At 44.4% G+C, this 115,343-nt stretch carries 78 protein-coding genes, 1 pseudogene and 4 riboswitches (2 of these 83 cut by a window edge); of the genes and pseudogenes, 46 read left to right on the top strand and 33 right to left on the bottom strand.

The window, feature by feature from the left end; genetic code table 11:
- On the top strand, positions 1 to 387 hold the 3' end of the coding sequence (locus tag BDI_RS17290) for a hypothetical protein (protein WP_005859539.1). 432 nt of this gene lie to the left of the window's left edge; only the last 387 of its 819 coding nucleotides appear in the window; its start codon lies off the left edge, out of view; its stop codon occupies positions 385 to 387.
- Here BDI_RS17290 and BDI_RS17285 read toward each other — a convergent pair.
- The 9 genes from BDI_RS17285 to BDI_RS17245 all read right to left on the bottom strand — a co-directional run bounded on the left by BDI_RS17285 (position 340) and on the right by BDI_RS17245 (position 12,107).
- The gene (locus BDI_RS17285; protein WP_011967328.1) at positions 340 to 1,455 is read right to left on the bottom strand and encodes a DUF4249 domain-containing protein; all 1,116 of its coding nucleotides are present in this window, start codon (positions 1,453 to 1,455) and stop codon (positions 340 to 342) included. The genes BDI_RS17290 and BDI_RS17285 overlap by 48 nt on opposite strands.
- A 4-nt stretch (positions 1,456 to 1,459) precedes the next feature.
- On the bottom strand, positions 1,460 to 4,219 hold the full coding sequence (locus BDI_RS17280) for a TonB-dependent receptor (RefSeq protein ID WP_041525614.1): 2,760 nt from the start codon (positions 4,217 to 4,219) through the stop codon (positions 1,460 to 1,462).
- Between the two features lie 140 nt (positions 4,220 to 4,359).
- Positions 4,360 to 5,382 carry a DUF4249 domain-containing protein gene (locus tag BDI_RS17275; RefSeq protein ID WP_011967326.1) on the bottom strand — a complete coding sequence of 341 codons (1,023 nt, stop codon included), beginning with the start codon at positions 5,380 to 5,382 and terminating at the stop codon, positions 4,360 to 4,362.
- 3 nt (positions 5,383 to 5,385) lie between these two features.
- A complete protein-coding gene (locus BDI_RS17270; RefSeq protein ID WP_011967325.1) occupies positions 5,386 to 8,049 on the bottom strand; it encodes a TonB-dependent receptor in 2,664 nt (887 codons plus the stop codon).
- Positions 8,050 to 8,062: 13 nt separating this feature from the next.
- Positions 8,063 to 8,908, bottom strand: a complete 846-nt coding sequence (locus BDI_RS17265) for a FecR family protein (RefSeq protein ID WP_011967324.1) — start codon at positions 8,906 to 8,908, stop codon at positions 8,063 to 8,065.
- Between the two features lie 201 nt (positions 8,909 to 9,109).
- Entirely contained in the window at positions 9,110 to 9,919 is an 810-nt protein-coding gene (locus tag BDI_RS17260; protein WP_005859551.1) for a porin family protein, read from the bottom strand.
- 88 nt (positions 9,920 to 10,007) lie between these two features.
- Positions 10,008 to 10,520, bottom strand: coding sequence for an RNA polymerase sigma-70 factor (locus BDI_RS17255; protein WP_005859552.1), 513 nt, complete (start codon positions 10,518 to 10,520; stop codon positions 10,008 to 10,010).
- Between the two features lie 149 nt (positions 10,521 to 10,669).
- A complete protein-coding gene (gene trpS, locus BDI_RS17250) occupies positions 10,670 to 11,722 on the bottom strand; it encodes a tryptophan--tRNA ligase (RefSeq protein WP_005859555.1) in 1,053 nt (350 codons plus the stop codon).
- Positions 11,723 to 11,804: 82 nt separating this feature from the next.
- Positions 11,805 to 12,107 carry a PAAR domain-containing protein gene (locus BDI_RS17245; RefSeq protein WP_005859557.1) on the bottom strand — a complete coding sequence of 101 codons (303 nt, stop codon included), beginning with the start codon at positions 12,105 to 12,107 and terminating at the stop codon, positions 11,805 to 11,807.
- Between the two features lie 99 nt (positions 12,108 to 12,206).
- Here BDI_RS17245 and BDI_RS17240 point away from each other — a divergent pair, with 99 nt between their 5' ends.
- The 3 genes from BDI_RS17240 to BDI_RS17230 all read left to right on the top strand — a co-directional run bounded on the left by BDI_RS17240 (position 12,207) and on the right by BDI_RS17230 (position 15,733).
- The gene (locus tag BDI_RS17240) at positions 12,207 to 13,148 is read left to right on the top strand and encodes a DMT family transporter (protein WP_005859559.1); all 942 of its coding nucleotides are present in this window, start codon (positions 12,207 to 12,209) and stop codon (positions 13,146 to 13,148) included.
- A 131-nt stretch (positions 13,149 to 13,279) separates the two neighbouring features.
- Positions 13,280 to 14,542, top strand: coding sequence for a DUF4933 domain-containing protein (locus BDI_RS17235; RefSeq protein WP_022192508.1), 1,263 nt, complete (start codon positions 13,280 to 13,282; stop codon positions 14,540 to 14,542).
- A 30-nt stretch (positions 14,543 to 14,572) separates the two neighbouring features.
- Complete coding sequence (locus tag BDI_RS17230; protein WP_011967322.1) at positions 14,573 to 15,733, top strand: DUF4221 domain-containing protein; 1,161 nt, start codon at positions 14,573 to 14,575, stop codon at positions 15,731 to 15,733.
- A 72-nt stretch (positions 15,734 to 15,805) separates the two neighbouring features.
- Here the strand turns inward: BDI_RS17230 and BDI_RS17225 are convergent, their stop codons facing one another.
- Positions 15,806 to 16,978 carry an ATP-binding protein gene (locus BDI_RS17225; protein WP_005859561.1) on the bottom strand — a complete coding sequence of 391 codons (1,173 nt, stop codon included), beginning with the start codon at positions 16,976 to 16,978 and terminating at the stop codon, positions 15,806 to 15,808.
- A gap of 771 nt (positions 16,979 to 17,749) precedes the next feature.
- Between BDI_RS17225 and BDI_RS17220 the strand changes: the two genes are divergently transcribed.
- Positions 17,750 to 19,732, top strand: a complete 1,983-nt coding sequence (locus BDI_RS17220) for a discoidin domain-containing protein (RefSeq protein ID WP_008779168.1) — start codon at positions 17,750 to 17,752, stop codon at positions 19,730 to 19,732.
- 239 nt (positions 19,733 to 19,971) lie between these two features.
- On the opposite strand, the gene BDI_RS17215 is transcribed toward BDI_RS17220, so the two are convergent.
- A complete protein-coding gene (locus BDI_RS17215; RefSeq protein ID WP_008779167.1) occupies positions 19,972 to 21,012 on the bottom strand; it encodes a winged helix-turn-helix domain-containing protein in 1,041 nt (346 codons plus the stop codon).
- 153 nt (positions 21,013 to 21,165) lie between these two features.
- Between BDI_RS17215 and BDI_RS17210 the strand changes: the two genes are divergently transcribed.
- The 14 genes from BDI_RS17210 to BDI_RS17145 all read left to right on the top strand — a co-directional run bounded on the left by BDI_RS17210 (position 21,166) and on the right by BDI_RS17145 (position 39,947).
- The gene (locus tag BDI_RS17210) at positions 21,166 to 21,384 is read left to right on the top strand and encodes an NVEALA domain-containing protein (RefSeq protein WP_009275352.1); all 219 of its coding nucleotides are present in this window, start codon (positions 21,166 to 21,168) and stop codon (positions 21,382 to 21,384) included.
- Between the two features lie 8 nt (positions 21,385 to 21,392).
- On the top strand, positions 21,393 to 22,442 hold the full coding sequence (locus BDI_RS17205) for a TolB-like 6-bladed beta-propeller domain-containing protein (RefSeq protein ID WP_008779165.1): 1,050 nt from the start codon (positions 21,393 to 21,395) through the stop codon (positions 22,440 to 22,442).
- A 12-nt stretch (positions 22,443 to 22,454) separates the two neighbouring features.
- Positions 22,455 to 23,309, top strand: coding sequence for a DUF1573 domain-containing protein (locus BDI_RS17200; protein WP_005859563.1), 855 nt, complete (start codon positions 22,455 to 22,457; stop codon positions 23,307 to 23,309).
- Between the two features lie 206 nt (positions 23,310 to 23,515).
- The gene (locus BDI_RS17195) at positions 23,516 to 23,746 is read left to right on the top strand and encodes an NVEALA domain-containing protein (protein ID WP_005859565.1); all 231 of its coding nucleotides are present in this window, start codon (positions 23,516 to 23,518) and stop codon (positions 23,744 to 23,746) included.
- A 187-nt stretch (positions 23,747 to 23,933) separates the two neighbouring features.
- Positions 23,934 to 24,986 carry a BF3164 family lipoprotein gene (locus tag BDI_RS17190; protein ID WP_005859567.1) on the top strand — a complete coding sequence of 351 codons (1,053 nt, stop codon included), beginning with the start codon at positions 23,934 to 23,936 and terminating at the stop codon, positions 24,984 to 24,986.
- Between the two features lie 95 nt (positions 24,987 to 25,081).
- Positions 25,082 to 25,942 (top strand): signal peptidase I, encoded by an 861-nt coding sequence (gene lepB / locus BDI_RS17185; RefSeq protein ID WP_008779164.1) that lies wholly within the window; start codon positions 25,082 to 25,084, stop codon positions 25,940 to 25,942.
- Positions 25,943 to 25,948: 6 nt separating this feature from the next.
- Positions 25,949 to 27,358 (top strand): transglutaminase domain-containing protein, encoded by a 1,410-nt coding sequence (locus BDI_RS17180; protein ID WP_011967321.1) that lies wholly within the window; start codon positions 25,949 to 25,951, stop codon positions 27,356 to 27,358.
- Between the two features lie 2 nt (positions 27,359 to 27,360).
- A complete protein-coding gene (locus BDI_RS17175) occupies positions 27,361 to 29,169 on the top strand; it encodes an O-antigen ligase family protein (RefSeq protein WP_011967320.1) in 1,809 nt (602 codons plus the stop codon).
- A gap of 100 nt (positions 29,170 to 29,269) precedes the next feature.
- Positions 29,270 to 30,337, top strand: a complete 1,068-nt coding sequence (locus BDI_RS17170; RefSeq protein WP_005859574.1) for an efflux RND transporter periplasmic adaptor subunit — start codon at positions 29,270 to 29,272, stop codon at positions 30,335 to 30,337.
- A gap of 34 nt (positions 30,338 to 30,371) precedes the next feature.
- On the top strand, positions 30,372 to 33,437 hold the full coding sequence (locus BDI_RS17165) for an efflux RND transporter permease subunit (RefSeq protein WP_011967319.1): 3,066 nt from the start codon (positions 30,372 to 30,374) through the stop codon (positions 33,435 to 33,437).
- A complete protein-coding gene (locus BDI_RS17160) occupies positions 33,434 to 34,927 on the top strand; it encodes a TolC family protein (RefSeq protein WP_005859576.1) in 1,494 nt (497 codons plus the stop codon). Before BDI_RS17165 ends, BDI_RS17160 begins: the two co-directional genes overlap by 4 nt.
- Complete coding sequence (locus tag BDI_RS17155; RefSeq protein WP_009275346.1) at positions 34,917 to 38,147, top strand: efflux RND transporter permease subunit; 3,231 nt, start codon at positions 34,917 to 34,919, stop codon at positions 38,145 to 38,147. Before BDI_RS17160 ends, BDI_RS17155 begins: the two co-directional genes overlap by 11 nt.
- Positions 38,148 to 38,199: 52 nt before the next feature.
- Positions 38,200 to 39,546 carry a hypothetical protein gene (locus BDI_RS17150; RefSeq protein WP_005859583.1) on the top strand — a complete coding sequence of 449 codons (1,347 nt, stop codon included), beginning with the start codon at positions 38,200 to 38,202 and terminating at the stop codon, positions 39,544 to 39,546.
- 44 nt (positions 39,547 to 39,590) lie between these two features.
- Entirely contained in the window at positions 39,591 to 39,947 is a 357-nt protein-coding gene (locus tag BDI_RS17145; protein WP_005859585.1) for a DUF6078 family protein, read from the top strand.
- Positions 39,948 to 40,096: 149 nt separating this feature from the next.
- Here the strand turns inward: BDI_RS17145 and BDI_RS20505 are convergent.
- Positions 40,097 to 41,807 (bottom strand): annotated as a pseudogene (locus BDI_RS20505) (AAA family ATPase).
- A gap of 359 nt (positions 41,808 to 42,166) precedes the next feature.
- Here BDI_RS20505 and BDI_RS17125 point away from each other — a divergent pair.
- The 8 genes from BDI_RS17125 to BDI_RS17090 all read left to right on the top strand — a co-directional run bounded on the left by BDI_RS17125 (position 42,167) and on the right by BDI_RS17090 (position 54,568).
- A complete protein-coding gene (locus BDI_RS17125; RefSeq protein WP_005859592.1) occupies positions 42,167 to 42,583 on the top strand; it encodes a hypothetical protein in 417 nt (138 codons plus the stop codon).
- Positions 42,580 to 44,871: a S8 family peptidase gene (locus BDI_RS17120; protein WP_005859593.1), complete on the top strand. Its 2,292-nt coding sequence runs from the start codon at positions 42,580 to 42,582 to the stop codon at positions 44,869 to 44,871. Before BDI_RS17125 ends, BDI_RS17120 begins: the two co-directional genes overlap by 4 nt.
- A 348-nt stretch (positions 44,872 to 45,219) precedes the next feature.
- Positions 45,220 to 48,438 (top strand): carbamoyl-phosphate synthase (glutamine-hydrolyzing) large subunit, encoded by a 3,219-nt coding sequence (carB, locus tag BDI_RS17115; protein WP_005859594.1) that lies wholly within the window; start codon positions 45,220 to 45,222, stop codon positions 48,436 to 48,438.
- A gap of 77 nt (positions 48,439 to 48,515) precedes the next feature.
- Positions 48,516 to 50,576 carry a transcriptional regulator gene (locus tag BDI_RS17110; RefSeq protein ID WP_008779156.1) on the top strand — a complete coding sequence of 687 codons (2,061 nt, stop codon included), beginning with the start codon at positions 48,516 to 48,518 and terminating at the stop codon, positions 50,574 to 50,576.
- A gap of 256 nt (positions 50,577 to 50,832) precedes the next feature.
- Positions 50,833 to 51,072: a hypothetical protein gene (locus BDI_RS17105; RefSeq protein WP_005859600.1), complete on the top strand. Its 240-nt coding sequence runs from the start codon at positions 50,833 to 50,835 to the stop codon at positions 51,070 to 51,072.
- A gap of 5 nt (positions 51,073 to 51,077) precedes the next feature.
- Positions 51,078 to 52,211 carry a 6-bladed beta-propeller gene (locus BDI_RS17100; protein ID WP_005859602.1) on the top strand — a complete coding sequence of 378 codons (1,134 nt, stop codon included), beginning with the start codon at positions 51,078 to 51,080 and terminating at the stop codon, positions 52,209 to 52,211.
- Entirely contained in the window at positions 52,201 to 52,794 is a 594-nt protein-coding gene (locus BDI_RS17095; protein ID WP_005859604.1) for a hypothetical protein, read from the top strand. Before BDI_RS17100 ends, BDI_RS17095 begins: the two co-directional genes overlap by 11 nt.
- Before the next feature lie 397 nt (positions 52,795 to 53,191).
- Entirely contained in the window at positions 53,192 to 54,568 is a 1,377-nt protein-coding gene (locus BDI_RS17090; RefSeq protein WP_005859606.1) for an NAD(P)/FAD-dependent oxidoreductase, read from the top strand.
- A 98-nt stretch (positions 54,569 to 54,666) separates the two neighbouring features.
- Here the strand turns inward: BDI_RS17090 and BDI_RS17085 are convergent, their stop codons facing one another.
- The 6 genes from BDI_RS17085 to BDI_RS17060 form a co-directional block, all read right to left on the bottom strand.
- Entirely contained in the window at positions 54,667 to 57,438 is a 2,772-nt protein-coding gene (locus BDI_RS17085; RefSeq protein ID WP_011967315.1) for an FAD-binding and (Fe-S)-binding domain-containing protein, read from the bottom strand.
- 63 nt (positions 57,439 to 57,501) lie between these two features.
- Complete coding sequence (locus BDI_RS17080) at positions 57,502 to 58,620, bottom strand: ABC transporter substrate-binding protein (protein ID WP_005859610.1); 1,119 nt, start codon at positions 58,618 to 58,620, stop codon at positions 57,502 to 57,504.
- Complete coding sequence (locus BDI_RS17075) at positions 58,620 to 59,984, bottom strand: DUF5074 domain-containing protein (RefSeq protein ID WP_011967314.1); 1,365 nt, start codon at positions 59,982 to 59,984, stop codon at positions 58,620 to 58,622. The genes BDI_RS17080 and BDI_RS17075 overlap by 1 nt, the downstream gene beginning before the upstream one ends.
- A 20-nt stretch (positions 59,985 to 60,004) precedes the next feature.
- Complete coding sequence (locus BDI_RS17070; protein ID WP_011967313.1) at positions 60,005 to 62,008, bottom strand: TonB-dependent receptor plug domain-containing protein; 2,004 nt, start codon at positions 62,006 to 62,008, stop codon at positions 60,005 to 60,007.
- A gap of 38 nt (positions 62,009 to 62,046) precedes the next feature.
- Positions 62,047 to 62,251: riboswitch (cobalamin riboswitch) on the bottom strand.
- An 86-nt stretch (positions 62,252 to 62,337) separates the two neighbouring features.
- Positions 62,338 to 62,877 carry a hypothetical protein gene (locus BDI_RS17065; protein ID WP_227742515.1) on the bottom strand — a complete coding sequence of 180 codons (540 nt, stop codon included), beginning with the start codon at positions 62,875 to 62,877 and terminating at the stop codon, positions 62,338 to 62,340.
- Positions 62,877 to 63,146 carry a hypothetical protein gene (locus BDI_RS17060; protein WP_011967311.1) on the bottom strand — a complete coding sequence of 90 codons (270 nt, stop codon included), beginning with the start codon at positions 63,144 to 63,146 and terminating at the stop codon, positions 62,877 to 62,879. Before BDI_RS17060 ends, BDI_RS17065 begins: the two co-directional genes overlap by 1 nt.
- Before the next feature lie 173 nt (positions 63,147 to 63,319).
- Between BDI_RS17060 and BDI_RS17050 the strand changes: the two genes are divergently transcribed.
- The 5 genes from BDI_RS17050 to BDI_RS17030 all read left to right on the top strand — a co-directional run bounded on the left by BDI_RS17050 (position 63,320) and on the right by BDI_RS17030 (position 69,254).
- Positions 63,320 to 63,913 (top strand): sugar O-acetyltransferase, encoded by a 594-nt coding sequence (locus tag BDI_RS17050; RefSeq protein ID WP_008772864.1) that lies wholly within the window; start codon positions 63,320 to 63,322, stop codon positions 63,911 to 63,913.
- The gene (locus BDI_RS17045) at positions 63,906 to 64,523 is read left to right on the top strand and encodes an HAD family hydrolase (protein WP_011967310.1); all 618 of its coding nucleotides are present in this window, start codon (positions 63,906 to 63,908) and stop codon (positions 64,521 to 64,523) included. The genes BDI_RS17050 and BDI_RS17045 overlap by 8 nt, the downstream gene beginning before the upstream one ends.
- 255 nt (positions 64,524 to 64,778) lie before the next feature.
- A complete protein-coding gene (locus BDI_RS17040) occupies positions 64,779 to 65,576 on the top strand; it encodes a DnaJ domain-containing protein (protein ID WP_005867440.1) in 798 nt (265 codons plus the stop codon).
- A 185-nt stretch (positions 65,577 to 65,761) separates the two neighbouring features.
- Positions 65,762 to 65,958: riboswitch (cobalamin riboswitch) on the top strand.
- A gap of 112 nt (positions 65,959 to 66,070) precedes the next feature.
- Positions 66,071 to 68,134 carry a TonB-dependent receptor plug domain-containing protein gene (locus BDI_RS17035; protein ID WP_011967309.1) on the top strand — a complete coding sequence of 688 codons (2,064 nt, stop codon included), beginning with the start codon at positions 66,071 to 66,073 and terminating at the stop codon, positions 68,132 to 68,134.
- 22 nt (positions 68,135 to 68,156) lie between these two features.
- A complete protein-coding gene (locus BDI_RS17030) occupies positions 68,157 to 69,254 on the top strand; it encodes a sirohydrochlorin cobaltochelatase (protein ID WP_011967308.1) in 1,098 nt (365 codons plus the stop codon).
- Positions 69,255 to 69,327: 73 nt separating this feature from the next.
- On the opposite strand, the gene BDI_RS17025 is transcribed toward BDI_RS17030, so the two are convergent.
- Both BDI_RS17025 and BDI_RS17020 read right to left on the bottom strand, forming a co-directional pair.
- Positions 69,328 to 70,257: a sirohydrochlorin cobaltochelatase gene (locus BDI_RS17025; RefSeq protein ID WP_011967307.1), complete on the bottom strand. Its 930-nt coding sequence runs from the start codon at positions 70,255 to 70,257 to the stop codon at positions 69,328 to 69,330.
- Positions 70,258 to 70,290: 33 nt separating this feature from the next.
- The gene (locus BDI_RS17020; RefSeq protein ID WP_011967306.1) at positions 70,291 to 72,474 is read right to left on the bottom strand and encodes a TonB-dependent receptor; all 2,184 of its coding nucleotides are present in this window, start codon (positions 72,472 to 72,474) and stop codon (positions 70,291 to 70,293) included.
- Between the two features lie 49 nt (positions 72,475 to 72,523).
- Positions 72,524 to 72,725: riboswitch (cobalamin riboswitch) on the bottom strand.
- A gap of 261 nt (positions 72,726 to 72,986) precedes the next feature.
- Here BDI_RS17020 and BDI_RS17015 point away from each other — a divergent pair.
- The 3 genes from BDI_RS17015 to BDI_RS17005 all read left to right on the top strand — a co-directional run bounded on the left by BDI_RS17015 (position 72,987) and on the right by BDI_RS17005 (position 77,579).
- Positions 72,987 to 75,194, top strand: a complete 2,208-nt coding sequence (locus tag BDI_RS17015; protein ID WP_011967305.1) for an anaerobic ribonucleoside triphosphate reductase — start codon at positions 72,987 to 72,989, stop codon at positions 75,192 to 75,194.
- A 33-nt stretch (positions 75,195 to 75,227) separates the two neighbouring features.
- The gene (nrdG, locus tag BDI_RS17010) at positions 75,228 to 75,728 is read left to right on the top strand and encodes an anaerobic ribonucleoside-triphosphate reductase activating protein (RefSeq protein ID WP_008772872.1); all 501 of its coding nucleotides are present in this window, start codon (positions 75,228 to 75,230) and stop codon (positions 75,726 to 75,728) included.
- Between the two features lie 266 nt (positions 75,729 to 75,994).
- Positions 75,995 to 76,191, top strand: a riboswitch (cobalamin riboswitch).
- Between the two features lie 50 nt (positions 76,192 to 76,241).
- The gene (locus tag BDI_RS17005) at positions 76,242 to 77,579 is read left to right on the top strand and encodes a threonine/serine ThrE exporter family protein (RefSeq protein WP_008779144.1); all 1,338 of its coding nucleotides are present in this window, start codon (positions 76,242 to 76,244) and stop codon (positions 77,577 to 77,579) included.
- 114 nt (positions 77,580 to 77,693) lie between these two features.
- On the opposite strand, the gene BDI_RS17000 is transcribed toward BDI_RS17005, so the two are convergent.
- From BDI_RS17000 to BDI_RS16985, 4 genes are all read right to left on the bottom strand, one after another.
- On the bottom strand, positions 77,694 to 78,797 hold the full coding sequence (locus tag BDI_RS17000; RefSeq protein ID WP_008772875.1) for a PepSY-associated TM helix domain-containing protein: 1,104 nt from the start codon (positions 78,795 to 78,797) through the stop codon (positions 77,694 to 77,696).
- A complete protein-coding gene (locus BDI_RS16995) occupies positions 78,794 to 79,624 on the bottom strand; it encodes an alpha/beta hydrolase (RefSeq protein ID WP_011967304.1) in 831 nt (276 codons plus the stop codon). The genes BDI_RS17000 and BDI_RS16995 overlap by 4 nt, the downstream gene beginning before the upstream one ends.
- Positions 79,625 to 79,633: 9 nt before the next feature.
- Positions 79,634 to 81,049: a DUF4374 domain-containing protein gene (locus tag BDI_RS16990; protein WP_011967303.1), complete on the bottom strand. Its 1,416-nt coding sequence runs from the start codon at positions 81,047 to 81,049 to the stop codon at positions 79,634 to 79,636.
- Between the two features lie 63 nt (positions 81,050 to 81,112).
- Positions 81,113 to 83,494: a TonB-dependent receptor gene (locus tag BDI_RS16985; protein WP_008777751.1), complete on the bottom strand. Its 2,382-nt coding sequence runs from the start codon at positions 83,492 to 83,494 to the stop codon at positions 81,113 to 81,115.
- A 287-nt stretch (positions 83,495 to 83,781) separates the two neighbouring features.
- On the opposite strand from BDI_RS16985, the gene BDI_RS16980 reads away from it, so the two are divergent.
- The gene (locus BDI_RS16980) at positions 83,782 to 84,774 is read left to right on the top strand and encodes a sugar phosphate isomerase/epimerase family protein (protein ID WP_009275330.1); all 993 of its coding nucleotides are present in this window, start codon (positions 83,782 to 83,784) and stop codon (positions 84,772 to 84,774) included.
- Positions 84,775 to 84,947: 173 nt separating this feature from the next.
- Here BDI_RS16980 and BDI_RS16975 read toward each other — a convergent pair whose 3' ends face one another.
- The 8 genes from BDI_RS16975 to pflB form a co-directional block, all read right to left on the bottom strand.
- On the bottom strand, positions 84,948 to 87,257 hold the full coding sequence (locus BDI_RS16975; protein WP_008772879.1) for a TonB-dependent receptor: 2,310 nt from the start codon (positions 87,255 to 87,257) through the stop codon (positions 84,948 to 84,950).
- A 46-nt stretch (positions 87,258 to 87,303) separates the two neighbouring features.
- Positions 87,304 to 87,654, bottom strand: coding sequence for a hypothetical protein (locus BDI_RS16970; RefSeq protein WP_005867403.1), 351 nt, complete (start codon positions 87,652 to 87,654; stop codon positions 87,304 to 87,306).
- 85 nt (positions 87,655 to 87,739) lie between these two features.
- Positions 87,740 to 89,293 (bottom strand): alkyl hydroperoxide reductase subunit F, encoded by a 1,554-nt coding sequence (ahpF, locus tag BDI_RS16965; protein ID WP_011967302.1) that lies wholly within the window; start codon positions 89,291 to 89,293, stop codon positions 87,740 to 87,742.
- Between the two features lie 19 nt (positions 89,294 to 89,312).
- Positions 89,313 to 89,879, bottom strand: coding sequence for an alkyl hydroperoxide reductase subunit C (gene ahpC, locus BDI_RS16960; protein ID WP_005867400.1), 567 nt, complete (start codon positions 89,877 to 89,879; stop codon positions 89,313 to 89,315).
- Positions 89,880 to 90,099: 220 nt separating this feature from the next.
- Positions 90,100 to 91,380 carry a phosphopyruvate hydratase gene (eno, locus tag BDI_RS16955; protein ID WP_005867398.1) on the bottom strand — a complete coding sequence of 427 codons (1,281 nt, stop codon included), beginning with the start codon at positions 91,378 to 91,380 and terminating at the stop codon, positions 90,100 to 90,102.
- Positions 91,381 to 91,487: 107 nt separating this feature from the next.
- Complete coding sequence (locus BDI_RS16950) at positions 91,488 to 92,078, bottom strand: Crp/Fnr family transcriptional regulator (protein ID WP_011967301.1); 591 nt, start codon at positions 92,076 to 92,078, stop codon at positions 91,488 to 91,490.
- A gap of 186 nt (positions 92,079 to 92,264) precedes the next feature.
- Complete coding sequence (gene pflA / locus BDI_RS16945; protein ID WP_005867396.1) at positions 92,265 to 92,999, bottom strand: pyruvate formate-lyase-activating protein; 735 nt, start codon at positions 92,997 to 92,999, stop codon at positions 92,265 to 92,267.
- Positions 93,000 to 95,240, bottom strand: coding sequence for a formate C-acetyltransferase (gene pflB / locus BDI_RS16940; RefSeq protein ID WP_011967300.1), 2,241 nt, complete (start codon positions 95,238 to 95,240; stop codon positions 93,000 to 93,002).
- 217 nt (positions 95,241 to 95,457) lie between these two features.
- Between pflB and BDI_RS16935 the strand changes: the two genes are divergently transcribed.
- From BDI_RS16935 to BDI_RS16895, 10 genes are all read left to right on the top strand, one after another.
- A complete protein-coding gene (locus tag BDI_RS16935) occupies positions 95,458 to 99,498 on the top strand; it encodes a hybrid sensor histidine kinase/response regulator transcription factor (RefSeq protein WP_011967299.1) in 4,041 nt (1,346 codons plus the stop codon).
- A 202-nt stretch (positions 99,499 to 99,700) separates the two neighbouring features.
- Positions 99,701 to 102,478: a SusC/RagA family TonB-linked outer membrane protein gene (locus BDI_RS16930; RefSeq protein ID WP_011967298.1), complete on the top strand. Its 2,778-nt coding sequence runs from the start codon at positions 99,701 to 99,703 to the stop codon at positions 102,476 to 102,478.
- Positions 102,475 to 102,762, top strand: a complete 288-nt coding sequence (locus BDI_RS21290) for a hypothetical protein (protein WP_237702610.1) — start codon at positions 102,475 to 102,477, stop codon at positions 102,760 to 102,762. The genes BDI_RS16930 and BDI_RS21290 overlap by 4 nt, the downstream gene beginning before the upstream one ends.
- 29 nt (positions 102,763 to 102,791) lie before the next feature.
- Positions 102,792 to 104,387 carry a RagB/SusD family nutrient uptake outer membrane protein gene (locus BDI_RS16925; protein WP_005859723.1) on the top strand — a complete coding sequence of 532 codons (1,596 nt, stop codon included), beginning with the start codon at positions 102,792 to 102,794 and terminating at the stop codon, positions 104,385 to 104,387.
- Positions 104,388 to 104,568: 181 nt separating this feature from the next.
- The gene (locus BDI_RS16920; protein ID WP_011967297.1) at positions 104,569 to 106,905 is read left to right on the top strand and encodes a GH92 family glycosyl hydrolase; all 2,337 of its coding nucleotides are present in this window, start codon (positions 104,569 to 104,571) and stop codon (positions 106,903 to 106,905) included.
- Between the two features lie 31 nt (positions 106,906 to 106,936).
- Entirely contained in the window at positions 106,937 to 107,734 is a 798-nt protein-coding gene (locus tag BDI_RS16915) for a basic secretory family protein (RefSeq protein WP_005859727.1), read from the top strand.
- 238 nt (positions 107,735 to 107,972) lie between these two features.
- Positions 107,973 to 108,959: a GSCFA domain-containing protein gene (locus tag BDI_RS16910; RefSeq protein ID WP_011967296.1), complete on the top strand. Its 987-nt coding sequence runs from the start codon at positions 107,973 to 107,975 to the stop codon at positions 108,957 to 108,959.
- Between the two features lie 4 nt (positions 108,960 to 108,963).
- Positions 108,964 to 111,429, top strand: coding sequence for a bifunctional UDP-N-acetylmuramoyl-tripeptide:D-alanyl-D-alanine ligase/alanine racemase (locus tag BDI_RS16905; RefSeq protein WP_005859730.1), 2,466 nt, complete (start codon positions 108,964 to 108,966; stop codon positions 111,427 to 111,429).
- A gap of 135 nt (positions 111,430 to 111,564) precedes the next feature.
- Positions 111,565 to 112,422 (top strand): enoyl-ACP reductase FabI, encoded by an 858-nt coding sequence (locus tag BDI_RS16900; protein WP_005859732.1) that lies wholly within the window; start codon positions 111,565 to 111,567, stop codon positions 112,420 to 112,422.
- A 1-nt stretch (position 112,423) separates the two neighbouring features.
- A complete protein-coding gene (locus BDI_RS16895; RefSeq protein WP_005859734.1) occupies positions 112,424 to 113,026 on the top strand; it encodes an L-threonylcarbamoyladenylate synthase in 603 nt (200 codons plus the stop codon).
- Here BDI_RS16895 and BDI_RS16890 read toward each other — a convergent pair.
- Positions 113,005 to 115,343: the 3' portion of a glycosyl hydrolase 2 galactose-binding domain-containing protein gene (locus BDI_RS16890; protein WP_011967295.1), read on the bottom strand. The gene runs 295 nt beyond the window's last position; 2,339 of the gene's 2,634 nt are visible here — the last part of the coding sequence; the start codon falls outside the window, past its right edge; it ends in the stop codon at positions 113,005 to 113,007. The genes BDI_RS16895 and BDI_RS16890 overlap by 22 nt on opposite strands.

Here is a 115,343-nt window from a genome sequence, read left to right as displayed (position 1 = left end):
ATGAACGGGGGTATTTCTTGGCACAGCGGCAATTGGAGTCTTTATGGCGGAGGATTCGGTGGTCGTTTCTTTAGTCCCTTCAACCCTAGTCCCGGAATAACAGCCGGCGCAAACGTACAAGTGGAATATCAACCTACGGACTGGTTGAAACTGAAAGGATGGGGACAATACGCTTATTACGCCGACGAGTACAACAATCCCCATATGCTTAGGAATCCCTTTTTCTATCATACCCAAGTGGGCGGCTCAATGGAGTTCAAGGTTACTGATAATTTCTGGATGGGAGCCGGTATCAACTATGAATACAACCCGGTACGACGGAAGATGGAACCACAGTTCCTAGTCTATCCCGTCTTCAAATCGGGCCGCTTCAAGATTGGAATGTGAGGAAGACGCTATTTCCGTCTCAAACATTCCTACGTGGCAACTGCCTAGGATACCGACGCCACCGTCTATATTGCTAAATACACGGATCGGTTCGGCCAGACCGCCATCAATCAAAAGGTTCGAAACTGAATCCGTGTCTTTATCTTGCAAAACTTTCAGATATCGATAGTATTCCGCCGAGATAGCATATAGGTGTACCCGTAGGTGCTTAGGAGGAATCGGAAGAAAATCTTCCTCATTTAGATCTTCTATCCCTATCGAATCCGGGACTACTTTTAGCGGATATGATCCATAATAAGGTTCATAATAATACTCATCCCTTAAGTGCAAGGTATATTCTTGCCCGTTTATTAACTCATCAGAAAAGACCTTTCCATCATACCCATACATCCAGTCATTGCCAAAGATTTGATCCAAGGCTGTCAACGATTGACCAAAAACAGGTTCAGTCGCATAGTTTGGACTCACCGAGAACCATTTATATTCTCCTGTATATTCCTTAGCTATTCCATCAAAAACAGGAATGCCCTCTTCCATACGGAGTAAATAATAATTCTCCTCGGCAGGGTTATCTTTGAGTGTTACCTGATAAATCGCATTCTGGCGAGCAGAACCAAAAGAGCCAGCTACCGTGGCATAGGTTACCCCCGCTTTCAAGACCTGAGCAGGCTCAGGCATGACCGTCTCAGCACTTGCCACACCATATTCCGGATAAGAAGCTTCCACACGGATACGATCCCCTTTCACCGGTATAAAATCAGACTTGAAATAACCTTTCGTGTTAAATGCCTCATCCCCCTCCTGAAAGCTCATACGCTCTTTAAAAACGCCATTCACGAATAAATTCACCTCGGCTTTATCCAAAGTCACGTTCGGATGATCATCCGTGAAAAACCAAGTACGGGAGACACTTACGGTTAAGGGTTCGCCGGTTATAGCGACACAGTTCACTACCAAGGTAGGATCCGGCCGTAAGGATTCAAGGTCGATCTCCTTGATGCAAGACATCAAACCAAACAGGCTTACTATACAAATCGTATTTATTAGAATATTCTTTATCTGTTTCATCTTCCTAGAATTTATAAGTATATGATAGGGAAGGTATGATAGGCATAATACCTATCAACTTAAAACAAGGTTTTGTTTTACCGCTATAGGGAGAAGAAGAATCTGGGACTAAGTTATTCGTTCGTTCCCAGTTATCACTTTTATAGACCATAAACGGATTCATCCGGCTATATACATTATAAATACTGATATTCCAGATGCCCATTCGTCCCTTCTTCTTCGGACGGTAAATATTAAGTCCCAAATCCAGACGATGATAAGCCGGCATCTGGTAATTATTACGACGTGTATACAAATCCACCACTTCCCCGGATGGTTCCCACCAGTTATTCATCTTGTATTGGTTGGAAATAGTAAGCGTACCAGCTTGCTCATAACTCTCCAACGACAAGGTCATTCGATTGCCGGAAGTATACGTCCAAGCGGCTGTCAGTTCCACCTTATCCGACAGTTTATGCGAAACCACGATATTCAGCTTATGCCGGTTATCGTAACGTGCCGGAAAGCGTCGCCCGTTATCGATCTCATCGAAACGCCGATCCGACCATGAAAGTGTATATCCTATCCAACCGGTCGTACGTCCGCTTTCCTTGCGAGCCAAGAACTCCACGCCATACGAACGTCCCTTGCCGACCGCCATTTTTTCCTCCCAAGCCGCCGTACCGGGCAAGAAGGAATAGCCGTCTTTATAATCCAACAGGTTCTTCATCCATTTATAATACCCCTCCACCGAGAAACTATAGGAACGCATCAGATTATAATAGAAACCAACGGAGACTTGATCGCTGATTAAAGGTTTCAACTTACGGGTAACAGGCATCCACGCATCCGTCGGCAAATTTATATAACTGTTGCCCAATAAATGGATATATTGCCCCATACGGGCGTATGAGGCTTTGAAGCTAAGATCGTCACGTAGCAACCATCTCAAGGAAGCGCGAGGCTCCAATAAGGTATAAGCCTTCCGCTCCACATTGAACAGGCTAAACCGAAGCCCCGCATTCAAACGCAAGCTAGGTAAGACATTCCAATCATCCTCTCCGAAGACAGCCGCCTCACGGGCCCATAGCAGATCATTTGTATATATTTTCCCTATATTCGAAAACTCCAGCATACCGGAACCGGCTGCTTTCACCTCATTATACTCCGGGCGGAAACGGTGCATCAAGAAATCCCCTCCAAAACGAATCACATGCGACGTAGAAGGCGTGTAATCAAAAGAGGAACGGACGCCCATATCCAAGATAGAGGTAGAACTACTCGTTTCCGATGAAGAAGAGAGATAATTATCTTCTCCTTCCACACCATAATTATATTCTTTTGAACTCCGTACATTCGAGCGATACCGTGAAAAGACCCCGGAAACCCGTCCGAACAAACGGTTATTGAAGACATAAGTCCAGCCCAAGGTTCCCATCAAATTACCCCAACGCAGCGATGAATGGGTACCATCCGTATAAGGGACTTGCTCTTCTTCTGTTGAGAAATCCGTTCCCCCTCCTTTTAATACATCATTCCCGTTATATAAGCTGAAAAACATCCGGCTGCGATCGCTGAAACGATGATTAAGCTTTAAATTCAAATCGTGAAAAGCGTAACGAAGGTTGATCCGGCTCCCGTTCTTTTTTATGACCCTGTTTACGATCGCTATCGTCGGGGCAGAGAATACATCCAGCCACGAGCGTCTAAGCGCTATCTGAAAAGCCGTGCGATCCTTGATGATAGGGCCTTCCAAGCTCAGATTACCGGAGATCAGCCCGATCGTAGCGCTACCATGGTACTCTTTCATATTGCCCTCTTTGGTATGGACATCTACCACAGACGAGAGTCGCCCGCCATATCTCGCAGGGAAACCCGCCTTGAAAAAGTCCAGATTACGGATCGCCTCCGGATTGAAAGCGGAGAATAGCCCGCCGACATGATTGATCTGGTAAACCGGATTACCGTCTATCAAAAACAAATTTCCATCTTGGTCGCCGCCACGAACATATAAACCGGCCAGTCCCTCTGTCCCACTGGCTACACCCGGAGTCAGTTGCAAGGTCTTCACGATATCGGACTCACCAAACAGGGTCGGTGTCGCCTTGATCGTCTTCTGGCTAAACTCCATCGTTCCCATCAAGGTGTTATTTACAGACAAACGATCCCGCTCCGAAGCGGTAACCACCACTTCCTCCAGACGGGCGTTCGGACGCAACTCAATATTTAACAAAGTATCCCTATCCAACTCCGTGAAATTAAAGGAACAGCTCTCATAGCCAATGTAAGAAGCATGCAAGCGGATATTCCCCGGCGGAAGCGTCAAACTGAAAAAACCATAGCTATTCGTAGCCGAGCCTTTCCGGCTGGCGACCTCATAAACAGAGGCTCCGATCAGAGACTCCGAGGACGCTTGGTCCCTCACGAAGCCGCTGATCGTTACCTGTCTCTGTCTACGCTTCAGAATCACGATCTTTCCACTCACCTTATACACGATCGGATACGACTCGAACAAGCGGGTCAAACAATCCGTCAATGCCTCATCTTTCACTTGGAAACTGATCTTCGGAAGCTCTTTCAACAAAGAAGACTCATACGAGAAGGTCACGCCCGCCTGTCTTTCGATCTCTGACAAGACCTCCGGCAACGAAACCTCCTTCATACGCAACGTAATCCGGGGATCATCCTTCGTCTTGGCTGATTGGGCCAAGAGGTCTGGAACAGGCATAAAAATCATCCAGCAAAAAATGGCCATAAGCCATTTATTCATCCACTCTGTCATCATTCTACTTTATTGAGTTCATTGATAAAACAGGATCTCCCGGAAATACCCCTATCAAGGAAAAGCCTTTTTTTCATACCTCGTGAACTTACCGCTTCATGATGTATGAACCGGCAAGCGCAGGTCGTCAACGCAGGATGGGCTTATCCATCCCAAGGATTCCAATAAGGAGGCACCGTGTCTCTCGGCATCGTGATACGCGATTTATCCTCTTGATATCCGGTGACAATCCCAAAGCCGTTCTCCACATTCGAATACGTATCGGCAGGCTCTATCAACGCCCCGAAATTCGCGTCGCCGATCGTGATAGAGTACCCCCTCATAATCTTCATATATCGATAATAATCCTCGGAGATAGACAACAGGCGCACATCGTAATGAACGTCCAGAGAAAGGGTATCACTCTCATACGAGTATTCAACAGGAAAAACAGAAACCTTAATAGCATTCGTATTAACCAGATCCTCCCCTCTAAATACGCCCATACAGTAACGCCCATCCATCTGGCTCGTGATAGGACTACCTCCAAAAGACTGGAAAACAGGATCCTCATAATCCACGCTAAAACCGGAATAATACCAACTATATCCTCCTAAGCTACGGAAAGAGGTTACGGTACGGGTACTATCCCCCTTCCGGAAGTCCAAGATCTGCTCCACGATTAAACGATAATAGGAATCCGTCTCAACCCCGATTTTAACAGAGAAACGCAGATATTCGGCATAGTAGGCAGAAGATCGATAGGATAAGGTATCCACCTCATAAATCCGTGCCCGACCGGGGATACGAGTTTCCCCGGATACCGGCTCATACCCATCGGCCTCGGCCTCTATACGCAAACAATCCCCCTGTCTCACGAAACAACCGGGCAGAACATATTGCCCCCGTGAATGTATAGAATCTTCCGGCAGGTCATCATTGCGCATAAGACCTTGAAACTCATCATTGACATAGACACGGACTTTCGCATCGGATAACTCAAAATCGGGAACGCTATCCATGATAAACCATGTTTTCGAGAGATGAGCACACACCTCCTTTCCGGGACATACCGATGCGTTCAGTACAATCCGATCCGGTAGATCCTCCAAATCAATCTCCACATCCCGAACGCAAGAGACCATCAATAATCCTAACACAAACAGGTAAGGTAAATATCTTTTCATAAGCTAGAATTTATAAGTATAAGAAACCGAGGGCATGCAATAGAACAAAATCGTCTCCTGTAGCACCACCTGATATCGCTGATTTATATCCTGGTTTACCATAACCTCCGTCATGAAGGGATTCGGTTTCAAATACGTATTGTATATGCTTATGTTCCAAATCCCCATCCGACCCTTCTTTTTATATCGATAAAAATTCACGCCCAGATCCAAACGGTGATAAGGAGACAATTGATAATTATTACGAGCGCTCAAACCTGAATTCATCGGTCTGTATGAATCTACTCCGGCATACCCGTTCTCTTTCTGATAAATCGGAGACAGATATTTATACTCCGGCAAGCTAATATGGTTTCCTGAGGCGAACACCCAAGCTCCCGTCAACTCCACCTTCCGGGATAACTTACGAGAAACGACCACATTCACCTTATGCCGGTTGTCGAAGCGAAACGGGAAATGACGCCCCTTATTCACGGAACCATCCGGAAACCACCGATCCGACCAAGAGAGCGTATACCCGATCCATCCGGTTGTCTTCCCATTTGTCTTTTGCGCCATAAACTCCACACCATAGGTCTTACCCTTTCCCAAACCGACCCGGTCTTCCCAACCGGAGAAATGTGTCTCAACCGGCCAATGATCCTTATAATCAATCAAGTTATTCAACCGTTTATAATACCCCTCGATCGAGAAATCATACATCCGTTTCAGATTATAATAAAGCCCGGCAGTAATCTGGTGAGAACTCATCGGAGGGACTTGCTCCGTCACCGGGACCCAAATATCCGTAGGCTGGTTCACATAGGTATTCGATAATAAGTGGACATATTGGTTCATCTTACTGTAGGATATCTTCGCCGATAGATCCGGACGAAGTAAATAACGTGCCGACAAACGAGGCTGAAAAGAATGATAGATCTCATTCTCTACATGAAACAAGGTATACCGCAATCCGGCATTCACCCGCAAGCGATCCGTGACCCGCATCTCATCCTCGGCAAACAAAGAGAACTCATGCCCTTTTATCAAGGAATAATCATACAAAAGCTCATATACGGGATTTACTAACGAATCGTTCACCCAAGACCGTTGCTGGCTATTCTCCGGACGAAAATTATGATACAGGTAATCCGTGCCCATTCGTATCCGGTGATTCATTGAAGGACTGTAATCCACTGACAGCCGTACGCTCAGATCCTCCATCTCCGATTTATAACGGCTATCCCGCTTAATTGATTGCCGTTCTGCCCTATTTCCTTCGATTTCATACCCCTTCGCCTCTTGCCGGATATGCGAGCGAAAACGGCTGTAGCCCACCATTAGATTACCAAACAGCTTTTGCCCGAACACGTAGTTCCACCCTGCGGAGCCGATCAAGTTTCCCCAACGCCAGAGAAACATATCATCCGAATCCTCATGCTTCTCCTTGCTTCCCTGCCGAAAAGCATCTTGCCCCATATAAAAGCTCAAATAGGCCCGGCTACGTTCCGAGAAAGAATGGTTCACCTTCGCGTTTATATCAAAAAAGTGATAACCGAAACTCTCCTTGGTATCACTGTTCTTATTAATGATCGCCAAAGCCGTCCCTGTTATCAAATCCAACCACGTACGACGTACCGAGACATTAAACGAGGAGCGATCCTTAACAATCGGCCCCTCCAGATTGGCCCGTGCGGAAAGCAAACCCACGGAGATATTCCCGTGATACTCCTGCCGATTACCGTCATTCATACGGACATCTACAACCGACGAGAGCCTTCCGCCGTATTCCGCCGGAAAGCTCCCTTTATAAAACCGGGTATTCTTTATCGCATCCGGGTTGAACGCCGAGAAAAACCCCAACAAATGGTTCACATGATAGACCGGATTTCCATCCAGCAGATACAAATTCTCATCGGCCCCGCCCCCACGCACATACAAGCCGGTCATTCCCTCGGTGCCTACCGCCACGCCCGGCAACTGCTGTAAGGTCTTCACCAGATCCGCCTCCCCCAGCAAAGCGGGCATCGACTTCACCCGCTCGGCAGGTACGTCGATCACCCCCGCACGGCTACTCAATATCTCGTAGCGAGGCCGGGTCCCCCGAATAACGACCTCGCCTAACGAGGCCAATGACCTCAATGGGAAGTCGATCATCGTATCCCTTTGCAAATCGATCTCTATCTCCATCGCCTTAAAGCCCACGTACGAGGCCCTAAGGCGAACCTTACCGGGTGGAAGTATCAAGCTGTAAAAGCCGTAATTATTAGACATCGTCCCTCCCCTCGAACTTTTCACCAGAACCGAGGCCCCCAACAAACTCTCATACGAGGCTGAATCCCTGACGAATCCGCTGATCGTATATTGACGGGGCTTTCGCTTTAAGATGATATATTGCCCCGTAACCCGATAGATAATCGGTAATGGGGAAAATAAGCGCTTCAAGCAGTACGACAAGGATTCATCCCGGACAGACAGGGAAACCTCTGGCAGCTCTTTCAGTAGAGAAGACTCGTACGAGAAGAACAATCCGGTTTGTTTCTCAAGCTCCATCAATATATCCAACAGGGGAACCTGCCGCATATCCAACGTAACCGTCGGCGTAGGTTCGGGCATCTGCGCATATAGATGTCCCATCCAACCGGGAAGCAAAAGAATCCCTATCAGCCATACAACAATAGATCTCATAAATGATCTGATTTTATTTCTTCAAAGTGGAAACCAAATGAGCGTCCAATGTCTGGTTAACAACCTGCAAGACATCCTCCAAAGGCTGATTATTAAAAGTAGCGGTCAATCTCGCTCCCTCATTCTTTGTCTGGTTCGCAATCTTGACTTGATAATAATCACTCAAGTCCTCAATCACCTTATCCAGCGGTGTCTCCATAAAACGAAGTTGCCCTGTCCTCCAAGCTAACTTGTTCACGTCTTCTTCCGTCACTACCGTTATCTCCTTGTTCTCCATAGAATACTGAGCCGACATTCCAGCGGTAAGTATCACATTCTCCTTTTCCTCCCCGGCGGTAAAACATACCTTGCCGGTAACTACATTGACTTCCGTAACGGTAGGCTTCTCATCTATCTGGAAACTTGTTCCCAGCACCGTAACTTCCGTTTGGCTCGTTTTCACTGAGAAAGGGCGTGCCTCGTTCCTCGTCACTTGGAAAAAGGCCTTTCCATTCATCTCCACGGCACGCCTCTCTTTATCATATCTCTTCGCGTCATACCGGATCCATGAATCGCCGGCCAAAGCGACCAAGGTACTATCCGGAAGGTAAACATCTTTCATTTGTCCGGGGGCGGTAGTAATCGCAACCCAATCCGGGGCGTTTCTCTCTACCGTAAACCATGTCCCCAGACCTACGAGCACTAACACGACAGCGGCCGCCCCGATCCAATACCGGCGAAACGAGACCTTCCGGCTAATCGCATGCTCAGAAGCGAACTTCTGCCATGCCTTATCCGGGTCAAGGCTTCCTTCCCGATAGCGTTTCGCTACGAAACGGATGCGTTGTTCCAATTTATTGTCATGCTCGTTATTATTCATAACTATTCCTTCTATTTAATAAGTCCTTCCAGTCTCATACCATTGGAATCCGACATTTGGGGCCTGCCCCTTCTTCAATGGAACTCCCACGCTCATACTCGGCGAGATCCTAGACGATACGCAAGATGAGAAAATCATCATCGACACCGCGAATATAAATACCCACTTTATACAAACCATCGCTTTCATCCTATTTTCTCTTTAAAATGTGTATCCCAAGGTAAAACTAGCCGTATGATAGTTCAGACCTATGTTATAAGCATATCCCTTGTATTGCTTATCTATACCCAGATCATAGCCAACCTTAAAAGCGACCCGTTTCACCTCTATACCAGCCTCTATGGTAGCTCCCCAGTCAAAACGAGGCGCTACCGCATATCCTTGGCCGGGATTAAACGGGTTATATGATATTTCCTTATTATAGGGCAGCTTTCCTTTTAAAGAATAATCACTTTCCTCATACGTCACTTTTCCTCCCAAGCCAACCGCCAAATAGGGACCGATCGCCAAATGTAACCGAACATCCTTACTTACCTGCCAATCGAAACGAGCCAAGATCGGTAATTGGATATATTCACGATGCTCCTTCTGACTGCGATGCCTTATACCTTCTACATCAAAATCCTTAATTCCATAGGTATCATAATAGAAGCCCGTAAAGCCGTAACCATTACCATAACCGTATCCCCACAGATTCAAATAATCACTGGAAACGGGATAGAGAAATATACTCGTACCTTCCCGTCCCCCATATGGACTCTCACTAGTTCCATAAATCTCACTATAAGAAGACAGTCCCTTCCCCCGTCGCACATAATACAAACCGGATTGAAGCGAGAACCAGCCCGATCCGAATGTATAAGAGACCGCAGCCCCAGCCTTAAAGCCTACCTTAGCGACATCTCCCTTATACTTTGTCACGTTCATACCGGCTTCCGGCGTCACTTTCCATTGCGCTTGGGCCGAGATCACGCACATCATCAACATCACAAATACCACCAACTTCCTCATACACTCTCCATGCTTTAATGAAATAAACAAGTAACCTTTATCTCTAAGACAGAGAAATATGAAAAACCCCCATTCCTTTCTATAAAATTTATCCGAAAAAGAACATATAAACACGGATAGCGGTCTCTCGCAAAGCTTTCAATGCCTTGCTCATCTGGTTCTCAACCGTTTTTACCGATAAATTCAATTCCTCCGCAATCTCTTGGTATTTCAAGCCATCCCGTTTGGATAACAAGAAAATCTTCTTCCGTTCGGGAGGTAACCGATCGATAGCGTCCCACAGGCGAGCGTCACGCTCCGATCGCAGGATGTCTTCCTCTTCCGAGGTATCTTCTACGTCGGGTAACTGCTCGGTGGCCTCAGCGTTTACGGGTTGTGAGGTAAATGAAAGAGAACGGTTCCTCACCGCTTGATATAAATAAGCCTTGAGATTCCCGATCACATTACCAGCCCGGTTCTTATCCCATACATCCGCGAAAGCCTGTTGCACGATATCCTCGGCATCGTCCACCTGATCGGTATAACGAAGCGCAAACAAACACAAGGGCTTATATAAACTCTTGAAATGATGTTCAAATTCTTGGGTGGTAATAGCAGCCATACGTTTGTTATCTGTAACTATTCACCGCAAAGTAACAACCTTTTCTTTTTAACAAATCGCTTTTCAGGTTCTTTATAATGGTTTTAATAAAAAGAAAGCGTTTAAGGACTTATCCCTAAACGCTTTTTCTTATTTTTAATTAATAAGCATCAATATGGACGAAAACCGATAATCTGGCGTACCTCATTTAAAGTCTTAGAAGCGCTCTCACGAGCTTTCTCCGCACCCATACGGGCTACCTTATCCAGATATTCCGTATTGGCGGCCATATCCAAGATACGCTCACGGATCGGAGCGCAGAACTTATTGATATCCTCGGCCAACTGCTTTTTCATATCGCCGTAACGGATCTCGCAATTGTTGTATTTCTCATTAAAGAAATCATAGGTCTCTTTCTCGGAGACAATTTCCATCATCGTGAATAAATTGGCGATCGGCTCGGGCTTCACGCTATTCGGCTCGGTTGGTCCCGCATCGGAAACCGCTTTCATAACCTTCTTCTTGATTGTTTTCTCATCATCTATCAAATAGATCGCGTTACCCTCACTCTTGCCCATCTTACCGGAGCCATCCAAGCCCGGTACTTTCACGGACTTATTGCCCAAATGGAACGACGCAGGTTCCGGGAAGAAATCCACGCCATACGTAGAATTGAAACGGCGGGCGAAACGACGGGCCATTTCCATATTCTGCTCCTGATCCTTACCTACAGGAACCTTCAACGCCTTATGGATAATAATATCGGCGGCCATCAAGGTCGGGTAAGTCAACAAACCAGCGCTTACGCTATGTTTATTACCTTCATTAAAAATCTCTTTCTCTACATCGCCTTCACATCCTTCCCGGCTGATATGCAACTGCTGACGGGCCTTATCCTTAAAGGAAGCCGTACGCATCAACTCGCCGATACCGGCGTTCATATTCAAATATAGATACAACTCTACCACCTCCGGCACATCGCTCTGAATATAAATGGTAGCTTTTTCCGGATCGATACCACAAGCCAGATATTCCGAGAGGATCGTCTTTACGCTATTTCGTATATTGTCAGGATGCGGGTGAGTAGTCAACGAATGCCAATCAGCGATAAAGAAGAAGCAATTATACTCATCTTGCATCCGCAAGAAACTCTTTACCGCACCAAAGTAATTGCCTAGATGCAGATTACCTGTTGGTCTGATTCCACTTACTACTGTTTCCATGTCTTGTTATTTTTAGTTTTCAAGTGGCGGCAAAGATAGTAATATTCTCACAATATACATATATTATATGCCGCAGATCCTCCTAACCACCTATTATAACGGTGGGACATCCCAATACGATTTGCCCTCCGTGAGCTGTCGTATCTCCCATTCTGGCGGCAGGTTTACCGCAGATCATCACGGTGGAAGATCCTTTAATGATCGTATCCGGAGGGCCTACACAAACGCAATTATCTCCCATTACCGCCGCCGGTAGCTTGCCGATTAGAACAGTCGCCGCTCCCGGCCCTACGATAGGACCGCCTACATGGGGTATCGGTGATGGCCAAGCCGGGGTTTGCATAGGACATGTATGCATATCTGTCAATCTTGCTGCTGGAGGCATATTTATTACTTTTTAGTTAACGATTTATTGAAATGATAATCTACAAATATATAATATTTATCATGAATATACTACTTTTGCGCGCTAATATTTTTAATCATGAATGCAAAAGCAAAAGGATATGTTCTAGGGGCTATCGCCGCCGCGACTTATGGAATGAACCCCTTGTTCGCCCTACCCTTGTATAAAGCCGGTATGAATCCGGATTCAGTCCTGTTTTTCAGATATTTATTCGCGATCCCGGTATTAGGTATCATGATCAAAGCGAGAGGGCGGAACTTTAAGTTGAAACCCAACGAGATCGTTCCTTTAATCCTCATGGGGCTGTTGGTTTCCTTCTCTTCCCTAGCGTTATTCCAAAGCTATAATTATATGGAAGCAGGCATCGCCTCGACTTTGCTGTTTGTCTATCCGATCTTAGTGGCGCTGATCATGGCGTTTGTCTTCAAGGAGAAATTAACGTTACAAACCATCTTTTGTATCTTGCTGGCATTAGGCGGTATCGGCTTACTTTATAAAAGTGGCGACGGAACGACTCTTAGTTTAACCGGTGTCCTGTTGGTCATGGCTTCCGCTCTTTCCTATGCTATTTATATCGTAGGCGCAAATCGTCCGCTATTGAAGAATATCGCTACGTTGAAACTTACGTTCTATGTCTTGCTTTTCGGAATGACCTTGTTTTTAGTCCGTATAGATTTCGGCAGGAGCCTTCACATTGTCCATGATTGGTATTTATGGGGTAACCTGATCGCTCTAGCCATATTCCCAACCGCTATCTCTTTCCTTTGCACGACACTGGCGGTCCAATATATCGGCTCCACCCCGACGGCGATCCTCGGAGCCTTGGAACCGTTGACCGCCGTATTCTTCGGAGTGACTGTCTTCGGTGAATCATTAACGTTACGATTGTGTTGCGGAATCATCCTGATCATCCTAGCCGTTACCCTCATTATCGCAGGAAGTAACGTAACAAGCCACCTAGTTCGTTTTCGAAAGCTTTTCCCAAGGCTTCCGCTTAAGAAAAAGAACGCTAAATCATAAAATCACAATAGGTATCATTTCTATCCAGATACTATTTACGGGGCTATCGCAAATCTATGATAAATTCGTAAAATCATTTGTTACAATCAATTATTTTACATATGTTTGCGATAAACAATACGTATCCAATCATGATCACCAAGTTCTCAACATGCTTATTGTTCCTTGCATTGCTCTTAAATAGTTGCCAGCAAAGGAATCAACCCACCTCTCCCCAATATGAACCGGAATATAATAGTTCAACGACTCCGGCCCTCATTGATATAGAAAAGGCGCTGAACCATCCGGCGATGTTGAAACTGAGTCAAATAGCCTCTAAGCTGGAATATTATAATGTTGGAGACGCTCGTTACACGGTAACACAAGCGATCGCTATTCCGGATAGCGACGCTTTTATCACATTCAATAACCCACGTATTTATTATCGTAAGCAAGGCATTCCCAGCAAACGATATGGATTTAAGGCCTTGGATTATAAATGGAACCATGGGATGAACGGCCTTAATCTATTTTACGACAAGAAAACAACCCGTATGTACTGCGCCTTGAGCGGCCTCGACCAAGACAATAAAAAAGATTCGACCACATTCAACGATATAAGGCCATGTATCGGGGAATTATCCACATTAGATACGATGCTGACCATTCAGAATTATATATTCCCCGAAAACCTGCCTACCAAATATTCGATAAATGCGGATGCCAGTCAAATAGTAGGCTTCTCCTCCTCGGGATATATGCTTTGTGATTACGCGGAAGGCTCTAAAATCCCGAAAGGAATAACGACATTCAACCTTCGAGGAGATACGCTTTGCAAATTCATCCTTGCGGATGCCAAGGATATTAACGTCTCTCCGGATACGATCACCCGGTTTCAAACCTTTTATTGGAATACGGATCAAGACCGAATAAATTTCTTGATTCCTTATCGAGATACGGTATACCAGCTTTCAAGTTCCCACTCGATCACCCCTTTATATACGCTTCATAAAGACAATCAAGATAAACCGACCGGTCTTCGTTCTTTCTTGGAGAATCCGAATGGGCTATTTATGGGAGTCTTTCAAAAAGGTTCTCCCGCCATCTATAATTGGCTGGGATGGCTGGACGATTACAAACCGGTTATCACCCATCGAGTAGTCTATCTCAAGAAAGAGAAGAAAACATACGCCTTACCCAAAAGCTCCGGAGGATTTATCAATGATATAGATGATGGACTTCCGTTCTGGCCAGACGGACAAACCGATGACTGTGTTTATATGATTCGTACCGTCACCGAAATGCGTGAGACCGTTAAACGCACAGGCTCCTCCCGCCAAAAAGACCTGATCAAATTCTTAGACGATCCTAAAGTGTTCGAGAGGGATTATGTAATGATCGTGGCAAGACCTTGATAGATATGTGACAGATAATACAATAAACGAATGAAACTACAACCATTTTTCTTATTCCTATCACTCTTGCTCTTTATCCTCTCTTCTTGTGAGCAAGCAGAGAAAAGTAGGTCTTATCAATTAGTAAGATCCGATCAGACCTTGGCTTTCAGCTTGGATGATAAGACAAAAAACGTAACCCCTTTCTTATCGTACTATCGTGATAAAAAGGGAAAGGAATATATTGTGTTACAATCTTACTCCATGCAGTCACGTAGCAATAAATTCTATTTTTATGATAAGGATAGTCAAGAACTAGCGTTCAAGATAGAACCGGAGATCGAGGGTTCTAATGGAGTAGGTCGTGTATTAGGATGCTATATACAGAATTGGGACAGCTTATATCTCACCAGCTTATTTGAACCAGAGATCATACGCATCAATAAGGATTGCCAAATACAAGAAAAAATAAATTATGAGGAAGCAAATGATGGCACAAGACTTTACAACAGTAGTTTCCTAAGTTTCAGAACCGCCACCCTGATAGGGAGGGATCTATATATCTATTCAGATCCCAACCGTTTGATAGAGAAAGATTATGTCTCCGCTACTATCAATCTCGACACGAAGGAGATCAGAGCATTACCTTTTGTTTATCCGGACTATCCCGGCTCTTCGGTCAAATTGAAACGATACGGGCTAGAGGGTAGCTATAGCCGTTCTTTTGATGGGCAGCGATTTGTATATTCTTTCATTTACGATGAATCTGTCTATGTGGCGAATATCGCACATGACTCCATCCGCAAGGTATCCGTGAAAAGCGAGTATATTGACCAAGTGCAATTGCCAGACGAGCTAACCGCCCAAGCGATCGATTTCTGTCAAAACGCGATGTATGGAGACTTGATATACGATCCTTTCCGAGAAGTTTTTTATCGGATCACTTATCCATCCACTACGATCGAGAAAGGGGTTAAAGCTATGGAACTTATAGAATATGGACGAAAGACCTTTTCAATCATAATCCTTGACAAAGAGTTAAACAAGCTAGGAGAGACTCTTTTCCCTAATTACACGTACAATTCAAGACAATTATTAGTTTTACCCGATGGCCTTTACATATGTAACAGCCATTTCATGAACCCCGATTTCAACGACGATATATTAAGTTTTATTCGTTTCGATCTAGTTTCTCGATACGGCCGGAGATAAACAAATACTGTATATCAGCATATTACAGCAAGCACAGACAAGCCTTATTCCAGTGGATTTCCTAATAGATATTCAATAGATAAAGCCAAACATCCATAAAGGAATCATATTGCGGAAAGCATACTCTATGTCATCTTTCACCACATACCCATCCGCCGCTTGCTTGATCTGTTGCCGCGTCTTATTCTTTCCCCCAATCTCAAAGGTTCGGCCATCTATCTCAAAGTCTGAAATCGCAGAAGAAGTAACGAAGCATACGACTCGCATCCAAGATAGAAAAACCGTCTCACGCACGGAACCGATATCCGGTACCTGCTCCGACAACGCATAAGCCAGATTCGTATTATTCAGATAGATCTTCTCTACTTTCTCCAATAATTTCAAGCCCTGCGCTTTTTCTCGCAGTAAATTAACCAGACCTGCCTTCTCCAAATAACTCATGTAGTCGGGCAACACATTCCGGCTGATATCCAAATCTCTCGCCAACTTCGTATAATTTGGTTTGAAAGGGACACTTTGAGCTAATACATATAATAATTTCTTCAACTTTACGGCAGAAGCCACCGTCATATCCGCAAAAATCGGAATATCAGATTCCACCATTTGGTTAATCACGCTACGCAGACGCAAGAGATATTCCGTATCTTGAAAAAATGGATAATAACCTGTCGATAAATAATCATTAAATAATTTGAGTGGACGAGCTTCCTTATAAGGGAACTCAACCTTCCCAGCAAGAATCTCTTCCAACGAATACGATGGAAGCTGCCACCCCTGCGATATATTCAAATATTCCCGAAAAGAAAGTCCGGGTAATCTATACTCTACCTTCCTGCGACTTAAATCCGCACCACCTTTCTCCAGATCAAGAATAGACGAACCTGTATAGATAACTTGAAGACCAGGAATTTGATCGTATATATTCTTCACCTCCCTAGACCAATCCTTGTATTTATGAATCTCGTCAATATAAAGTTTTTTCCCACCCAGATTATAAAATTGATAAGCCATGTCGAATAACCGATACTTGGTAAAATAGAAATCATCTGCCGTAACATACAAAGACTCATCCTCACGATCATACAATTTGATATGCTGCAACAATAGGGTAGTCTTCCCAACACCACGAGCACCTAAAATCGCAACCAATCGGCTATCCCATGCGATCTGATCGTGAAGAAAACGCACGACTTCTGTCGAAGTATGCTCTAATTGAGTTCTAAAGGAACGAAATAAGGTCTCCATATTGATTCATGTTTAAAGGACAAATATACAAAATTGCACGATGCGATGTGCAATTTTCATACAAAATTGCACGATGCGATGTGCAATTTCCTTTATATAGGTTGACCATGTTCTATCCTATTGATGAACGAGGTTTACCCGGACAAAAATAATTAACATTGTTTGCACAAATTCATTCAACTCACGATATAAATAGGTGACCTTAGATTGGCAATCCTAAGAGCAATACTGACTTGGCTAAGTAATATATACTGACTTGCCCGACACAGTATATATTACTTAGCCAAGTCAGTACTACTGCCGATAGCAAGCTCATCACACAAATAAACCATCAAATGAACGTTGAAATGGAGAATTTACTCTCCCGAAACGATCTTTAGTGAATATCCTTTACCCCGAGCACTCTCTATCACCAAACCCGGAATAGGAGACAAATCCTCTTTAAGCCTTTTAGCCGTAACGGTAAGATGCACGAAAAGTACTATCTAATGATAATATCTGAAGTGCCCCCCCTGTATAAGAAAAACAAAAATCATCCCCAAGTTCTTTGATACGCCGATCTGTATCCTCTTGGACTACCTGTTGAAATGATAGCAATACAAATACATAACTTTATGCCAACAAACCCTCATTTTTTGTCTGTCAGCTAAAAGTCAGCTAAAACAATTGGCCATGAAAAGGAATAAACTTATGTTTGTGAAAAATTAAATACGATATGAAACGAGCAATCTATTAAAACACCGTCCTTCGCAAAAAGAACAAATAAAACGAATGAAACTCTTTTGGATCACGCTACTTATATCTAGTTTAGTCTCTTGTCACAATTTCAAAGAAGACAGACAACTCTCATTCGCTCTTGAAAGAGCAGGCGAAAACCGCCGTGAATTAGAACAGGTATTGGAACATTACAAAAATGATTCCTTGAAATATCGTGCAGCTTGCTTTCTTATTAAGAATATGCCCGGGCATTATTCTTATTGCGGGAAAATCACCAACACATATAATAAACAAATTGACTCTATAATACTTCAAACACAAAAAGAGGGGCGTTATCATGATACACCTTATCTTGCCAATCGCATTGATAGAATCTCTAAAATCCACGAGAACACCTCATTCCCGATACAAGAAGACATTCGTATAATTACAGCTGATTTTCTTATTCAAAATATCGAGCAGGCTTTCCACCTATGGGAAGATGCCCCTTGGAGCCGACATTTAAATTTTGATGACTTCTGTGAATACCTATTGCCCTACTCTATCGGAGCCATGGATGTACTGGAGGATTGGAGGACTGGCATGTACCAACAAATAGATTCTACGACATTAACAGAACTCAACGACTTCAGCTATTCTTCCGATATGCAAAACTCAGCATTTTGGGCTTGTAAGCATATCAATCAGTTTTTAGAGAAGAAATTAGTTCCTGAAAACTCGGTATATTCCATTCCGTTCATAGCAAAAACCTCCACTAGGAGCATGATATCATTCGGCACTTGTAATCAATTCTCGTTAATAGCGTTAGCTATGATGAGAAGCATAGGAATTCCTGTCATGCTAGATTTCACACCACAATGGCCTTTCCGCTCGATGGGGCATTATTGGAATGTACTTTTAGATAATACAGGAAAGAATCTAGCGTTTGGAGGATGCGAGACAAAAACAGATCCGGATATACTGCATAAACCTAGCCAGAAGATGGCTAAAGTGTATAGGCGAACATACGCTATTAATCAAGATCTCGTAAAGCTGAATACAACCGAAGAGGTCGTGCCCGACCTCTTCCGGAATATTTTCATGAAAGATGTTACCTCCGAATACATGAAAACTTGTGATATCATGATTCCAACACAAAAAAAACGAAACCATAAACATGCCTACCTAGCCGTTTTCGACAATCAGAAATGGGTACCTATATGTTACGGTACACAAAAAGGAAAAGTTTGTTACTTCAATGAAATAGGAAAAGATATTGCCTATCTCCCACTTTATTATGACAATCAAGGTATTCATCCTATTACAGATCCATTCATACTTGATTCACGAGGTAGAATAAAATATCTACATGCAGATACCAGTAAACGAAAGAAAGTTATATTATCTAGGAAATACTATCTCGCAAAACATATTTTCGATTATGCAAAAACTCTCACCGGAGGACATTTTGAAGCTTCCAATAATCCGGATTTCTCCGATCCTGATACAATACATACGATTTCTCATTGGTTATTGTCCGCAGATTCTTTCGAGATAAAACCTCAAAAAACATATCGCTATTGGCGCTATGTATCAGCAAAAAACAAGGGTTGTAATCTAGCCGAACTCGCTTTCTACTCAGACAAGGAGGAAAAAGAATTAACCGGCACAATCATTGGAACAAATGCCTCGGTTCGTTACGATACTATGCCAATGGATAAATCCAAAGTATTTGACAAAGATATCCTAACTTACTATGAAGCCCCTTCTACGGTTGATTATCCATGGGTAGGCTTGGACTTCAACAAACCGGTATCTATCAATAAGATCATTTATACGCCAAGAAACGATGATAATAACATCCACGCAGGTGATCTATATGAGCTATTCTATTGGGAATATAACCATTGGATGTCATTAGGCCAACAAAGAGCTATTGAATCAAAGCTAACCTATACAAATGTACCAGACAATGCTCTCTTGTTGTTAAAAGACTTAACCAAAGGAGAAGAAGAACGCATATTCACATATGAAAATGACAAACAAGTTTGGTGGTAATCTTTATTATTCCATGAGAACCATATTAAATTAATTACAACAAGTAGGCAATTTTAATTTTATCTATAAATAACTGATAATCAGCGTGTAAAAAACATCATTATATTTTCCGAAAAACTCGTACGTGTTTTTACTAAAAGTCGTACGTGTTTCTAAAAATTCACGTACGTGTTTTTTAGAAGACGAAGTCGAGAAGAATATAAACATTCAAAAAAATACACTAACCCACCTTGTAAAACCTACCCACCACACTTCAGCACATAGCCATGCCCCCGAGCACTCTCAATCACCAGATCCGGAATAGGAGACAAATCCTCTTTAAGCCTTTTAGCCGTAGCGGTAAGAGCGTCTTTGGACACACTTCCATCCGGCCAGATTTCTTCTTTCAGCCGATTAGACTCAATGAAATATCCTTTATGTTCTAATAAAATACAAAACAGTTTCAGCCGTTGATTTGCCAATTCGATACGATGCCTATGATAATGCAATACGCCATGTGTTTCATCGAACAAGATATCTTCTGTTATTTGTATCATCTCTTTAGGTGCTTCTTGTAGCGGTAAGATATTTATCCTTGGTCTTTTCCATGTCAAGACAATCGCAATAACCCAGAGAATAACCATTGCCAGAATCCAAAATATATTTCGCAAAAACACTTCACCTACTATATAAAGGAAAGGAAATTGAACAAACGCTTGTAAAACGATCGTCCGATTCGCTCCAAAAACAATATCTTTTAATGGTATGAAAGATTGATAAAAAGAAGTATCTGAAGAGCTACATTCCGTCTTGTCTATAAAGGTATAACAAGTTACGGTCTGAGCCGAAATCGCATGTTCATACAAAGATGCACGAAAAGCGCTATCCAGCAAGGTTACTTGAATCGGATTCTCCATAGACAAACAATGTTGGAGACAAAAATCAGACTTCTCCTGTGAAGACATCCTCCGTGCCACCTCCTTATTATTCCTCATATGTATAATCGCATCGGCAGTCTTGATTGTAATGCTATCTCGTTCCAATCGATTAGCGCCTGAATAGGAAAAACAAAAAGCATCCCCTAAATCTTTTATCCGCCTATTTGTATCATCTTGAACTGCCCGCTGAAATAACGTTTGAGACTCTTCTTGTAATTCATACTTTACATTTTGGTATGATTTATAAAAAGACAACAAGCAAATCATCGTCATCAGAACAAATACACTCCACTTCCAATAAAATTTCCAATTTTGCTTCTCCATAATTATTCCTCGTTGAAACTGCAAAGATACGTTTTCCATCCCTTTCTACGAATAAATTCATTCAACTCGCAAGATGAAAGATGACTATAGGTAGACAAAAGGCTTATTTTTCAACTGTCAGCTAAAAGTCACCTAAAAAGATTGGCTATCCAAAGACCAAGCCGTACGTTTGTAACAAAAATTAGAAACGACATGAAACAAATTACTTTCAAGAAAGCTTTCGCTATCATTTTCATTTGCGCCTTGTGTGCTTCGTATTTTCTTTTGAAAGAAGGAAAACAAAATTTCTCAGATCTTACTTTCTCTAATATTGAAGCGCTAGCTTCCGGTGAAAGTGGATCCAAAGATTGTTATATGGCTGGCTCTCTATCATGTAATGGAGGATATTACAAATATATATACAACCGTTAAAACAACACATGAACTACTACGTGTACATAGTTCTATTAATAGGTAGTCTGGTATCCTGTTCGGAATCCTCACGGCACTTCCCCCGCTACGAGGATTTTCCCGATGAAAAGGTATTAAATGCGCAGGTTATCCACCTAGATACCGCCTTGTTCCGCTATCCATTCCGGATAGCGGTCAAAGATGGTATCGCTATTATCATGGACTTGCACAACGTAGATTATTTCTTCCATGCCTTCTCTTACCCCGAATGGGAATATATGACATCGTTTGGCAAACGAGGCGAGGGACCCGAAGAAATGGTATCGGCAGATTGCTTCCGGTTTATCTCCAAGGATTCTATCTGGACGCTCGATGCGAACAAAATGCGAACAACCCGGTGGAAGATTGAACAAAATATGAACAACATCATTCCCGTAGAAACGATCGATATGGACAAGCGGCTGGTTAGGGCATTGGACTTTTACCCGATGGAATCGGGCTTTTTAGTATCTGACTACCTCGGTGAATATAGACAAAAGTGGACAGACCGAGAAGGGAAATGGATTCACTCCGCTAATCAGATCCCGACCGAAAATAATTATGAAGACATCGCACGCCCTGCATTGGCGCAAGCGTGGCGAAGCTTCTTCGACTATAATCCCCAAAAAGGCATCTTGGTCATGGCAACCCAACTAGGAGAGGCATTAGAAATATACAACTTCACAGATACTACACAAACCGTACGATACGGACCTAATGGAGAACCTCAATTCGCAATCTCACAATCGGAGGGAATTCCAACGGGTATCATGGGATTCAGTGATGTTCATATCACAGACCATTTCATTTATACCGTATTTCATGGCCGTAGTTTCAAAGATATCGGGCAGGCATACCAACGAGGGGAAGATATCGAGGATGGCGGGCGATACATCTATGTATTCGACCTCAAAGGAAACCCCGTCCGGAAGTACGTGCTCGACCATGCCATTTATGGTATCGACGTAGATGAGGATACGGGGACGATCCTTGCCACGGATGTAAACAGCAACGATCCGATTCTTTCATTTAAAATATAACGACAAAATATCATGAAATACTTAAATCTAATCATACTATTATTATTCCTTCTAGCTTGCCAAGACAAGAAAAAAGACGAGATCAAGCATTTAGTATCCGAATGGCAAGGAAAAGAGATACGATTTCCGAAAGACATGGTCTTTGCACGGTTTGCAACCGATACGGTAGACTTCACCCTGCCAAAATCCCCCCACAAGGTGCTGGTTTTCGTGGATTCCATAGGATGTACCAGTTGCAAACTCCAACTGCACCGATGGAAAGAACTGATTCAATACACCGACTCCATTACCCAAGGAACGGTTCCCTTCCTCTTTTTCTTCCAGTCCGATGACAAGAAAGAAATACGGTATCTATTGAAAAAAGACAATTTCGACAAACCTATCTGCATGGATCAATCAGACAGACTGAACGAACTGAATCATTTCCCGGCCGACGGGAGATTTCAAACCTTTCTATTGGATAAGGACAATAAGGTCGTAGTGATAGGAAATCCTATCCACAACCCGAATATCCGGGAGCTATACCTAAAAGAGATCACCGGAAAACAACCCGCTTCACAAATACAGACCACCGTGAAAGTGGAAGAGGCATCCATACAGCTAGGAACTATCCAAATGGGAGAAAGCAAAGAAGCTGTTTTCCGATTAACAAACACAGGAAACAACCCGTTAGTCATACTAGACGCGGCTACAACCTGCGGCTGTGCCCGCCCATCTTTCGACAAACATCCCGCCAAGCCGGGAGAGATCCTTCAAGTAAGAGTCATCATGACACCGAAAGACAAAGGAGTCTTTGACGAGACGATTTCCGTGAAATGCAATACGAATCAACTGATAAAATTAAACATTCGGGGGATGGCTCAATAAATAAAAGAGAAGGGAGAGCTTGCCGGATATATTGGAACGATCACAAGCAAGCCTCCCACCCCACTTTTACTCATGAAGCAGAAAGGAGGTGACACAAAAGTAGTAAATTAAATTGAAAGAGGAATTCGAGAATATCCTTATCTTGCAGAAGAATAGTAAGCAAGAGATTAAATTCTCAAAAACATAAACTATAAAAAAGAAATATCATGAGAAAAAAGATTTTAGGAATAGCCGTAATGGCAGTCGTAGCAGTAGCTGCGGCATGGAACATCAACCAGAGTGAAAACGAGATTAAACTCTCTGATTTAGCGCTTGACAATGTGGAGGCATTGGCTAGTGGGGAAGGTGGAAGCGGATATTGCAGTTACTCTGGGGGAGGATGTATTATCAAATATTCCGATGGGACATCCACTTACATACCGGGACGTTGGAACTAAAATTTAATCAAAGGAGGGTGTGCCAAAACGAAAAAAATCACAATGGAATACAGTCGGTAAATCAATGGAATGCAGATGTTTTCTCATTGATTTTTAATTTGTATTTCATAGACTCTAGGTATCTTGAGCAAGAAGAAAATGTGTTCAATCCCTTAATTTGGCATGCCCTCCTTAAAAAATCAGTATCATGAAGAAATACATTATCTTACATCTTTCACTCATCCTATTAGTATTCATCGCTTGTACCGATGATCAAAAACAAGATGACAAAAACATAACCTTCCAGAGAAGTGATTTCAAAGTCCGAAAATCACTATCCGGAAAAACTATTGAATTTGACAGTCTTATTTTACGACCTTCACAAATCCAATTATTCGACTCCTTCCTAGTTACTTGCAATCAAGGGGCGGAAAAACAATTCCACATCTTCAACCTCAATACGGCACATAAGGAAGGAGAATGTATTCCTGTAGGACAAGGGCCTAAAGAGATGATGACACCATGTTTCGTCAATCGGAACGATTCCGTAGTCATTTTTGATATGATGACCTCTACGATTTTCACTTACTCTATCCCGGAATTTACCAGTGGAAAAGAACCGGAATACGCCAGCCGTATCTCCCTAGATACAAAACCGCTATGGAGCAATATTCGAAGCTTGGGCAACGGGTTCTTAGGCGTATCCTATCAAGAGACGAGTCCTGGATTCCTTTTTGATCAAACAGGTAAGAAAACGATGGATTTCGGTACTTATCCTAAAACTGAGCAGGAGTATACTCCTGCCGAATTAATCAATGCGTTTCGGGCAGACCTAACCACCAACCGAAAAGAGAAGGTTGCAATCACTCACTACTTCACTGATTTAATTTGCATCTATAACGTGAACGGGACCTTGGAAAAACAATTACGGGGACCGGATCATTTCGCATCTGTTTTCAAAGAATTTAGGGATGGAGACATTATCGGAAGTAAAGCGAGCCCGCAAACTTATAGAGACGCTTTTTATAGTCCTGTAAACGTGGGGAATAGTTTATTTGTTCTTTATAATGGAAAAATGGTGACAGAGCCTAATTACAATATATTATGCAAAGAATTATTTGTAATCGGATGGGACGGTAGCCTTGAATGCCATTACACATTAGACCAAGGAGTCTCCTCCATCGCTGTAGACAATCAAAAACGGAAGATCTATGGTATCAGTGATGATCCGGAATATCATATCGTAGTGTTCGACTATTGATGACTGATATCCAAAGAATTTGGATTTAGGAAATGAGGCATAAACATAAAAGAATGGGAATAGAAAAACGTATATACAAAACAAATATAAATCAGATGTTACGATATCTGACACTTATATTTTATGGGGTATTTGGTATTGGTTGCATATACGCATTCCTCCTCATCTTCTGTTTCAGCACGTTCAAAATCCCTTCCGATTCCATGGAGCCTCAACTCCAAACCGGAGATCAAGTATTAGTAAACAAATGGATAGCCGGACCTAGGTTATTCAATATTTTCGCATCTATGAAAGGGAAGCGGGTAGATATATACAGAGTACCCGGAGTCGGGCAAATCAAACGGAATGATATTCTCGTATTCAACTACCCGCATCCCTATTCATGGGAGCGGATCGAAATGCACATCATGCAATATTATATCAAACGCTGCCTCGGGTTACCGGGAGACTCCATCCGGATCGAACAGGGATTCTACCGAAACAACCATACAAAAGAGCCTTTGGGGAATGTGGAAAGTCAAGCGAACTTATCCAGACAAAAAGCGGATCGGATGCCGGACGGTGTCTACCGTTGTTTCCCTTTTGATTCTACATTCAATTGGAATGTTCATGATTTCGGTCCTTTGTATATCCCCCGAAAAGGGGATAGAATTACCGTGAATCAAACAAATTATAAGCTATACAAACAAATGATCGAGTGGGAATCAAAAGATTCCCTATCGTGGAAAGATAGTAAAGTTTATATAGGAGACAAACAGGTAAGACAATACCAGTTCCAAAGCAACTATTACTTCGTGGCCGGAGATAAGACAGAAAACTCTAGAGATTCCCGTTATCTCGGACTTATACCGGAGGAATTTATCGTAGGGGTAGCTTGGAAAGTGTGGAAATCCGTTGACCCTTACACGGGGGAATACAGAAAGGGACGTTTTTGGAAAAATATTCGAAACAATTGAAGAATTATGAATAAGCTTATTTTATATGTATGCGCTTGGATCTGTCTGCACTCTTGCGGTTTCTCAAAAAGCCAAGAAGAAAGTATGTTGGAATATGCGTTGTCGCAAGCCGGCGATAACAGGAAAGAGTTGGAATATGTCATCAAATACTATGAAGGGGATTCGTTAAAAAGAGAGGCCGCCCGCTTTTTGATACGCAATATGGTCTATCATTTCGGATATGAGAAGCGAGAGAGGGTATCAGACATCACCACCCTATCCTCGGACTATCTAATCCGTAATATCGAGCTGGCGTTTCAGGCGTGGCCCAAGCCCTGGAATAAATCGGTAAGTTTCGAGAATTTTTGCAGGTATATACTTCCCTACCGGGGGTTATACGAACCGCCCTCCGGTTTACGTGAGGAGCTGATGCGGACGTACCTCCCTTTGCTGGATAGTTCGCATATTGATAACACGTACGATGCGGCCGTGAGGTTACAAAAGATACTACGAACCCGAGTCACCTATCAAACGGAGATACCCATCCACTATCCAACCGCAGAGGAGATCCACCGGACAGGGGTTGGACGTTGTGATGGGGTAGTCTTGTATGGTATCCAGCTGATGCGTGCGGCCGGTATTCCCACTGTAGCAGAACATACGATCTGGACTCGTAGGAACGGGGAACATTATTGGTGCGCATTCTTAAACGAGGATGGGCGATTCCTACCTTTCGCTCCGGAGTACGAAGGCCCGGATTCCTTGATCTACAACCTAACCAAGCCGTTCTTGACCCCGGCCAAGGTTTACAGATACGGATTCTCCCCCTTACATCCGGTAACGACCGAGTCGACCGATGAATACCGTACGTTCTTAAAAAATCCGTTATTGACCGCTGTCACGGAGCAATACCTACCACCTGTCGCAGATATCCATACGACTTGCGACCTCCCGGTGAGATCAAAAAGAGCACCTATTTACCTCTGTACCTATAATCATGGTAACTGGAGGCCTTTCGCCATGAGCGAACGGATCGGCAACCGCTGTACCTTCCCGAAGATCGTAGGCGATGATGTGTTTATCATCGCCGAATATGACAAAGAGGCTTATGGCTCACTACGCTTCATCACATCCCCTTTCCATGTGAGCAATACGGGGATCATCACGAAAATTAAGCCCGATCCGGCCCGAACCGATTCCATCTTTATCGCCTCGGACAACCCGTATCAACAGCAAGTGCCGTATACACTCGCTTATTGGGAACAGGAACAGCAGTGTTTTAAAAACGGATATTTCCCGACAGACACGATACCCGGTGGCATCCTCATTCGCAAGATACCTAAAGGGAGCCTGTTGAAAGCGATGATCTCGCGACCGGAAAAGGCTGCGGAAGATCGTATCTTTTTGGTGGAAAACGGTACGGTAAAAAGATATTAACCATGAAAGAACTGTTGAAACTCGGCGTATATACCCTACTTGGGACACTTTTGCTAAGCGCCCCTTTCGCAGGATTGGGAATGCTATCCACACACTTGGTGACAGAGAAAACCTTTTGGATTCAACTAATCACCCTGTTCTTATCCGCCGTGTCCCTACAAGGTTTGTGGTTGAATCCAAGCAAGGAGCTGTGCCCATGGACTTACGTGGATATCCTCCCCCTTTCCCTCTTGGGGCTTATCCTCCTCTCTTATCCCTACTCCATACACCCGGAGCCGGAAAAGCTCCTGTTTATCGGACAAATGGTTGTCTTGTGGTATCTGCTTCGGCAGGTACTCCATGAATGTCCGGTGCTCATAGGATATTTTTCAATGTTCTTTATCGCGACAGGCCTTATAGAAGCCATCTGGGGCTTCCGTCAATTACAGGGATGGGCCTATTCGAACCATTCCCTGTTTCGGCTGACCGGCTCTTTTTTCAATCCGGGGCCTTATTCCGGATATTTGGCGATCACATTACCGGTGGCTCTTGGCATCTTGCTGGAACAGTCCAAACGAAATATGCCCTATTACCTGTCCATGGGATGTATAGGCACAGCGATCGTTGTACTTCCTGCGGGAATGAGCCGATCGGCATGGATAGCGGTGGTCGTTTCTTGCGCCTGGGTATATGCCCTGTACCGCCTTGACAGGAAACAGGCAGCGACCAGACTGAGACAACACAAAAGGTGGTATATCATAGGCGGTATCCTAGGCGGCATATTGCTTCTTGGCGGGAGCGCATCACTCTATACATTAAAGAAAGATTCGGCAGACGGAAGGTTTCTGATGTGGAAGATCACGACGAAAGCGATACAAAAACAACCGATTACAGGTACCAGCCTAGGTGGGTTCCCTGCCGCTTACGCTGAAACACAAGCGGAATACATGGCTTCGGGAAAAGCGACTGAACAGGAAAAGTTGGTTGCCGGATGCCCGGAGTACGCATTTAATGAATACTTGCAGATTGGATTAGAACAGGGGTTAGTAGGATTAGCCCTATTTATAGGCTGGCTGGGGCTTCTATTTTATAAAGGAATAAAGAACAAAAGGTATGCTTGTTGCGGGGGATTGATGTCTCTGGCTATATTCGCCTTCTCTTCTTATCCATTACAATTGCCGGAGTTTTGGGTAGTATTGATATTCCTAGGGGTGATGAGCGTAACACCGGACAAGGATGAGATCCGTGAGAACCAAGCCCAATCAAATGGCCATAGATGGGGCAAACAGATATTTTTTATGGGAATCGCTATCCTTGGAATTGGTTTGTTCTGGATGCAAAAAGATCATTATAAGGCTTATCAACAATGGAACAAGGCGCAAATGTATTACAAAAATAAAGCTTACGAAGCGGCCTTGGAGGTATATGAACCTTTGTATCCATTATTGAAGCATAAACCGGAATTCCTTTTCGAGGTCGCTCAATGCCTAAGCAAGACCGGACGATACAAGAAAGCGAATGGATATCTGGAAAGAGCTGTCTTATTAAGCTCCGATCCCATGCTTTATTACGTAATGGCTAAAAATGAGCAGTGTTTAGGTGAATACCGACAAGCGGAAAAGCACCTGTTACATGCCATTGATATTTTACCGGAACGTATCTATCCGTATTATCTGTTAATGAATCTTTATACGGAACCATCTTATTTTCAACCTGCAAAATTGAAAATGGCGATTGATTCCGTATTAACTAAGAAACCCAAAGTGGAAAGTTCCGCTATTAAAGAAATGAAAGAGAAAGCACGAAGTATGTTAAACAACACATCAATATGAATACAATATCCTTATTTTTATAGCAATTACGACTACATCGTAACAATAAATACTTATATTTGCGAATGACAAATTGTACAAACCGATCAATCATACGAGTATGAAATACTATAAATTGTTGACCTTTACGCTTTTATTCTGTTTAAGCGCATGCGGCGGAGAAAAGAAAGATACAGATACCACACAGGATTCCGTAGAAACCGTATTGCCGGATGAGGCGAACGAAGTCACGATCATGACTTTGAAGCAAACGGAATTTAATCATGAGTTGATAAGCAATGGTAAACTGTCCGCTCGCAAGTTGGTGGACTTACAATTTGAGTCGGCAGAACCCATCGCCCGCATCTACGTGAAGAACGGAGACCGGGTAAACAAAGGACAGAAAATAGCGGAACTCGCTACTTTCCGGCTCACGAACAAAACAGCGCAAGCCAAGGATGCCCTAGAGAAAGCGAGGCTTGAATTAAAAGACGTATTGATCGGTCAAGGATATATGCTGGAAGACTCAGCGAAAGTCCCGCCTGCGACGCTCAACCTAGCACGGGTAAAAAGTGGATATGATCTGGCGCTCGCCCAATATCAACTTGCCCAATATGAGGAACAGAATGCGACGCTAATCGCGCCTTTCGACGGTATTATCGCAAACCTTTTCGCTAAACAAGAGAACGTGGCGTCTACGACGGACGCATTCTGTACCGTTATCGATCCTCATAGTCTGGAAGCCTCTTTCACCGTATTGGAAAGTGAGTTGCCGCTTATCCAAAACGGAGATAAAGTGGAAGTTACCCCTTTCGCCACCACCAGCTTAAAGACTGAAGGACGTATATCCGAGATCAACCCGCTAGTGGATGAGAACGGGATGGTACAAGTGAAAGCGGCGGTAAACGACAAAGGTAAATTATTCGAAGGCATGAATGTACGGGTTAGCGTACAACGCTCGCTTGGGAAGCAATTGGTCGTACCTAAAACGGCTGTGGTATTACGTTCCGGAAAACAAGTCGTATTTACTTTAGTTGATGGGCACGCTTATTGGAACTACGTGCGCACCGGACTGGAAAACGCGGATAGTTATACCCTTTTGGAAGGATTGAAAGAAGCGGATGTCGTGATTACAAGCGGCAATATTAATCTGGCGCATGAGTCACCGGTCAAGGTAATTGAAAATTGAGAATTGAGAATTGAGAATTGAAAATTAGTTGCGTATGATTCGCTTCCTGCTACAACGTCCGATAGCGGTATTGATGGCTTTTACGGCCTGCTTTATCGTGGGGTTGGTGACTTATTTCACCATACCGGTCTCCTTATTGCCTGATATCGCCATACCTGAGATTACCGTTCAGATATCCGGACAAAATACATCCGCACGGGAATTGGAAAATACTGTCGTAAAGCCGGTCCGTTTGCAATTGATGCAAGTGGCAGGATTACGGGATATCCATAGCGAGACTCGCGATGGAGCGGGTATTATCCGCCTTAGCTTCGACTTTGGCACGAACACGGATCTTGCCTTTATAGAGGTCAATGAGAAAATAGACGCCGCCATGAATTACCTGCCCCGTGAGGTAGAACGTCCACGGGTAGTCAAGGCGAGCGCTACGGACATTCCGGTGTTTTGCCTCAACCTCACACTCAAGACAATTGAAAACGACGAGGCTTTCCTCGATCTTTGCCAATTCGCAGAAACAGTAATCAAGCGAAGGATCGAACAGTTGCCGGAAGTCGCGATGGTGGATATCACGGGCATATTAGGACGGCAATTACAGATCGTACCGGATATGAAACTCTTGGATATGGCTGATATTACGTTAAATGATTTGGAATCAGCCTTGTCTGCCAATAATATAGAGCCGGGAAGCATGACCGTACGGGATGGTTATTATGAGTACAATATTAAATTTTCTACCTTATTACGTACACCGGAAGACGTACAAAATATCTATATCCGTAAGAATGACCGAATCTTCCAGATAAAAGATCTGGCAAAAGTAGCTGTCGTACCGGAAAAAGAAACCGGCTTATCGCTAGCCAACGGGGAAAGGGCCGTTACATTAGCCGTTATCAAGCAAGCGGATGAGAATATGGACAATATGAAAGAGGCGCTTGCCGAGGTTACCGATTATTTCAAGTCTATTTACCCGGATATTGAATTTACGATCACAAGAAACCAGACCGAGTTATTGGATTATACGATCTCCAACCTCAAACAGAATCTATCGTTAGGTTTCTTATTTATCTGCATCGTGGCGATCCTTTTCCTCGGGGACGTAAAAAGCCCGGCGGTAATCGGACTAAGTATGGTAGTCAGTATCATCATTAGTTTCCTGTTCTTCTACCTTTTCAATATGTCCTTAAATATCATCTCCCTATCCGGATTGATTTTGGCATTGGGTATGATGATAGACAGTTCCATCATCGTGACGGAGAATATAGCGCAATACCGGGCAAAAGGAGATAATCTGGAAGAAGCGTGTATAAAAGGGACCACAGAAGTAATCACCCCCATGCTTAGTTCCACATTTACCACGATCGCCGTATTCGTCCCGCTGGTATTTATGAGTGGTATAGCGGGAGCGATTTTCTTCGATCAGGCGTTTGCTGTTACGGTTGGTTTAATGGTCTCTTATTTCACTGGAATCATGTTACTGCCTGTACTTTACAAATTAGTTTACAGCATACCGGAGATCAAGCATTCCTTTTTCAACCTGAAAATAAACAATTTGATCAAGGAGCATACGCTGGACCGATTCTATGACGGAGGGGTTGATTTCATATTCAGGCATAAGACCACTAGCCTACTATTTGTAGCTGTCACCATCCCCCTTTGCGCGATCCTATTCTATATGATCCCCAAAAGCCGGATGCCGGAAATCGATCAGAATGAGTTAATCGCACATGTTGAATGGAATGAGAACATCCATATTGATGAGAATAGAAAGAGAGTCACCGAATTATTTGGTGAGGCCGATCGGTTAGGTGCGCAACACACGGCCTATATCGGACAGCAACAATTCCTGCTAAACCGAGACAGGGAATTATCCATCTCGGAAGTAGAGCTTTATTTCAAGACAGAAGAGACCGATGCTATCGCTCCTTTACAACAAGAAATCTCCGCTTGGGTAAAGCGAAATTACCCGACAGCCGTATTATCGTTCTCTCCGCCGGAGACCGTGTTTGAGAAACTGTTCGTAACCGGTGAGGCCGATATCGTAGCCGAGTTCTATGCCCGTAACAAAGAACAAGCTCCGGATGCCCCTACTTTGCAAAAACTAGAGAAAACACTAGAGAGTAAGACCGGTCTCGCTCCCGTTGGCGTAGCTTTCGAGAATCAATTAAACATATCCATAGACCATCAGAAACTATTACTTTATAATATCTCCTATGAAGAGGTCTACCGGGTACTTAAGACGGCCTTCAAGGAAAATGAAGTCGCTACTTTACGCTCTTATCAACAGTATTTACCGATCACGCTAGCCGGAAACGAGCAAACGGTCGATCATATCCTACATAATACGTTAATCCGTACGCAACCGGACGAAAACCAAAAGACGAATCATGTCCCTCTTAGTGCAGTAACAAAAATTACTCCCGGAGAGGATTTGAAGATACTCACCGCTGGAAAGAACGGGGAATATATTCCTTTTAGCTTCTATCAAGTAGAGAATGCGGAACAGTTAATGGAAAATATTCGGGAGCTCGTCCGCAGCGAATCCAAAGATAAGACGAATTGGGACATCGATTTCTCGGGAAGCTTCTTCTCGAACCAACAAATGCTGAATGAACTGGTCGTCATCTTGTTCATATCCATTCTCTTGATGTACTTTATCTTAGCGGCGCAATTCGAGAGCTTCTTGCAGCCCTTGATCGTCCTGCTGGAAATACCTATAGACGTAGCCGCCTCCTTACTGGTATTATGGATATGCGGGCATACCTTAAACCTGATGAGTGCTATCGGTATCGTGGTAACTTGCGGTATCATCATAAACGACTCTATCTTGAAACTGGACGCGATCAATGAGCTTCGGAAAGAAGGTGTACCCTTGATGGAAGCGATCCATGAGGCGGGTCGTCGCCGTCTGCGCCCGATTATCATGACCTCATTGACAACTATATTCGGTATGGTACCGCTACTATTCACGTTCGATATGGGTAGTGAGTTGCAAAAGCCACTCTCCATTGCCATGATCTCGGCGATGCTGATCGGTACGGTAGTCAGTTTATTTATTATCCCTTTGGTTTATTGGTTTATCTATAGGAGACATGCATTATGAAAAAAAGATACAAGAGGACATTCCTAGTTTTATACGCGTTCTGTTCGCTATTAGCCGAAGGAGTATCGGCCCAATCGCTCGTCCTTTCCCTTGAGAAGACGATCTCATTGGCCGCCGATAGCTCGCTGGAGGCTTTTCGTACGAAAAACCTATTCTTGTCCGGCTACTGGGAGTTTCGTAATTACAAAGCGGAGCGACTGCCTAGTCTTACATTGAATATCACACCCGCCGAATATTACCGGGATATCACGAAACGATACGATTCAGAAAAAGACATTGACGAATACCGTAAGCAACAGTCCTTTTATGCGGGAGGAAACTTAAAGATCAAGCAGAACTTCGATATGCTGGGTGGTAGTTTCTTCGTGGATACGGATCTGGGGTATATGCGCTATTTCGGCTCGAATACTTATAATCAGTTCACCTCCGTTCCAATCCGTATCGGATACAGCCAAGATTTATTGGGATACAATCCTTTCCGGTGGGAGAAGAAGATAGAGCCTCTAAAATATGAGAAAGTAAAGAAAGAGTTGCTTTATAATATCGAGACCGTCAGCGAGCAAGCCACCACTTATTTTTTCTCTTTAGCCATGGCTCAAGTAGAATATGATATGGCCAAAGAAAATGTAGCGACAACCGATACGTTATACCGTACCGGCCAAGAGCGGCATAAGATCGCGGCTATTAGTCAAGCGGATTTACTGACACTCAAGCTGGATGCGATCAATGCCCGCAATACGTTACAAAACGCCGATATAGCCTTGAAGCGAGCCATGTTCAGTCTGGCCTCGTATTTGAATTTCGATAAGAATACGAAGATACGGCTTCGTCTGCCGTCACGCCCCCATGATATGGATATTCCGGTGGATCAAGCATTGACGTTAGCCCGGGAGAATAACCCCAAGTTTCTGGAAGTGCGGCAAGAGGTGTTAGAGGCCGAGCAACAAGTGGATAAGACCAAAAAGGAAACCTTATTCAACGCTTCCTTGAATGCTAGTATCGGTTTCAATCAAGTAGCGACCCAGTTTAAGGAAGTTTACAAGAATCCGCTGCAGCAGGACTTGGTATCGATATCTATCTCTATTCCCCTTATAGACTGGGGAGTACGGAAGGGTAAATACAATATAGCCAAAAGCAATCTAAATGTTACGCAAATATCCGCACGGCAGACGGAAGTCACTCTGGAGGAAGACGTAATCATGACTGTCGGCGATTTCAATGTACAGCAAAACCTGATCGCCAGCGCCGAAGAGGCTTTGGACATCGCGATCATGGCCTATAACGAGACCAAGCAACGTTTCATGATCGGCAAAGCGGATATCAATAGCCTTACGCTCTCCTTGAACCGACAGCAGGAAGCGCAACGTAATTATATCACGGCCTTGCAAAATTATTGGTTGAGCTATTACAAAATACGTAAGCTCACCTTACATGATTTCGAGACAGGCATCTCATTAGCCAACGAATTTGATTACGAGCATGGGTTCTAAGCCGAACATATCATCCTTTACGATCATCGTCACCTTCCTTTGTATCGCATTGGCGGGGATCGCTTTCGTGCCTTTATTGCCGATCAAGCTATCTCCCTCCCGTACGCTGCCGAAATTAAGTATCAGCTATAATATGCCCTCCAACTCAGCGAGGGTTATCGAGATGGAGGTAACCTCACGGTTGGAGGCGATGCTTGCCCGTATCAAAGGAATCAAAGAGATCTCCTCGACCTCGGGAAACGGATGGGGAAGGATTACTTTAGAACTAGATAAACATACGAATATAGATGCCGCACGTTTTGAGGCATCAACAATTGTTAGACAGACGTGGCCGGACCTTCCGGAAGAATTAAGTTATCCGATTTTAGAGATGAGCCGTCCGGACGACAAGGAATCACGCCCGTTCATGAGTTATACCTTGAACGCTTCCGCTACCCCGATATTCATCCAGCGATTCGCCGAGGATCAGATAAAGCCCCGGCTTAGCAGCGTGCAAGGTATTTATCGTATCGATGTAAGCGGAGCGACCCCTATGGAATGGCGCTTGGAATACGATAGCCGCCAGCTACGGGATCTGGGGATCACGATAGAGGATATCCAATCGGCGATCAGCCAATATTACAAAAAAGAGTTCCTTGGAACCGCTAATATGGGACAAGGAGATACCAGCAAGGAATGGATTCGTCTGGCGTTAATGCCGGAAAAGATCACGAATGGGTTCGAACCATCGCATATCACCGTCGCAAACAAAGATGGTAGCTTAATCCGGCTGGATCAATTGATAAAGGTAACCCGGCAAGAAGAGGCCCCGCAAAGTTACTACCGGATCAATGGTTTAAACTCTATTTACCTGTCTATCCGTGCGGAAGAGACTGCCAACCAGTTGCAATTAGCCAAGAAAGTGAAGGAAGAAATGGAACATATCCGCACCTTGCTTCCTCCCGGTTACGAGATCCATACCAGTTACGACGCTACCGAATTTATCCAAGAAGAATTGGATAAAATCTACGTCCGTACAGGCTTGACCATCTTGATCCTCTTGCTCTTCGTTCTGCTGATTACCCGGAATGTACGTTATCTGTTCTTGATCATCATCAGTTTAAGTATCAACCTGTGTATAGCCGTTATCCTTTATTATTTATTAGGGTTGGAGATGCAATTGTACTCGCTGGCGGGTATCACGATCTCTCTCAGCTTGGTGATCGATAATACGATCGTGATGACCGATCATATCCGGCACCATCATGACCGGAAAGCGTTCTTGTCTATTCTGGCGGCCACTTTGACAACTATGGGCGCCCTCGTGATCATCTTCTTCTTGGATGAGAAGATACGGTTGAACTTACAGGATTTCGCCGCTGTCGTGATCATCAATCTGGCGGTATCTTTGTTCATCGCGCTATTCTTGGTTCCGGCATTGATCGACAAGATGAATTTGCACCGGAAGAAAGTCGCTTCTTCTTCCCCAAAAGCCCGGAGTCATTGGAGACAACATCCGGTGGTCCGTCCGATACGGTCGTTCATACACCGTTTCCCAGTCTATTTCTCTCATTATTACCGGGCGCAGATCCGTTTCCTTTGCAATTGGAAAAAGCTGGCTTGCCTTATTCTAGTACTGGCTTTCGGACTACCGATATTTTTATTGCCGGAGAAGATCGAGCCGGAAGAGAAGGATCTATCCGCAAGGGACTCTTTGTGGATCGCTCGCTACAATGAATTCGCGGCGAAAGGTATTTGGAAGGAAACGATAAAACCTATCGTCGATAAGAGTTTGGGAGGAACCTTGCGCCTATTTGTCCAAAAGGTATACGAGGGAAGTTATTTTACCCGGAATGAAGAAACGGTATTAAGTATCAGCGCTTCCATGCCGAACGGTACGACCCTTGATCAAATGAACCACTTGATCAACCGAATGGAGGCTTACTTGAGTACCTATAAGGAAATACGGCAATTCCAGACCAGTATCTATAACGCACGTCAAGCCAGTATCAACGTCTATTTCACCCGTGAGAACGAGCGAAGTGGTTTCCCCTACACCTTGAAAAGCAGGGTGATTAGCAAAGCGTTGGAATTAGGTGGTGGAAGTTGGGGCGTATGGGGACTTATGGACCAAGGTTTCAGCAATGATGTCCGTGAGAACGCAGGTTCTTTCCGGATCGAGATGTACGGATATAATTATGACGAGTTATACGAATGGGCGGAAAAACTACGGGAGAAATTGCTTACGTATCGCCGTATCAAGGAAGTATTGATCAATTCCGAGTTTTCTTGGTGGAAGGATGATTATCAGGAATTCTACTTCAACTTGAATAAATCCCGTATGGCGCAAGCGGATATATTGCCTATCGATTTATTCGCATCTATCCGGCCTGTTTTCGGTAAAGATATCTACGCAGGTACCATCGTCGTTGATAACGAGACGGAAAAGCTAAAACTTTCTTCTCGCCAATCAAAGGAGTTCGATATCTGGAGTATGCAATATGTACCTCAAACCATCCGTGATAAATCCTATAAGTTGTCCGAACTCGCTATCGTCGAGAAAAGCCAGACCCCTCAACAGATAGCGAAAGTAAACCAGCAATACAGGCTCTGCCTGCAATATGAATATATCGGAGCCTCCTCACAAGGCGAGAAGATACAGAAAAGGGAACTTAGAGAGTTTAACAAGATCCTGCCTATGGGATATACGGCTAAAGCGGAAAAGAACTATTGGTCATGGGATCAGAAAGATAATAAACAATATGCGTTATTATTCTTGATCATCGTTATTATTTTCTTTACGACCAGTATCTTGTTTAATTCCTTGAAACAACCGCTGGCGGTCATTTTTGTCATACCGATCTCTTATATCGGGGTATTCCTGACCTTCTATTGGTTCAAACTGAACTTCGACCAAGGTGGATTCGCCTCCTTCGTTTTATTATGCGGTATCACGGTAAACGCCAGTATCTATATCTTAAACGAATATAACCAAATTCGGGAACGGATACCCGCTATTTCCCCAATCCGTGCTTATCTAAAGGCATGGAACGCCAAGATCACACCGATTTTCCTAACCGTTATATCGACCATACTCGGATTTATCCCGTTCATGCTAGGCACCGATAAAGAAGCCTTTTGGTTCCCGCTCGCCGCCGGAACGATAGGCGGCCTTATCATGTCTATCCTAGGCATCTTCTTTTATTTACCGATATTTACGCTGAAAAAAGAACGGCATTAAACAGGAATACGTATCTTTAACGGATAAATCGTTAATCAAATTCATTAAACTTATGAGACACATAAATTATTTAGTATTGCTTCTGGTAGCTTGCAGCGTAGGTGCTTGCAGTTCCCCGAAAAATGATACGAAAGATGCTTATCCGATGTTCTGGACTTGGTTGGATTACCAGCCCGGAATGAATTTCGACTCCATCTGTACGATCATGAATGAGGCGGGGATAGACGGTGTCATGCTAAACGCCCCTACTCCGGATGATTATCGGGCCGCTATTCCCATCGCCCAGAAACATGGGATAGAGGTCTACGCTTGGTTATGGACGATGAATCCGGAACATGACCGAGACGCTATCTTAAAAGAACATCCCGAATGGTTCAGCGTAAACCGCAATGGACAAAGCTTGGCCGATACGACCGCTTACGTGGATTACTACAAATTTATGTGCCCCGCCTTACCCGAGGTACGGGAGTTTATCAAGAAGAAAATAGAGGCTTACTGCGAGGTAGAGGGTTTGAACGGTATCGCTATCGATTACAACCGTTTCGTGGATGTTATCCTGCCGACTACCCTTTGGCCGAAATACGGTATCGTGCAAGACCAAGAATATCCGCAATGGGATTTTGGTTATCACCCGGCCATGATCGAGAAGTTCAAGGCCGCTTACGGATATGATCCAAGAGAACAAGAAGATCCCTCGCAAGACGAGAAATGGCTCCAATTCCGTTGTGACCAGATTACCGAGGTCGCTAATATGATCGCCGACGTGGTTCACTCTTACGGCAAGAAAATGGCAGCCTCTCCTTTCCCTACGCCCAAGATGGCATCCAAAATGGTTCGTCAAGACTGGGGGAAATGGAATCTGGACATTGTCTTCCCCATGGTATACCATAACTTCTACACGGAAGATATTAGTTTTATCTCAGACTGTATGATAGAGGATGTCCGGGATAAGAACCCGAAAACCACGCTTTACTGCGGACTGATGGTAGCCGACGATATAGAGAATGCCATGGATGCCGCACTGAATCATGGGGCGGAAGGAATCTCTATCTTTACCGTATCCGCTTTGCGCACTCCGGAAAGCCGTGCGATGTTCAAGGCTTATGCAGATAGTGTTCGTGCGGTTCGTGCCGAGAACAATGGGGTGAATCCGGCTTTATCCAAGAGCACCAAAGTAACGAATCCTTTCGAGAGCATGGATATCTTGAATAGGATAAACGCAAAGATCAAAGAGCTCGCCAACGTGCCTATTCCGAATATCGCCGATTATAAATTGGTGAACGAAAAAGGTGCCACGAAATACTACGAGGTCAAAGAGCTGAACACAGGAAAGACATTCTGCGTAGACTTTTACTTCTACGGAGGTATTCTTTCCGGATGGAATGTTACGGTTAAATAAGTACTTGATAATAGCTATTTTTACGCGGCCTACCTCGTAAATTCATGAGGCAGGCCGCATGCGTAAACACCCCTATTCCAGAACGCCGAAACAAACAATCACCTTTAACGAGGAGACACCTCGCCTCATTGAAGGGAACTTGCCCTTATTACCGTCCGAACAAGAAAGTACGCTATGCCGCGGGATTCGTAAGCCTATTGGAGAGCTTGCCACACAAACAGATGCTCTCCGTTATCCCGGGACTCATGAGGCACTTCAGCCGGCGCACTTACTACCGTGTCCGCAAGGGAGAAAGGCCGCTCTCACCCTCCGAGCAACAGGTCGTATTGAATGCGCTTAAACGCTGTGGGGTGAAGGAACCAAAAGACTTCGACGCTTATTTCGAGGAGTACGACTGGTAAACCAAGGAAGAGAGGCTTGTGCCATTACCCATGTTACGGATGTGCCATCACCGTGGCATGCGTGTGCCATCGCAGTGGCACAACTGTGCCAATAGCATGGCACATCATTAGCACCACAAAGTACTATTAATAAAGCAATTGGAATAATATCACGGAGTCACCTCCCAGCATTTCCATCCTTTGTTGGCACAGATATATACAATGTAGGAACGGACATGATAGTGTGGGAACTTCACCTTGGTATCCTTGGCGTAGGCGAGCACTTGCGCCACGTCCTCGGGACGGGGATCGCTGAGCGCCAGCATGCGCTCCGCTTCTTTCGCTTTGAAATACTTGAATTCCGCCAACCGGTCGTCCTTGTAATAGTCCGTGCCGGGGATACCGGTCATCTCGAAATCGGAACGTCCCGCCGAATTGTTCTGCTCGATGGCGAACGTATAGCAGCTGCTCAGGTAACGGGAACAAAGCTCGAAGAAGGAGCAACGGATGAAATTCTCGTTGATCTTGTCGAACACCTGCGCAGGGAACTGACCGAGGTATTGCTCGAAGTAGTTTTGCACCAGCGGCTCAAAACGACGCTCCTCGGTGAAACGCTCGTAAGTGGGGACATAGCGTTGGGCATTTCCCTCGATATGATTCATCTCGTTGTAATAGTCCATGTAGATGCTGCGCATCGTGAGGTTGGGCAGCACCATGCGGTAATTACTCCGCAGCGTGGTCATGCCCAGATAAAAGAGGCTGACCGGATAGATGCTCTTGTCGAAGAATTTCCTCTTGTTGAACTTGCTGGACAGGTCGGAAACGTTATAGGACAACTCATCATCGATCACCAAGGCGTCCTGCATCTCCTTGGCGTTCTCAAGGGAAAGAGTCAGATGACGGATCCAACCGATATCCGTACGCAGGTTCTCATCCACCAGCTCACTAGGGATTCCACCTTTACGAACGGCGAATTTCTTGAAGAAATAGGTCAGGATCGTGGAATTGAACAAGGGTTCGGCCTCCGGCAAGAAGCGATAACCATCGTAATTATTCACGATCAATTGCCAAACATCATCGAACCGATCCTGCCCCTCCGTATAGGTATCCAGCACGTAACGCAAGTAGACCTCCGCTTCCTTATACGTGAAGCCCAGCATACTCAGGAATTCCGGTTCCAAGGTCAGGATCTCCGCTATATTATATCCGCTTGTCAAGTCATCCATCGTAACGGGAAGAACCCCCGTGCAGAAACAGGTACGGATCGCCAATACCCGCCTTGATCACCTTGAAGAAGGTGCGCAGGAAACTGTCCTTCGTGGTTACCTGCTCATAGAGCGGATCCTTGTAGGCCGTCAATAGCTGATTGGTGAAATTATCGTACTCATCGATCAGCACATACACTTTTGGCAATCCATGCTCACGGGCGTACCCCAAAGCTTCCTCAAGCATCTTGGAAGCATCACCACGGCTAGAGAACCGGAAGTCCTTAAAACAAGTCCCGGTTATGCGTCACCATGATCTCCACCGCAGAACAATTCAGGTCATTGAAATTCCGTTCCAACCCCTCCATGTCATCAGCCATCACCATCTTGGAGAAATCATAGCGCACGACCATATACCGATTATGTTCCTCCGTCGGGTGCTCACCGATCCAAGTCCTGCCGAACAGCTCCTCGAACCGATCGGCCTTGGTGCGGTCATAGTAACACGCCAAGGTAGAGATAAGCAAACTCTTGCCGAAACGCCGGGGACGGAGAAAACAGGAGCGTTATAACCTTCCAAGCTCGGGATGAAATCGGTCTTATCCACATAATAATAACCACGTTCCCGTAAATCTACGAAATCCGCTACCGCATAAGGAATCGTTATCCGTGCCATAAGCTTTCTTTTTTCAGATTAGTCGCACAAAGATAAAAATAAAAAGTGAGATAAAGTTATATCCTTCACGAGGCAGGCTAGGCGAAACTATAATTCTGAATATTCACTTCTAGTTGAATCTAGGACCTAAAATATTCTATTTTTTTCTTGCACGCTTAATTTTTTTTGATAACTTGCGCACATACTAGAACGTAGATAACGTTTATCATTCTGCTTACAGGTCGCTTTTCGTATAGCTATATTGCAATATAGCAAACGAAAATGAAAAAAACCGGTATAATCACTTATCCGGTCCCTCTCAATTAATTCATCAGTTACATGACTATCCAATAAATTTGTTTAACTTAAAATTCAACTATATGCAAAAACTAAAAACAAAAATAACAGGACTTGCATTTTTCTTAGTCATAGTATGTATAAGCTGTGATAAAGATGATAGGCTGGTCGGCTTTGTAAGCATGATTGCGCTCGAAAATAATAATATCTGTCTTGTAGCAATTCATGAAGGTCCGAAGCTTGGTGTAACCGGCTTGAATTTCTCGAATGCCATACAACTGTATATCCCCGATAATCGTACAGTTAAGCTTGCCTATACAATAAAATTCAATTGTAGAGCTTATGATCCAGCCATAGATGGTGTGATATTGGATGCTTTTACCATACCTCACCCTTCGGAATCTTATGACCCACGGGACCCAAACTCTGAATATCTTTCGAACAAAGTCCCTATGTATATTGCTGAAAATGTTGAAATAATTAAATACGAACTGGAATGAAAACAAATAATTTGATATATCTTTTAGTGATTGTGCTTTTGTCTTCAATACATTGCGATGTTAATGCGCAATATTATTGGTCACAAAATAGGAAAATCGCTTTAACCCCAGACTCATCACACCTTGTGTTGAATATAGAAGCCGATTTAATCCGAACTCCAATGCTAAGTTCGGATTATAAGGGATTTAATGAAATATCGCCGAACATCATTGTAAAAGAAAATAAATCCAATATCTTTTCTGAAAATGATTTTAAAGCATACGAGTCGGATCCTTTAGTGAAAAGAGCTTCTCCTGCTTATTTAGTAAATGGAACAGATACATTATATGTAACTAATCATATACTGCTTAAGCCTAAAAATGGCGTAAGTATTGATTCTATATTAGCAGGTATGAATGAGATAGTAGAAGTTGTTGATCAAACTAAATATGGGGTTTACACATTATCCGTGAATCAAGGGTTTGATGTTTTAACTTATGCCAATATAATATATGAGAATGGTTTGGTCGATTTTTGTCATCCTGACTTTATAATGAGAATAACTCAATTTCTGAATGACCCTCTTTATAGCGAACAATATTATTTAAATAATACGGGACAATTAGGTGGGACGTGGAATATCGATATTAATGCTCCTGAAGCCTGGAGTATGACAAAAGGTAGTTCTTCGATAAAAGTGGCTGTTATCGATCAAGGTGTGGCAGGGCATGAGGATCTGGGTGATAGACTTTTGCCGGGTTTTACGCCGGGTTTAGCCAATGGGAATGGAGCACCAGTCTCAAATAATCCACATGGAGAATGCTGCGCTGGTATTATTGGAGCTTCTCATAACAATTTAGGTATAGCAGGGATTGCCCCTCTAGTGAAAATAGTCCCTGTTAATATATTTTATAGTCAATCTAGTTCTAATATTGCAGCTGCGATAAATTATGCGTGGGATGATGCTGAAGCAGATGTTATTAGTAACTCTTGGGGTGGTTCTGTAGCTGATGCAATTACCTCAGCCATAAATAATGCTAGAACGAATGGACGCGGTGGACTGGGATGTGTAGTTGTTTTTGCAGCAGGAAATTCTGGTTCCTCTGTTTCGTTTCCCGCAACTGTTAATGGGGTTATCGCAGTTGGCGCAGTTGATAAAAATGGTGCTTTGTGTTCTTATAGTGCAAGAGGTTCAGAAATTAATCTGGTTGCACCTTCTGGTGCCTTGGATTATACAGGGGATATTCGCACATTGGATTTAATGGGGAGTGCCGGGCTTTACCCCGGAAATTATCTCTCTACTTTTGGAGGAACCTCAGCGAGTTGCCCTCAAGTTTCAGGCGTTGCAGCACTCCTACTATCTATTAATCCAAAATTGACAGAAGCTGAAGTTCGAAATATACTTGGACACTCTGCCAGAAAAATTGGATCTTATTCTTACTCAACAGTTTCAGGACATCCATTTGGAACTTGGAATGCCAATATGGGATATGGTTTGCTTGATGCAGAGGCGGCTGTCCGAGAAGTATATCCCCAAATATCCGGCGATAATTTAGTGCCATGTACCGGAAATAAAACCTACACGTTAAATCGTAATTATAAGGGGAATTGGACATTAGGAACCAGTGGCCTACAAATTGTAAGTGGAGGACAGAATAGTAATTCAATCACGGTTCGGGCTATCTCTAATCCGGGAGGAACAATGAGTGGTACGATTTATGCGAATGTGGTACTTCCTAATGGCTCTTCAGTTTCTGTAGCGAAAACTGTTTCTATCGGTGCCCCATCCATAACTTCCGTGTCCGGTCCGGATCAAGTAGGGGCTGGTGGTAGTGCATCTTTTACGGCTAGCCCTATATTTATGGAAGACGAAGGGAATTATCAATGGATGGTCAGTCCAAACACGGCTAGCATGTCTGCCTATCGGTATTCAAACAGTGTTACCTTCTCCGCACCAGGAACTTATATTGTGGGCTGTCGTTCAACCAGCACTTGTGGAACACCCGGGTCTTATGTGATAAAAACAGTATCTGTTACGGGATATTATTATTCTGTTTCAACTTCCTCATCCACTCATATGGTTAATATTTCAAAAGAAACTCAAATCCAAGATCAATTCAGTGTTATGTTAGAGACTAGGCCAACCTATACTCTATATAACCAATCAACCGGAGCATTAGTAAGGGAGGGGACATTCTTGAGAGAAGGAGATCTCTTAGATTTTAATACATTACCTTCGGGCATCTATGTATTAAGACTCCAAATAGGCAATGATACTTATGAAACACATAAGATTGTTTTTAAATAATGGATGTGTTAAGCTGGATTTAGAGGCTGTTAAACACAGACAATACTATTTCAGCATAGATTTTCGCATTTAAGCTTTGTTCTTTCAGACATAATCCATACCTTTGCCGAAATTTTGAAGAGAGAGCAGATGACAAACAAGACACATAAGGATAATCCGAAGTTCTATTCCGGTTATATGTCGGAGGTTGAGGCTCTTTTCTCTATTTTACGGGATTATAATTTGGTTATATAAGATGCGTTGGTTACTTTTACTAACGCATTTTTTTTGTGTCCAGCGGTCCGGTGATATAATATAAAGGTATAATATTCTAAAATCATTATAATAAACAAAACAACCCAAATTACTATGTCGAAAAGTGATATCAAAAAGGTGATTGTTCTGGGCTCGGGTGCCCTGAAGATCGGACAGGCCGGGGAGTTTGACTACTCTGGCTCGCAAGCGTTAAAGGCTCTGAAAGAAGAAGGGATCAGTACCGTATTGCTAAATCCGAATATCGCGACTATCCAAACATCCGAGGGAGTAGCCGATAAGGTATATTTCTTGCCTATCACTCCTTACTTCGTTGAGGAAGTTATCAAAAAAGAACAACCGGACGGAATCCTATTGGCGTTTGGCGGCCAGACCGCTTTGAACTGCGGTACTCAACTTTACACCAGCGGCACGTTGGCTAAATATGGCGTGAAAGTATTGGGTACATCCGTTGAGGCGATCATGTACACCGAGGACCGTGACCTATTTGTTAAGAAACTGAACGAGATAGAAGTGAAGACCCCGATCAGCCAAGCCGTAGAAAGCATGGACGACGCCGTGGCTGCCGCTTACAAGATCGGTTTCCCCGTAATGATCCGTTCCGCTTACGCATTAGGTGGTATGGGCAGTGGTATCTGCAAGGACGAGGCCGAGCTTCGCACCTTGGCGGAAAGCGCTTTCGCTTACTCATCCCAGATTTTGGTCGAGGAATCTTTGAAGGGTTGGAAAGAGATCGAGTTCGAGGTGATCCGCGACAAGAACGACCATTGCTTCACGGTAGTGAGCATGGAGAACGTTGACCCGCTAGGCGTACACACCGGCGAGAGTATCGTAGTGGCTCCGACTTGCTCCTTGACCGAGAAAGAATTAGACCTGTTGAAGGAACTTTCTACCAAGACGATCCGCCACTTAGGTATCGTGGGTGAATGTAATATCCAATACGCTTTCAACTCCGAGACTTGCGATTACCGCGTGATCGAGGTGAACGCTCGCTTGAGCCGTTCTTCCGCCTTGGCATCCAAGGCCAGCGGTTATCCATTGGCTTTCGTCGCCGCTAAGTTGGCGTTGGGCTACGGATTGGACGAGATCGGCGAGATGGGTACCCCGAACTCCGCGTACAAAGCGCCGGAGGTAGATTATATGATCGTGAAGATCCCTCGTTGGGACTTGACGAAGTTCGTGGGTGTCAGCCGCCAGATCGGTTCCAGCATGAAATCCGTCGGCGAGATCATGTCGATCGGTAAGAGCTTCGAGGAGATCATGCAGAAGGGTCTTCGTATGATCGGACAAGGAATGCATGGTTTCGTAGGTAACAACGATATCCACTTCGATAACTTGGACGAGGAGTTGGCGAACCCTACCGACTTGCGTATCTTCGCCGTGGCGCAAGCCTTGGAACAAGGATATAGCGTAGACAAGATCCATGAGTTGTCAAAGATCACACGCTGGTTCTTGGAAGGCTTGAAGAATATCGTGGATTACGCCAACGTATTGAAAGGCTACAACAAGATCGAGGATCTTCCGGAGGATGTATTGAAAGAGGCTAAACGCCTTGGTTTCTCGGACTTCCAGATCGCTCGTTACGTAGAGAGCCCGGAAGGCAATATGGAGAAAGAGAATATCCGCGTACGCAACTTGCGTAAGAAAATGGGCATTCTCCCTACCGTGAAACGTATCAACACGATCGCTTCCGAACATCCGGAATTGACCAACTATCTATATATGACTTACGACGGTACGCCGCACGACATTACCTACTACCCGAATGAGAAGAGCGTGATTATCTTGGGGTCCGGAGCTTACCGTATCGGCTCGTCCGTTGAGTTCGACTGGTGTTCGGTGAATGCCGCCCAGACCGCTCGTAAGCTAGGTTATAAATCGATCATGATTAACTATAACCCGGAGACCGTATCTACCGACTACGATATGTGCGACCGTCTTTACTTCGACGAGCTTTCATTCGAGCGCGTGCTAGACGTAATCGATCTGGAATTGCCGAAGGGCGTGATCGTCTCCGTAGGTGGACAGATCCCGAACAACTTGGCGATGAAACTCTACCGCCAGAATGTTCCGGTATTGGGTACTTCCCCGCTATCAATCGACCGTGCCGAGAACCGTCATAAATTCTCCGCGATGTTGGATTCGCTAGGTATCGACCAACCTCGTTGGGCAGAGCTTACCAGCATGGAAGAGATCGACGCGTTTATCGAGAAAGTAGGTTTCCCGATCTTGATCCGTCCGTCTTACGTATTGTCCGGTGCGGCGATGAACGTTTGCCATACGAAAGAGCAGATGATCGAGTTCTTGGATTTGGCCGCTAAGGTTTCCAAGGAATATCCGGTGGTCGTATCCGAGTTTATGCAAGGAACGAAAGAGATCGAGTTCGACGCTGTCGCTATGAATGGCGAGGTGGTTGAGTACGCGATCTCCGAGCATATCGAGTTCGCCGGTGTTCACTCCGGTGACGCTACCTTGGTGTTCCCGGCTCAGAAGATTTACTTCGAGACAGCCCGTCGTATCAAGAAAGTAAGCAAGATGATCGCGAAGGAGTTAAACATCAGCGGTCCGTTCAATATCCAGTTCTTGGCGAAGAATAACTTCGTGAAAGTAATCGAATGTAACTTACGTGCCTCACGTAGTTTCCCGTTTGTATCTAAAGTATTGAAACGCAACTTTATCGAGACGGCTACCCGCATCATGCTGGACGCTCCGTATACGAAACCGGATAAGAGCGCGTTCGATATCGACTGGATCGGTATCAAGGCTTCCCAGTTCTCATTCGCCCGTTTGCACAAGGCAGACCCCGTATTAGGTGTGGACATGAGCTCCACCGGCGAGGTAGGTTGTATCGGCGACGATTTCAACGAGGCTTTGCTTTCCGCCATGATCGCCGTAGGCAACAGTATTCCTAAGAAGAACATTTTAGTTTCTTCCGGCGCAGCTAAGAGCAAGGTCGATTTATTGGAGCCTTGCCGGATGCTGGATGCCAAGGGTTACACGATCTATGGTACGCACGGAACCGCCAAGTTCCTGAACGATAATGGAATCAAGGCAACCGCCGTTTGCTGGCCGGATGAGGAAGGTGATTTGAACATCATGGATATGTTCAGCAATCACGCTTTCGAATTGGTAGTAAATATCCCGAAAGATCATAGCAAACGTGAGTTGACCAATGGCTATAAGATCCGCCGTGCGGCGATCGATCATAACATTCCATTGATCACGAACGCCCGTCTGGCCAGCGCCTTTATCGACGCTTTCTGCAATATGAACGTAGAAGATATTCAGATTAAGAGCTGGCAGGAGTACAAATAATCAAAATTTGATTATATTTGCATGCGTGTAATAGAAAGAGACAAGGCTTTATGCCTTGTCTCTATAGTTTAAAGACCATGTACAGACGGCTACCTTTTATCATATTATTATCTATACTGGCGGTTTTCGCCTTGCGTGCGTCTGTGGTCGCTCCCTCTATCCTCGTACAAAATTATTCCGTAGACGATTACAAGGCTAGTTGCCAAAATTGGGATTTAGCGGTTTCCTATCATGGCATCTTATATGTAGCTAATAATTCCGGTCTGGTTACTTTTGACGGGAATACATGGAACACATATCCATTACCGGATAAAACCCCTATTTATAAAGTATCTTTCCAGAACGATTCTATCTATACCCAAGGCAAATCATCGTTAGGCTATTGGCTATACGACAAACTCGGGAATCTGGAATACCATCCGATCGATACGCTCCCGTCATATATAAATTTCGATGATCCCGAGACGAATTACACGATCCCGAAAGAAATCGAGGAGAAGCACCCAACTTCCTTCGCTAGCGCCGGAGGTCTCAATTTCACGGGAACATCTACGTCCGGTATTTATATCACCAACGACGAAGGGGAGATCTTTCAACATCTCAACATCAATAATCAGTTACAAGATAATATCGTACGCTCCATCTGCGTACAGGATAATAATTTAATCTGGGTCGCCTTGGATAATGGTATCTCCCAAATAGATATCAATCCTCCCATCGCCATGTTAGGTAAAAGAAGCCAGATCGGAAAGTTGGAAGACGCTGTAAAAGAGGATAACCGCCTCTATATCCGGACCAATGTCGGCTACTTCAGCCGGAGCCTGATGTTTGGTGATAAGTTTACCCCGATATCCGATGAGATCGGACGTTCATATATCCATCCGGATACGACCGATAATCATTTATCGGTAAGCTCTTTATTTAAGAATAAAGACGTATTGAGCGTATTCGCCAACGCAGAAAGTATTTACCCGGTTCCAGACAATTTGTATTGGCTCACGATCCAGAATGAGGCCGGACTCTTCCATCGGGAAAACGGTACAGGAACTTTAAAATGCCGGATCCTATTCGATAATTACGATCTGAATCTGGTAACCAATGGCAAACGGATCATCCCCTTGAATGATTCTCTTGATTTGGTATCTGCCATGCAAGGAACCCTATTAATCAACACTCGTCAATTAATAGAGGGAAGCCTAGGAGGATTGACGATGCCACGGTTTATGCGCATCGAGTATCAAGATCAAGAAGGTACACATTATTTATATCCGGACACGCAAAGAATCGACCTGCCCCATAACTTCCAAGAACTCTCGCTATACATCGGAACAACGGTATTCACCCCTAATCACCAAATCAGTTATAAGCTGGAAGGGGTATCCGCCGATTGGTCTTCTTGGCAGAAAGACGGCAAAATTACCTTCTTACAACTTCCGGAAGGAACTTATGAGCTAAGGGTACGTAAATATGTAACCCGTGGGCCGTTTCCCGAGATCACGATGCAAATCACGGTGCGCCCTCCTTGGTATAATACCGTATGGGCCTATTTGATCTACGTCGCTTTGATATGGTTCGCCATTCAAGAAGGACTTCGGTACCATTTAAGGAATTTGCGGAAAAAAGAACAAGAAAAGCTGGAGGCAGAGCGACAAGCCGAACTGCAAAGGCTTCAACAAATGAAAAGCGAGATGCTGGAAACGGAGTTGCAAAACAAAAACAATGAGCTTACTCTCCAGACAACAGCTTTGGTAAAAAGAAACGAGGCAATCCAAGCTTTGTTGGAAGAACTGGATAAGCAGAAAGAGACATTGGGTGACCGGTACCCCAATAAGTTATATACCCGTTTACGTTCCTTGATCGAATCTACCTTGAACGATCAAGCGGATTGGGTGCAGTTCGAGACCTATTTCAATAGCGCCCACCAGAATTTCATGGATCGTTTACGCCAGCAATACGCAGATATAACGGCAGGCGATTTGCGTATTTGTTGCTTACTCCGCATGAACCTTTCCACGAAGGAGATCGCATCGTTAATGAATGTATCCGTACGGGCTATCGAGCTAAGAAGATACCGCTTAAGAAAGCGATTAGCCCTTGATGGGGATACGAATCTTGTCGATTTCCTGATGAACTACTAAAAATATTTTCCGAGAATCTCACCAGAACGCCCGACGGGTTGGTTATACGTCCTCCAATTGCACATGGCTACCGGAGGGGAAGAAAGCTACAAGATCGTATTGAAGTAAAAAATTCTTCCCGAAAATGATCTCTCGACAAACTCAACATCTAACATGAATAATTTATTCCGGGAAATTTTCACATGGAAATCATTACACTATCAATATATATATATATTTGTATTCAAACTTTTGTTTCACTTAAATTTAATGATGTATGGGAAAGAGATTTTTTAAATTCACGGTGTTAATCAGTTTGATCTTTTTCGCTATAAACGTAGATGTTTTAGCAGAAGGTGACAGTGATGATCATGCTTGCCCGGATGGCGACCAAGGCCCAGTCATAAGCTGCGGCAGATATGAGGGGACTTGCTGGAATGTAGATTGGATAAGTGGTATTTATTATGTGCATTGTTATTTCTCAGGAATGCAAGAACATCATTGTTATCCAGATTAAAAAGTATGAAAAGTATCATCTATTATTTTTCGATGATATCCATATTTTTCTTTCTTTCTTGTACGGGATGGAAGGATAAGAAAAACATGGAATCAGATATCATCACCGTGAATTTGGACGAGCGAGACGAGATCTCCACTAAAGATCTATTTTCTGAGATCCAACTCATTCCGTTAGAGACAACGCCAGAATCGCTGATCCGTAATATAACCCAAATCAAGTTTTTTGAGGATCGATATTATATTCACGATTATTCGAGATCCCAAATCTTTGTTTTCGATAGGGAGGGACATTTCCAATTCGCACTTAACGAGAAAGGAAACGGCCCGGGTGAGTATTTAAACTTAACAGATTTCGCGATCGATACGACCCGCAGGAACCTTGTAGTACTTTGCGCCGTCAGCAACGCTCTCTTTTTCTATGATCTAGGGGGCAAGTTCATCGAGAAAAAGAAACTTCCTGAAATAGCGGGGGCCTACAACAGCCTACAGTTCCAAAACAAGGATACGATAGCTTTCTTCACATACGATTACGACCATCGCTTGAAGTTTTATTCCCTATCAAGAAACGAGATACTCGATGAATATTTTCCTGAAGACATAAAAGATGTATTTTGTAGGGGTGTATTTCCATTTCCACACGCTTTTCGAAGGTCTTTGACTAATACGATTTATTCACTATCGGGAGCGACCTTTACAGAGCTTTATCGTTGGGATTTTGGTGATTTAAATAATGACATCGAAAAATTAGAATTCCATCCCAATATGAGCAAGCAAGAAATAATTCAATACGCGAAGGATGTCTATTCCTCTAAGAGCGTAAATTATATAATAGACTCTCAGGGACAAAACAGCAGATATCGATACGCCATGGTAGTCCGCCAAAACAAGTACATCCAACTGTTTTATAACAGGAAAAACCATGACTTGCTTCAATTCGAGCGAACCAAGGAGGGCTTGCAACTTTACCCGATCTACTTCGGAGAAGACTTCATCCTCTGTACTCCGGAAGGAGGGCTTCCATTAAATGATCTATTTCCCGAGAAGTTAAGAAATGAGGATCAGCAAAGAATTATTCAATCACATTCGGAACAAGAGAATCCTGTCTTAGTAAAATATGTTTTCAAAAATGAAGGTTAACGAGAATACAATTTATATTTTCCTTTTGGGGATACTGGCAGGCATAATTTGTATGCAATGCGTGAATCATTTTAGAAAATCCCCGAAGGATGTGTATGTTGACAATTTTGAATACGAGAAAGAAAGTCTGGGTATCCTTAAAAGAGAAGAACTAAAAAATGAACACTATGAATGCCTTGATCAAATAGCCTATTGGGGAACAGACTCTCTAGATTCTTTCTCCTTAAGTAATTTATGTAATGATAAAAAATTATTCTTTTGTTTTTCAGAGAAAACATGTCCTCCTTGTATCGATGCAGTTGTCGATATAATGAACGAGGTTTTTACAGACGAGGAAATAAAAACAAAAATAGTTTTCGTATCGCCTGATTATCCTGCTCGATTAAGAAACGATTGCTATGGGAAAAAACTATTGAGCTTACATAATAAGAATTTAGGGCTACCTATGGAACTAGAAGATTCTTTCGCTCCTTTCTTATTCATTATGGATAAAGATTTATGTGTTAAATATTTACATATTCACAATAAACCACTCCCACGACTTACTTTAATTTATCTGGAAGAGATAAAAAAAATGTGGTAGATCTTATTGCGGTTGATCGTACGATATTAAGCCGCAGGCTGTTAACGAGGATGGGAAGGAGGATTTGATCATCGTCGGAAGCTTTGAGGAAGCGGAAGGAATGATCGAAGAAAGAATCGTGTTGGAATTGGAGGATGTGCCAGCGTATCTCTGGCTTCCGGATCGCATCACTTTAGAATCTCGCAAAAAGTGAGTCTTATATAATTTTAATCTATTTGACATATAATATACTATATAACAGCATAGTATATATATACAAAAGGAGCTTGAGAAAGTCTTGTAGTAGTCTTATCCAATAAAAAAATCATTTGCGCAAGTCGTGTAGTAGTCATTTTCATGGCTACCGTAATTTATTGTGTTTCCTTTGCCAGCGAATAAAATCTTAAATTCTTTCGACATGATGAAACACGAACTGGAGAAACAATTAGATGCGCTAGAAAAGAAAGGTGTCGACAGACGGCATTTCTTTAAGTTATTAGCGGCGACAGGACTGATCGCGGGAGCTAATACCGGAAAAGCAAACGCTTTTTCAAGCAGCGCAAAAGGTAAAATCGTTATTATCGGTGGAGGAGCCGCTGGTATCAGTATGGCTGCCCGATTAAAACATTGGCTTGATGAACCGGATATCACCCTGATTGACCCCAGCGATCGTCAGTTTTATCAACCGGGATTCACTCTGATCGCCTCAGGTGTATACCAACCGGAAGATGTTTGGAAGAAGCAAGAGGATTGTATGCCTAGCGGTATAAAATGGATAAAGGACTCGGTCGCCGCGGTTGATCCCGTATGGAATCAAGTAACGACCAAAAGTAACGGAAAGATTCCGTACGACTTTTTAGTACTGACCCCGGGATTACAATGTAACTGGGAAAAAGTAGAGGGCATTACCCACGACACCTTGGGACAAGGAAACGCAAACTCTATTTACGATTTCGAAGGAGCCCAAAAGACATGGAAAGCTCTTCAAGAATTCGCTAAAAAAGGAGGCAAAGGTATTTATACCGATACCTATACAAAACATAAATGTGGTGGCGCTCCCAAAAAGATCTGTTTATTATCCGAGCATTACGCAAGGAAACAAGGGACTCGCGACAAACTGCAATTGAATTATTTTACCGCATCGAAGGAGCTATACGATATTCCGTATTTCACGCCTCGCTTGCTGGAAATATATAATGAACGTAATATACCTATTAACTTGAATGTACGTGTAAAAGGTGTAGACACATCCGCAAAACAAGTGCATTTTGAGAAAATAGAGACAAAAGGCGAAGAAAAGATCGTAACGCCGTTCGTAGAGGATTACGATTTCTTACACTTCACCCCGCCTATGTCCGCTCCCGATTTCGTTCGTGATGCCGGATTAGGTTGGACAGAAGGTAAATTGGCCGCGGACGCATGGGTAATGGTCGATAAAGAGACCTTGGTACATAAGAAATACCAGAACATCGTTTCTCTGGGTGATGTAGCCGGTATCCCGACCAGTAAAACATCTGCCGCTATCCGTAAGCAAGTACCTATCGCCGCCAAGAACCTGATCGCGCTCATGGAAGGTAAAGAGCCGACCGAGAAATACAACGGTTATGCCGCTTGCCCGATCGTTACGGATTATGGACACGTGTTGCTTTGTGAGTTTGACTACGAAAAGAAACCCGACGTTTCATTCCCATTCTCGATGATCGATACATCAAAAGAGCAATGGCTTGCTTGGATCTTAAAGGTATATATTTTAAAACCGATGTATTTCAACGGAATGCTTAACGGTTACGCATAATATGAATAAAGAATCTATGAAATAAAACTCCCTATAATTTCGAATGCCAAACTACAAAGCCCCGGGTTTCAGTTGTACGAAACCGGGGTTTTTGATTTTTAACGGGTAGCCTTTTCCACTAAATATACGATCGACTTATAGGATATCCCACTATTCATCGTCAAACCAATCTCGCACGTACGGCTATTGCTATATCCTTCCGTCGCCCCATGCAAGTTCGGTTTCAAGTAATGAAGACCGGAAGCGTTTAGTTCCGGATAGAAGAAACCACGATCGCCCGCCCAACCGCAACAAGTAACTTGAGCGGGAGAGACCACCCGGTTCGCGCATAAGCCTGCCAGTTCCACCAGCTTGTCTTGTACTCCCATCTTCGTTGTACTACAAGTAGAGTGTACCGCTACCGTAACCGGCAACTTAGTAAAGTTCAGACGATCACGCATAAAGTCATAGATAAACTCCACTGGTTCATATAATCGTAAACGTTTATCCAAGGTTTCCCTCATATGCAGCAAGCAAGGGCTCATGTCGCACAAAATAGGCAATCGGCCGTTATCGCTCGCCCGCAAAAGAGCCTCATTCAATTCCTCCGCCTTCTGCGCCGCTTGCTTCCGGAACCCCTTACTGCTAAAAGCCATACCGCAACAAAGCTTGCTTAGATTCTCCGGATAACGAATCGTAAAGCCGGCTCTTGTCAACAAAACGATTGTTTGTTCCGTTACACTCACGAAATCCACATCTTCATAATCAGCCGAAGTCCCCATCGTACGGGTAATACAAGAGGGGAAATAGACCATTTCCATCCCATTCTCTACACCCGTCAGTTCCTTGAACTTTGACGCGCCAGAAGGTGTATGCCGAGTCCAAAGCGGGAATTTACGAGCGGAAGCCTTAAACAAGAAAGAGGCAAATCTCTCGAATGCATTATACCCCACCAGCTTTGAAAGCACATGGGGCAACTTAAGCAAAGGACGAAGCATACCCGTTACGACTCCCATATTCCCGGCGATGCCCGAAGCGATAGCATTCGCCAAGGTACCATTCTCTTCCCACCGTAACTCTTTGATCAATAAACCGGTATTAATGCCAACCGGACATGCCGTAGCACATAGGCCATCGGTAGCGCAGGTAGCGTTACCTTTATAGTTAAAGGCATTCTTGAGTTCTTTATATCGCTTAGAGTTTGTTTCCCCCTGTTCCGCCAAAGCCGATAATTCCCTATAGATCACGATACGTTGCCGGGGTGTCAATGTCACATGCCTTGACGGACATTGTATCTCACAAAAACCACACTCGATGCATTTATCGATCAGCTCATTCGCCAACGGTATTTGCTTTAAGTTCTTTATAAACACATCCGGGTCCCGATTTAAAAGGACACCCGGATTTAATATATTTTCCGGGTCAAAGAGCCTTTTGATCTTCCACATCAACTCATAAATCTCCTCACCCCATTCATCTTTAACAAATGGAGCCATATTTCGTCCCGTGCCATGCTCCGCTTTCAAGCTACCGTCGTAGTAAAGTACCACATCTACAAGGCTACGCATAAAAGAAGCGTAATGATCAATACCTTCCTGTGCGTTTATATCCGGAAAAATCGTGAAATGAACGTTTCCATCCAATAAATGTCCCCACATCACCGCATTTCCGTATCCATAATCCGACAAGACCCCACGCACTTGTTCCAAAGCCTCTCCTAAAACCTCTTCCCGGAAAGCAATATCTTCAATAATAGATACCGTCCCCCGTGGCCGTCTTCCCGCAGCGGAAGTAAATAAACCGTTTCGTACCCGCCAATAAGTAGCGTAAAGCTTCGGATCGGTCGTAAATGATACCGGATATAAGGTCTGTATATCTGCTAGCCGCTCCTCTATATCTCGGAATTGGATTTGAAGTTCTTCTTCCGAATTAGAAGACGTGTCGATCAGCAACGCTACCGCATCCTCGGGTAAAGAATGTAATATCTCCGGCATCCCCGGTTCATCCTCTACCGCATGTAAGGCGTTTCTATCCATCAACTCGGCGGCGGACACTTTGCATTGGCGTAACGGGGCTATGGCTCTGCACGCCTCCATCAAAGAGGGAAAATAAATCAAGGCGGAAGCTTTTAAAGCCTCATCGGGGACTGTCTCGAAAGTAACAGAAGAAATAAACCCTAAGGTTCCTTCCGAGCCAACCATTAAATGCATGAGTATATCGTATGGATCGGTATAATCCAAGAAAGAGTTCATTCCATAACCGCAGGTATTCTTCAACTCATATTTAGATAGAATCCGGTCTTCCATGTCTGGATTCAACAAAATCTCCAAACGGAAATTCATCAACTTCTCCAATAAGCCTATATGCGTTTGCATGAAATCCCTGCGACTCGCTAACGAAGAGGTATCCAAAAAGGCTCCATCCGCAAAGATAATCTCCATATCCCGGACCGTATTATAGGAGTTATGGATAATACCATAGCTAGAACCACTTGAGTTATTCGCTACGATCCCGCCGATACGTGCGGATTTGATGGAGGCAGGGCTAGGCCCTAGCTTACGGCCATAAGGTTTCAACCAGCGGTTCGCCTCTTCTCCAGTTATACCACAAGGGAATTTAGCCAAACTCCCATCTCCTGAAATCTTAACCTTTCCATAGTCAGGACTGATTTCCATCAATACAGAATCTGTAATAGTCTGGCCGGATAAAGAGGTCCCCCCAGCTTTAAAGGTTACAGATTTACCAGTCTTCTCACATTCAGCAAGAACACGTTTTACATCCTGCTCACAACTCACGATTTCAACTCGTTTGGGATTCAACCTGTAAATCCCGGCATCTGTTCCCTTCGCTAATGCAGTTAAAACATCAACATATACCTTTTTTATCTTCATAGTCTAATACCTTTATTTGTCTAGTAACGACATTTCAACAAAGATATGAAACCTTTAAGACAATCAGGGCATTTTACTAAAATAACGGGGAGAATATCCGGGTACTAGCTCCGGATGGAAAATCCAGATTAAATCTTTCAATAGATATTCCGGATGTAATGGGAATTCCTCGTAATAAGGAACTATCCCTGTATTACAGGTATAAATCCGTTGTTTTTTAAAAGCGTCGAAATTCTCGTAGGGAGTATATTCGGAGCGTAAATCGTTATAGGTCATCTCGGAAGACTGATTATATTTAACAAGCCAAATATCCGCATGGATCGCTTTATCAAACACGGTCTCAAACGCTAAGGGGGTACTTCCGGCACCCGGTAAATCCTTAAACATATAATCGGCTCCTGCATCCTCGAAAAGATGGGCCATATAACTATCTCCAGCCGGTATATACCATGAGGAACCGAACTTTTTCTCCGACAAAACAGTAGGACGCTTATCTATATTCACGGTTAAGTTCTTTAGGGACAAATAGGCTTGCTCTGTTTCTTTAAATATAGAATCGGCCATCTCTTCCTTTCCGAATAGCAAACCATAAAAGCGAATCCACTCCGTGCGCCCCAAAGGAAATGCCTCCATATAGTCGGCTCCTTCGATAATGGGTATCCCTATCTTCTCGACAGGCCCATAACTACTGTTCTGAAACGGGGAAGCTATCACGAGTTCCGCACCGATCTCTATCATTTTCTCTATATTCGGAGAGGTAGCCTCACCTAAATCAGCGATTCTTCCGGCCTGTATACCCTCTTGTATGGCAGGAGTATCCATATAACGAGGCTCACAAACACCTATAACCTTATTGATTTCGTGCAATTGATCAATAATAGCCGCATGAACAGAAGTATAAACCACAATATCTTTTACCGGGACCTTCACGATCGTCCCTTTGGGTAATCCGCCAGGAACCGACTTTGTCCGGTCTACCAATAAATAGCGTTGAAGCAGACGAGTACTATCCCACGGATCACGAACTTCCACCATTGTATAGGTATCAAAGCGCTGAACCGTGAAACCTTGGGCATATTGAATTCTATCAGAGGAAAGAGCTTCCTTGGAAGAAGTTTGCTTTCCGGATGGCGTACATGCCACCATCCAGAAAGCGAACCCTAAGAGAATCAGTAATCGCATTAGATATTATCTTTTTGAGCGAGGACTACTTTCATGGGATTTAAACCGGCCTCAAACTTCTTGAACAATTTACCGTCACCTCCGAAACAATAAATATCGCCATTATTCTTATAATCAGACTCTGCGACATAGACATTTCCACCCACGGCACTGATTGAATAAGGGGACTGTATTGAGGTTCCATCTGTAATAAAGCTCGTTCCCGCAGATTGACTCTTTGTATCAAATGTTAAAAATGCAGGGCTAGACATTCCCCATTGCGCATAGAACAGAAATAGCTTGCCATCCTCATAGGCCATCTCCGTTGCGTTTGGACAATTCGTAAGGGAAGTAACCTCATAAGTCTCCGTATTTATCTTTTGTACCGTATTGGGTATATCCGCATAGTTACCCATAGAAACCACATATACATTTCCTTGCTCATCCGCCTGTATCCGTGTGGGATTCAATACTACATCCAACTTCTTTATCTCTGTAAAAGTAGACAGATCAACCACTGATACCGTTTTATCATACCCAACCTCGGTACTGTAATCCATACCTCCGGAGTTTGAGACAAACAATTTATTAGAAGATACCGCCAATTGTTCCGGATTCCGTCCGACCTTTACCTTCGCCTCAACCTCCAAGGATGCGGTATCCAAACGAGCGACATATCCATTATAATAGCTAATATAGACTTTTCCACCCTCTGATACCATATAACGGGGCTGCCCCTCTGTCTTGACTTGCTTAATGGATTTTGCCTTCAGATCCGTCACTTCTATCGTAGACTCTCCATATACCGCAATATACATCTTATCGCCATACACGATCATATCCTGTGCCGTATCTCCCAGCCCCCTGCCATTTTGAGCCAAGAAATAATCGGGAACAACCTCATCCTTTTCTATGTCGTACATATATAAAGAAGAGTTGTTATTTCCCATATTGCCCGAATTCAAGAAATATAAAGCCATGAAAGAACTATCCTTCACAAAATCAATAACTCTTACGGAAGCATAAACAGAAGACTCACCTTCCGCATTCGCGGCTATAACTAATAAATAACCTATATTTACGACATCCGTAATAGCATATGAATGTGTTCCAACTTCTACCTCCGCAATTTTCATATCTTTAACGGTTCCATCAGAGGAACCATAAATCACGTACTTTGTTACATTGTCAACAGAAGACGGAGCTGTCCAATTTAAGGTTCCACTAACTTTTAAAGCTTCCGGATTCTCATCCGTAAAACTGACATTAGTTACAGATACATTTGGTATATTCAGTGAAGGCTCATTGTCATCATCACAGCTGACAAACGAGAAAGACATCAATGCACACAAGGCAGAGACACAAAATAAATTCCTCTTTTTCATTACTTTACTTTTATAGTTTACTAATAGGATAAACAAACACTTAAACGCCAAGAACGGCCCGGCATGGGATAATACTGAATAACATCATAATTCACGTTCGTAAGATTTAACAATTCACCTTGCAAACGCAAACCGAAATATCGAAAACGAAAATCTCGATTTATAGAAATACTCTGTTCTATATAAGAATCAATCCTGTTCCGATCTATATTTTGCGGCAATGCATAACGATCACCAACCGCAGTCAGTATATAAGAGACATTTACCCATGGATTTTCCAAGGTTACGGAAACCGTGCCTGAATGACGAGGTGTATAAGGAATCTGATCCTTATAATTCTTAGCTTCCGGATCTGTCACATCAACCGCATATTGAAAAGAATAAGTGGAAGCCAAAAACAAGCTCATTCGTAAGGGCAATCGGAATTGTGTAGATAAATTTACATCTACCCCTTTAATATCCACTTCGCCCATATTCATCATCTTCCAAACATACATGGTAGGTAAAGCCACGATCTTATCTTTCACCGTATTATAATATCCATCCGCCGAAATACTGAAATGCCGCAGCCAATCCCCACAGGAAGAACTCCATGTTACCCCTACATTATATTGGGAAGTTTCTTCCGGTTTCAAATTTGTATTTCCCATACGGAGGTAATACAAGTCCGTAAATGTAGGAACCCGGAATATATCTTTGTAAGAGGCACGTATCCGCAATGTACTTTCCGAGAATGGCCGCCAAGACAAACTTACAGCCGGGGATAAACGCCTTTTATCATCCGGTTTTTCCCCTTGCTCCACTTTATCAGTGATATATGTTCCCAATAAACTACCGGTAGCCGTGAATCGGCTGTTCTTATATTGCACCGCTAGTACCGATTGAGAGGCCATTCGCTTTGGATTAGGTCCGTTTACAAAATTATTGTCCAGCATAGAGCGAGTTAAATCCGTTGTTAACGTCGCCGATACATACTTTATAGGAGTATACAGCAAACCTACAGAGCCATAATACTCATTCTGTGTATTCAAGTCGACTTGTTCGCCTGCGGCATATTTATCATTTACATCTAAATAACGAGTAAAAGCATAATTATACTTAGCCATGGCCCGTAGCGTAAATTTCTCATTAAGAACATTCTTATACCCCGATTGCACGAAAAAGTTATTATCCCATAATCGTTCAGAAGTGTTCTTGTTATATAAATTAACAGAACCGGGAAGTCCCCGCTCCGAATCAAAATAGTACGCCTTAAAGGAAAGTTCGCCTCCCCTTCCAAAATCGCCGAATAGATTACCTTCCAAATGGTAAGCATGGATATCGCTATTTCTACGCTTCTCTTTCGTCTCCAATTCCCCATTAATCAATGTATAGGGATATTGCCCATCCGCACGCACGAAATCACCATGTAAGGATGCGCTCCAACGCTTTCCTAATTTTTGATCATAATGCAGCACGGGATTAAAAAGTCCGAAGGAACCTCCCTTAACCTTAAGATAAGTATGAAACGATTTGTCTTTAAACGTGGGCTTTCCGGTTTGTATATTCAAGGCTCCTGCCGAGGCATACACCCTTGCCGTTTGGAAGATGTCATCCGATTGTCCGATCGATAAGGAAACCATCTCCACGTTATCCAACGAGAAACGGCTGATATCGACTTGCCCGCTTTGCGCATCCGTAATCGTCACCCCATCGTAACTGACGGCGGTATGCTTCGCTCCCAAGCTACGTACCGAGACCGTTTTCAATCCTCCGATCCCCCCATAATCCTGTACTGTAACTCCCGAGAAGCGTTTCACGGCCTCGGATAGGTCTTGTACTCCCAAGCGATCGATTCCCGCCCGGTCCATAATTTGCAAAGGCGTACCTTCACGGGTAACCGACGGACGTACCTTCTCCACTACTTCCACCCCGGAAAGCTCGTGATAGGCCGTCGTATCGATCTGTTGACCGAAAGCGACACCCAAAGAAAATAACCATACGCTAAAAACGCACAGACATCTTATAAGATATAAATCTCGCATAATAATTCTTAGGTTTACCAACGTCTTCACCCGAAACGTCGCATAACAAGATCATGGCAGGTTTTCTGGCTCGTCCACCCTCTGTCGGCTACCTTCCCACCTATCCGATAGGCAGTGGCAACAAGATTTGCCGGGGCTACAAGGACTTACAGCTACGGGTACAGCTCCGGATTCACACCGGATTCCCTTTTACTAGCCACTACCGGAACGGATAGCGGTTACACCTTGATCGGTGGCAAAGATAGGAAATGTTTTCTGTATTCTTGTGGCGTTACCTCTTTCAACTTTTAAAAAATCCGATTAAAATGTGGAATATCATTGTCCCTTTCTTATTTCCACTTGAAACAATGTATATCCGTTAAGTTGATTCTCATGATATACTCATCCTCGCCAATATAGTCATCCAGCAATCTTTGCGAGAAGCCGCATCCACCGCAAGACTCCGCTTTCTTCAAAACTTCTACAAGCGGATAGAACGTATGCTCGTACTCCCCCGGCCGATAAACTTCCTCCTCACACATAAGCGTTTCTTTTGTATCACATATAATTAGGAATTCACTATTATCTTTGGCGAATCTTCTTGCGCATTCCAATCGTGCGGTAAAACTTGCTATTTTGCCGTCCTTACCGATTTCTGCGCACGTGCGGAATAGAACAGGTCTGGTTGTCGGCAGATAGTTTCTCAAGACGATGTCCCACACATCGAAAAAAGCTTTTCCCTTTTCGGCGGGACCGGTACGAATCCAGTTATCAATAAACGTAATGGTCTGCTCGGTTATCCCCGAGCCTTTTTCCATGATATCAATCAGGTTTTGAGCTATCTCAATCTTCTGATTCCCGGATAGCCTGTATCGGAACTTGTCGTCCATCAACTCCAAGGAATAACCGTACAAGGCTTACCTGTCGAAGGGTAGGCCAAGTCAAAATTAACACGTATCGTTTGTATCTCATCGATTTCTCCGGGAGCGATGCGGATGTTCTCTATCACATAACAGCCGGCGGCCTCACACATCTTATCCCGCTCAATGTGATGCTGCCCGTGAGTGCCGAAATGTCCTTTCGCACCGATCTTGTCGGCCTGCCTTTCAAGCCATTCGTATGCCGGATGGCTCGTATCTAATTCAATATGTAGATTCATCTTTTTCCGCATTCAGAAGTCTATCTGGAACAAAGTTAATATAAAAAGTGAGATTGAGAAAAACAGATCTCCATCCGTTCGTCTTCTTCTCGATTTTTAATAACTTTGTACCTTCAAGCTGTAAAAATTGGCTCAAACAAGAATATGGCTCTGCAATGACATGAATTGAAAGCATGAAAACTGAATATCAAAAATGTATGGATGAGGAGCCTTTCGACGGCTCATCGCCCGAAATAACGGAAATGACTGTCCGTAACAAAAGGCTACTACACCAACTCAGAGAAACGGATTATGCCGACAATGAGGCAAAGCAGCGCATCTATCGGCAGATGTTCGGAAGTATCGGCAAGGATGTTTACATCGACATAGACTTCCGATGCGAGTATGGGAAAAACATCTATTTCGGGAACAAGGTGATCGTGAACATGAACTGCACGTTCCTCGATAATAACAATATCATTATCGGTAACAACGTGATGATAGCCCCCGATGTAAAAATATATACCGCTACTCATTCCGTTCACCTCGCGGAAAGGATGCCGGAAAGGACATGTCCCGGAGCGTCCATCTGCGACACAATTGCCCGCCCCGTCCTTATAGAAGATGGTGTATGGATAGGAGGCGGCTCTACAATCCTTCCGGGTGTGACCATCGGTAAAAACTCTGTCATCGGAGCAGGCAGTGTTGTCGTGAAACATATTCCTGCCAATTCCATAGCTGTCGGCAATCCTTGCCGTGTAATTAAAAATATCGAAGATAATGATTAAAAACCTCATTTTTGATTTTGGCAAGGTCCTTGTAAATCACGATTTGCAACCCTTGCTTGAACGACATTTCGGGGATGATGAAGTGTCGCTAATCGGTTTTCACAAGATTCTATCAGATCCGGAATTTATAAACATGTGCGACCGTGGAATAATCCCGTTTGAGAAAATGATTGACGGAGCAATAAAAAGGTATCCTGAATATAGCGATGCCTTCACGTTTTTCAAGGATAATTATCTTGAAGAGATAACAGGAGAGATTGAAGGTATGCGTGTACTTCTAAAAAAGTTAAAGCAATCTGGATTCAAACTATATGGGTTGACGAACTGGAGCGACACAATCTACCGGGTCATGGAGAAATTCGACATATTCCAGTTGCTTGACGGTGTGGTAATATCGTGTGAGGAACACTTCATCAAGCCTGAAAAGGAAATTTATCTTCGCCTTTGTGACAAATATGGCCTTAAACCGTCGGAATGTTTGTTTACGGATGACAGAATGGTGAATGTATTGGGTGCAAAGGCGATTGGAATGGAAGCCGTATTGTTCACAACACCCAAAGAATATATTTTTGAAATAGAGCGAATTTTCGGGATCAAAATTGAACAATAATAGCTACAGCCAGTGATAGTGATCGCACTCAATGGAAAGATTGTACGCTACCAAAAGCAAATAGGCTTACAGGGCTACAAGGGATTACCCTTCGGTACGTATGTCATCCGGATAAATGAGAAAACATTCAAGATCCAACTCTCCAAATAACCGCAAGGCGGGTATGCTTCACGCACCCGCCTTTCACATTTGCATATCTCCCGTTTTTTTACGAATATTGCATATCGGTAATCAACAAATAAGATAAACAGGAATATGGGTATCGGGAAATGGATAGGTGGCGTCTTGGGATTTATGGCGTTCGGACCGCTAGGCGCTCTAGCCGGCATTATATTAGGCTCTTTCTTCGAGGAAGGGGCAAATATGACGGGGCAGTCTTTCGGTGGCGGCACCAATTACGATGATGAATATATACGAAGAGACCCATACGCCGGGGAACGTAACAGTTTCCTTTTCTCCATGTTGGTTATGGCATCCTATATCATCCGTGCCGACGGGAAGATCATGCATAGCGAGATGGAATACGTCCGTCAATTCCTTCGGAGAAACTTCGGCGAGATCGCCGTAAGCCAAGGTGAGGAGATATTGCTAAAGCTTTTCGACCAAGCTAAACGCATGGATCAGGAGAACAACATGGGATTCAAGAATACCATCCGGGAATGCGGAACCCAGATCGCATACAACCTAAGTTATGAGGAGCGGCTGCAATTGCTCGCGTTCCTCGCCGAGATCGCTAAGAGTGACGGGAATGTGTGCGCAGCCGAGATCAATGCCTTGAAAGAGGTAGCGATGGCGATGGGAATGTCTGATAGAGAAGTTGAATCCATGTTGAACCTAAAAGGAAGTTCCTTGGACGATGCCTACAAGGTGCTAGAGATAGAACCGACCGCCACGGACGAGGAAGTCCGTGCCGCCTATCGCCGGATGGCCGTCAAGCATCATCCGGACAAAGTAGCCAGTTTGGGAGAAGACATCCGCAAGGCCGCCAACGAGAAGTTTCAGAAAATAAATGAGGCCAAGGAAAGGATCTATCAATCGAGAGGCTTGAAGTAAGATTCGACAAACAGTATTACTTACGAATTGTCAGCCAATTACATTTACCGATATCTTCTTTATGATGTAAATATTCTTTCTCCTAAATAGAAGTGGACAGACATATCATACCTTACAAAAACGCAATCGGCTGTTTATAGAAAAACTTTTTCATATATATTTTCTAAATATTAGAAAACATTCATATCTTTGCCTCCGATTTTAGTAATCAAGCTATCACATAGTTTGGTGAGAGGGAATCCGGTGTGAATCCGGAGCTGTTCCTGCAGCTGTAATCCTCATGAAGTTGGTTAGAAGTTCAAAAGCCACTGTTCCTAAGTCGGAATGGGAAGGTTTCTAACCAGAGGAGAGCCAGAATACCTGCTAAAGTCTTACAATAACATCAAGCTTCCAGGATAGAAGTATGTGTCATACAAAAAACGATTCAATTTATTTTTTGAGACATAACCAGATAGAGGCTTGTTGTTTTATTTCGTGTACAAATAAAACACTATATGAGGCTTTTAGCATTCGCTATTCTGGTGGCATGCGTACAATCCGTATGCGCCCAAAGCATATTGAAAGATCCGAAGGAACTTTCCGTGCTATTGAACGAGGTCGTGGTCACCGGTACGGGTACCGAACACTATCTGAAAGACGCCCCTGTGCAAACAGAGGTAATCACTGGCAAAGCCCTTGACAGTTACCAAGGACGCAGTATGCAAGATATTCTGGAAGGGCTGAACGCTTCCATCACCTTTAATCCGAGCGACATGGGTAGTGGCATCCAGATGAACGGATTAGGCAACGATTACATCTTGATCCTTATCAATGGCAAACGGATCAACGGAGATACCGGCGGACAAAACGACTTGAGTATTATCAACCCCGCCAATATCGAGCGTATCGAGATCGTAAAAGGTGCCGCCTCTTCCCTGTATGGCTCGGACGCTATCGCCGGTGTTATCAATATTATCACGAAAAAGAACCGGGATAAAGTGAGCCTATCGAATACGACTCGTGTCGGATCGTATGGAGATATATTGGAAAGCGTACAAATCGGCATTGGGCATAAGAGAGTGAATTCCACCACCTCACTTAGTACGACCCATACGGACGGCTGGCGAAATACGACCCAAGAATGGGACCATCACGAGGTAATGAATGGAACCGTGACACGAACCGTAAACCGATCCACGAACTTTACGTTAAGGGAGAACTTAACCTACAAAGTGAACGACCGGCTGAGCCTTTCGGCCGATGGCTCTTTTTACCAGAAATGGAATTATCGTCCGCACGGCGCATTCAAGTATTATACCTATGATCAATTCTACCGGAACTTCGATGTGGCCGGAGGAGCTAAATACGCATTGGGAGGACTGAATTTTCTTTCGGTAGACCTAACTTATGGTAACTATAGTTATTTCTATAATTACCATCATAAAGATGTTACGAACTTCTTCGATCCGGAAACGGATTTACGTATCACTCGTTATCCCGGAGAACATATTCTGGAAACCTCTCAACAACGTTTCCTAGGACAAGCCAAAAGCGTATTCCACCTCGGGGAAAACAATATCCTAAGCGCCGGACTCGAATATCAATACGATCATTTGAAATCTCCCCGGCGTATCGAGAACGGGAAAGCCTCCGTATTTACGGCTTCCGCTTATGTACAAGACGAATGGAATCCGACGGATCGGTTGAATGTGACGGTAGGTGGGCGCTTCGTCGTGCACCAAGAGTTCGGGGCTACGTTTACCCCTAAAGTCTCCGCCATGTACAAACTAGGCGACTTCAATATCCGAGCCACATACTCAAATGGATTTAAGGCTCCTACCTTAAAGGAGTTGCACGATGATTATATCACGCAGATCGGCGGCGGCCCGTGGAAACATTATTATGGTAATAAGGATTTAAAACCGCAAAAGTCCAATTATTATTCGGCGAGCGTAGAATATCATGCGTCGAACCTGCAGATCACGGTAACAGGATTCTACAACCGTATCAAGAACATGATCGCCTTGACCGAGATCCCGACAAGCGCCGAAGACCGATTGGATGAGATCGAGGCCAGCATGCAACACAAGAACTTATCCAAAGCCCGCTCTTTCGGGGGAGATATATCGCTCACCTATCAAATCCTATCTTCCTTGGCTATTGGTGGAGGCTATAGCTATACGGATGCCAAAGCGCAATATACGGATGATCCGGCCGACTCGAATTATATGCTCTACACCCCGATCAACGGAACCTCATTCCATAATGCCAATTGGAAACTAGCATGGAACCATGCGTGGAAAAAGTATAAATTGGATGTCACCTTGTTCGGCCGATACCAATCCACCCGCTTTTATATCACGGACGGTGATGGAAAAAGTTATCAGCTATGGCGATTGAATACCCGTCATAACGTATTGAAAAAGAAAAAATGGAACCTAGATATCAATGTCGGTATCGATAATATCTTCGATTATGTGGATCGTACCCCGTTCGGACGCCATCGTGGAACTACGTCTCCCGGACGGACTTGGTACGCCTCTTTTATCGTGAAATTTCAGAATAAACATAAACTATAAACAATCTTAAAAGTTAAATGCGATGAACAAATTTAAGTACCTTTTGCTTGCGGCGAGTCTATTTGCCTCAAGCGCAGTTTTTACCTCCTGTGATGATGGAGACGACGACAATACCGCAAACCCGGCGGAAGAAGTCGTAAAGGCAAGTAAGAAACATGACACGGCGATCTTGTTGTGTACATTCGGTAGCACATTCAAGGAGTCTATCAAGACATACGACGCTACACTAGCCGATTTCCAAAACGCATTTCCCGATGCGGACATCTATTTGTCATTTACCTCCCGTACTTGTGTGAATCGTGTAGAAGCAGAGACAGGTATCGCACGTTACCAACCGGACCTTTGGTTACAAGCCCTAGGAAATGCCGGTTACAAGAAGGTTGCGGTACAGTCCTTACACATCATCCCGGGTGAGGAATACCTAAGCTTGATGAATACGGACGTGAAGAAGAAATTCATGATCGAGTCTTTCCCGAGTGTTCAAGTCGTAAAAAGCCCTTGTTTGGTGTACAACGAAGAGGATGTGGAAGCCGTAGCGAAAGTCCTATACAGCCACTACAGTGATAAATTGGCTGATAACAAGAACATCCTTTTATTAATGGGACATGGTAACCCGGATAAAAACTATAACGCAAATACGAAATACACGGAAACAGAAGAGGCTATGCAAGCCTTGGCCGCTAACAAGAATGTATTCGTAGGTACCGTTGATTACGGAGATATGTTGTTCTGGCCGGAAGAAGGCGAACCAAATGAGGAATGTGTCTACTCCAAACTTACCAAATACTGCGAGGATCATAACTTAAAACCGGAAGAGATCACGATCTCCTTAGCTCCGTTCATGTCTATCGCCGGAGACCATGCGCATAATGACCTTTGGGGTATCGAGGAGGGTGATGATTTCAGCGCTGCCGCTCCTAACGCCGACGCTTGCTGGAGACTAAAACTTTTGAAGATGGGCTTCAAGATTGACACGAAAGAAAGCCATAACGGAAGTTTAGAGAACTGTAAGATCATAGGCTTAGGCGATTACGACGCTGTTCGTCAGATCTGGGTGAACCATCTAAAAGCATTATATAATGATGCGGAGGCTTGGGAAACCGGAGAAGACTACCAGTAAATAATTGAGAATTGAGAATTGAAAATTGGTTCAGTAAGTACTCACTAATTTTCAATTCTCAATTTTCAATTGTTCAGTGTGTATATAATTTCTTTCGATCAAAAATCGTCGCCCGTTTATATTTCATGGCGAAACGGATGTGATCGATAAATAAAGACCGGATCGCCGGATTCTCACCTAGAGGCTTTAAATAAATATCCACATCGAAACCCTGTTGACGTAGCCCTTTCTGCCAGAAATCCGTAACCGTATTTTCCGTACCTCGAATCAGTACGAACATAAAAGGAATCAACTGCACACGCTTATGACCGGCTTGGCGCATTTGCTCACCTACATTCTCGATCGTAGGGAAACCCTCACGGGTTCCGGTATAATAATCTTTCATTCCTTTGGTCTGGAACATATACCCCAATTTCGCATAAGCCGAGTTACTGGCATGATAAGTTCCGTGCGCCACCAATAACTTAGCCCCATTTTTAGTCACTCCAGAAGGTGAGGAAACCGCTTTCATCACCGCCTCATAATCGGCATCATCATATAACAAGGGATTACCTACACGCAAATCCTTAAACAAACCTTTTCGCTGTTCCGCCTCTTTACGGATCGCTTCCATCTCCACACCCTCTATAATGATAGTCGGTTGGATAATTACATGGGTAAACCCTTGATCACGCAACTCCACCAAGGCGTCCGCCGGCAACTGAACCCAAACACCTTGCGCCCTCAACCGACTCACTACGCTACGGGCGCTATAAGCCTGCCGGACTTCCACGTCTGGGAAAGCCTCCTTGACACGCTTGTTCATCACATCGAGTACTTGGGTACGAGCTTCCGGGTAAGCACTCCCGAAATGTACCATCAAGATCGCTAACTTATCTCCCTTTTCCATGCTCTCCCGGATATCGGAAGCGTAAAACTCCCGCCCGGGTTTCGCCCATAATGAACAGGCGAACCCAAGCAGGAGTGAACAAACAAACATGGATCGTAAAAATCCCCTATACATTATTATATTAGTTGATAGTTGACATGTGACAGTTTACTGCTTGAAACGGACCAGAAGGCTGACGTAATAGGTACGGCCCGGGGTCAATGTAGCGTAATTGTAATTAAAGGGACGATCATCTACATAATCAAAAAGGTTCTCGATACCTACTCCCGGTTCCAACAAGAAATCGCCGGCTCTAAACGTATGGCTCGTATTGAGATTCCACAAGGAATATTTCGGCGCATATCCATAAGAAGTAGAATAACGTTCCCCTTGGATACGTCCGTTAAAATTCACGTTCAGCTTATACTTATTCCAAGTATGAGACCACATAGCCGCTACCGTACCACTATGCTTAACGGTCTTATCCAAAGGCTCATCCTCATATACGTTTTTTCCATCCATGAAACTATAGCCACCATTCAAGGTAAAGCCCGCTCCCAGATAACTATTGAAGGCCACGTTAATACCTTTGATCTTCGCTTTATCGATATTCGCACGCATCTGTATCTCATCATAGTCCGTACCATGGGCGGTGTTATAAGCATCCCGTTCCGCCGTATCCAACATCTTATAGTTAATCATGCTACGTACGTTATTCATAAAAGCGGACACGGACAAAGAGAAATACCGCATCGTATATTCTGCGCTCAACGTAAAATTGTCGCTCTTCTCCGGGTCCAGATCCGGATTACCGATCGTAAGGCGAGTCGCTCCGGACGCTTTCTTCTCCGATTCCGTATACAGCTCTTTCAATTCAGGTGTACGGAAACCAGCCGCATACGATCCGCGGAAATTAAAACCGCCTACCTTATACAGCAAAGCCACGTTAGGAGTCGCATAACTCTTAAAATTCTCATGGTAAATATAGCGCAAACCCGCGTACGCTTGGAAATGCTCATTGATATTGATCTCGTCTTGCGCATAAAGCGCGGTCGTGTACATACTTTTACCCGCTATGTTATCCGTCTCGCTACTCAGTAACTCTTTAATGAACTCTGTACCAGCCGAAAGCTTATTATACTTGCCCAAACGAAAGATTCCCTTGACATTCAAGTTATGGTAATGAATCCGTTTCGTCATATCACTCTCTCCGCTTTTCTTTCCATCAAAGAAATCCTTATACGTACTATGATTGTCCGACAGATAATCAGCGTTCAAATAAGAGTTCTTATTAATCATGTACTGAGCGCCCGCCCCATAAGTGAACGTCTCTTTCCGCATATCATAGTTGGTCGTATTCACTTTATCCATCGGCATCGGACGATCGCTGGAACGTCCGAAGAAAGTACCACGCACATAAAAAGACAAACGATCCGTAGCGTCGTACGTGAAACGTTGGTTGATCACGTTCCGGTGAAATCCCTCGGAAGCTTGCTTATTGGTAGGAACCAACTCGCCTTTACTCTCCGTATAGGGATTTAATTGCCAACCATCGGCCCGTTGATATTGATAAGAAGTATATGAACCGAACTTCCCTACATTCACGTCCGCATTGACCGACTGCAAGAATTGGTTCTTGCTACCATAACGGCTATTGCTCGTCACGTTCACCTTATTACGGGAATCATCCGTGATGATATTGATAACGCCGGCGATCGCATCGCTACCATACAAAGCGGAAGCGGCCCCGTTCAAGATCTCTACCCGCTTTACGTTAGACATATCGATACGGGAATAGGTATCATCGCCGGCCAAACGCTTACCGTTTTCCAAGATAACCACGTATTTCTCTGTCAATCCGTTCATATTCATCGTAGCCCCCTGTCCGTTTTCCATAAATACGATACTCGGATTCAGCTTGGTCATCGCATCTTGGAAATTGGTTACGCTCGCCTCTTTCAAGTCTTTTCCCGTAAGCACTTTCACGGGAATAGGAGAATTACTCATGCGGCGATGCGAACCGGTACCGGTTACCACCACTTGATCGATATTCACATACTTTTCTTTCAGCTTAATAACGACATCTTTTTCCGAGTGATCCGTTTGATACACGCCCTGTTCATAGCCAAGGTAAGTCACACGAATACGATGTCTACCATCGGGAAGGTTCAGCTCAAATTTTCCGCCGGCATCCGTGGTTGTACCATTCAAGGATTCCGACACGCGGATATTCGCGCCCGGGATTGGTTCATTACTTTCATCCACGACCTTACCCTGTAAACGTACCTGCGCAAATGATACGTTTATCGCACAACTTACAGCTAAAGCCGCGCACAAACACTTTCTTTTCATAAACGATTTGTTATTATGTATATTTCCGCTTTCCTGACCCCGAGAAAAACAGCAATAAAAACGCTTGGCAGGTTTCCTGACTTACCTCGTAGAAAACGACCTTCCCGTCTTTTACAGACAGTGGTATGAGAAATGTTTTCTACTTTACAAAAGCTTACAGTAGCGGGCACTGCTCCGGATTCACACCGGATTCCCTCTTTATGACGAAACCGGATGGTTTTACGTCATCACCAAAACGGGGGCAAAAGTATGAATTATTTTATATAAACAAAAATATATCCCGGCTTATGTTCTTTAAAAGCTTTACAAAGAGAAGCTTATAACACATCACATCGCCAAAAAGGAAAACAAAAGCAATCATACAAGACACAAAGTTTTCCAAAACTTTTTACAACACACTACAAATTAACACCTTAACATAATTTAATCAGCAAAAAGTTTTCCAAAAAGAAAATCATATAGTGTAATAAGATACCTTTGCACGCATAATCAATCACAAATTAATCGACATCATGATACAGACAGTTGTTAAACGGGACGGGCGTATCGTTGGCTTCAACGAGGAGAAAATAGTAACCGCTATCCGTAAAGCCATGTTGCATACAGACAAGGGAGAAGATATGCAACTGATTCGCCAGATCACAGATCATATCTCATTCAAGGGAGAACCTCAAATGACCGTAGAGGCGATTCAAGATGCCGTGGAACTGGAATTGATGGCCAGTAGCCGGAAGGACGTAGCGCAGAAATATATCGCTTACCGAAATCAGCGAAGCGTAGCCCGCAAGGCGAAAACACGGGATATGTTCTTGGAGATTATCAATATCAAATCCAATGACATCACCCGTGAGAACGCGAATATGAACGCCGATACACCCGCCGGCATGATGATGAAATTCTCCAGCGAGACCACCAAGCCGTTTGTCGATGACTATTTATTGAGCGAAGAGGTCAAGGAAGCCGTATCAAACAACTATCTCCATATTCATGATAAAGATTATTATCCGACTAAAAGCTTGACCTGCGTACAACACCCGTTGGATCGCATCCTGAAATACGGGTTCTCCGCCGGTCATGGCGAATCACGTCCGGCTAAACGAATCGAAACCGCAAGCATCCTTGGCTGTATCTCTCTAGAGACCGCCCAAAACGAGATGCATGGCGGACAGGCGATACCGGCGTTCGACTTCTACCTAGCTCCTTACGTACGTAATAGCTTTATCGAGGAAGTAAAGACCTTAGAGGATTTATACGGACAGGATTTCTCCCACTTATATAATAAGCCTATCGACGATTACCAGACACAGACCTTGGATGGATTAAGCGGTGATAGACGCGTCATACAACATGCCATCAACCGCACGGTAAGCCGTGTACACCAATCGATGGAGGCTTTTATCCATAATATGAACACGATCCATTCCCGTGGAGGCAACCAAGTGGTATTCAGCTCCATCAATTACGGGACCGACACCTCGGCGGAAGGTCGTTGCATCATCCGGGAGTTATTAAAAAGTACTTACAGAGGCGTAGGTAACGGCGAAACCGCTATCTTCCCGATCCAGATATGGAAAAAGAAACGAGGCGTAAGTTATCTGCCGGAAGACCGCAACTACGATCTTTACCAATTGGCCTGCAAGGTCACCGCCCGTCGTTTCTTCCCGAACTTCTTGAATCTCGACGCGACCTTCAACCAAAGCGAGGATTGGAAAGCGGACGATCCTCAGCGCTATATCCACGAGGTAGCGACCATGGGATGCCGTACCCGTGTGTTCGAGAATCGTTTCGGACCGAAGACTTCTATCGGACGAGGTAATCTCTCTTTCTCGACGATCAATATCGTACGATTGGCTATCGAGTGCATGCAAGTGGAGAACAAGGAAGAGCGTATCGCCCTGTTTTTCGCGAAACTGGATCATATGCTGGAACTTACGGCTCGTCAGTTGCATGAGCGTATGGAGTTCCAGAAAACCGCTTACGCAAAGCAATTCCCGTTGTTGATGTCTTCCTTGTGGTTAGGCTCGGAGAAGTTGAAGCCCAACGATTCGATTGCCTCCGTTATCAACCAAGGCACCTTGGGTATCGGCTTTATCGGACTGGCCGAATGCTTGGTAGCCCTTACCGGGAAGCATCATGGCGAAGATGAGGATTCGCAAGCCTTAGGCATAAGGATCGTTACGTATATCCGGGATCGTGCCAACCAATTCTCTGAGCAATATCAACACAATTATAGCGTACTGGCAACTCCGGCAGAAGGCTTGTCCGGCAAGTTCACGGGAAAAGATCGTAAGAAGTTCGGATCGCTCCCCGGTATCACGGATCGGGATTATTATACGAACTCTAATCACGTCCCGGTATATTATAAGTGCAGTGCCCGTCATAAAGCCGAAGTGGAAGCTCCTTATCATGATTTGACTCGTGGTGGCCATATCTTTTACGTAGAGATGGATGGCGACGCTACCCATAACCCCGAAGCGATCATGCGTGTCGTGGATATGATGGATAAATACAATATCGGATACGGTTCCGTAAACCATAATCGTAACCGTTGTCTGGATTGTGGCTACGAGAACTCCACCCCGAATCTGGAAGCCTGCCCGAAATGCGGCAGCAAACACTTGGACAAACTTCAACGCATCACCGGTTACTTGGTAGGAACCACCGACCGTTGGAACAACGCCAAGCTATCCGAGCTGAACGACCGCATCACCCACAACTAATTTTCAATTGTCAATTTTCAATTTTCAATTACCATGTTGTCCATCATAGATATCATCGAAGATACCACCGTAGACGGTCCGGGATTCCGGACCGCCATCTATGCGGCGGGTTGCCCGAACAAATGCCCGGGTTGCCACAACCCCGAATCATGGGACATCCATAAAGGAAAGAAAGTAAGAACGGAAGAGATCGTGGAGAAAGTGCTGGCTGACGAGTTCGCCAACGTCACCTTCAGTGGTGGAGATCCCATGTTCCAGCCGGAAGGCTTCACCGAGGTAGCCAAGGCGATCAAGGAAAAAAGCCAAAAGACGATCTGGTGCTACACGGGATATAAATTCGAGGACCTGATAAAGAACCCGGCACAAGCCGCCTTATTATCCTATATCGACGTATTGGTAGATGGGCGCTACAAACAAACCCTTCGGGATGAGAGCCTTTTATTCCGGGGAAGCAGCAACCAACGGTTAATTGACGTACAAGCTTCTTTAAATAAAAAGGAAATCGTAAAATACAAGTACGATCCTTTTATTTAAGGCTTTTAAGGCACACACATGCATAAAATCTTGTACGGAATAAGAAATAAACATCCGTTCTCTTATATATAAAGAGAATTGCATCAGCATCTATTCCTCAATTTTCAACGTGGTCTGTACAAACCACGGCGTGGTTTATAAAATCCACGGCGTGATTTATACAGACCACGTCTTGATTTATAGAATAGAAGCGCATTCAACAAAGAATATATAAGTATCCGGATAATTATTCTTACTGAAGCGAGACGGATATTAGCATGATTTCATACCTTTGCATCCGAATTGGTTCCGTACGCTCGTTCGGGCATACGGATTAAAAGGGAATCCGGTGAGAATCCGGTACAGTCCCGCTGCTGTGAAACTCCTTTAACATTCTAATACTACTTTCGCCACTGGCCTAGTAAGCCGGGAAGGCATTAGAATGGGAGTCAGTCAGAAGACCTGCCATTCATTTAAGATTCATATCCTCGTGGGTTAGGGTATAGAGAACACATATATAAGAACAAAAAGAAGATGATGACAGACAAGGAAGTATTGTTATTACGGCGCAAATTGGATCTTTTGCTCCGTACGGGAAAATTGTTGATGGAAAGTGCCGCCGATACGAACCGTATCGAGCGCAACATGAAGCGGGTGGCCGCCTTTATGGGGATTCCCGAGGAGAAATTGCATATCGATATCCGATGGACCATGATTATGGTGAACGTAAGCGATGAGCGAAACTCATTCTCCAAATTCCAGAAATGCGAGAAACATGGTATTAACATGACAACGATATCACAGGTCAGTAAGCTCTCATGGCGGGCGATCGAGCAAGATTATTCCTTGGATAAATATGAGGAAGAATTGGAAAAGATAGTTCGCCAACCTCGGAATTATACCCCTTATATCGTAGCGATCGGAGCAGGATTCGCTTGTGGAGGTTTCTGTAAGTTATTTGGAGGAGACTGGATCGCGTTCTTGTTAACCTCGATCTGTACTTTTATCGGTTTCAGGGTGCGTGCCCGTTGTGTAGAGGCTGGCCTTAACGCCTACATGGGGATCGCTCTTGCCGCCTTTATTTGTACTTGTCTAGCATATGCCTCATCTTTTCTGGGAATATCCGGTACTCCGTATCTCCCGTTACTGGCTTGTGCCCTATTCATCGTACCGGGCGTACCTTTGATTAATTTTGTAGACGATATGATCGATAATCACTTGCTGGTCGGTATTACCCGTGCCGCAAACACGGTGATGATGGTAGCGGCAATGACTTTCGGTATCGCTTTCGCCTTGCGCCTGCTCGTGATGAACGACGTATCGATCGACCATAAATTCAGCGAACTAAGCATGGTCCCGCATGATCCGTATTACGTATATGCGATAGCGGCTGCCATATCCGCCGTTGGTTTCTCTATGATATTCAATATCCAACGCCGTTTATTATGGGTGGTTGCTTTAGGCGGTATTATCGCCGTATGCATCCGGAACTTCGTGAACTTCGAGCTGGGCTATGGTCCCGTGATCGGCTCGTTTATGGGAAGTTTCGTTGTCAGCCTGATCGCAGTGAAAGCGGTTCATTGGTTCCATGTACCGAACCATGTATTGACGATCCCTTCTGTTATCCCAATGATCCCGGGAGTATTGATGTATCGCTCGTTATTAGGTTTTATCAACCTTCACGGGGTGATCGGCGAGGTTACGAACGCCTTCTCCAATGGTATTAACTCCGCCCTCATCATCCTTTGTATCTCTTTAGGCGTAGCCGTCCCCAATATCTTCGCCCGTCGTTACATCGCCAAGGATCGCCAACGCTATCTGCAAGAGGAGTTGGAGAAACGCAGGCAAAGAGGTAAGTTTATTGAGTGGTGACTTTAGCTGATCATTCATGGGTATTCGCACCCTTACTATTGTAACATTTGCGTATTCAACTTGATTGGTTTAGATTTATGAAGAGGTATGTGGGTCAAACATACCTCTTTCTTTTCATCTCAGTTTCCTGAATTGTTTCTTTATCCAAAAATAATAGCCGGTTATCGCGAAGATCGTCCCCAACAAGGAAACTAAGCAAGTCAATATACGGGTAGTCATTCCCCCCCACGAGCCGACGTGTACGGAATAAATCCATCCTCTTATCTTCCCCGATTTTGGGAGATCTTTATATAATTGGACTTCCGTAATCTCACCCGTAGCAGGATCAAAGGAGTAACGGTCGCTTCCTCTTGTATTCCCATAACGGGCCGTAGAAACCGTAGCGGAGCCATCTTGGATCGTGATTGAGTTAAAGTCCGGATAATGGCTTTTCAATGCCGATAACACCTCAGCCCATTGTGTGTAATCCGTCTTTTTCTTCGCGGGTTTCTTCGCGCCGGAAGAAGCTGGAGCATGATGCGCTTGAGGCGGGTTTGCACTAATACCGAAGACACTATAAAAGGCATTTCGATACCAACCAAACGACCATGTTAATCCGGTTAACGCTAAGATAAGCAGGAGCAATGCCGCATAGAATCCCCCGGAGACATGTAAATCATAGAAGAAACGGAACCAACCAGCCTTGGTCTTTACTTTCAACCGGTTTCTCAATACTTTTTTATTACGGGGATACCAAATTACGATTCCACTTATAATAATAATCGCCAAGACCAAAGTCGCATAGCCAACTATTGATTTTCCCCAAGAAAAACTTCCATCCCGTTTATACTCATCAAGTAACCAACGATGAAGACGCATCATTTTCAGGAAAAAACCTTGTCCGTCATCCATCCCGGTCACCTCCCCGGTGTAGGGATCAATAAAACCCGCGGCCTTTTTCCCCGGTAATATCAGTTGATAAGTTCGTCTCGGGTCAGACGATACCCGAATACCGTTTATTCGAACCGAATCGGGTAATTGTTGGCGCGCCGATTCTATCAAGGTGGCAGGCGAGAGAGGTTCCCCTTTTACTTCCTTTACAAAATAACGGGAAGGGTAGCCTAATTCTAATATCTCTGTCTCAAAGACGAGAATCGCCCCGGTCAGGCAGACAATCGCAATAATAATGCCAAAAGGTATCGATAGCCATAAATGTACTTTCGCAAAGAATTTTCTCATTTTCCGAATAATTGTTTAATCCCGTCATATATACCCGGAACCGCTACCGTTCCATGGTTCTCGTCGGGAAATGATTTACTAAAGAAACGCAGGTTCTCCGCTTGCGGTAAAAGCTCCGAAAGAAGATAACTCACTTTGTCAAGATGAATGTCCACCCGGTCCGTCCTTTTTTTAGACGCGACACCGATATACAGGCTTTTCCCTTTAAAATCCCGGCCTGCAACCAAAGCCTCCGCCTCCCGGACCAACCGCCCCTGATCCCACCACAAACTAGGGTCGACCGCTAGATAGGTATCAAATAATTCCGTATGACGAAGAAACGTATTCAAGGTGAAAAGCCCCGCATACGAATGACCGATAAGCATATTCCAGCCGTTCGTGCGATAGGCACTATCGATAGCAGGACGAAGTTCTTCCGTAAGAAACTTACTGAAAGCCTCACTTCCCCCTCCTTGCGGAATCGCATCTATGGAGATTTTACCATCCCGTCCGGCGGCTGAAGCGGTAGGCGTAAAATCACGTGTCCGATCCGAATTTAATACCCCGACAATAATACAGGGAGGTAGATATTTACCTCTACCGGATGCCAACGTTTTCCTTATGCCTACCAGCGAATGAAAGAAAGAATCTCCATCTAGCAGGTAAACAACCGGGTAGCGTTGTTTCGTATCCATATTATAATGCTCCGGCAGGTGTATCCAATAACTCCGTTCTTCTTGCAATACGGTAGAGTACAAAACCAGTTCCTTTCCTATACAAATATCCTCCTGGCTCCGCAAGGTTAGCGGGAGCAGGAGGAATATTAAAAGAATGTGAGTCCGACTCATACTTGCTTATTATTCTTGAGCGGCAGTCAATTTACCTACACCACTGATTTGCTCTGCCTCAACGGTAAGACCTTTTGTAGCGGTAACTGTCTTCGGATCGATACGATACACGGCCGGTTGACTCCCATCGGTAGTCGTAACCGCCATATAAGCGATACCATCCTCCGAGAACGGAGTATTGCCAAATCCAGAAATAACATCCGTGGAAGGCAGCCCCTTCACGTAAGTAAGACTCTTATCCTCTCCTTTATAAATAGCCAACTCTTTCGCGGCGAATCCGGATTCAGTCAACGGACGATCATACATCAACAACAAGAAATAATCTTCCGTGATATGCCAACAACGCAAGAATGCCTTACCACCCGTCTGTGCCTCCAAATTACAATAATAATCGGGATCAAACTCCTCCGCGTTAGCCTTAATACGAACTACACCGGCCGGCAAAGTCGTTTTCTGTACCTCCGCGGTCATCGTCTTGGCATAGCTGGGCGAGAACACATACACATCGCCGTTGTCTGCCGTCCAAATGGTCTGGTAGTATTGAGAACGGTTACGTCCGCAAGCATAACTGATCTTATCCGTCTTTATCAGTTTCGGGTTCTCGAATTTCTCGTTCGCATAAATAGCGACCCAAGCCTCGTTCGGATATTGCGTCCATTGCAATTCCCCTTTTTCGTAAGCGCCACTACCGCTTCCTCCGGATTCAGTCTTTACCAGCTCCGGGTATTTAACATATTTACCTCCCTCCGCTTTCACGCCGTACTTACTCAATCCCATCGGGATAGCCGCGGAATAGATCCGGCCGTTCGCTTGGAGAATACCCGCTAACGTAACGAACTCGCCATTTCCCAAATAATTCTCCGACAAGATCGTATTCGTGTTTGTCGTAAACGTCTCTTTGGCCACATCCAGATAAGAGAGCAAGAAGCCTTTAGGCAGATAACCATTCTCGTCCGCATATTCCTCACCCAGATCACCGGTAGAAGATGTAATGATATAGTCGCCATAGATACCATAAGAAGTAAATCGCTTGATCTCGTAAGTATTATCACGCTCTTTAATCTTACCTTCCGCATTCAGTACGTATGAAGAAGTAACACCAGCATTTCCTTGGTTGTAAACCAAACGATACAAATATTTATCCTTATAGAAGATCCATTGCGTACCGCTTTCCGTAGTGAGTCCGTTGTTTTTAGCGGAGATAGAGCCATCCCCCAGCGTATCGGCTGTCAACAAGTAATTTGCGTCACCGACAGAAGCGGCGACTACATAGCTCGAAACCGCCTCCGAGGTCGATCCTCCGCCATTTCCATTCCCGTTGCCTCCGTTATCCGGGTTTACAGGATCGTCGTCACTACAAGAAGTAAATACCCCCCCAACCAATAACGCAGCGGCAAGACCTGTCATTAAATAATTCTTCTTCATGTTGTTTTAATCTATTATGTTTTGAATTAATTATTGATAAATAAAAGATAGTCACACTTTAAATTAATTACCGAAATAAACCCTCACCTTACCATAGAAAGCCCTGCCAGCCTTCTGCAAGCTGAAGTTATCGTATAATTTCTCGTTCGTGAGATTCCTGCACTCGAAAGAGATATTGTAACGCCCGTTCTGTATACCATAAGAGAGTGTCAGGTTATGCGAGAATTGAGTTGGTACCACAAATTCGGATTCACTGCCTACTGCCTCCGAATACAGCGGGAAACTATGCATATATAAATTATCGTAAGTGACACTTAGCGTATTGCCTTTCTTCCACAAATTACGCCAGTAGAAGGTCACATCCGAGTTGGCAAACTGATAAGGAAGATTCGGCATACGTGCGCCATATGTCAAGCTCTCTTGGTTCGTCCCGCTGGTAACCGTCTTCACGTTATCCCTTACATTCATCTGCGTAAAGTTTCCTCCTACGCTTACCCAGTTAGCGAAACCGTAGCGAACCGAGATATTGTAACCCTTGGTCTCTACACGACCATGATTCACATAGGTAGCGCCATATTTACCGCCGCTCAAATCCGATATATTCCGTTGGATATAATCTTTCGTATTTCGGTAGATCAATCCGCCTTCCACATATACGGAATGCTTACCGAATGTCTCGTTGTAGCTTAAATTCAGATTCACGTTATCGCTGTTCTCCGGTCTCAAGGAAATATCGCCGGTCTCAAGGTCCTCATCGCCAAACATCTCCTCATTGGTCGGCAGGCGATAGGCTTTCTCATAGGACAATTTCGCTTGCAAGCTTTTCAAGATAAAGTAAGTTCCCGCGGCCCCATATCCCATCGCACTTACCGAATTGGTCGTACGTATATAGTCATCTTGAGCCGAGGAAGTAGCGACAGGCCCCGCGATAAACTGGTTGTAATATTTACCGAACACAGACAAGTTCCAATGTTCCGTCGGCATCAAGCGATACGAAAGACCGCTGATATTTTTACGGGTTTCCTTCGGGATAGCGTTCGCTTCCGAGTCCTCGTTCAAAAGAGACTGATTCGAACGCCGGAACGCGTTGATCACGTGATTGAACGTGAACGTATGCGCCTTACCGATACGGTAGTTAGCTGTTAAGGTTCCGTTCCAGTTATTATTATCCGACCGGGTGTTCTGATAAGATTGCTCACCGGGCATCCGGAGCGGACGCATCTCGCCACGCCAATTATATTCATAGGAAGAGGTATCTACATTGTTCGTCATGTTCTTATTATAATTCGCCGTCAATACCACATCCAAGCCCCTAACGAAGAAATCACGCTTGCGATAGTCCAACGACGGCATGATCGAGTATCCCTTCCGATATTTGCCGCCAAACACCACTTCTTGGCGTACGCCCGTCTGTATATCTTTATACATATGTGAATAGGTAAACCCAAACATCAAACGATCCGCCCATTTCTTATCCACGAAACCTATTTTCCCGATAACGGCCTCGTTATGATACGTATCATGAAAACGCTTCACATGCTCGATCTTTTTCTTATTGATCGCTCCGGTCGTAAAGTCCTTCACCGGAGTATCCACATAGTAATTATTATCCGAATAATTCTGGAAAACGTTGATCTCATACGTGAGTCCGCTCCGGAAAGTTTGTCCGAAGTTCACATAAGATTTATGCGTATTGAAAGACCCGTATGAATAAGAAGCATCCAAAAACCATTTGTTCCGGTTCTTCTTGGTGATGATATTGATAACACCTCCGATAGCGTCTGTTCCGAAACCCACCGGTACCACACCCTTATAGACCTCTATACGCTCGGCATAATTCACCGGAATGTTATTCAGTCCGAAAGAACTGCCGACACCTTCTTGCGGAACCCCATCGATAAAGATCTTGATATGCTTGCCGGTAAATCCATCCATCATCAGTTGCATATCCGAGCCGACACCGCCGGACTCCCGGATCTTCATTCCGGGCGCTTGAGCCAAGGCTTCACTCAAGTTCTGGGTTGAATTTTGCAAGGCTTTCGTATCGAGGGCCACGGCATTGAACGCAGAACGCTTGAGCCGGGTCACGCCATTAGAAACGACAACCACCTCATCCAACTCCGTAGCTTGAGGGCTGATTACCACATTCATCTTCGTCCGTTCCCCACGCATCAGTTTCACGGGTTTCTCTACCGTCTTATATCCGATAGCCGATACTACTAATGTATATTCTCCCGCGGGAGCTTGAAGATGATAGATACCTTCCTCATTCGTAGTCCCGCCGTAATTCGTACCTTTTAGATAAACGGTAGCGAAATCCACGGTTGTTTTTTCCGTGGACAGGACTTTGCCCGATATCATTGTTTTATGTTGAGAAAAAGCCGAGATGGAAATAAGCAACAGTAAAAAGGAGAGGAAAAGCCCTCTGATTTTCTTCATCATCATTTAATCAATTATGTTATTTAAAACGTTGCAAAGTTACGATCAGAGACTACCGCCCCACAATACCTAAGAATGGGTAAAATCACATTAAAAATCTACGGAGGTATACCAAACAATCCCCTTATTCAGGTAATTGGATGTATGGAGTAAGTTCGTAAAATTGAGTTATGTCAAATTTTAAATCTATTTAAACCCAATCGTAGGTTTTTGAGGTACTTTTTCTTAATAAACTTCAAAAAGGTTAACTATATTTGCGAGAAACAGATGTTTAATTTTAATTCTTTATCACCATGACAGACAGAAGAACATTTTTGAGAAACATTTCATTACTTACTTTAGGGGGCATAGCCAGCCAAAAAGTAATGGCTTCAAATCCCACCAGATCCATACCCGCCACGGATGCGGTATCCTCGGCAACCGCCGGGAAAAAGATGGGATTGCAAACCTATTCGCTCGGACAGGAGTTACTGCAAGATATGCCTAACGGGTTGAACCGATTGGCAAAAGCAGGATATACCGATCTGGAGATTTTCGGATATAGGGAAGACACTGGTAAATTCGGTGATTATAATCCTAAAAATACGACATTCATCGCCTCCAAGGATTATAAGAAAATGGTGGATGATGCCGGTTTGAGAATCAGCAGCTCACACTTGACCCCTTCTCTTCGTGAGTACACGAAAGAGAATATGCCCAAATTCGACGAGTTCTGGAAAAAGGCAACCGATATCCATGCCGAGCTAGGTGTTAGTTGTATGGTACAACCGAGTTTACCCCGTATCGAAAACGAGGATGACGCCAAAGTAGTATCAGAGATCTTCAACCGTGCCGGAGAGATCACGAAGAAAGCCGGAATCCTATGGGGTTACCATAATCATAGCAATGAGTTCAAACGGGTATTGAAAGCCGGCGAGAAACCGGAACAGAACCCGAATCCGTGGGCACCTCCTAAAGGTACTTATATCGAGGAGTTATTCCTAAAAAATACCGATCCGGATAAGGTTATGTTCGAGTTGGATGTATATTGGGCCGTTATGGGGCAGCAAGATCCCGTGGAATGGATGGAGAATTATCCGAATCGTTTTAAGTTATTGCACATCAAGGATCGTTGGATCATCGGTGATTCCGGTATGATGAATTTCCCGAATATATTCAAAAAAGCGTACGAGATCGGTATCCTCGGCTACTACGTGGAACTGGAAGGTGACAAAAAAGGCCGTACCCAGTTCGAGGGCGTAGAGAAGAGCGCCGCCTATTTGCAAGCCGCTCCGTTCGTTAAATAAAACATCCCGATTTATCCCATAAAAAAGACAGTGTTTCCGTAGGGCGATCATACGCTTGGGAACACTGTCTTTTTATTTATTTTGCCTTCAAAAAAACACGTACGTCTTTTTTCGGAAACACGTACGTGTTTTTCACGAAACACGTACATGTTTTTTCAAAGGGCATTACATGATTAAAAGCTCATCTTTACACCGGCAAAATAACTTCTCGGGCTAGCCGGGCCATAGATATAGGAGGAATCCCGGTTCTTACCTTGGTCAAAGTCGGATTGGTAAGCGTTGAACAGATTCTGCACGCCCCCATTTACTTCTAGTTTCAGCTCTTTGTAAAGCGGGAACTCATACGCAAGCTTGATATTCATATCAAAGAAATCCGGAGTCTCCACCGCCTTATCCAAAGGTATATATCCCGCCAAATGCTGCACCAACATACTTCCCGTATAGGTTCCCGACAGGGAAGCCGTGAAACGTTTGAAAGGCGTGAGAGTAGCCGTAAAATAACCATAGATATCCGGCGTACGGAACATCTTTGTCTCGGCTGGCACATTCTCGTCATCGCTCCATTTCTCGGCCTCTTTATAACGGCTTCGCTGGAAAGTAGCGCCCGCTTGCAAAGATAGCCATGAAGTTAACACCGACTTTCCTTCCAAGGTTAATCCCATCACTTTCGCCCCGGAACCGTTACGACGTTCCTTAATCAGATTGCCTTGCTCATCTTTCCCGATATCTTCCAAGACAAACACATCACTTAAGCTGGTGTAAAAACCTTCCACCAAGAAGTTCAACTGGATACCATTCTTAAAACGATGGTAAAAATCGACCGAAGCACTCAAGCTCTGCGATTTCTCCTCGGATAAATCTTTCGCACGCTGGATCATAGCGACCTCTCCGCCGACCGCCGAGATATGCATATCCTCATCGAACGCTTGCGGGGCACGGAAACCACTGGAATAACTAGCCCGGATATTGATATCTTCCGTCGGGTTAAAACGGATATTCGCACGAGGGCTGAATATTACATGATCCATCATATTATGTTTATCCAAACGACCGCCAATCAAGAAGCTCCATCGCTTATTTTTCCACTCATTCTGCAAAAATGCGCTCTCGATATGCACCTTCTGATTCGTAAAGCGATTATACCCGATCATCTCGTCTTTCAAATGATCGAAACTATACTCCAAACCGGCAGTCAAATCCGATGGCATAAACAAGAATTTATCAAAACTATAAGCATATTGCGTACCGGCCATAACCGTCAGGTCCGTAGTCTTGCCGTAAGCGTTCGGATCTTGGTTCGTCCCGTAATAACTATCCCGGTCTGTATTCTGGGCAGAAGTGAAAACACTCCATTTATGTTTGTAATCCTTGGAGAAAAGATCGAATTTCAGACCTCCTCCATCAATCGAATGCTCCAACTGTTCGGCGATATCCGCTTCATGAGGCGGACGATCCAACAGATTTCCTCCCCTGCGGTATTCATTCATATGATGATACTCGAATGTCAATTTACTATAAGTACTCGTTTTCAGGTACGAACGGAAACCGACCGTTTGATTCTTCAATTTAGGCAACTCCGTAAAACCATCTCCATCCTGATCAAAACCGGAACGATGACGGTTCTGGCCAAAAAGATATAAGCCCGCTTTCCCATTTTCCGATACCAAAGAGGCATTTAGGGTCGTATTATTATCGAAAGCAGATGTCCCGCCAATCGAGGTTAACGTATGCGACAATTCCCCGGAATTTCTCAAGGGCTCCTTCGTGATGATATTAATTGTCCCGGCGATAGCGGACGAGCCGAACAGTGCCGATCCCCCTCCTCGCATCACCTCTACCCGCTCGATCATATTCGCCGGTATTTGCTCAAGCCCATATACGCCGGATAAAGCGCTGAATATGGGACGTGAATCAATCAGTATTTGGGTATAAGGTCCGTCTAATCCATTGATCCGGACTTGCTGGAAACCGCAATTCTGGCAATTCGTCTCTACCCGTACACCCGGTTGGAAATTTAGTCCCTGTGCCAAATTCACCGCATTGGTCGTAGTAAAAACCTTCGCATCCAATACATTCACTAATGTGGGAGCCAACCGGCGGGAAGTTTCCGCACGATTCGCAGATACCACCACGCCATCCAAGGCGATCTGGTCTTCTTCCAGTTCTACATTAATCTCTAAGGTTTTTCCTTTCTTTAGGGTCACTTCTTTAGAGATAGTCTTATACCCGAGCGCTTTATATTCTAGCGTAAATTTACCTTCCGGCAGATTCTTCAGGAAATAATGTCCCGAGTTATCGGTGGTCGTACCGATCGTGGTACCTTTTAACAATACGTTGATAAAGGGAAGATGCTCCCCTGTTTTCTTATCCAATACATGTCCGAAAACATTTGCGTCTGAGTCGTTTAGACGGTCCTCTCCCGTGGCCTGAGCTACCGTTAGGGCACAGCACAGGCATAGTATAAAGATGAAAAATTTATTCATTTTAATTTATTCTGATAAGTAATACAATGTTATTAATCTCACAATATCAGAATATGGGAGGAGCCCGAAGCGTACGTCTTCCCCGGAAGGGAACGATATAGTCCGGATAGACCGGAGCGAAAGATAAGTTACGGATAAAGGAATAAAAAGCCGCCAGCAGAATAGCGACGAAAGCCGCACCTGTTATCTGCAAGACAGATAACTGATGAAGCAACTGAAACTCGGCGTAGCCATGTTCATGGTCCGGACGACCATCGTCCGTTTTATGATACGGGTGAGAATGGACGATTGTTACCCCGTTGACAATATGAACGTGGGTAAACGCAATAATACATCCCAAATAGGCTATGAACAGCGCAGGGAGTAATATCCTCAGATATTTTCTTAATCTATCCATCTCTTTTCTCTCGATCGCAAATATAGTAATATAACCGATAAAAGAGATACGCTGTTCAAAAATTACCTATTTGTAGGTACTTTCCTCAATCAAGTACGCCACGTACCCGATCTTCAAAGGCCGAAAGGGCCGCTTTGGCGCCTTCTCCCATAGAAATAATGATTTGCTTAAAGGGTACGGTGGAAACGTCGCCCGCAGCATAAATACCCGGGACATTCGTCCGGCAATGTGCGTCAATCACGATCTCACCGGGACGATTTGTTTCGACAATCTCCTTAAAGACACCACTATTAGCGGCTAAGCCGATTTGAACAAAAATACCGTCTAAATGAATAACACGCTCTTCCCCTGTCTTACGATCCTTTGTACGGATACCGGTTACCTTGTCGCCATTTCCAACCACCTCGGTTGTTTGTGAACTAACAAAGATCTCGACATTCGGCAAACTCTTCGCTTTCTCTTGCAAGACTTGATCCGCTTTTAACTCATCCATAAACTCCAAAACGGTTACTTTCGAACAGATCCCCGCCAAATCAATAGCCGCCTCGATACCGGAATTTCCACCGCCAACCACGGCGACATGTTTTCCCTTATAAAACGGACCGTCGCAATGAGGACAAAAAGCCACTCCACGCCCTATATACTCTGCCTCACCCGGTACATTCAATTTACGCCAGCTAGCGCCCGTAGCGATAATAACCGCCGGAGCCTTGAATATCTCACCTCCAGCCGTAGACAAAACCTTCTCGTTTCCTTCTATCGTTACCTTCTCTATACGACGATGCTCCAGCAGGTCAATCGGATATTGCCGCATATGCAAGCGCAGATTGTCAGCCAACTGGGTACCTGTTGTCTCCGGAACTGAAATCAGATTCTCAATTCCTACCGTCTCCTTCACCTGCCCGCCGATACGCTCCGCCACGACAGCGACACTCAGCCCCTTTCGTGCGGAATAAATAGCGGAAGAAGCACCAGCCGGCCCTCCACCGACCACAACCACGTCATATCGTTTTACCGTCTTCTCTGTCAGGCTCTCATTGATTCCATACTGAGCTTCCAGCTTCGATAACAATTCACCGAATTCCCCACGTCCTACATGGATCAGTTTTCCATCCGCAAAGACAGAGGGGACGCCTTGTATCTTCAAGGCATCAACTTCCGCCTGATTGATAGCCCCATCTACCATCTCATGATGGATCTGAGGATTTAAAGTCGTCATAGCGTTTAATGCCTGTACCACATCCGGGCAATTCGTACAAGTCAAAGAGACATAGGTCGTCAGATGTATCGGGCCATTCAAGGCTTTAACACGATTACAAATGCTCTCGTCCGGAAAATTCTTGCCTTTCCCATCTGAATTCAAGATCGCCAACAGCAAGGAAGTAAACTCGTGTCCATTAGGTACTCCACGAAACTTAATCCCCGTTTTCGCTCCATCCTTTAATAAAATGAATTCCAATCCATCCCCATCAGATACTCGCATAGATATTTTATCCGAACAAGAGGCAACATCACCTAATAAATCCAACAACTCTTGTCTACTTTCATGCGCAGGAGAGATCGATATATCAAAGGTATAATTCGCATTTAACCCTGCGAATATACCTTTTAATTGTTCTTTTAATGTTGATTCTAACACGATCTATACTCTTAATTATTTAGATTTTCCCTACCAAGTCAATGCTAGGTTTCAAGGTAGCCTCCCCTTTCTTCCATTTAGCGGGACAAACCTCACCATCATGTGAAGCGACAAACTGAGCGGCTTCAACTTTACGAAGTAACTCGGAAGCGTCACGACCGATATTGTTATCATGAATCTCGGCCACTTTGATCTTTCCTTCCGGATTTACCAAGAAAGTGCCACGGTATGCCATACCCTCTTCCTCAATCATCACACCAAACGCACGACTCAGTGCTCCAGTGGGATCCGCCAACATCGGATATTGGATCTTACGGATAGTCTCGGAAGCGTCATGCCAAGCTTTATGTACAAAATGAGAGTCTGTACTTACAGAGTAAATTTCTACTCCCATTGATTTAAACTGCTCATACTTCTCAGCCATATCGACCAACTCTGTTGGACAAACAAATGTAAAATCGGCCGGGTAGAAGAAAAAGATAGCCCACTTACCCAAAACGTCCTCGTTGGTTACAGTCTTGAAATTACCATTTTGAAAAGCTTGTACTTTAAACTCCGGAAGTTGAGAATTAATAATCGGTTCCATACTTGTTCCTATTTTTAAATGAATACTATTTGTTTTTATTTCCGATACAAAAATATAACATATTTCTTCATTAAAACAATTTTTCTAATCGATATATTTTATGAGGTTATAGATAACACTTTATCAATCAATAAAAAGGGCCTATCCTCACGGATAAGCCCTTCAATATCTTGGGTTTTGGATTACTACATAATTAGCGATTATAATTTACTTTATATACTTAATTGATTCTTTTGTATCCGTATACGGCACGGTCTCCCAATTCCTCCTCGATACGAAGCAGCTGGTTATATTTAGCCATACGGTCCGAACGACTTAATGATCCCGTCTTGATCTGTCCGCTATTGGTAGCGACAGCGATATCGGCGATCGTAGCGTCTTCCGTCTCACCGGAACGGTGTGAAGTAACGGTCGTGTATCCATGACGGTGAGCCATCTCGATAGCGTTCAGTGTCTCCGTCAAGGAACCGATCTGATTTACCTTGATCAAGATTGAGTTACCGCAACCTTCTTTAATACCCCTTGAAAGGAACTCTACATTTGTCACGAACAAATCATCTCCGACTAATTGGCAATGGTTACCAATACGATCTGTCAGTTTCTTCCAACCAGCCCAATCATTCTCACTCATACCATCCTCAATGGAATCGATCGGGTATTCGTTGATCAGCTTTTCCAGATAATCCACTTGTTCGTCGGAAGTACGTTTCACTCCTTTTTCTCCTTCAAACTTCGTGTAATCGTAGATTCCATCCTTATAAAACTCAGAAGAAGCGCAATCCATACCGATCATCACATCCTTGCCCGGTTCATAACCAGCCGCCTTGATAGCGGCGATAATTGAGTTCAAGGCATCTTCCGTACCTTCCAAATTCGGGGCGAAACCACCCTCATCACCAACAGCGGTACTTAACCCACGATCGTGCAATACCTTTTTCAACGCATGGAATACCTCAGCGCCCATACGTAAGCCTTCCTTGAAAGAAGCGGCACCTACCGGACGAATCATAAACTCTTGGAAAGCGATCGGAGCGTCGCTATGCGAACCGCCATTGATTATATTCATCATCGGAACAGGCATCACGTAGGTATTCGTTCCACCAATATATCTATATAAAGGAATATCCAAATAATTTGCGGCAGCTTTCGCTACAGCTAAAGAAACGCCAAGGATAGCGTTCGCACCTAGTTTCGATTTAGTTTTCGTACCGTCCAAAGCCAACATCGCATGATCGATACCTATCTGATCCAAGGCAGACATCCCTTTCAATGCCGGAGCGATAATCGTATTGATATTCTCAACCGCTTTCAATACGCCTTTACCACCATAACGCTTCTTATCGCCATCACGCAACTCCAAAGCCTCGTTCTCGCCGGTGGACGCACCGGAAGGCACAGACGCACGGCCCATAACGCCGGACTCTAGTAAAATATCAACCTCTACTGTCGGGTTACCTCTTGAATCTAGGATCTCACGTCCTGTAATCTTTTCTATTTTCATTGCTTCTACGTTTTTTAAACTGACGCAAATATAGATGGATTACTTGAACCGTGAAATCACCACAAATTGCTATTTTCGCCTCAATAATACCTGAATATAGGTAGAGGCTACAGCACTCCCGCCCGTACCCGGCTCAAAGATTCGGGTGTCATCAATAAATACGAGGCGATATGATTGACAGAAGCACGCTTCGCTACTTCCGGATATTCCTGTTGAAAACGCAGATAACGTTTTCTTGCCGACTCAAAACGCCAAGAGTCCGCTTTCTCTTGCGAAAGCATCAAAGCCCACTCCAGTATTTTCTGGTACAATCTATTAATAGCTAAAGATGTTTTCAATAAATCGCTAAATTCCGAAAAAGAGATCCGGTGATAAACCGTCGGTTCCAATGCCTCGATTAATAAACGCGTCGGTTCTCTTTGGAATGTGCTGGCTATACAAATAACGATATTTCCCTCACAGGAGAAATGCTCGGTAATATCACGTTTATTCTTATAGTAAAACTGGCGTAATAATCCCGATTCCACATAATATAAATATTTAGATATTTGTCCGTTATCCAACAATAATTCTCCTTTCGCAGCCTTACTTGATTCTATGATCGAGGCCAGAGAATCCAAATCCGCATCGGGTAATGGATAAAAACGTTTGGATATCATTTCGGCTATTTCTTGTGGTGTCTTCATACTATTCATCATTTTCTGATCTATATCATTTTTTATCTCCTTACAAAAATAGATATTTGTTGCACATAACAAAACAAACACATATTAAATAGTCAAGGTTAGTCTAGGCAAAAAATTATTACTATCGTTTAAAAGCTAATCGGATTAGATTGTTTTCCCTGATTAGCTGTTGCATAATCGCAAGGCTTGATCGAGAGATCAGGCCTTGTTATTTTCTGGTTTGTAGCGAGAGAATATCGCTTTCGCATTATCTAAACGTTCTTTTGATAAGGGCTCCACCCCCTTTAACGGATAATCGAGGCCTAATTGCTCATATTTATAGGTTCCCATCGTATGATAAGGCAACAATTCCACTTTGCGAACCACTTTATATGAACTGACATACCGAGCTAACGCCTCCAGCCACTCGTCATTATCCGTATATCCGGGGACAATAACATGGCGAATCCAAGTATCTATGCCACGTCTCTCCAATTCATCCAAAAACAGAAGCGTATTATCCTGCTTGACACCCGCCAGTAACGGATGCAAATCCGGGTTTAAGGTTTTGATGTCCAATAACACTAAGTCCGCATAATCCAAGACTTCCCAAGCTTTTGAGGTACATACGAAACCAGATGTGTCCAAAGCTGTGTGAAGACCTTGCTCTTGGCACAAACGGAAAAACTCTTTCAGAAACTCAGGTTGCAATAAAGGTTCCCCACCGGTAACAGTCACCCCCCCACGGGCGATAAAACTCTTATACCGTAAAACTTCCGTCAATAGCTCGCCGGGAGTCATCTGATATTTCACCTTCCCTTTCGGGTTCCAAGTATCCGGGTTATGGCAATACAGGCAACGCAACGGGCAGCCCTGCATAAAAACGACAAAGCGAATTCCGGGACCATCTACGGTCCCGAAACTCTCTAATGAATGTATCTTACCTTTTATCACTTACAGTGAATGGTTAATGGTTCTTGAAATAACATCCAACTGTTGTTCACGAGTCAGTTTCACGAAGTTTACCGCATATCCGGATACACGGATCGTAAGTTGCGGATATTTCTCGGGATGTTCCATAGCGTCGATCAACAAATCCTTATCAAATACGTTAACATTCAGATGCTGACCTCCATCCGGAGTAAAATAGCCATCCAATAAGCTAACCAGATTATTGATCTGCATTTCACGCTCCTTTCCCAACGTAGCCGGAGAAACAGCGAAAGTATAAGAGATGCCGTCGTGCGCATGCTGGAATGGAAGCTTCGCTACCGAAGCTAGCGCAGCGATAGCACCTTTCGTATCACGACCGTTCATAGGGTTCGCACCCGGAGCGAAAGGAGTTCCACCGATACGGCCATCCGGTGTCGTACCAGTCTTCTTACCATATACCACATTAGAGGTGATCGTAAGGATGGACTGCGTAGGTTTCGCATGGCGATAGGTCTCGTGCTGACGCAAATATTCCATGAACTTCTCGGTGATCTCTACAGCGATACTATCCGTACGATCATCGTTATTACCGAAAGGAACATATTCGCCCTCACGTTCGAAATCAACCGCCAAGCCACGCTCGTCACGGATCACACGTACTTTCGTATCACGGATAGCAGCCAACGAATCGGCAACGATAGAAAGACCGGCGATACCTGTCGCACGGATACGCTCTACATCCCCATCGTGAAGCGACATCTCGAATGCCTCATACGCATATTTATCATGCATATAATGGATTATCTTCAAGGCGTTCACATATACCTTCGCCAACCAGCGCATCATTTGTTCATACTTAGCCATCACCTCATCATACTCCAGATACTCACTGCGAACCGGTTCGAACATCGGGGCTACCTGTACGCCGCTACGCTCATCCCGTCCTCCATTGATCGCATACAATAAACACTTCGCTAAATTCGCACGAGCGCCGAAGAACTGCATCTGCTTTCCGATCTTCATGGGGGAAACGCAACAAGCGATACCATAATCATCCCCATAATCCGGACGCATCAAATCGTCATTCTCATATTGGATAGCCGACGTATCGATAGAGACCTTGGCACAGAAACGTTTCCAGTTCTCGGGAGCGTTCTTGAACCACAGCACCGTCAAGTTGGGTTCCGGTGCCGGACCTAAATTATACAATGTATGGAGATAACGATAGGAAGTTCTCGTTACCAAAGAACGTCCGTCCACTCCTTGACCGCCCAACGACTCTGTTACCCAAACCGGATCACCGGAGAACAAATCATTGTATTCCGGTGTACGTAAGAAACGAACGATACGCAACTTGATGATCAGCTGGTCTACTAACTCTTGCGCCTCCTCTTCCGTCATCTTACCCTCACGGATGTCTTTCTCGATGTAAATATCCAAGAATGTAGAGGTACGTCCGATAGACATTGCCGCACCATCCTGATCTTTTACCGCTGCCAGATAAGCCAAATACACAAACTGAACCGCCTCACGAGCATTTTGCGCCGGGCGGGTCACGTCGAAGCCATAACTAGCGCACATTCTCTCGAACGCTTTCAACGCCTTGATTTGCTCAGAAATCTCCTCACGGCTCTGGATAATCTCTTCCGTGATCTCTTGGATATCCAAACGATTCAAGAAACGCTTTTTCTCCTCGATCAAGATTGCCGTACCATATAAAGCGACACGACGATAGTCACCGATAATACGTCCTCTACCATACGCATCGGGCAAGCCGGTGATGATAGCCGAACGACGTGCGGCAACCATCTCTTCCGTATATGCGGAGAAAACGCCCTCGTTATGCGTCTTACGGTACTTCGTGAAGATCTCTTTCGTCATCGGGTCTAAATGATAACCGTAGGCTTCCAAGCTATTCTCGACCATACGGATACCACCCTTCGGGAAGATACCACGTTTCAGCGGAGCATCGGTTTGTAACCCAACGATAACCTCATTCTCCTTATCAATATAGCCCGGACCATATACATCGATCCCTTGAGGTAATTTTGTCTCGGCGTCATAAACTCCCTTTTCTCTCTCGACCTTAAACATCTCGGTCAGCTTGTTCCAGACCTTACGGGTCTTCTCGGAAGAAGCGACTAAAAAGGAATCATCCCCTTCATAAGGCGTATAGTTACTCTGGATAAAATCTCTTACATTGATCTCTCTCTTCCAGGTCTCACCCTTAAAGTGATCCCAGTACTCATTCTCAAATTTCATAAACAATCTTATCTAATACCACATTTTTACCGGCACAAAGGTAAAACTTTTATCCTCATGTTCCTGTAACATTTGCGACACCCCTCTAAAATCCCTATAAATAGGTATTAAAAATATACAAGAAGAAACGGGATAGTAATGCGATGCTTTGCACGAAGTCTCCATTTTATTCACTATCTTTGCCTACAGAACGTAAAAGTTAATCTGGATCAAACACATGAGAAATATCCTGTTTACCGTTTTATTTATAGGAATACTATCTTTAATCGCATCTCCTATCTCACTCGCGTCTAAATCTTTGCATAAGGCAAATATGATTAATTTGTCGAACAATGCCATTATTTGCATGCATCAAGATCCGGATGGCTATTTGTGGATCGGGACTTACGACGGACTTAACTTATACAACGGAAAAGATACGTATGTATATCGTTTCGAATTAAATAACAAAAACTCTCTTTGTAGTAATATCATTCACAAAATATCCGACGCAGAACCCGGCTTTTTATGGATATCAACCTCTTTAGGTATCAATAAATTCTCGCTAAAGAAACGGAAAGTCACCGAGTCTTACCCGGGATACATGGAGAGTGATCTGGTAGCGACCGATTCATCCGGTATCACATTAGCCATTTGTAAAGAAAACCGGATATCTTGTTACACCCCATTTAGCGATGGATTCCGGGATCTGCCGAGAGAAGGGATAGGCCCTCAAACCGTACGGACTTTATTCGCCGGAACAGACGGATATTTTTATTTACTATTGACCTCGGGAATACTGAAAAAGTTAACACCGGATTTCTCCAATACAACTTTTAATTTACTATCGGAAGAACGCCAATTCCATAATAAACCGATCTTATCCGCATTTCATGAGAATAACCATATCTTCATTGTCGATACCGACAATAAGTTATATCGCCAACAGGTAGACGGAAGCGGGAAAGAATTCCTGTTTGATCTGTCTGGAATGACAAATAAATATGGAAACATCATTAAGATATGTACCTTCCAATCCAATGTATATATCGTTTTCCGTAACGGCAATATTCTAGACCTAAGCCAACCGGAAAACACGATAGACACGGGCATCGGTATCTTTTGCCTGATGAACGATAAAAGACAGGAGATTCTTTGGGTAGGGACCGATGGACAAGGCATACGGATGTTTTACGATAAACCCGATCTTTTCGGCTCTATCTTACTCAAGGATTTACCGATTAATATACAGAACCCCATACGTTCTTTATATACAGACAATGATCGATCCCTTTGGTTCGGGACAAAAGGAGACGGAATTGTCCGGATACAAGCCTATGACACTTACCCAAACAAAAAGGCGATTCCACAAAGCGCTATCACGCATTTCACCACCGCCGACGGATTATCCAGCAACCGGGTATATAGCTTCCAGAGAAGCGAATTCCATCCTTGTATCTGGATCGGTACGGAAGGCCCGGGGCTCTGTTATTATTCTTATAAAGAAAATCGAATAAAGACGATCCCGCAGCAAGAGGACACTCCCCCTATCCGCTATATCCATTCTATTTGTGAGGTAAACGACTCGACATTATGGTTGGCGACAACCGGCAACGGATTACTGAAGGTTACTTTACGTATGGATAAAGTCACGCCTACAATCAGTAAGATACAAACCTTCCCGCTAAAAAACGGGGAGAATACCTGCAAAGAGATTCAATCCATGATATATGATAACGACTCGACCTTATTTCTCGGGAGTCGTGGCGGTTATGGGGTTATTAGTTTTAACATATTCAACCAGAAATATGAGTTCCTGCAAACCAACAATTTAAGGAATCCGGCCATTGGAGACGTGTTATCTGTATGCCAGACCGAGGATTCTACTTTCTATGCAGGCGCCAGCTCCGGACTTACCCGGATTAAATTTAAAAGAGGAAAGATACATTTACGCCAATTCGATAAAAGCAACGGGATCGCAAACGACATGATCCATGGCATTCATGAGGGGAATGATAGCTGTATCTGGTTAAGCACCAATAAAGGTCTCACCAAATATAATCCCCGGAATAATTTTTTCCATAATTATCATCAACCTTATTTTAGCGTCACGGAATTCTCTGATGACGCTTATTGGAAATGCCCATACTCCGAGCGTTTATTCTTTGGAGGCATCAACGGATTAGTCTGGGTAAATAAACAAACGGAGCCGGAGCATACCTATCAACCCGAATTAAGTTTCTTCGAGTTGCAAATGGATAAACAAATCCTTCCATTATATAAGGACATCAGCCGGAACGGTGTAACGGTTCCGGCTGATGTGCAATCGTTAACGATTGCGTTCGTCGCTCCGGATTACATCAACGGGGAGAATTACGAGTATTCGTATCAGTTGGTCAACTATAATTCCTCTTGGGAAAAATTGCAAAAGACAAACAAGGTAACTTTCATGAACCTCCCGTACGGGGAATACTTGCTGAAAGTCCGTTATCGTAACGATGTCATTGATTCGTCGGCAAAAGAATACACCCTACCTATCAAGGTATTACCTCCTATTTATCTAAGCTCATTAGCTATTTTCACGTATCTTTTTATCGGTACGGTTTTAATCATCATTGCCATCTATCGCATCCATTACCAAATACTAAAGAAACAGAAACAAATAGCAGACAAGATCAAGGAGGAGCAAAAAGAGAAGCTATACGAGTCTAAGCTGAATTTCTTTACCCATATCACGCATGAGTTATGTACCCCGCTTACCTTGATCAATGGCGTGGAGAATTATATCCAAGCCTATGCCGCCACCTCAAAAGACAAGACATTAGAAAAATACACTTCAGTCCTCCGGGAAAATGTAGAGGAACTGAACGGGCTTATCCAAGAAATCCTTGATTTCCGGAAAGCGGAAGACGCTGGATTCAGTCATACGCACATCCGAAGAGTATCCGTATCCTCTCTTTTGCGAACTCAATTCGAATGGTTTTACCCACTATCCGAGCAACACCAAATCCAATTCAAGATCGATGCTCCCAAAGAGCTTTATTGGAATACGGATTCCGTCTATTTCAAGAAGATCCTAGCAAATCTGATTTCCAACGCATTTAAGTATACGGAAGACGGGGGCACGGTTCGTATCTCCTTACATGAGGAGGAGAACTTCCTCGTCCTTAAAGTTTACAACACCGGCAAAGGAATCGAGGAGGCAGACATGCAAAATATTTTCGACCGATATCGTATCCTTGGCACGATGGATAACGACGATAACAGGCAAAATACGGCACGGAATGGCCTCGGCTTATTTATCTGCCACAGCCTCGTACAATCCTTAGGTGGTAAAATCGACATAGAGAGTGAGGTCGGCCAATATGCTGAATTTACAGTTACCTTACCTTTTGGCATCGTAGAGGAGAGCTCAGACGACACGATAGACGAAGATATTCCCGTATCGCTTCCTTCCCCAAACACGGATATACAAAAGCCGCAAATCTCACATACGGCACAAAAAGAGACGGAAGATAAACCGATGATACTCGTTATCGACGATCATAAAGACATCGTCTGGCTAATCACGGAAACCCTCTCTTCCGAATATCAGGTTCAGGAAGCTTATAATGCGGAGGAGGCTCTGGAATTCCTCAAGCAATACACTCCCTCCCTTATCATCACCGATATCATGATGCCTAATATCGACGGATTGGAATTGATCTCTCTTATCAAGGAAAATAGATATACCCGTCATATCCCGCTTATTATCGTATCTGCCAAAATATCAGACCAAGAGCAAGCGGCAGGACTTAATATAGGAGCGGATGCCTATCTAACCAAGCCTTTCTCGCCAACAGTTCTCCTATCCGTCGTGAACCGATTGATGACAAATCAAAGAGAATTAAAAGAGTATTTCTATTCTCCGGAAAGTGCTTATCAATATACGGAAGGGCAATTATTACATCAAGAAGACAAGGAATTCCTTGACGCCGTAACCGCTATCATCAAAGAAAATGTCAGCAAGGAAGGACTCGGTCCCGAGCTGGTAGCGGACGCACTGAATATAAACACCCGCATCTTATATCGCCGTTTCAAGAAAATATCTACCATGACGCCGAGTGATTTTATAAAGGATTATAGGTTAAACTATGCAGCGCAATTACTCGTAAATACCAACATGAGCGTTCAGGAAATTATTTATAATGTAGGGATTTCTAACAAATCATACTTCTATAGGGAGTTTGCCCGTAAATATAACATGACTCCTAAAGAATACCGCACAAAAGAGGCATAAATCATTGATTCCTAAATAGTGTCATAATCTACCAAAAGAGTATCATAATCTGCCATATGCATTTCATGACACTTCTTCGGTATTTCAAAGCACTCTTCAATTCGTTAAGACCTATTAATATTGCTGTCGAATAACAAAGCAAACCGCTTGTGTGTATTCTTCCTTCGGGAAGCACATTATTAACTTTTAATTTAATGTTTTTATGAAAAAAAAGAGTGAAGGTAAGACGAGGAAATGCCTGACTTTATTAGGTGGACGAACCTCTTTGTTACTTTGTTTATCTTTAATGTTTCAGTCCTCTTATGCGGCCGAAGATTCTACTGTTCCTGAAATGGGAAACATGGAGATTCATCAGATCGCACAGCAAAGTTCAACCATTAAAGGTGTAGTAAAAGACCAAAAGGGTGAACCTCTGATTGGCGTTAGTATTGTTGTGAAAGGAACCACGAACGGAACAGCTTCGGACTTTGACGGAAATTTCACCTTGGATGTGCCGGATAACAGCACATTGGTATTTTCCTTCATCGGCTTCAAATCCCAAGAAGTTCGTTATACCGGGCAAAAAACATTGAACATAGTCTTAGCTGAAGACTCTGAGACACTAGACGAGGTAGTAGTCGTAGGTTACGGTTCCCAAAAGAAAGGTGAGATCACCTCATCCGTTACCAGCGTGAAAGCATCCGACTTTAACAAGGCACCGGTAGTGAACCCGATGCAATTGGTGGAAGGACGTGTAGCTGGTCTGACTGTATCACGTGGTAGCACCGACCCGAATGGCGAGGTAAAAGTACAGATGCGTGGTGCCTCATCTCTGAAAGGTAGCAATGAGCCTCTCGTTATTATCGACGGTATGCCGGGTAATATGACTTCTTTGAACGCTATCGCACCCGAGGATATCGAGGCGATCGACGTATTGAAAGACGGTTCCGCAGCCGCTATCTACGGAACCCGGGGTAATAACGGTGTGATCATCGTCTCCACGAGACGTCCGCAAGCCGGAACTACTCAAGTGGATTACTCAGGATATATCATGCACGAGGCGGTTTATAAACGGCCGGAAATCTTAAATGGAGACGAGTTCGTCGCTTATGGCAAGGAAACCAACAACGCCAATATCCGCGACTTTGGTGGACGGGATAACCATTACGACGCTTTATTGAATAAGAGTAATTTCACCCATGTACACAACTTGACCGCTACCGGTGGTAATGGTAAGACAAACTATCGCGCTTCTTTAAATTACAAAAAGAATGATGGTATGATCCGTAACACCAGCCGTGAAACGATCAATGGCTCTATCGCCGTGAACCACCGTGCGTTTGATGATAAACTACAGCTTTCTTTCAATCTAGCAAACTCTTTCGTGAAAGTGGACGCGGTTTCCGATGATGTGGATAAGGTAGGAGATATCCCTAATTACGGCATATTATACCAGGCGATCCGTATCAACCCGACGATGCCTATTTATAAGGAAGACGGCTCCTTCTGGGAAACTTACAGCGGTTACGAAGATTTCAACCCGGTAGCCCGCATATACCAGCGTACCAAGAAAAAGGAATTCAAGAATTTATTGGCGAACTTCAAGGCTCAATATGAGATTATCCCCGGTCTGACAGCCGCCGCTTTCTTCGCTATGGAGAAGAACGACGCATTAACTAACGATTATAGTATGCGTGAGGAATATAGCCAATATAAAGACGGTACAAACGGACGCGCCAAAAAAGAATATTATCAGAATACCAATCGTACTACTGAATGGACAGCAAACTACAATACTTCCATCAACGGCGTACACAATATTACCGGTTTGCTGGGATACAGTTACCAAGATTTTGAATACGAGCAATTCAGCGCCGAGAACAAGAACTTCTTGACGGACGTATTCGGTACCAATAACCTAGAAGCCGGCGGTTACCTAAAAGATGGTAAGGCCGAGATGAAGAGTAAAAAAGAGACCAGCAAACTGATCGCCTTCTTCGCCCGTGCCAACTATAATTACGACGGTAAATACATGGCCAGCGCCTCTATCCGCCGTGAAGGTTCCACAAAGTTCGGAGCGAACAACAAATGGGCTTGGTTCCCCTCTGTCAGCGCAGGCTGGATGATCTCTCGTGAGGACTTCATGGAGAGCCAAGAAGTATTCGACGTATTGAAATTCCGTGCCGGTTTCGGTATCACGGGTAGTCTACCTACCGATCCATATATGTCTCTCGCTACCTACGGCACAGGTGCTGGAGCTTGGAACGCTTACACCGGTTCATGGCTAACCGCCACTTACGGTCCGAATATCAACCCGAATCCGGATTTGAAATGGGAGAAGAATGAGTCCTTGAACATCGGTTTCGACTTCGGCTTGCTAGGTGGACGCCTAAATGGTACGATCGATTGGTATAGTCGTACGACTCGCGACTTGATCAGTAGCTACAATGCCCAACAGCCATCCTTGATCTACAACACGATCACCACCAACGTAGGCACGATGAGAAATAGAGGTATAGAATTAGCATTAAACGCAGAGGTCGTAAAGACTAAGGATTTCTCTTACACGGCTAATTTCACGTTCTCATACGAGAATAATAAATTGACATCTTTGTCTAACGACGTGTACAAATCTTCTTACGAGGATCAATATGACCTGCCCTCTCCGGGTAACCCGGGCAAGGCTTACCGCCTACAAGAAGGACAGCCGATCGCGTCATTCTTCGGTTATGTATGCGATGGTATCAATCCGGACGGAACTTGGAATCTTCGCGACATAGACGGAAAGGAAGGTCTGTCTGACGCTGACCGTACCTTTATCGGTAATGGTTTGCCGAAATTCAAGGCTGGCTTACAGAACACATTTACCTATAAGAACTTTGACTTCAGCTTCTTCCTGCGCGGTATGTTTGATTATGACGTATTGAACGAGGGTGCTATTTATTTCGGAACGACTGTTAATATTGATCAGTCTGGCACAAACGATACAAGGATGCCTTGAAGAACAAGGTAACAGAGCAACCATTGTTCTCTTCTTATTATCTAGAGAAAGGGAACTTCTTGAAGATCGATAACGTGACACTAGGTTATACATTCAACTTCAAAAATAATAAATATGTGCGCAACTTACGTATTTATGGTAATGTCACCAATCTTGCGACTATTACAGGATACTCTGGTTTAACCCCTGACGTAAACGTAACAGGACTACAAGCAGGTATAGAGAAGCGCGGATCTTATCCCACCACCCGTACCTTCACGTTTGGCGTTAATTTTGGATTCTAATTAAGTAACAATAGATTTAAGACAATACAATGAAAGCTTTAAAAAATATATGCGCAATTTCATTATTGCTGGGAGCTACCGCATTTACCTCTTGTACGGACCTGACAGAGGAAATACATAGCTCGGTAATCGCTGAGAATTATTACAACAATGCAGGCGAGGTAATGGCCGCCATGATGCGTCCATGGGGACACTTCTGTGGAACTATGCAAGTAGCCCAATCGCCTTGGTCATGTAACGAGTTATCTTCCGACTGTGCCGCATGGCCTCAAAAAGGTCGCCACGGCTATGACAATGGAGACTGGATTCGCTTACACCGCCATCAATGGATTCCTACGGATGGTCAAGTAGTGGATGCTTGGAAAAAATTATTTGAAGGTATCGGATATGCTAACAACTTCCTTACAGATACAGAGAATATAGATTTTGAAGCACTCCAAGTTCCAATGTCTAAAGCACAAGCACAAGCGGAGATGCGTGTATATCGCGCTTACTGTTATTGGTATGTGATGGATATGTTCGGTACGGCTCCAATTTGCGAGAAAATCGGTGAAATCAATCCTTCCTCCAAATCTCGCGCAGAGTTATTCGCTTGGATCGAAAAAGAGTTAAACGAGAGTATTCCTTCTTTGTCAGAGAGTAAAACAGAGACCTACGGACGTGTATCCAAATGGGGGGCTTACGCATTATTGGCTCGTCTCTATTTGAATGCGGAAATTTATACTGGACAAGCACGCTGGGATGATTGTATCGCAGCTTGCGATGAATTAGCTAAGGGAGGTTTCGCATTGGATAAGAAGTGGAACGACACTTTCCGTGCGGATAACGACAAGCGATCTACCGAGATTATCTGGTCAATCGTGTATGATGAAGTATATGCCAAAGGAATGGGTTGGTATCAACGTTGGTTGCATTACGCACACCAAACTGGCTGGGATTTGCAATCCGGTCCTTGGAACGGCTTGGTGACACAACCGACCTTTTATGACTCATTCGCTGACAACGACTTGAGAAAAATTGAGGGTTTCTTGATCGGTAAGCAATATCCTCGCAAAGTAGATGAAAACGGTAATTACTACTACGACACGACCGCAGAGCCTTTGAAAGGTTCAGAGGAGTACAATGGGCAGGATTTGGTATTCGTAAACTACATTAAGTCCATGACCGAGGGCGAAGAAAACAGCGGCGCTCGCTCTATCAAGTATGAAATCCAACCGGGTACTACCGGCGATATGAACAACGACTGGGTGATGTTCCGTTATTCCGAGGTTATCTATAACAAAGCGGAGGCCTTGATGCGTAAGAACGGAGGCAAAGCAACGCAAGAAGTGGTAGATATGATCAACAGCGTTCGTCAACGTTCTTTCAAGGCAGAGGATTGGGAGAAAGCGAAATATACGACCGCTACATTGACAATGGATGAGTTCTTAGCCGAAAAAGGTAGAGAGTTTGCTTTCGAAGGAATCCGCCGTACAGACTTGGTTCGTTTTAACAAGTTCGTAACCACTTCTTGGTGGGACAAGACTGCATCCAACGAACCAAAGCGTAATATCTTCCCTATTCCGCAAAGACAATTGGATGCTAACGCAAACTTATCTCCGAACGAGGCTAACTCATTGTTCTAAATATCAACTAAGTATAGTAGAAATCCATTATTAACAAATTAGCACTTGACAATGATAGAGGACTACTATACTTATTGATCTGAAAATATAAAAGGTTACCTTTGTCACTATCAAAGGTTATCCTTGGAACTATCAAAGGTGACCTTTTATGTTTCATCCTTTTCTAACTAATTGATACGACATGATAAATCTCAAGAAATCGATGTGTTGCCTCTTTCTGGCAGCCAGCTCAACAGTAGCGATCGCACAGACCAGTGTAGTTGATCTTGTAAACCCGATCATCGGGACGAATGGAATGGGACATACGTTCCCGGGTGCTTGCGTACCCTTCGGACTCGTACAACTCAGTCCGGATACGGATACCATACCACACAACGTAGATGGTAAATACCAACCTCGCTCCTACGAGTATTGTGCGGGTTATCAACATAAAGACAGTAGCATCGTAGGATTCAGCCACACCCACTTCAGCGGTACCGGCCACTCCGACCTCGGGGATATCTTGATTATGCCTACCACCGGAACGTTGAAGCTAAACCCCGGAACGGCCACGAATCCCGATGGCGGTTACCGTTCCCGTTTCTCGCATGGCACCGAGATATCCCGTCCCGGATACTACGAGGTGATGCTCACCGATTATGGCGTAAAGGCACAACTGACCACCACCCAACGGGTCGGCATCCACAAATACACATACCCTACGAACAGTGAGAACCAACGCATTATCCTTGATATGATTCACGGGATCTATAACTATGACGGCAAAGTTCTTTGGACCAATATTCGCGTAGAGAACGATACGCTGGTAACCGGCTATCGTATCACAAACGGTTGGGCACGTACCAACTATACTTATTTCGCCATGTCTTTCTCCAAACCGATCACGCATTACGGATGCGAAGAGAAAGCGAAAGTTAATTATCGGGGCGGTTATGCCAAGTTCAATATGAAAGAGAACTTCCCGGATATCGGAGGACGTAAGATCGTCGCTTATTTTGATTTCGATCCGAAAACGTCTGATGAGTTGGAAGTGAAAGTCGCCCTTTCCGGAGTCAGCACCGAGGGAGCCTTGAAAAATCTACGTGCCGAGGCTTCCGGTGCGGACTTCGACCAATTAGCCGCCAAAGCCTCCGATACTTGGAATAAAGCGCTCTCCGTCATCGACGCGAAAGGAAGCGATGATCAATTGGCTATGCTTTACACCTCCTTGTATCACACGATGATCAATCCTTGCGTATATACGGACGTTGACGGTCAATACCGCGGACTCGACCATAATATCCATCAAGCGGACGGATTCACGAACTATACGGTTTTTTCCGTATGGGATACCTATCGTGCCCTACATCCCCTGTTCAATATCATCAACCGACAAGTTAACACGGATATCGCCAAATCTATGTTGAAACATTGCGAGCAAAGCGTTCATCATGCCTTGCCGATCTGGAGCCATATGGCAAACGAGAACTGGTGCATGATCGGTTATCATTCCGTCTCTGTCTTGGCAGATGCTATCGCCAAAGGATTACCGATCGATAAAGACGCCGCGTTAAAAGCGATGATCAACAGCTCTACGATTCCGTATTATGAGGGAACCAAAGAGTTTATGGAATTAGGTTATGTTCCTTTAGATCGCAACGGTAGCGCAGGCTCCTTGACTTTGGAGTATGCTTATGATGATTGGACAATCTATAATACAGCTTTATTAGTGGGAAACCGATCCGTGGCCGATACCTATAAAAAGCGTGCGTCCAATTACGCGAATGTATTCGATACCTCGATCGGATATGCCCGTCCCCGTTATACGAATGGTAAATTCAAAGAGGACTTCAGTTTGTTAAGCACGCACGGTGAAGGGTTTATCGAGGGAAATGCCTTGAATTATTCCTTCTATGTCCCTCAAGATGTCAATGGTATGATTCAGTTGATGGGAGGCGAGCAAGCATTCATCACTAAAATGGATTCCTTATTCACGATGCATCTTCCCGATGAGTTCTTTGCCGAGACCGAAGACGTAACCAAAGAAGGATTACTAGGAGGTTATGTACACGGCAACGAACCCAGCCATCACATCCCATTCTTATACGCATGGACCAGCCAGCCTTGGAAAACCCAATTCTGGCAACGCGAGATCATGAATAAGATGTATCGCAACAATATCGACGGCCTTTGCGGTAACGACGACTGCGGCCAGATGTCCGCTTGGTATATCCTTTCCGCCATGGGATTCTATCCGGTTTGCCCGGGTACGGATCAATACGTATTAGGCGCTCCTTACCTTCCCTATATGAAGGTCCGCTTGGAGAATGGTAAGACTTTCGAGGTAAAAGCCAATAAAGTCAGCGACAAGAACCGTTATGTAAAAGCGGTAAAGCTAAACGGGAAACCCTATACCAAAGGATACATCACGCAGGATGACATCATGAACGGTGGAACGCTCACTTTCGAGATGACTTCCAGCCCGAACAAAAAGCGATTGTTCAACGGAGAGGATCGCCCTTATTCACTGACGGATTAACCCATTTTATCAGAAAAAACAGACAAGACTCATGAAGTATAAACAATTAATCAGCGGTGCTTTCCTGCTGTGGACTTGCATCGCTTGCTCCGGCAAAAAGGAACAGGCGGCTACAGTAGCGGAAGCCACCTCAAATCCTTGGGATAATTATTACATCGGAAAGATCGATTTCAAGAATCTTTCCCCCGAGGCTAAGGGCTCGGCGATCTATGCCGCCGTTATCCCTGATCCGGAAGCTTATATTACCAAGCACGCCCGCAAGGTCGTAGAGACGCTTTATTTCACTCCGGAAGATAGTATCCCGGGCATCGAGGAGATCCACTATACATTAAAGGAATACGACGGGGTATCCGCAAAAGACGGAGCGCCCCCTTCCATCAGTATCGTATACAGCACGAAATGGATCGAGAAAAGTTTTGCCAATAATGACACCGCGAAAGTGGATTACGAGACCCGTGGCGTATTATACCATGAGCTGACGCATGGTTTCCAATTGGAGCCTCAAGGCATAGGTAGCTATGGGACTAATAAGACTTTCTGGGCTATGATAGAAGGTGTGGCGGATGCCGTAAGATACCTGAACGGCGGTTTTACCTTGGAAGATCGTCCCAAAGGCGGCCATTATATGGATGGTTACCGCACGACAGGCTTCTTCCTCGCATGGCTTACGCAAACCAAGAGCCCGGATTTCCTGCGGAAGTTCAACCGAAGCACATTAGAGGTTATTCCTTGGTCGTTCGATGGTGGCGTGAAATATGCGCTCGGCAATGATTACGACATAGACTCCTTATGGAAAGAATATATGGCAACGATGGGAGATGAAGCGTAGCCCCGGCAAAGGCTACGACCAACGGCGGTAACACTCAACAAGTTACCGCCGTTCTTTTATAGTATCACTCCCGACCTTCCGCCAATAGGCATTATAAGGTCGCAACAATGCCCATCGTAAGCTCCTTATACTGCCCATCCTAACAACCTTACAATGGGCATTGTTACATTATTCCCCTAAAACACCTTCCTTATTTGCATTTCCGTAAACATATATCTACTTTTGCGAAAAAGTAAATATGGAACTTTATACCCGAATCCTATTGCCGAAAGCACGATTCTCTTTCTCGTATGAGGACCGGGTCGTGATGATGGGCTCCTGCTTCGCCGAGAATATCGGGCGGAAGCTGGAAGAGAATAAATTCTCCGTAGATATAAACCCATTCGGTACTCTGTATAACCCAGCTTCCGTAGCGGAAGGATTGCGGATGCTGCTACGCCCGGAGCGTTTTACCTCCGGGGATTTATTCCGGCATGAGGGCGTATACCATAGTTTTACCCATCATAGCCGTTTCTCCGCTTCCTCGGAAGAAGAATGCCTAGACCATATAAACAGCCGCTTATCCCAATCTTCCGATTTCCTGCGAAAAGCGACCCGGTTGGTAATCACGTTGGGAACCGCTTTCGTGTACCGCCTCAAGAGCGACGGGCGAATCGTGTCGAATTGCCATAAGCTACCGGAAAAGATGTTCGATCGGCAACGATTATCCACGCAAGAGATCGTCGAGGACTGGAAACCTCTGTTACTAGCCCTTTGGGAACAAAACCCCGCCTTGAAAATCTTATTTACCGTAAGTCCAATCCGCCACTGGAAAGACGGGGCGCACGAGAACCAACTCAGCAAAGCCACCCTATTGCTAGCCACGGACGCCTTACAGAAAGATTATCCCGGCCGAATCGCCTACTTCCCCGCTTATGAGATCCTTATGGACGAGCTCCGGGATTATCGTTTCTATGCGGACGATATGCTCCATCCCTCCCCATTGGCCATTGATTATATTTGGCAACGTTTTATCGAAAATTTCTTATCCACAGACACTTCGGCAATCCTTAAAGAATGGGGTGATATTCAAAAAGCTATTAACCATAAGCCCTTTCAACCGGATAGCGAGGCCTATAAGCGGTTTATCCTTCAAACTTTGTTAAAGATGGAACGAATTAGCGAGAAAATTCCTTCCTTTGATATCAGAAAAGAGATCGAAATAGTAAAGTCTAAACTAAAATAAAAGAATGGAATACGCAATTAAAGAAATAGCAAGAGTTATCGGTGCTAAAACAAACCAATTGCTTGACGATACGGTCAGTTTATTGTTGACTGACAGCCGTCGTCTCTCCTTCCCGGAAAAAAGCCTCTTCTTCGCCTTGAAAACCAAGACGAACGACGGACATAGATATATACAGGAACTCTATAAACTTCGTGTTCGCAACTTCGTGGTAAGCGATATGCTACCGGAGTTCGAGAGCATGAAGGATGCGAACTTCCTGATCGTAAAAGATACGTTACGGGCTTTACAAAAGCTGGCCACCCACCACAGGAAGCAATTCAATATCCCCGTGATCGGCATCACCGGTAGCAACGGAAAGACGATCGTAAAGGAATTCCTCTATCAACTGTTGCATAACGAGTTCAACATCGTACGTTCGCCCCGGAGCTACAACTCCCAGTTGGGGGTTCCTCTCTCGGTATGGCAGATGAGCGAGAAAAATACACTGGGCATCTTCGAGGCCGGTATCTCACAACCGGACGAGATGGAACGCCTGCAACCCATTATCGCCCCCACGATCGGTATCATCACGAATATCGGGGAGGCTCATCAAGAGAATTTCCTCTCCTCCAATCAGAAATGTATGGAGAAGCTGACGCTTTTCAATGATTGCGAAGCCATTATTTATGATGGGGATGATTTATTTATCGCCAATTGTATCGAATCGGCTTGCCTTTCCCATAAAGCGATCGCATGGAGCCGTACGGACTCCGAGGCTCCTTTGTTTATCGAGTCTATCGATAAGAAAGAGTTTGAGACGATCATTCACTGTACTTTACTGGGCTTCAACCGGGTCGTTACCATTCCGTTCACGGACGACGCTTCTATCGAGAACGTGATCCATTGTATGGCGGTTATGCTTTACCTAAAACCCACCAGCGTAAACGACGTAACAAAATTCTTGCATCTTGAGCCGGTGGCTATGCGATTGGACGTAAAGCAAGGTATCAACAATTGCCTGTTGATAAATGATACCTATAACTCGGATATCAACTCCTTGGATATCGCGCTCGATTTCCAACAAAGCCGCCGGGTAGGCAAGCAATTAAAGAGCACTTTAATCCTCTCCGATATCCTTCAATCGGGCACCTTGCCGAAATCTCTATATAAGAAGGTCGCCGATTTGGTTCGCCGTAAGAAGATAGATCGTATCATCGGTATCGGCCGCGACTTAAAGGAATATGCTTCCGTCTTCGAGATCGAGAAGGAGTTTTACACGACCACCGAGGAATTTATCAAGTCTCCTTCCTTCAAGAAATTCAAGGATGAGTTGATCTTGATTAAAGGTTCCCGCCATTTCCATTTCGAGCAGATCTCCGAGTTGTTGGAGAAGAAAGTGCATGAGACGATCCTAGAGGTAAATCTGGACGCGATCGTACACAACTTCAATCAGTATCGTTCCAAGCTAAAGCCGGAGACTAAGATGGTTTGTATGGTAAAAGCTTTTGGTTATGGAGCCGGCTCTTACGAGTTGGCGAAGACCCTTCAAGAACATCGTTGCGACTATCTGGCCGTGGCGGTAGCCGACGAGGGAGCCGAATTGCGTAAAGAAGGCATCTCGATCCCCATTATCGTCATGAATCCGGAATTCAGCAGTTTCAATGTCTTGTTCGAGAACCATCTGGAACCGGAAGTCTATAGCTTCCGCCTATTGGATGCCATGATCCGGGAGACCGAGCGCAGAGGGATCACCTCTTACCCTATCCATATCAAGATCGATACCGGCATGCATCGCCTAGGGTTTCAACCGGAGGATGTCCCGGCGATCTGTGAACGCTTGAGAGCGCAATCCGGGGTTATCGCCCGTTCGGTCTTCTCTCATTTAGCCGGAAGCGACTCGTACGTCTTCGATGATTTTACCCATCAACAATTGGATAAATTCACCAAAGCCGCAGGGGAACTAGAAAGCGGGTTAGAGTATAAGGTAATCAAACATATCCTAAACTCCGCGGGAATCGAGCGTTTCGCCGCTTATCAAATGGATATGGTACGTTTAGGTATCGGTTTATATGGAGTAAGCGCATCCGGACAAAAAGGCTTACGGAATGTCAGCACCTTGAAGACAACGATCTTACAAATACAAAACGTACCCGCAGGGGATTCGATCGGTTATAGCCGTATGAGTTATGTGAAACGTGATTCCCGGATCGCTATCATCCCGATCGGATACGCCGACGGACTGGATCGCCACTTCAGCAACGGAGGTGGGGAGGTCTTGATCAATGGACAACGCTGTCCGATTATCGGCAACATCTGCATGGACGCTTGCATGATCGATGTCACCGACATCCATGCGCAAGAAGGCGACGCCGTAATTATTTTCGGCGACGAACTACCGGTGAGCGAACTTTCGGATAAACTGAAAACAATCCCTTATGAGATATTAACCTCTATCTCGCCTCGGGTAAAGAGGGTTTATTTCCGGGAATAAGAAGTAACCGCCAACAAAGAATGGCTCTACCTTGTTTTAATATCAAGGCACATATTCAAATGTCAGGCTATGATATTCATTTGCGTATGTTGCACATTTTGTGTATGTTTGTGCCGTAATTAATAAACAAGAGGTATGAGTCATAATTTATTGAAAGGCAAGAGAGGCATTATCTTCGGTGCGCTGAACGATATGTCTATCGCCTGGAAAGTGGCAGAAAGAGCCGTAGAGGAAGGTGCGACTATCACGTTAAGCAATACGCCTATCGCTGTTCGTATGGGTCAGGTAGATGCTTTGGCGGAGAAGTTGAATGCGCAGGTAATCCCGGCGGACGCAACCAGCGTAGAGGATCTGGAGACCGTATTCGCGAAGTCAGTGGAAATATTAGGTGGTAAAATAGATTTCGTTTTACATTCTATCGGTATGAGCCCGAACGTACGCAAGAAACGTACGTACGATGATCTGGACTATGGAATGCTGGAAAAGACGTTGGATATCTCCGCTATTTCTTTCCACAAGATGCTACAGGTAGCAAAGAAACAAGACGCTATCGCCGAGAATGGTTCCGTGGTGGCATTAAGTTACGTGGCCGCCCAGCGCACGTTCTTCGGATACAACGATATGGCGGACGCTAAGAGCCTGTTGGAATCTATCGCCCGTAGTTTCGGTTACATCTATGGCCGTGAGAAAGGCGTACGTGTGAACACGATCTCCCAATCCCCGACAATGACAACCGCGGGTAGCGGCGTGAAGGGAATGGAACACTTGATGGACTTTTCTAACAAGATGAGTCCACTGGGTAACGCCAACGCCGACGAGTGCGCGGACTATTGCGTAATGATGTTCTCCGACTTTACCCGCAAGGTAACGATGCAGAACCTATACCACGACGGTGGTTTCTCAAGCATGGGTATGAGCCTCCGGGCCATGAACCAATATAGTAAAGGATTAGAGGAATATACAGACGAGAACGGACACATTATCTACGGCTAATATGTTAGTGAGAATCTATCCGGAGAATCCGAATCAAAAAGAAATAGACAAGGTCGTCAAAGTCCTGCAGGACGGCGGCCTTGTCGTTTATCCTACCGACACGGTATACGCCATCGGTTGCGATGCGCTGAACGTACGTGCGGTAGAGAAAATATGTCAGATGAAAGGGGTTAATCCACAGAAAAGCAACCTGTCTATCATCTGCTACGACCTGTCTAATCTTAGTGAATACGCCAAGGTAAGCAACGCCGCTTTCAAGCTGATGAAGAAACATCTGCCCGGTCCTTTCACCTTTATCTTACCCACCAGCAGCGAGCTTCCAAAGATTTACAAGAACCGGAAAGAAGTCGGAATCCGTGTACCGGACAATAACATCACCCGTACATTGGTACAATCCTTGGGAAATCCAATCCTAACCATGTCCATCCGTGACAAGGATGAGGTGATCGAATATACGACAGATCCGGAATTGATACACGAGAAATACGAGCATCAAGTGGATATCGTAATCGACGGCGGTTTCGGAGGATTGGAAGCCTCTACGGTTATAGATTGCACGACGGATAATTTCGAGATCGTACGTCAAGGCAAAGGAGAATTGTAGCTATCCACCACGATTTGTATTCGCTCTTCCGGCAGATTAGCGGGAAACTCCAAGCTTATTTCTTGTTGGTCACCCGGCATTAGCGTAATATAGTTATCCGAATAATGTACCGGTAAGATTCGTTTGCCTGTCTCCTTATCAAAGACCTTGATACGGTTGAAGAACGAGATCTGCGAATCAGCGCTCAGACGGACTGTACCTACGAAATTCGATCCTTCCTTCTTGATCTCGGTCTTGATTCCCGGTCTTGACTTCGGAAGTTGAGATAAGCTGGTGTAGTCTTTCGGCTCGGTTGTCAGCCAATAAATATTGGGGACATCCGCATTCAAGGCCAGCCGTAAGAAATAAGCGCCTTTGATCCCTTCCGGAACGGGGATATCCAATAATTCCTGTACCGTATTCGCCTTGGCGCTCGCTCTCGTCTCTTTCTCCCAAAGCAGTTTGCCTTCCAGATTATAGATACGGGCTACAATCGATAAATCCGTATAATCTTTCAGGGTCGTATTCAACAATCCCGCCTTACGGGTTACCGGGTTATAATAGGCATGTAAGGGCTCACAGCCTTTCCGGGTTCCGTACAAGGAAGCATTTACATCGAGAGACCAATCATACATTTGCCCCCGCAAGGATGTCCATGGATTCTGGGTTTTCCAGATCAAGATACCCGTATACCAATCCCACATATGAGAGGCCCAGCCTTCCATAAAACTACGATATTGGTCATAGTTCACGACTTGGGCATACTTACAATAAGTCTCGATATCCTTCACCTCCCCATAACGCTCCAGATGATCGCCATAGCCCAGATCCTTATGATACCGCCACGTATAATTACGGGTCAAACCTTTCCTTGGGAAACCGGCCAAATCCTGTTCCGTCATCATCTCCCGCATACTCTCGACCTCCGGGGAACCAACCGATCCGGCTTCCGGATTAAACGGATGCGAACGGAAGCTAAAGAACCATTCCGGCTCTTGTATACCGTAAGGACCATCCCCATTATCCCCCAAAAAATTCCGGGTAAACAACGTATCTGTCGAGAAACTCACGAAAAGACGCTCCGGATCTAACCGGGGGAAAACCTCCTTTCTCAAACATTGATCGATATCTTTAGCTAAAGGCCATTCATTCGCCCCACACCAGAAACAAAGACTCGGATGGTTACGGATCATTTTCACTTGATCTTCCACGGAGGCGATAAATAAATCATGATTATCGGGATATTCCCAACGACGCTCTCGGGAATCCATCTTGGTCGGGTCCTCCCAAGCGCCATTGCAATCACCACTGCCCCACAGATCTTGAAAGACTAAGATACCGAACTCATCACAGGCGTTATAGAATTCCGGCCGTTCCACCAACGCACCTCCCCATACACGGATCATACGCAGATTCATTTCCGCATGGAAACGTACCTCATCCCGATAACGTTCCGGAGAGAGACGAAGCAACCAATCGGAATTAATATAGTTACCACCCGTGACATATATTTTCTGTCCGTTCACGAAGAAACGGCGTCCCCCGTTATCCGGGCATTTATCGGAAGTAATCTCCCGGATACCATAACGCAACCGTTCCCGGTCACTCACTTGATTCCCGATCTCAAAAGAGAGGTTCATATCATATAAAGGCTGCTCGCCGATACCGTTAGGCCACCATAAACGAGGATTCTTTACCGCTAAAGGATTCAAGGATACCGTTTTCTTCTCGAATGGCGATAAAGTAACCGGCTGGGTTAAGCGGGTTCCGTTCGTCTCACAAACCAATAGCCCCTTTAAGGAAGTGCTCCCGGTATTCTCTAGCTCGACAGAGGTATTCACAAAAGCCTCCTTTTGAGTTTTCGTTTCCGGATCACGTACGCCGGGTACCTTGGTCACGACATAAGGAGAGGAGAGGCATACCGGCCCGGTTGTCGTAATAGATACCTCATCCCAAATACCCGTATTCCGGTCTCGTACAGGTTGTATCCAGTCCCAACCCGGCGTATATTGCATCGTATTATTCCGGGCGATCTGCCCATCACCCCCTTGTCCGCCATTTGGATTTCCGACATGTGTAGGTGGATAAACCAATACCGCTAATACATTCGGGGCATCCGTACGAAGATAAGGAGTTATATTAAACGTCTTCCTCAAGAACATACCCTCATGGGTATTCCGGTTGATCCGCTTACCATTTAAAAAGATTTCCGCCTTATAATTGATTCCCCGGAAATTCAACCAGACATTACACCCCTCTGGTAAAGCATCGATAGTAAACTGACGGGTAAACCAATACGTATAGAAATCATTGCCGACTTCATGTATATCGGGAATCA

The organism is Parabacteroides distasonis ATCC 8503, assembly GCF_000012845.1.
Lineage (GTDB): Bacteria > Bacteroidota > Bacteroidia > Bacteroidales > Tannerellaceae > Parabacteroides > Parabacteroides distasonis.
This window is presented reverse-complemented; position numbering and strand designations above follow the sequence as displayed.

Coding starts and splice junctions, on each gene's coding strand:
- BDI_RS16895 (WP_005859734.1), top strand. CDS start 112,424: ATGTTAGTGAGAATCTATCCGGAGAATCCGAATCAAAAAGAAATAGAC.
- BDI_RS17005 (WP_008779144.1), top strand. CDS start 76,242: ATGATGACAGACAAGGAAGTATTGTTATTACGGCGCAAATTGGATCTT.
- BDI_RS17110 (WP_008779156.1), top strand. CDS start 48,516: ATGTACAGACGGCTACCTTTTATCATATTATTATCTATACTGGCGGTT.
- BDI_RS17120 (WP_005859593.1), top strand. CDS start 42,580: ATGAAAACAAATAATTTGATATATCTTTTAGTGATTGTGCTTTTGTCT.
- BDI_RS17095 (WP_005859604.1), top strand. CDS start 52,201: ATGAAGGTTAACGAGAATACAATTTATATTTTCCTTTTGGGGATACTG.
- BDI_RS17045 (WP_011967310.1), top strand. CDS start 63,906: ATGATTAAAAACCTCATTTTTGATTTTGGCAAGGTCCTTGTAAATCAC.
- BDI_RS17220 (WP_008779168.1), top strand. CDS start 17,750: ATGAAACTCTTTTGGATCACGCTACTTATATCTAGTTTAGTCTCTTGT.
- BDI_RS17155 (WP_009275346.1), top strand. CDS start 34,917: ATGGGTTCTAAGCCGAACATATCATCCTTTACGATCATCGTCACCTTC.
- BDI_RS17125 (WP_005859592.1), top strand. CDS start 42,167: ATGCAAAAACTAAAAACAAAAATAACAGGACTTGCATTTTTCTTAGTC.
- nrdG (WP_008772872.1), top strand. CDS start 75,228: ATGTTGTCCATCATAGATATCATCGAAGATACCACCGTAGACGGTCCG.
- BDI_RS17100 (WP_005859602.1), top strand. CDS start 51,078: ATGAAAAGTATCATCTATTATTTTTCGATGATATCCATATTTTTCTTT.
- pflB (WP_011967300.1), bottom strand. CDS start 95,240: ATGAAATTTGAGAATGAGTACTGGGATCACTTTAAGGGTGAGACCTGG.
- BDI_RS17205 (WP_008779165.1), top strand. CDS start 21,393: ATGAACTACTACGTGTACATAGTTCTATTAATAGGTAGTCTGGTATCC.
- BDI_RS16905 (WP_005859730.1), top strand. CDS start 108,964: ATGGAATACGCAATTAAAGAAATAGCAAGAGTTATCGGTGCTAAAACA.
- ahpC (WP_005867400.1), bottom strand. CDS start 89,879: ATGGAACCGATTATTAATTCTCAACTTCCGGAGTTTAAAGTACAAGCT.
- BDI_RS17285 (WP_011967328.1), bottom strand. CDS start 1,455: ATGAAACAGATAAAGAATATTCTAATAAATACGATTTGTATAGTAAGC.
- BDI_RS17240 (WP_005859559.1), top strand. CDS start 12,207: ATGAATGCAAAAGCAAAAGGATATGTTCTAGGGGCTATCGCCGCCGCG.
- BDI_RS17025 (WP_011967307.1), bottom strand. CDS start 70,257: ATGTATAGGGGATTTTTACGATCCATGTTTGTTTGTTCACTCCTGCTT.
- trpS (WP_005859555.1), bottom strand. CDS start 11,722: ATGGAAACAGTAGTAAGTGGAATCAGACCAACAGGTAATCTGCATCTA.
- BDI_RS17060 (WP_011967311.1), bottom strand. CDS start 63,146: ATGAATCTACATATTGAATTAGATACGAGCCATCCGGCATACGAATGG.
- BDI_RS17150 (WP_005859583.1), top strand. CDS start 38,200: ATGAGACACATAAATTATTTAGTATTGCTTCTGGTAGCTTGCAGCGTA.
- BDI_RS17020 (WP_011967306.1), bottom strand. CDS start 72,474: ATGAAAAGAAAGTGTTTGTGCGCGGCTTTAGCTGTAAGTTGTGCGATA.
- BDI_RS17245 (WP_005859557.1), bottom strand. CDS start 12,107: ATGCCTCCAGCAGCAAGATTGACAGATATGCATACATGTCCTATGCAA.
- BDI_RS17175 (WP_011967320.1), top strand. CDS start 27,361: ATGAAAGAACTGTTGAAACTCGGCGTATATACCCTACTTGGGACACTT.
- BDI_RS17030 (WP_011967308.1), top strand. CDS start 68,157: ATGAACAAATTTAAGTACCTTTTGCTTGCGGCGAGTCTATTTGCCTCA.
- BDI_RS17255 (WP_005859552.1), bottom strand. CDS start 10,520: ATGGCTGCTATTACCACCCAAGAATTTGAACATCATTTCAAGAGTTTA.
- BDI_RS17085 (WP_011967315.1), bottom strand. CDS start 57,438: ATGAAGATAAAAAAGGTATATGTTGATGTTTTAACTGCATTAGCGAAG.
- BDI_RS16980 (WP_009275330.1), top strand. CDS start 83,782: ATGACAGACAGAAGAACATTTTTGAGAAACATTTCATTACTTACTTTA.
- BDI_RS16915 (WP_005859727.1), top strand. CDS start 106,937: ATGAAGTATAAACAATTAATCAGCGGTGCTTTCCTGCTGTGGACTTGC.
- BDI_RS16920 (WP_011967297.1), top strand. CDS start 104,569: ATGATAAATCTCAAGAAATCGATGTGTTGCCTCTTTCTGGCAGCCAGC.
- BDI_RS17105 (WP_005859600.1), top strand. CDS start 50,833: ATGGGAAAGAGATTTTTTAAATTCACGGTGTTAATCAGTTTGATCTTT.
- eno (WP_005867398.1), bottom strand. CDS start 91,380: ATGAAAATAGAAAAGATTACAGGACGTGAGATCCTAGATTCAAGAGGT.
- BDI_RS17180 (WP_011967321.1), top strand. CDS start 25,949: ATGAATAAGCTTATTTTATATGTATGCGCTTGGATCTGTCTGCACTCT.
- BDI_RS17270 (WP_011967325.1), bottom strand. CDS start 8,049: ATGAGATCTATTGTTGTATGGCTGATAGGGATTCTTTTGCTTCCCGGT.
- BDI_RS17265 (WP_011967324.1), bottom strand. CDS start 8,908: ATGAATAATAACGAGCATGACAATAAATTGGAACAACGCATCCGTTTC.
- BDI_RS17275 (WP_011967326.1), bottom strand. CDS start 5,382: ATGAAAAGATATTTACCTTACCTGTTTGTGTTAGGATTATTGATGGTC.
- BDI_RS17075 (WP_011967314.1), bottom strand. CDS start 59,984: ATGAAAAAGAGGAATTTATTTTGTGTCTCTGCCTTGTGTGCATTGATG.
- BDI_RS17170 (WP_005859574.1), top strand. CDS start 29,270: ATGAAATACTATAAATTGTTGACCTTTACGCTTTTATTCTGTTTAAGC.
- BDI_RS16970 (WP_005867403.1), bottom strand. CDS start 87,654: ATGGATAGATTAAGAAAATATCTGAGGATATTACTCCCTGCGCTGTTC.
- BDI_RS17225 (WP_005859561.1), bottom strand. CDS start 16,978: ATGGAGACCTTATTTCGTTCCTTTAGAACTCAATTAGAGCATACTTCG.
- BDI_RS17145 (WP_005859585.1), top strand. CDS start 39,591: ATGAGGCAGGCCGCATGCGTAAACACCCCTATTCCAGAACGCCGAAAC.
- lepB (WP_008779164.1), top strand. CDS start 25,082: ATGTTACGATATCTGACACTTATATTTTATGGGGTATTTGGTATTGGT.
- BDI_RS16910 (WP_011967296.1), top strand. CDS start 107,973: ATGGAACTTTATACCCGAATCCTATTGCCGAAAGCACGATTCTCTTTC.
- BDI_RS17195 (WP_005859565.1), top strand. CDS start 23,516: ATGAGAAAAAAGATTTTAGGAATAGCCGTAATGGCAGTCGTAGCAGTA.
- BDI_RS16950 (WP_011967301.1), bottom strand. CDS start 92,078: ATGATGAATAGTATGAAGACACCACAAGAAATAGCCGAAATGATATCC.
- BDI_RS17210 (WP_009275352.1), top strand. CDS start 21,166: ATGAAACAAATTACTTTCAAGAAAGCTTTCGCTATCATTTTCATTTGC.
- BDI_RS17280 (WP_041525614.1), bottom strand. CDS start 4,219: ATGATGACAGAGTGGATGAATAAATGGCTTATGGCCATTTTTTGCTGG.
- BDI_RS17050 (WP_008772864.1), top strand. CDS start 63,320: ATGAAAACTGAATATCAAAAATGTATGGATGAGGAGCCTTTCGACGGC.
- BDI_RS17070 (WP_011967313.1), bottom strand. CDS start 62,008: ATGCGAGATTTATATCTTATAAGATGTCTGTGCGTTTTTAGCGTATGG.
- BDI_RS17000 (WP_008772875.1), bottom strand. CDS start 78,797: ATGAGAAAATTCTTTGCGAAAGTACATTTATGGCTATCGATACCTTTT.
- BDI_RS17260 (WP_005859551.1), bottom strand. CDS start 9,919: ATGAGGAAGTTGGTGGTATTTGTGATGTTGATGATGTGCGTGATCTCG.
- BDI_RS17160 (WP_005859576.1), top strand. CDS start 33,434: ATGAAAAAAAGATACAAGAGGACATTCCTAGTTTTATACGCGTTCTGT.
- BDI_RS17090 (WP_005859606.1), top strand. CDS start 53,192: ATGATGAAACACGAACTGGAGAAACAATTAGATGCGCTAGAAAAGAAA.
- BDI_RS16900 (WP_005859732.1), top strand. CDS start 111,565: ATGAGTCATAATTTATTGAAAGGCAAGAGAGGCATTATCTTCGGTGCG.
- BDI_RS16995 (WP_011967304.1), bottom strand. CDS start 79,624: ATGAGTCGGACTCACATTCTTTTAATATTCCTCCTGCTCCCGCTAACC.
- BDI_RS17040 (WP_005867440.1), top strand. CDS start 64,779: ATGGGTATCGGGAAATGGATAGGTGGCGTCTTGGGATTTATGGCGTTC.
- BDI_RS17065 (WP_227742515.1), bottom strand. CDS start 62,877: ATGGACGACAAGTTCCGATACAGGCTATCCGGGAATCAGAAGATTGAG.
- BDI_RS17235 (WP_022192508.1), top strand. CDS start 13,280: ATGATCACCAAGTTCTCAACATGCTTATTGTTCCTTGCATTGCTCTTA.
- BDI_RS17190 (WP_005859567.1), top strand. CDS start 23,934: ATGAAGAAATACATTATCTTACATCTTTCACTCATCCTATTAGTATTC.
- BDI_RS16990 (WP_011967303.1), bottom strand. CDS start 81,049: ATGAAGAAGAATTATTTAATGACAGGTCTTGCCGCTGCGTTATTGGTT.
- BDI_RS17015 (WP_011967305.1), top strand. CDS start 72,987: ATGATACAGACAGTTGTTAAACGGGACGGGCGTATCGTTGGCTTCAAC.
- carB (WP_005859594.1), top strand. CDS start 45,220: ATGTCGAAAAGTGATATCAAAAAGGTGATTGTTCTGGGCTCGGGTGCC.
- BDI_RS16935 (WP_011967299.1), top strand. CDS start 95,458: ATGAGAAATATCCTGTTTACCGTTTTATTTATAGGAATACTATCTTTA.
- BDI_RS16930 (WP_011967298.1), top strand. CDS start 99,701: ATGAAAAAAAAGAGTGAAGGTAAGACGAGGAAATGCCTGACTTTATTA.
- BDI_RS17200 (WP_005859563.1), top strand. CDS start 22,455: ATGAAATACTTAAATCTAATCATACTATTATTATTCCTTCTAGCTTGC.
- BDI_RS16975 (WP_008772879.1), bottom strand. CDS start 87,257: ATGAATAAATTTTTCATCTTTATACTATGCCTGTGCTGTGCCCTAACG.
- BDI_RS17165 (WP_011967319.1), top strand. CDS start 30,372: ATGATTCGCTTCCTGCTACAACGTCCGATAGCGGTATTGATGGCTTTT.
- BDI_RS17080 (WP_005859610.1), bottom strand. CDS start 58,620: ATGCGATTACTGATTCTCTTAGGGTTCGCTTTCTGGATGGTGGCATGT.
- BDI_RS17230 (WP_011967322.1), top strand. CDS start 14,573: ATGAAACTACAACCATTTTTCTTATTCCTATCACTCTTGCTCTTTATC.
- BDI_RS17215 (WP_008779167.1), bottom strand. CDS start 21,012: ATGGAAAACGTATCTTTGCAGTTTCAACGAGGAATAATTATGGAGAAG.
- BDI_RS16925 (WP_005859723.1), top strand. CDS start 102,792: ATGAAAGCTTTAAAAAATATATGCGCAATTTCATTATTGCTGGGAGCT.
- BDI_RS16985 (WP_008777751.1), bottom strand. CDS start 83,494: ATGATGATGAAGAAAATCAGAGGGCTTTTCCTCTCCTTTTTACTGTTG.
- BDI_RS17035 (WP_011967309.1), top strand. CDS start 66,071: ATGAGGCTTTTAGCATTCGCTATTCTGGTGGCATGCGTACAATCCGTA.